Below are 97,449 nucleotides of genomic sequence, written 5' to 3'. Positions count from 1 at the left end.
GGCACGCTCACGCACCTCGGGTGAGAACTTGTTCGACTTGCTCATGGCTCAATCCTCTCAGAGTGTTGAGCCTCCTCAAAACCCGGGTTGATTCAAGACCAGGCCGTCAGCATGAGTTTGCTGGCGGTCTTGGTTTTGGTTCATCGCCGATCTCTACGATGATGGACTCCCCAGCCCATGCGCAAGGGCATTGCCATCGGGAACCCGTCCGTGCAACTTCAAAGATGCCATGGGCGCTCGGCCCTCACCCTCACTTGATCTTCACCACGACCTTTCCCTTGGATCGTCCGAGGGCCAGGTAGTCCAATGCCTCCTTGGCCTGGTCGAACGGGAACACCCTGTCGATCACCGGTCGGACGCTTTCAGCCTTCAGCAGTTCTTCGATCTCGCCGAGTTGCTGCCCATCGGGCCGGACGAAAAGGAACCCGTAGTCCACGCCCTTCTGTTTCGCCTGCTTCATCAGCTTGCGGCTCATCAGACCGAACACGAACTTCAGGAAGAAGTTGAGCTTTTTCGCTTCCGCGAAGGCGGCGTCCAGCGGGCCGATGAGGGATACGATCCGGCCGCCTGACCTCAGGATGCCCAGCGATTTCTCGAGGGTGTCTCCCCGGACGGTGCCCAGCACACCGTCATACCCACGCAGGACGTTCTCGAACTCCTGCTTCTTATAGTCGACGATCTCGTCGGCACCCAGGCCACGAACGAGTTCGATGTTGCCTGTGCTCACGGTCGTGCCGACCTTGGCGCCAAGCTGATGTGCCAGCTGGATCGCGAACGTGCCGATGCCGCCAGAACCCGCAGGAATGAACACCTTCTGGCCGCGCCGCAGGTTCATTCGCTCCTTCAGCGCCTGCCACGAGGTGAGGCCCACCATGGGGATGGAGGCTGCTTGTACGAAGTCAAGGTTGGTCGGCTTCAATGCGGCAGCGCGCTCCGGCACGGCCGCGAATTCGGCGAGTGAGCCCCTGCCCAGGTCGAAGATGCTCGCGAAGACCTCGTCACCCGGCTTGAAGCGGGTCACCTTGCTCCCCACCTCGATCACCACGCCGGCCAGGTCGCTGCCCAGCACTGCGGGCAGCTTGAAGCTCATGACCGGCTTGAAGGTACCCACCGGGATCATGTTGTCGATGGGGTTCAGGCCTGCCGCATAGACCTGCACCAGCAATTCGTCGGGCTGGAGCGTGGGGCGGTCGATGTTGGAGAAGCCGATGTCGGGCGACTTGCCGTAGCGCTTGAAGGTGAGAGCTTTCATGTGCGTTTCCGTGTTCTGGCGGGGGTGATGGTGTGAGGTGAGGTGCAAGCACTCGGGCATCGCCTGGCACTTTGGCCGAGGTCAGTCCGGTGGTTCAACGGTCCTGTCGGCTTGCTCCACCTGGAGGCGGGCTCGGGTGTCCACAGGTGCTGCCGGCCGTGACGGGCGTGCTCAGGCACGTGCGCGCAAGCGCTTGGTGCGGAAGGTGCCCCAGCCACTGGCGATCACCGACTTCAGGAACGCGGCCAAGCCGCTCTCGTCGGGCCTCGGCGCCTTTCCCTTGCCGATGCGCCGGAGTTGCCGCGTGTACCAGACGATCTCCATCAGACCCATGCGGTCGATGGCCTTGAGGCCGGAGCTGATGGGGCGCACGTGCTGCGCGCTGTCGCGCCCCTGCAGCAGCGACGCAGGCGCATCGGGGTCGATGGCCAGCAAGCGCGCCAGCCCGACGACGTCCAAGGCGCCGCTGTGCAGCGCCGCATTCATGCCAGCAGCGGTACGGAAACCACCGGTGACCATGAGCGGCACCTGCGTCGCGCCGCGCGCCTTCTCTGCAAAGCCCAGGAAATAGGCCTCTCGTGCCGCCGTGGACGCCTTCCTGGTTTCCTGCATGATGCCGCTCATCGCCGGAGCCTCGTAGGTGCCGCCGGAGACCTCGATCAAGTCGATGCCGGCATCGGCCAGTGCGCGAATGGTGTCGAGCGACTCCTCTTCGGTGAAACCGCCCCGCTGGAAGTCGGCCGAGTTCAGCTTGATGCCGACCGGGAAGCTGGCCCCCACCTGACGTCGAATCTCTGCGTACACATCCAGCACGAAGCGACGGCGCTTCTCGGGCGTCCCACCCCACGCATCGTCGCGGCGGTTGTGGTGCGGCGACAGGAACTGGTTGATCAGATACCCATGGGCCGCGTGGATTTGCACGCCGCTGAATCCCGCTTTTTTGCAGATGGCGGCTGCGCGACCAAAGCGCTCGATGATGTCCTGAATCTCGGCGGTCGTGGCTTCGCGAGGCGTCTCGAAGAATGCCGCCATGTCTTGGCGAAACGGCACGGCCGACGGGGCGAGGTTGACCGCATTCAAGCCCTTGGGTGACTGCTTGCCCGGGTGATTGAGCTGCGCCCACAGCGCAGCCCCCTGCGCCGTTGCCGCCTGGGCCCAGCGCGTCAGGACGGGCAGGTCCGACTCGTCTTCGATGACGACGTTGCCAGGCTCCCCCAGCGCCCGCCGGTCGATCATCACGTTGCCCGTGATGATCAGGCCCAGACCGGACGAGCCCCAGCGGCGGTAGAGCTCCACGAGCGCTTCGGTCGGGCGGTTGCCGTAGGTGGCCAACGCTTCGCTCATGGCGGCTTTGGCCAGGCGGTTGCGAAGTACGCCGCCATTGGGCAGGCGCAGGGATTGGTTCAGCAGGTTCGCTTCCATCAGCTGCCTCAGAATGCGGTGCGGTTGTAGGGCGAGATGAGTTTCGGGGGCTGCAGCAGCGCGCTCAAGCCCTGGAACCACATCACCTCCTGGAAGTCACCGCTGATGGTCAGGTCCTTGCTGCCCAAGGCGCTCAGGAAGGCGGTCTGGCCGTCCTTGGCGGACAACACGTCAAAGCCCTTGCCGGGACTGCTGAAGCTGAAGGTGAACGCCGGGTTGGCGGCGAGCCCGGCCGACGAGCGGATGCGGCCGCCGTCAAGCACGTAGTACCGGCCTGAGCCTGAAGCTGTCCGGATTTGAAAGACCAGGTGCTTGTAGGCGACGTAGCGCGCCACATCGGCGTTGCTGCGAATCTTGCGATTGAGAATCTGGGCGAAGGCCCAGAGAAGAAACTTGAACTTCAGCATGGGGGACTCGTCGGGTGGGCGGGGTGGGCCAGCCAGCAGGCGGTACGCGCTACTCGCTGAGGAACTGGATGGCGTGGCCCAGGAACCGCTGCGGGTACTGGAACTGCGCGCCGTGACCAGCGTCGGGGTAGATGAACAGCTGGGCGTTCGGCAGGTTGCGAGCCATGTAGAACGAGTTCACCGTCGCTACCATCACGTCGTGCACGCCGTTGAGGATGAAGGTGGGCTGTGTGATGCCGCGGAGGTAGGCGAACGGGTCATCGTCCTTCAGCCGCGGCAGGTAGTGCATGTTGGCTTCGATCTGTGCCTTGGCGACGTCGGGAGACGACGGCGGGTCCTGCTCCACGCGCTGGTGCCGACGCTTCCAGAACTCCCGCCCCGCCCGTTGCGCCTGTGGCGAGCGCCCGAAGAACAGGTACTGGAAGTCTTCCAGGCTGGGGACAGGATGGACGGCCGTTTCCAGCACCTGAGGCTCCATCTCGGGGTCGCCACCGCGCGGCCCGGTGCCAAGCAGCATCAGCTTGCGCACCAGCTTCGGGTGGCGCCAGGTCAGGTCCAGCGCCTGGAAGCCCCCAAGAGAGAAGCCGAGCACGTCGATCTGCGACAAGCCTAACGCCCGGACAAAGGCCGCCGCGTCGTCGGCCATGTCCTCGATCCGTGTCCGTGGCACCCCGGTCGAAGACGCGACACCGCGACCGTTGAAGAGGATCACTTCCCGACCATCGGCCAGGCCATCGGTCATCAGCGGGTCCCAGTGGTCCATGCCACCCCGGAAGTGTTGCAGCATCAGCAGCGGCGGCTGGCCCGTGTCGGCGTTGCCCCAGCGCCGATAGGCGAAGCTGGCGCCGTCCACGTCGAGGAAGCGGGTGGGGGTGGTGAGATGGGTCTCGCTCATGCGGGCCTCCAAACTCAGCGGGACAGGAAGGACAGCGCCTTGGGCACGAAGTCCTCGTGGTACTGGAAGATGCCGCCGTGGCCAGCATCCGGGTAGATCACCAGCTGTGCGCTGGGCAAGCGCCTGGCGAGGTCGTAGGAATTCGACGTGGGCACCATCCGGTCGTTGTCACCATTGGCCACGAGAACTGGCTGCTTGATGACGGAGAGGTCCGAAGGGCGCTTCTCACCCCAGGCCTTCAGTGCCTGAAGCTGCGACACGTAGGCCCAGATGGCAATTTCGGCATCACGGTTGTCGGTCCGCTCTTGCAGTCGCGTCAGGAAGACCTGGCCGGCGGCGATACCGCCCGGGGTGCGCGTGAAAAACAGGTACTGCTTGGGGTCCTGACCGGTGAACGTCGCGCGGATCAGGTCGTAGTTCGCAACCCCTGCGACCGTGCTGATGCCTTCCCCGCCAGCGGGGCCAGTGCCCGCAAGGATCATGCGGCGAACCAGCGCGGGTTCCTTCAGCGCGATCTCCTGGGCCACCATCCCGCCCATCGAGAAGCCGAACAGGTCGACCTGCTGGAAGCCTTTGGCCTTGATGAAGGCGACGGCGTCGTCAGCCATCTGTTCGATGGTGTTAGCCGGAGTGCCGGTGGACGCGCCGACACCACGGTTATCGAATGCAATCACATGGTGCTTGGCAGCCAGTCCGTCAACGATGCGTGGGTCCCAGTTGTCCAGCACGGCCGCCAGGTGAGTCAGCAGGATCACAGGCGTGCCGCCGTTCTGCTGCCCGAGCTCGCGGTAGGCATAACTCACCTTGCCGACCGTGACGCTTTGCGTCGGGACGCTCCGCCAGGCCGGGGCTGTCATCTGCTGGCCCGAAGCGGGCATTGCGCCGGCTGCGCTGGAGTTGTCAGCGAGCGCGGAGGATGTCAACAGGACGCACGACAGTGCCAAGGCAGAGAGGGCTGATTTCGGAAAGCGTGTGGACATGAGCGATTCAGGGTGAGGAGTGGCAGGGGCTCAGGCCGGGAGGTGGCGGCAATCCCGAGCGCCGCTGAGAAAAAGGCGGTGTCGGTGGGCTGTTGGGGCGGTCAGCGCCGGAGGCTTGGCGGCGACAGACAGGCGCCGCATGTCGTTCTTCAATGCCTCTATGATGATGGGCATCATCCAAAAAGTCAATGTTTTAGATGATGGGCAAAATCATTAATCACCCAGTGCGTCACACTTCGCGAGCGCCCCGGCCGCCTTCAACCTAAGGTGCTTCGAAGATTGCGCAAGTGGTGGAGCCGTGTGCGTACAGCCTGCCGTCCGGCCCGACGATCCTGGCTTCCGAGGTGCCCACCTGTCGCCCTACATGAAGCGCTGTACCGATGCATCGCAGCGGGCCCGTGTTCACGCCGGCGGCCCTGACGATATGCACATTGATCTGACTGGTCGTATAGCCGCGACCGGGCGGCAGTTTGGTCTGCACCGCGCAACCAAGCGCGAAGTCCAGCAGCGTGGCGTACCAGCCACCGTGCACGGACCCTAGCGGGTTGTAGTGCTTCAACTGCGGTGTGGCCTGAAAAGTCGCACTCCCGTCGCCGAGTTCAACCAACTCGCAGTCAAAGGTGTCGGCCATGTAGGGATGGGGCAACTTCCCATCGAGAAGCGCCGTCATGACCTCCAGCCCTGACATGCCATGAATCTGCTGCCGGGTGGCCAGGCCGGCTTGTCCGCCGCCGCAAGCGAGTCGTCGAGCGCGCACCTGATCGAGTTGGGCTTGCCAGGCTTGCAATGTCGAGTCTGCATTGGCCTCCATGGGCACCTCCGGGGTCGTCGTGACAGGAAGAATCAGGGCGGCGTGGCTCACGGTGCGGTTGGGTAGCGCTCAGCCACATGCGCCTGCTGGATGCCCGACAACAGTTGCAGCCTCGCGCTCTCAAGCAAGCGCTCAGCGAGTGTGTTCAGGCGCACTTTGTCTCGGGCGACGATGACGAGGTCGTGGCCGCGCCGCGCAAAACCCTCCGCGTAAGCGGCACAAATGCCGGTGGATGCGCCGGTGATGAGGACTGAGTGACCTATAGACATGACACGACCTTCATAAAAGCTGGCCAGTCATTATGATGATGGGTGTAATCTTCAGTCAACGATTTGATTACGACCAGCATCAATATACAATCAACACCTCCTCATCCATCACCTCCACGTCGAGCGAGCATGAAAGTCACGAAGGCCCAAGCCCAGGCGAACCGAGCCCACGTTGTCGAAACCGCCTCCCACCTCTTTCGTGAGCGCGGCTATGACGGCGTCGGCGTGGCCGACCTGATGGCCGCGGCCGGATTTACCCATGGCGGCTTCTACAAGCAGTTCGGCTCGAAGACGGACCTGATCGCCGAGGCGACCGCCTGCGGAATCGGGCAGACCTTGGCATTGGCCAGCGGCGCTGACCCTGCCGAGTTCGTCAGCCAATATGTCTCGAGAGCGCATCGTGACCATCGTGCCGATGGCTGCACGTTGGCTGCCTTGGGAGGGGATGCGGCGCGGCAACCGGAATCCGTCAGGTCCGCATTTGTCGAAGGTATCGAAGGTCTGGTGGCGGGTTTGAGCCAGCACAGCCGTTTTTCGGATCTCGATCCGGAGCAAGCGCGGGCCAAGGTGCTCGAGATGCTGACACAGGCGGTCGGCGCCATCGTCATGTCCAGAGCCTGCCCGGACGATTCGCGCTTGGCGGACGAAATACTGGCCGTTGGTCGGGACGCAATCCTTGGGGCTTTGCCCGCTACCGCACCTGCCGAAACACCTCGACGTCGGCGCAAGGCCGCTTAAGGTTTTCTCCTGCAACGTGCGCTGATCTGCTGAGCGAGAGCCAGACGGTTCAGCGCCCAGGACCGCCCTCAACGGGCCGGGGTGAACCGTCGGATGCGCAGGACCAGCAAGGCGGCTACCAGGCAAGCTGCGCCCGCCGCAAACAGCGCCGGGTTGTAGGTGAGCAGCAGCGTGCGGGTCAGCCCCGCCCCGTACGCCGCTGCGGCCGCGCCGAGCTGATGGGCCGCGAACACCCAGCCGAACACCAGCCCAGCCTTCTCCTTGCCAAACGCCTGGGCCGTCAACTTGACCGTGGGCGGCACGGTGGCGATCCAGTCCAGCCCATAGAACATCGCAAAGAGCGACAGGCCATAGAGCGTGAAGGTCGAGAAAGGCAGCCAGAACAGCGACAGGCCACGCAGCGCGTAATACCAGAACAGCAGCTTGCGGTTGTCATAGCGATCCGACAGGTAGCCCGACAGCGTGGTGCCGACGAGGTCGAATGCGCCCATCATGGCAAGCACCGAAGCTGCGGGGACGGCTGCGAGGCCGTTGTCGCTGCACAGCGAGATGAAGTGCGTCTGCACCAGGCCATTCGTGCTGAGACCACAGATGAAGAAGCTCGCAGCGAGTACCCAGAAGGTCCGATGGCGAGCTGCCTCGGCCAGTATCGTGAACGGCGCCAGGAAGTTGAGTGGTGCGGCGGCAAGCGGCGCTTCCAGCGGCGCGTCAGCTGGCTCGCCGACCGGGCGAAGGCCGACGTCACGAGGTTGGTTGCGCATAAATAGAAGTGCCAGGGTGGCTACGCCGATGCAGGCGACCATGATCGGCAAGACCGCGTAGCGCCAGCCCATGTGTTCGATGATCCAGGCAGCTGCAGGCAGAAAGAGCAATTGGCCTGTGGCCGTACTGGCGGCGAACAGCCCGACGACCAGACCGCGGTGGGCCGTGAACCAGCGATTCGCCACCATGGCTCCCAGGACCAGGGCAGTGAGGCCAGTTCCACAGCCCAGCACAAGACCCCACAGCAGGAAGAGTTGCCACAGTTGCGTGACCTGAGTCGCCAAGCCCATGGCCACGCCGATGAAGCTTGCGGCGACCACCATGATCCGGCTCAGCCCGAATCGCGCGATGAACAGGGCAGCGAACGGCCCTAGCAGCCCGAACAGGGCAAAACGCACCGCAAAAACAGAGGCCAGTTGGTCGGTCGTCCAGCCAAATTCATGGCTCAGGGGCTGCAACATCGCGCCCGGCAGGCCGAGCGCGGCTGACGTGGTGAGCATCGCCAGGAAGGTGACAGCAGCAACAACCCACCCGTAGTGGACGCCACGCCGGCCCAAGGCAGCGGCAACAGGTTGAGCAAGCATGGATCACCTCAAACGATGTAATTGCAACCATTGTAGATACAATAATCCAATGCCCGCACCGAAGTTGACCCTGCCCGCTCCCGGACTCCTAGCGCCCAAGGGCTGCAGCAGTCTCAAGCTCCGTCAGTTGTCGCGCCGAGTGAGTCAGCTCTTCGATGCTGAGGTCGGCAGTGCAGGCCTCAAGACCACGCAATATTCACTGCTCTCGCATGTCGTGAGGCTCGGGCCCGTGCGGCCGGGCCAACTGGCCGCTGTGTTGGAGATGGATGCGTCGACGCTCACGCGTAACCTTCAGCCCCTGATCGCTCAAGGGTGGGTGCAGATCGGCCCCGGGGATGACGCCCGCAGCCGCCAGGTTCAGGCCACGTCTGCTGGCCGCACCAAACAAGCCCAGGCCCGAAAGGCCTGGCAGCGGGCGCAACAGGAATTCATTGAGCGCATGGGGGCCGAGCGCGTCGCTCGGCTTCATGCGGTCATCGACGAGTGCCTGGGACTGCTGCAGGAGACCGTCGACGCGGACGAATAGCCCTGCCGCGAGACGTGAGGGTCACCGCTGCGAGACCATCATCGCCGTGGCTCGGGGGTGAAGTCCCTATGAAGGGGGCTGGCGTCGTGAGGATCGTTTCAAGGGGGCATCGTCGTCTGCCTTGCCCCCTTCAAGCGAGCCCATACCGGCGCATGGTCGGACGGGCTGTCGCGTCCCCGCTCATCCTTGTCCACACCGGCGGCCCTCACCTGCAGCGCTGAACTGCACAAGATGTGGTCGATGCGCAGGCCGGCGTCTCGTTCCCAGCGACGGCGTCGGTAGTCCCAGAAGGTGAAGGGCGGCGGGTCTGCGGGATGGGCAGCCCGAATCGCGTCCGTCCATCCTTGATCAAGAATGCGATTGAACGCTTCGCGAGATTCCGGCTGAAGCAAGGCGTTGTCTTGCCATGTGTCAGGCTTGTAGATGTCCTGATCCGTCGGGACCACGTTCCAGTCGCCGAGCAGCACGACCGGGTGTCCGGTTGCCCAGAGTGTTTCGGCACGTTGGCGCATCCGTTCCATCCATGCCAGCTTGTAATCAAACTTCGGGCCTGGACAAGGATTGCCGTTGACCGCATACAGACACCCGAACAGAACGCCTTTGATGGCGGCTTCGATGTACCGGGCTTCACGGTCCTTGGGATCGCCGGGCAGCGCGGTGAGCACGGGGAGTGGTTCCTGCCCGCGCGCAAGCAAGGCCACGCCATTCCAGCTCCGCTGGCCCTGCACCATGCAGTGGTAGCCAGCTGCCGCCAGCGCCTGAGTCGGGAAGTTGTCCGTGGGGGTCTTCAACTCCTGAAGGGCCACCACGTCCGGCTTGCGCGATTCGAGCCAGGCAAGGAGCTGGTCCAGCCGCTTCAAGACGTTGTTGACGTTCCAGGTGGCGACCAGCACCGGGTCAACGCTTCTTGTCTTTCAGATGTGCCTCGACGGCCTCGGCGCTCGTGCCTACGGCGGCGACCGCGCTTTTCAACTCGTCGGGCGTCACGCCGAATTTCTTGCTCCAGTCGCGCAGTTCGTAGTCCTCGCGGATGTTGATGCGGGTCCTGTCCTGGCCGCCCACCTTGGATTTGTTGTCCATACCGGTCTCCTAGAGTTGTGCAGAGGTCGTGATGGACAAGTGGCAAGAAGCTTGCCTACCGGCGTCGGGCGCGGCTCATTCGTCAGCATCCGTCAGGGCACCGTCGGTCCTGGGGCTGGACGCCAGCCACTCGCGCGGCGACATGCCCACCCGTTGCGAGAAGACTCGAGAGAGCGCCGAGGGATTGGCATAGCCGAGCTCATCCGCCAACTGCTTGATGGACCGCCCCCGCTTCAGCTGCTGCTGAGCGAGGGACAGCCGCCAATCCGCCAGGTACGCGGCAGGCGCTTGTCCCACCGCCGCCTTGAAACGGCTGGCGAATGAACTCCGGGACATGCCTGCGACTTCCGCCAGGTCCTGCAGCACCCAGAGCCTGCCGGGCTCGTCGTGCATCGCCCCAAGCGCCCGTGCGAGCTTCGGGTCGCACAGCCCCGCCATGAGTCCCTGCTGAAAAGAGCCGGCGGTCGGATGGTCGACCAGCCATCGCAGCAACTGGATCAGCACGACTTCGAACAGCCGGTCTGCCAATACACGTTGGCCGCAGCGAAGCTGCTCCGTCTCTGCAAAGAGCAGCGTCAAGGAGAGCTGCAGCCCCTCAACGCGATTGATGGGAAGTAGAACGAACGAAGGGAGCGCGCGAACCAGCGGATGAAGGTCGCCTCCTTCAAATTCAATTTCCGCGCAGGTGAAATCCGAACCCTCGACCGGCGGATTGCGGAATTCGTGCGGCACGGGTCTTGGATAAAAGACCAATGAGGGTTCGGTGACCTTCACTCGCCTGGGCAGTCCGGTGTCTTGGTGACGCACCTCCAGCGTTCCGCAGCGCATCAGGTGGAGAAAGCCGCGGCCAGGCTTTGCGTCGAAGATGCTGACGCCACAAAGCGGACCGTTGTGGAAGAGGCGGGCCCGCACGCGGAAGTTTTCCAGGAGCGTGGACAGACGGTCGACAGCAGCGGCGTTGGGGCTCATTTGGACGAATGGATATGTTCCTTGTACGGAACGGATCCAATGGTACAGGGTTCAGCCGCACACTGACTTCCAGGGCAACAAGCCCTTTTCAACCACCTCGAAAGGAAGTCATATGTCCCGCATTCAACTCATTGCCCCCGCTGAAGCTCAGGGCGAACGCAAGGCACTGCTGAGCCAGATTCACGGCGCATTCGGTGCCACACCGGCCATGTTCCGCGCCGTCGCCAATTCACCGGCAGCACTGAAGAGCTTGTGGGGCAGCTTCGGCGCCCTGGGTGGTGGCGTCATTCCGGCAAAGCTGGGCGAGCAGATCGCTGTGGCGGTGGCCGACCGCAATCGCTGCGAGTACTGCCTGGCGGCACACACGATGCTGGGCCGCAAGGCCGGCGCGACCGCGGAGGAAATGTCGGCAGCGCAGGCGGGGCAGTCGGATGACCCGAAGACAGCGGCTGCATTGCGCTTCGCGTTGAAGTTGGTGAATGACCGGGGCGACGTCGGCGACGAAGACATCCACGCATTGCGTGAGGTGGGGTTCGACGATGAGGCCATCGTCGAGATCCTGGCACACGTGGCGCTGAACCTGTTCACGAACTATGTGAACGTTGCGTTTCAAGTGCCGGTGGACTTTCCGGGTGTGAAGCTGAGAAAGAGTGCTTGAGTGACGAGGGGGCCTTCGCCAAATGCTGATAGGCTCCCATTTCCAGATTCATCGATACATTCATGAAGACTACAACCCGCGCTTTCATTGCGATGGCCAGTATTTCGATCGCTGGCACTGTTCTGTCTCCCGCATGGGCAGTCGAAGCTGGACCTTTGAAGTCGGCGGTGTCCTGCATCAAGGACAGCGGCTTCAAGGTCATTCAGGAAAACCGGTGGCCCGCAGGTCAAACTGGTCGGGTTGTGGATACGCCGGTCGGTCAGGCGCGAGTGTCCGTGGTCGACGGATTTCGGTTGCTGCTCGGTGATCCCAGCGGGGTGTTGAGCATCAATCTGAAGGTCGAGGAGTCCGACACATCGTCGGCGCCGAAGGACCGTGAGGTCATCGAGGCGCAGATGCGAAAGCTGAGTGTCCCGTCGGCCCCGCTGACCGTGTCCAGTCACGGGCAGGTGGAAATGCTCGGGCTGACTCAGCCTGACCTGAAAGGCAATGGGCCGCTGGCGTTCTATACCTTGTTCAATTCCTCTCAGCGCTTGGTGGCCTCCGCCTACCTGCTGAATGGGGACAAGCGACAGCGGCTGTATGACACCTATGAGCAGTTCCTGGCAGGAAAAGAGGCTGCGCTTGCAACGATTGCTGGCTGTTTGGAATCCGCGGGGTGACTTAGACACTCATTCCTTTGATTCTGCATTTCATCGCAATCAAACGTCGGTGCATCCCGATGGACTGCACACTTCGCAGTGTCCTGACTGACCGTTTGCACACATGCGCTCACTTCAGATTCCAGCCGTTGCCCTCCTGTGCCTGCTGATCAGCCCCGCCCACGCCGGCACGTCAGCGACCCCGGCTGCCATGGCTGCGTATGCCGACCAGCTGCTCGACCAGCAGAAGGTCAGCGCCGAGACCCCGGGCTTCACCGTGCTCGTCGCACGGGGTGATCAGCTGCTCTACAAGGGCGCACGCGGCATGGCCAGCATTGAACTGGGTGTGTCGATGCAGCCGGATCAGGTGCTGCGCGTTGGGTCAGTCACCAAGCAGTTCGCCGCGGCCATGCTGCTCAGGCAGATAGACGAAGGCAAGGCGTCTCTCGACGATCCGCTCTCAAGATTTCTGCCGGATTACCCGAGCGGCAGCAGGATCACGCTGAGACAGTTGCTCAACCATACGTCGGGCGTGAAGAGCTACACCAGCATTCCAGGCTACATGGGCAACCCCGTGCGACGGGACCTGAGCACGTCGGAGCTGATCAATGAGTTCAAGGATCTGCCTGTCGATTTCGCGCCTGGGGAGAAGTGGGCCTACAACAACTCCGGTTATGTCCTGGTCGGTGCGGTGGTGGAGGCTATTGCAGGACAACCCTGGTTTCAAGCCATCGAAAGCCAGCTGCTGAAGCCGGCAGGTATCACCAGCGTGCATTACGAGGCCAGCGACAAGCTGTTCAAGGGCATGGCCCACGGCTACACCTTCAACCAGACCGGCGCGCCGGTGCCTGCGGGCTTGCTCAGCATGACCCAGCCACATGCGGCGGGTGCGCTGATCTCCAATACCGAAGGACTGTGGCGATGGAATCAGGCTCTGCATGGCGGCAAGCTGCTGAGCCGCGCCAGTTACGAACGGATGACGACGCCGGAGGGCGCTGCGAAGGCGTCCCGATATGGCTTCGGCATTGCATCGGTCATGCTGCGTGATCAGGTGATGCTGATGCACACCGGCGGCATTCACGGATTCTCCTCCGTGCTTGATTACCTGCCGGCGAGCAAGACCACGGTGGTGATCCTGCGTAACAGCGATGGCGCCTCTGGCGCGCGAGACAGCATGCTGGCGCAGAAGTTGGCGGCGTTTGCCATCGGTGAGCCCTTCCCGGACGTGGTGCCCGTGGAAGTGCCGGTGGTGCAACTGAAGACCGGCGAAGGGGTCTACCGCCTTGACGACCGGCAGACACGCACGCTGCGTCTGCGCGATGGGGGGCTCACCAGCCAGCGAAGCGGGAGCGGCGCACTGCCGCTCATTCCTCTGGGGGACGACCGGTTCGTATTTCAGGACTCGACTTCCGAGTTGAAGCTGGAACGTGGATCCGACGGCAAGGTCATCGCTGTGCGGGTCTTCAACAATGGCGAGAAACAGGGCGAGCGCTGGGTGCGAAGCGGGGAACTACCCGCCGAGCCGGTATTCATGACCCTGAATCCGGCCCAGATGGATCTGCTGGTGGGGGACTACGCCAGCCCCCAGTTCAGCATCCGGGTGTTTGTCGATGAGCGCGGGAGACTCATGGGTCAGGCGCCCCGCCAGCCATCATTTGAACTGCAGGCCAAGACGCCGCGGCAGCTGCTGATTCCACAAGTCGGTGCTCAGCTTGACTTCAATGGCGATGACGGCAAGGCGGCGTCGGTGACGCTCACGCAGGGCGGGCAGAAGCTGGTGATGCAGCGCAGATAGGGATGGGTCGTTGGAAGCGCAGCGCTATCGCGGGGAAATTCGTTGCGATTCCGGCGATTGACTCGCAGGCGTGGCATCTTCTCAAATAAGAGCAATTCTCAACAACCGCTAGAATCCACCCCCAAGGGGCTCAGCCAACCGTTGTGGCGGACTAGCCGGTGGCCCTGTCCACCCCTACGAATCCGCTCATCGAGAGTCCCTGCATGCAGTTGCGTTTCCATGCGCTGGCCTGGGCCAGCGTTTGCCTTTTTGGCCTGCCCTCCGCCCACGCCCAGTCTGCCGCCATCGCGTCCACATCCTCTGCTTCGGACGCAACGCCCGCCGGCCCATCCAGCGAGCGCCTGGCCCAAGACGCCGCCGCCCCGGCGGCCCAGTCACTCGGCCAAGTGTTCGTCACCGCCACCCGCGGTGCCAAAGCCCTGGAAAAAATCCCCGGCGCAGTGAGCGTCATCAGCCGCCAGGAGATCGAAGCCCAAGGGCTGGTCAGCGAGGATCCCAGCGCACTGCTGGCGCTGCAGATCCCCGGCTACGCACCTTCGCGTCAAAAACTCAGCAACTTCGGTGAAGGCCTGCGCGGGCGCAATGCGCTGCTGCTGCTCGACGGCATCCCGCAGACCAATCCGCTGCGGCTGGGCGGTCGGGAAGGCTATTTCGCCGATCCGATGGTCGTCTCCCGCATCGAGGTCGTGTCCGGCGCTTCCGCCGCCCAGGGCATGGGCGCCACCGGCGGCATCATCAACACCATCACCCGCCGCCCCACGGAGCCGGGGACGCGTCAGACCATTGAGCTGAAGTATGGCACCCAGTTCCACGGCGATTCCGCCAGCTGGAAGGCCGGCTACATGGTCGAGCACAAGAGTGACTTCGACGTGGTGGCCTATGTGGGCGCGCGGACCCAGGACATCGGTGTGGACGGTGCCGGCCGTGCGCTGGCCACCGAGTCGCTGCATCAATCCGCCGATGGCTTTTTGAAGATCGGCAAGGACTTCGGCCCCCAGCGCCTTCAGCTGATGGTCAATCGATTTCACGCCGATGGCTTCGATGATCGCGTCGATGTCCCCGGCAACCGCGCCACAGGCCAGCCCACCACATCGGCCCGCGGCACGCTGCCTTATGACGCGCCGCGCAATGAGGTCCGATCCGCCAGTTTGGAGTGGACCCATGCCGATCTGGCGCAAGGTGCCGCATCGGTCCAGCTCTTCAAGCAAAACTTCAGCGCCCGTTACAGCGGCGGCGTGATCACCACCTTCCAGGACGCCAGCATCGCGCCCATCGGCACGCTGGTGGACCAAAGCGAGATCAAGGCCGACAAGTGGGGCGTGCGCGCCAGCTGGGTGCGCCCGGACCTGTGGACACCCGGCCTGGAACTGACGCTCGGCACCGACTATCTCGACGACGAGTCCCAGCAGCGGCTCACTCAGACCGGTCGGGTCTGGGTGCCGCCGATGGCCTATAAAAGCCTCGCGCCTTTTGGTCAGCTCGAATACGAGTGGGGCTCTCTGACGGTGCGCGGTGGTCTGCGTGACGAGCACAGCCAGTTGCGAGTGGACAACTACAGCACGCTGGCCTATTACGGCAATCGCGCCGTCGAAGGCGGTGAGCGCAGCGCCAGCAAACTGGTCAAGAACCTGGGCGCGGTCTGGCGCTTTGGCCAGAGCGGGTGGTCCAGCTTCGTCTCTTACAACGAGGGATTCGGATCCCCTGACGTCGGGCTGATCCTGCGCGCCGTCAACACGGCGGGTCGGTCGGTCAACAGCCTCGTTGACCTGCAGCCGATCCTGACGGACAACGTCGAAGCCGGCCTGGCCTGGCGCGGTGCTCAAGGCAGCGTGTCTGCATCGGTGTACCGGTCTCACTCTGACCTGGGCAGCCAGCTGGTGGTGAGCAACGGGATCGGGTCCTTGCAGCGTGTGCCCATCACCGTTCGCGGCTTTGAGATCAGCGGTGAATGGCGTCCCACGCGGGACTGGCAGCTGACCGGTACCTATGCCCTCACGCGCGGTCGCACGGCCAGCACTGCAGGTGGCGCGATGGATCTGGACCTTGGCGCTCGCTCGCAAGGTCCGGACAAGCTCGTGCTCGGCGCCGCCTGGCGTCTGGCACCGGGATGGCAGGCGCACTGGACGCAGTCGGTGTACTTCTCCCGGGATGCCAACGTGGGCAAGTTGTCCGGCAAGACCTCGCTGGAAGAGCGGTTCAAGGGCTACACGGTGGCGGATGCCTCGGTGAGCTGGGACTCGCCCTGGGGCCAGTTGGGGGCCGGCGTGGAGAACCTGTTCAACCGCCGCTACCTGACCTATTACTCGCAGGCCAACTACTCGGGCACCAACGACGACTACTACGCCGGTCGCGGGCGTGCGTTGACGCTGAGCTGGCGTCGCAGCTTTTAAGGAGACGAGGTGGTTCGCAAGGGATTGAGCTGGCTGCACCGATGGGTGTCATTGATGGCCGGTCTGGTGCTGGTGGTGCTGGGCCTGAGCGGCAGCCTGCTCGTGTGGCAGGCGGAGCTGGATGCGGCGCTCAACCCCAACTGGTTCCAACCCTTGCCCCGCTGCGACGCGTTGACGACGCCCTCGTCGCCCGCAACCGCAACCGCAACCGCAACCGCAACCGCAACCGCAACCTCCGCATCCGTTCAAGCGGATGCAGCCCCACAGGTTGTGGCCCGCGTGCTGACCGTGCTGCAGGCGCATGCGCCCGGGCGTCAGGCCGGCATTGTGGTGGCCCCGCATGAGGCCGGTGCGGCCTATCAGGTGTGGGAGCGTCGCGATGCGCAAGGCGTTCGACGCGAGCATTTCATCGATCCGGCCTGCGGACGCTATCTCGGTCATCGGGACCGCGGCGTCGTGCGATGGGACGCTGCGCACGTCGTGCCGACGGTCTATGAACTCCATCGATACTTCTGGAGCGGCGAGAACGGCGCCATCGTCGCCGGCGCGGGCGGCTTGGTGCTGTTCGGTCTGGGTCTGACGGGTCTGGTGCTGGTCTGGCCGCGGCAGGCGCTCAAGGCCGCTTCGTGGCGGCGGGTCCTGACGATTCGCTGGGATGCCGCGCCTGCACGGCGTTGGTATGACGTGCACCGCACTGTGGGCTTGTGCTTGCTGCCCTTGCTTCTGCTGCTGAGTTTGACCGGTGCAGCGCTGGTGTTCGGAACAACGGCTCGCACCTGGGTGGGCGCGGTGCTGCCCATCCAGGCGGACGCGCGCATGGCAAAGGCCAGGCCAGTCGAGTCCACAGCGAGCGCAGGCCGTCGGGCGGCGCCAGAGCGCACTGACAGCACACTCGCCCCTGCGCGCGGCACACAGAAAGAGGGGCGCAATGATTCCGGTGAGGGCGAGCGCCTGCCCTCAAGCGCATTGACGCCGGATGAATGGGTGGCCCTGGCCCAGCAGCAGTTTCCTGCCGCGAAGTGGAGTCGCGTGACGATGCCGGTGGGCAACGGCCCGGTGGAGATTCGCCTGCTGCAATCTGGAGAGCCCCGCGCCGACACTGGCAACACGCGGGTGCGCCTGAGTCAGCAGGGCAGGCTGCTGCATCGCTACGACCCGCTGAATGCGCCGGCCGGCAATGTGCTGTTGAACTGGTTGTTCCCGCTGCACAGCGCCGAAGCGTTCGGCTGGGCCCTGCGGGTGCTGTGGAGCCTGTTTGGCCTGGTGCCGTCGCTGCTGCTGGGCACGGGCTTGTGGCTGTGGTGGCGTCGCCGCCGGGCGGTGGCCCAGGCGCAGCTGGCATCGCGCTTGCGCGCCGCGTGAGCCGTTAGCGCCGCTTTGTTGCGCGTCGGTGCGGTGCGCGCAGCGGGTGAAGCGTCATGACGTCTCAGCGACGTCCGTCATGTCTCAATGACGACGCGCCCAGTTGGCGCCTTCGGTCGTTGCGTAACGCAGGGCCAGGGCGGACGACGGGAAGCGGTGGGTAAAACGCCAGATGCGATCGGTGCAGGATGCACCCGACCCCGATCGAATCGACACGGACGCCACGAAATGGCCTTCGGTGTCGGGGTGGCTCATGGGGGAGACGGTATAGCGTCCCACGGCAATGTTCTTGTTGTGCATGTTCTTCTTTTAATAGAGAGAGAAGGAAAGGGCCGCGAGCGGCCCATCAATCACAGCGCGCGAATGCTGGCTGCTTGCAGGCCCTTGGGGCCAATTTTCGATTCGAATTCGACTTGAGCGCCTTCAGCCAGGCTGCGGCGGGAGGCGTCGCTCAGGATTTCGCTGTGGTGAGCGAAGAGGTCCTTGGAGCCGTCAGTGGGGCTGATGAAACCAAAGCCCTTGTCGTCGCTGAACCATTTCACGATGCCGGTTTGCTTGGGGGTCATGATGTTTCCTTTGGGATGAACGGAAGTTCCCGGCGTGCGAACGCACACAGGGTAAGACACACGCAAGAACTGACAGCGGGGGGTGATGCTGAAGCGAGCCGCTCGCAAGAAAGGTCTTGGGGAGACCAGCGGGGCCGCAGAAAAAGACCTCAGAGGAAAGGTCTTGGGCGAATCTATGAGCCGACTCTAACACGCGAAGCCAGAAATGCGTGTGCCCTTTCAATAAAAGGGCCTTAGGCGGTGGAATGCCGCGGTGGCACGGCCATCCAGGCCATCCCCTCTGTCGGCGGGGAATAGGGTTCCACATGACAAAGGCGCTGCCGGCGCAATGGCAACATCGCGCGCCTCCTGACAGTGTCCGGTAGTGCGCTGTCCAAGCTGAGTGTCGATCCAAAGCCAGCGCTGCGCGCGGCGGAAGTCGCTGCACAGTAACCGTCGCTACCAATATCAGTTGCCGGGCAAGTATTCGCTGGAGCAGCTCTCCACGCTCTGACGCCTCCCTCCCGCCCGCCCTCATCGACTCATGCTGGCGTGTGGGGCGCCGGTTCCAGCGATGGGCTGATCCAGCCCGTGGTGAGCTGTTCAGGGTCCAGCAGGGACTGAATCACCTCCGCAGCGCTCGCGAGTTGCTCGGCCGCCGCATGCACATACAGCACGCGACGCTGCAACTCGCCAGGGCGTGAAAACACGACCTCGCCGACCCACTGGGCCGCAAGACCCACGGTCACGAGATCAAAGGACGTGATGCGGAGCCCACGAAGGCTGGAGAGATGCATGCGGATCAGCATGCGGCGCTCGCGAAGGGCTGGTGGAGTGCAGGCATGTCCCGATTCCTTGCGTGTCTGGCCGCCACATGCGGTCAGAACAGAATCGCCAAGCGATCAAGGCGAGGGCGCCGGTCGGCTCAACGGCGTTGAGCGCGGACCGAGTACATCGGGTTGACAACCTCACGGTCTATCCAGGCATAGTAGTCGTACCGCCGTACGTTTGCGAGGTTTCTTTTCCGGTGGCTGGGCACGCCGGCTTAGCGGAATCGGCTGAGTCGCAATTCCGCACCAGTGCCGTCCGACGCTTCTTCTGGCGGTTCCACCAGCGCCACCGCCTGGGCATGCAACTCCGGCAGGACGCGCAGACTCAGTGCGAGCTGCGCTTGCACGATGCGGCGTGTCTCGGCGTCGGGCACTTCGCGGGCGACCGGCGTTGTCAATGCACTCGCAAGGTTCTGAGGCAGATTCAGATCGTCAGCCATGCGCGGCGGCAGGGCTTCCAGCGCGTCGGCAATCCCGTCCAGCGTGCTCAGCAGCGTCTGGGCGGCCCGCGAGGCCGGCGCATCGTCCGCGAGTGCCAGGCGCTGATTGCGGTGGGCGCCTAACGCTGACAGGTAGTTCAGCAGCGTGTGAGACAGCACCAGGAAGCGCATGCCCTGCGGTGCCAGCACCCGCGCCCGTGCGGGCTCGAGCCGCATCGCCGCCAGCGAACGCGCGAGCGCGCCATCGGCCAGGTGGGCATTGCGACGCGCCAGCCGATAGGCCAGGTGGTCCCGCTTGCCGCTCTGGTATTGCGCCATGATCTCGCGAAGGTACTGGGCCTGAGCACGGGCCGCCTGCCCGGCAAGGCGATGCAGCTGATGGGACTGCCAGCTCGGCAGAATCAGCCAGACCGCCAACCCCGCGATGACGCTGCCGGCCACGGTGTCGAGCAGCCGGGGCAGGATGAGGCCAAAGCCGTCGCCGGCCTGGTTGAACGACAGCAGCACCAGCGAGGTGATGGCCGCAGTGGCCAGCGTGTAGCGGGTGTGCCGCGTGGCGAAGAAGACCACGCCGGCTGCCACGGTGAATCCTGCCTGCAGCAGCAGGTCGGGAAACAGGCGCAGCAAGGCCCAGCCCACCACGAGCCCCAGCACGGTGCCCAGAATCCGCTGGGCCAGTCGCGTCAGCGTGGCGCCGTATTGCGGCTGGCAGACAAACACGATGGTCAGCAGGATCCAGAAACCGTGGCTGTCACCGGTGCTGAGCATCACGGCATAACCGGCCACCAGTGCCACGGCCAGTCGCACCGCATGGCGCAGCAAGGGCGCGCGCCAGTTCCACTGGGCGCGCAGGCGCTGCCAGGCTTCGGACAGGCTGCGTGGGTCGCGGTCCAGCAGGCTGGTGTCGGCGGATTGTTCCGGCGGCTGGAGTGCGGAGGACAGGGCGCGGTCCAGCGCGCTCAGGTTGGCGGCGAGTCCGCGCAGGGCTGCAAGCCCCCGCTCACGGGCGTCGCTCGACGGGCCGGGCGTCTGCTCCACATGTCGCAGCGCTTCGTGCAGATCTTCGATGGCGTGCGCTGTTGTGCCGTGTCGTTTCCAGGGCGGCTGGCGTCGGATGTGGCGCGCGAGGCTGCGGCAGTCGCGGCCCAGCAACGCGAGCAGCCGCTGGCATCGGTACAGCACGTCGCTGTGGAAGAACTGCTGGGAGAGCACCTCGTAATGCTCATGGGAGGAGCTGGTCCGCTCATGCACATCCTGCGCGACGAGATAGGCCTGCATCGCTTCGCGAAGCCAGGGCGCCGGCGTGCCTCCGCCGCTGCGACTGAAGAGGGCTTCCTTGCAGCGGCTCAGGGCATCCACCACACGGCCGTTCTGCAAGGCCAATGCGATCCGGCGGCCTTCGAGGTCCGCGCCCCGGACGGGCTCCAGCAGCCCGGACTTCAGACGCAGATATTCGCCCAGGCTCTCGTACACCGCAGCCAGGTGCTGACGCACAGGCGGTGTCGGCAGCAGGGCGGCCCACAGCACGGAGATGGCGCCATACCAGGCGGCGCCCAGCAGCAGCAGGACGATGGCTTCGACCGCATGCGGCTTGGACGACAGCGAGGCATAAATGGCCATCACCAGGGTGGCGAATGCCATGGTGCGATACCGCTCGCCGAGGGCCCCCAGCAGGGTGAGTCCCACCGCGGCGAGGGCGAGCAGAACGCTCAGCAGCAGCGGATGACCGAGGCTGGCCTGCACGGCAACCGCCATGATCGAGAAGCAGAGCAGGGTGATGATCTGCACCTTCAGCCGACCGCGCCAGCTGTCGTCGGTTTCCGCGAGGGCACTGGCGATGACACCGAGCAGCAGGGGCAGGGCGGCGGACATCCGTCCGTCCCACCAGCATCCGGCCATGACGCAGGCCAGCGCCAGCAAGGCGCGCAGGCTGCCGGAGACGGCCTCTCGCTGCCACAGCTGATAGGCCCATTGGCCCCAACCCCGTACTTCGCCCGCACTCAGCACTGTTTGATCTCCCGCGACTCGATGGGTGTCAAGGTAGCAAGTATCGAGCCGAATGGAAACGCCTGGCGATAAGCGCCACAGGGCGCCAAGTCCGGTGCGCGTTGCATCACATCGTCGACAAGGCCTCCTCCACATGCCTGGGCATCTCCAGCCCCGGTCCCTGTTCCGCGGTGACCCTCACCAGCGGCGCGTAGTCGGAGATGACATCCCCAAACAGCATGGCATAGGGCACGTCCGCCGCGTCGCGGCCGGTGCCGATGCGCAGATATCCCATCGGAATGCCAAGCCCGGAAGGATCGAAGACATACCAGCGCTGGCCCAGCCACACTTCGACATAGGCGTGAAAGTCCATCGGCTTGCCGGCGTCCGCACCGAAATCGGTGCCCGTTACATACCGCGCCGGGATGCTCAGGGCCCGGCATAGTGCAATCATCACGTGGGCGTAGTCCCGGCAGACGCCCACCCGGTCCGTCAGTGTCTCCACCGCCGAGGTGCGGGTGGTGGAAGCACTGCTGGCATAGCGCAGCTTCCTGCGCACCCAGTCCCGCACCGCCAACACCCGCGCATAGCCGGATGGAATCTCGCCGAAGGTGGCCTCCGCAAAATTGATCAGCCGGTCCGACTCGCAATAGCGGCTGGGCATCAGATATCCCAGCACGTCGTGGGGCAGGCTGGCCACATCCGCTTCCGCCAGGGCCGACGTCGGCTCCACCAAAGGCTGCACCGTCACCGCCGCCTGATAGGTCAGATGAAAGCGGCCCGCCGGCGCCTTCACGCTGATCAGCCGGTTGAGCCTGCACGGCGCCTCACGTTCATGCCACGCCGCGCCGGGCGTCATCTCCATCCGTTCCTGTTCCACCCGCTGCAGCGCCGTGCAGGCCGGCTGCACGTTGAACAGCAAGCTCGCATTGGCGTCATTCACCAGATAATCGAGCTCGAAGTGCAATTGCATGCGGATCATGCTGCCACTCCTGCGACTCCTGCCACCCCCGCGTCGTTCACCACGACCTGCACCACCACCGGAGTCTCCTGCTTCGCGTCACCGTCCCGCGCATGCGCATCGATCAGGCAATGGATGAAGTGCAGCTTCGCGACTGCCGCTGCGGGGAGCACGAATGGATAGAAGTCCGGTTGCCCCATCGCGCGTGACATCTCGTTCATCACGCAGGTCACCGACACCCAGTCCCGCAGCAGCGCCAGGAACTCCGGTCCGGTGGGATGGTCGGCCTGCCAGAGATCCTTCAACTGGAACGGTGAATCGACAGCAGTGCTGTGCTCATGGCCTTCCAGCGTCTGCGCATCTGCCACCATGCCGAAGCTGTGTGCCGTGTCGAGCGTGTCCCGCAGGTGCAGATAGTGCGCCCAGGTTTCCGCCCAGTCTTCCCAGGGATGCACGCCTGCATAGGCGGAGATGTAGCGTTGCTGCCAGCCCGCTACCGGCCCTTGTTCGTAATGGCGCTTCAAAGCGGCTGCATAGTCCTCTCGGTCGTCGCCGAACAGTGCGCGGCAGGGCGCCAGCCACTCGGTTTGCGCCACCAGCCGGTCCCAGTAGTAGTGCCCCACCTCATGTCGCAGATGGCCCAGCAGCGTGCGATACGGTTCACCGAACTGCGCCCGCGCCCGTTCGCGAAACGCATCGTCCGCCTCTTCGATGTTGATGGTGATGACGCCGCTCGCGTGACCGGTCAGCACCGGTTCTCCCGGCTGCGAATGCAGGAAATCGAAGGCCAGTCCGCGTTGGGGAACGTCCGCCTTGGGCACCACAGGCAGCCCCAACCCCAGCAGTTGCGACACCAGCCGCCGCTTGGCGGACTCAACGCGCCGCCACAGCTCTCCGTTGCCTGCCACCGACAGGTCCGGGATCATGCGGCTGAGTCGGCAGCTGAGGCACAGCGGGGCCGTCGTACTGCCATCGTCTTTCACCAGCCAGTTGCAGCCGATCACGCTGGAGAAGTTCTGGCAGCGGCGATAGGTGATCTCGGGCCGACCCTCCACATGAAAGCGGTCTGGCAGTTGCGCCGGACGCAAGGCATGCAGTGCCCCCTCATCCGCCGCGTAACCCAGGGCAGAGCCGCAGGCGAGGCAGGAGGAGTTGCGGAAGAACACAGGTTTGCTGCAAGTGCACTGGTAATTTCGAGCCAGCGTGGAAGTCATGAGATCACCGGAGACGTAGGGCGTGAAGAGGATGTCCTTCACTGGCAACCGCCACGCCTGAAAGCGTCGATGCTGCATGGGCTTGGCGAGCTGCGGATGAATACCCACACGCGGTGGCCTGCTGCCACAAATGGGTCTGCAAAAACTGTATATTCATCCAGCAGTTTTGCAGAAGCATCATGGACATCAACCGCAAGCTGGCCATCCTGGCCGACGCCGCCAAATACGACGCCTCCTGCGCCTCCAGCGGCACGGACAAACGCGATTCCTCCAAGGGTAAAGGCATCGGTTCGACCGAAGGCATGGGCATCTGCCACAGCTACGCACCCGATGGCCGCTGCATTTCGCTGCTGAAGATCCTGCTGACCAATCACTGTCAGTACGACTGCCTCTATTGCGTGAACCGCGCGTCCAGCAATGTGCCGCGGGCCCGCTTCCGGGTCGATGAAGTGGTGGCGCTCACCCTGGACTTCTATCGGCGCAACTACATCGAAGGACTGTTCCTCAGCAGCGGCATCGTCAAGAGCCCCGACTACACGATGGAGCAGGTGGTGGAGGTGGCGCGGGTGCTGCGCGAAGAGCATGACTTCCGCGGCTACATCCATCTCAAGACGATCCCCGATGCCAGTGAAGAGCTTTTGAAGCGTGCTGGCCGTTATGCGGACCGGTTGAGCATCAATGTCGAACTGCCGACCGAGCAGGGCCTGCAAACCCTGGCCCCGGAGAAGGATGGCGTGGCCATCCGTCGCTCCATGGGGCGGCTGAAGCTGCATATCGATGATGCGAAGGAGGCGCGCAAGTCCGCGGCGGCCAAGCCGATCCGCATGATCCCCGGTGCGGCCACGCGGCCGGCGAAGCCGCCTCGCTTTGCGCCTGCCGGGCAGAGCACCCAGATGATCGTCGGCGCGGACGGCAGTGATGACCGCAGCATCCTTCGCAGCAGTTCGCTGCTCTACAACGCTTTCCGGATGCGTCGGGTCTATTACTCGGCATTCAGCCCAATTCCGGATGCGTCGCGGGCGCTGCCCTTGCAATCGCCGCCGCTGGTGCGGGAGCATCGGCTCTACCAGGCCGACTGGCTGATGCGGTTCTACGGCTTCGGGCACGAGGAAATCGTGGACGATGGCTCGGGCCTGCTGCGCCTGGATGTCGACCCCAAGCTGGCCTGGGCGCTGGCGCATCCGGAGCGGTTTCCGGTGGATCTGAATCTGGCGCCGAAGGAACTGCTGCTGCGCGTGCCGGGGCTGGGTGTGGAGTCGGTCGGCAAGCTGCTGCAGGCGCGGCGGCTGCGGCGCATCCGTGCCGAGGACCTTCAGCAGATGAAGGTGGCCGTTCGTAAGGTGCTGCCGTTTGTTGAAGTGGACGGGCATCGTCCGCGGCGCGAGGTGGGTGAATATCTGCTGCGCCAGTGGATGGCGCCGAAGTCCGCAGACAACGGCACCGGGGCCAACGCCAGCGCCAGTGCCTTGGGACGGAGCCCGGCTCTAGGATCCGGCACACTTTTTGGAGCGGACGGCGAGGTGCTCACGCTCGACATGCCGTCGGCCGGCGCTTTGTTGCATGACAGTTTGGCATCCGCCGCCGCCAGTGCGCCGGCGAATGCCGATGAGGCACCCTCTGCGGGCGATTCAAAAGCCTCCGTGTCCGCTGCGATTCCTGAGGCGACCCAGACGCTCGGCATCCTCGGGGCCGAGCGCTCACCAGCGCTCACCCGAGCGACACCCTTCACGCCCGCGGTCGTGGCGACACCTGTTCAATTGGGGCTGTTCGCATGAGACGCGTCGTGTTGAGCGGCCCGGCCGATGTGAGCGGCTTCCGCCAGCAGGCCCGCATGCTGGCTGCCGCAAATGTGCATCCCGACGACGTGGTCTGGAGCACGCACGAAGAGCCGGACGACCTCTTCAGCGCGGCACCGTCCGATGCGCCTGCCGAAGTGGCGTCCTCAGCCCGCTTCACGGTCTCCGCCGGCTTTGTGCGCCTGTGTGATTCGGCTCTGCTGCACAGTGATCCGCAGCGCTTCGCACTGATGTACCGGCTGCTGTTCCGCCTGAAGGAATCGCCGTCGATGTGGATGGACACGCTGGATCCCGAGCGTCGTCGCGCGGAGCAGATGGCACGCGAAGTGCGCCGGGCCATCCACAAGATGCATGCGTTCGTGCGGTTCTTTCCGGTGGAGGATGAGCAGGGCGAGCAATACCTGGCCTGGTTTGAACCGGATCATTTCATTGAAGAAGCCGCGGCGCCGTTCTTTGCCCGCCGCTTCGCCAACATGCGCTGGGCCATTCTGACGCCGCGCTGCACCCTCTCCTGGGACGGACAGGCGTTGACGACCGGCGCGGCCGGGCGGCGGGAAGACGTGCCGCCCATGGATGCGGGCGCCGAACTGTGGCTGACCTATTACCGCAGCATCTTTAATCCGGCGCGTCTCAAGGTATCGATGATGGAGAAGGAAATGCCGCGGCGCTACTGGGCGAATCTGCCGGAGGCCACGCTCATTGAGCCTTTGATTGCCCAAGCCAATGAACGGGTGGCGGGCATGTTGGCCTCCGGGGCCACAGAGCCTCGCAAGATCCGGCCCATGCGTCCCGTGGATCGAAGCGGCGATTGACCGGCAGATAAAACAAAAAGCGGGCCGAGGCCCGCTTCGTGTGTCTCGCCCGAAGGCTCTCGCGGCGTTCAGTTCACCGTCACCTGCTGCGTGGGCTGCTGCGTCACACGGCTGTAGGCGCGGAAGTGGCGGGCGGACAGGCGGGGCTCGCCCATGTCTTCATACAGCAGGCCCAGCTCGTAATGGGCATCGGCCAGCGTCGCATCCAGTGCGAGGGCCCGCTGATAGGCACTCAACGCCTGGACACTGCGGCCTGCGGCCGACAACACCCGGCCCGCTTGCAATTGCAGCAGGGCGACATCACTGCACCAGCCGAGGGCCTGATCCACGACTTCCAGCGCGTCTTCGTGGCGGCCTTGTCGGCTGAGCAACTCGGTCAGGTCGGCAAAGGCCCGGACTTCACAGGGATTCTCGGCAATCGCCTGACGCAGCGACGCTTCTGCTGCCTCGTCATTCAGCGGGTCGGTCAGTCGCGCGAGGTCGTTCAGCTCGTCCATTGCGGCGGCGGTCCAACGACGCGCCAGGCTCATCGCCTGCACGTCCTCGGCGCGAAAACACAGCGACATCAGCACCTGACCCGCGATTCCGGCATCGGCGGAAGCGGCCTCATTGGCGGCAGACGGCGAAGTCAGGGAAGGGGTGTGGGCGAGGGCTTGAGCGTTCATGATGGCGTTGGTGTCGAATTGCCATCAACGGTATCTGGCGGCAGAGCCTGGGGATGCCAGCCGATGCGGCGTTGTCTTGTAGGACAAGAGGAAGTTTGTCCAGGGGCACGCCCCTTGCCCTACCACGCGCCTAAGATCCTCTGTGGCCTTCACCGCAGCGTGCGGACCGGCCCTTCCAAAGAAAGCGAAGCAAACATGGACAAGAACTGGAGCACCCAAGTCATCGCCCACGTGGAGAACGGCGACTTCGACGGCGCCATCACCATGATCCAGCACTGTGCGGCGCAATCGCTGCTGGATGAACTGAAGGCGGCGCTGACCCGCACGGGCCTGGACCATGGCGCCGGTGCGGCCCGTCTGCTCAGTGCGGTGCTGGAGCGGCAGATGGCGCTGGAGGCGCGGGCTTGAGGGACTGAGGCGATGACGTCAGGCGCCTTGGCGACACCTGACCTGGTCGCCCCGCCGAGGGGGCGCTCAGAATCGTTCCGGCACAAACATCTCGGTCGGCACTGGCTGCCGTGAGTAGTCCGCATGCCGCTCGCGCTCCGGCAGGCGCACTTCCTGGCGCTGCACTTCCTGATAGTTGAAGTGATCCAGCAGGTGCTGGATGCAATTGAGGCGGGCGCGCTTCTTGTCGTCCGCCGCCACCACCCACCAGGGTGCTTCCGGGATGTGGGTGCGCTCGAGCATCATCTCCTTGGCGCGGGTGTAGTCCTCCCAGCGACGCCGGGACTCCAGATCCATCGGTGACAGCTTCCACTGCTTGAGCGGATCGTGGATGCGCCCGAGGAAGCGCAGATGCTGTTCTTCATCGCTGATGGAGAACCAGTACTTGATCAGCCGGATGCCCGACCGCACCAGCATGCGCTCGAATTCGGGCACCGAGCGGAAGAACTCTTCCACCTCGTCTTCGGTGCAAAAGCCCATGACGCGTTCCACGCCCGCGCGGTTGTACCAGCTGCGGTCAAAGAGAATGATTTCTCCGGCGGCGGGCAGATGCGGGACGTAACGCTGAAAGTACCACTGGGTGCGCTCACGGTCGTTGGGCGCAGGCAGCGCCACCACACGGCAGACCCGTGGATTCAGGCGCTGGGTGATGCGTTTGATGGCGCCGCCTTTGCCGGCGGCATCGCGGCCTTCGAAGAGGATGACGACCTTCTCGCCGGTGTGCTGCACCCAGTCCTGCAACTTGACCAGTTCGCGCTGCAGGCGGAAGAGATGCTTGAAGTAGGAGAGGCGATCGCTTTGCTCGTCACCATGGTCATCCAGGGACAGCAGGGCCTCGTCCACGGCCCGGTCTTCGATCTCCAGTTCCAGCTCTTCGTCATACCCGTCGAGCAGGTCCCGTCGGATGCGGGCGATCAGATCCTGCGGGTCCTCGGCGGGCCGCCGCGGGGCCGGGGTGGAGTCGTCCGCGGAAGTCGGGTCGGTGGAGTCCTTCGGGGAGCGACCGGTCATGGCCTGCCTTGCTAAAGAGGTGGAGAGGCGGATGATTATGGGCAGCGATGACGGTTTGGTGAAGCGTCATGCCACTGCCGCCACCCTCACGCCGGCGGCAGCTCCCGGCTCCACTGCTGCAACTGCGCCAGCGTCGCCGTCGCGCCGCCGCAGACGATGACCAGCGCATTCTTGAAAGGCGCCAGCCGCTCCGGATGGTCGTAAACCACCGCCAGCGCCGCGCCGCAGGCGGGCTCGACCAGCACGCGGTGATCGTCCAGGAAGCGCAGGCAGGCCTGCACCGCCTGCGTGTCGGACACCACCGCGCTGCGGATGTCATGCGTCTGAGTCAGCGCCACCGCATGGTCCGCCACCCGCTTCGCGCCCAGGGAGGTGGCAATGCTGTGGATCGCCGGAAGGCTCACCGGCTCGCCGGCCTCCATCGCCGCCTTCAACGAAGCCGCGCCGGTCGTCTCCGCGGCCAGCACCGGAATGTCCGCCAGACCGTGCCGCACCAGCCCTGCCATGACACCCGACAGCAGTCCACCGCCGCCGACCGCCACCACCACCACGTCAGGCCGCAGACCGGTGGCGACCACCTCGTCGATCATGCTGGCATGGCCGTCCCACAGCAGCGGATCGTCGAACGGGTGAACGAACGCCGCATCCGGCGTCATCAGGCTCATGGCCAGCTCATTGGCCTCCTGCCAGCTGCGGCCGTGCACTCGCACTTCGGCCCCGAACAAGGCGAGCAGGGACTTCGCACGCTCGGTCGTCGTTTCGGGCACGACCACCAGCACGGGCAGCCCGAGCCGTTGCCCGGCATACGCCACCGCCAGCCCCGCATTGCCGCCGCTGGAACTGATGAAGCGCCGCGCACCGCCCCGGGCGTAGGTCTCGCAGGCGTGGCCCACGCCGCGGATCTTGAAGGAGCCGGGCACCTGCATCGACTCCATCTTCAGGTGGATGCGGGTGGCACTTGCCCCCTTCAGGCCCAGGGACTCGATCAGCGGGGTGGCAGCATGGAGAGGCACGGCGGTGACATCGGAGGTGGAGGGAAGACCCAGTGTGCCACGGGACCCCGAGTGCGCCTCCCCAGCGTCAGGGCCCGGGTGTATCCGCAAGTCTGCGAGAGCCGTGCGACGCGACCCCCGAAAGGGAGAGGCCCGCCTCCGCAGGTCGCGCCGGCGCAACGCTCCGCGATCGCCCCACGCACGACGGGTTTGTCCGTCTGCCGCGACAATCACGCCCATGCGCGCCCTCATCGAACTGCTGATCCAGCACGACTTCCTGCTCATCTTCCTGGTGACGCTGGCGGCGCGGATCGGGGCGCCCTTGCCCGCCGCGCCGTTGCTGGTGGTGGCCGGCGGTCTCGCGGCCGCCGGGCGCCTGTCCGGGCCGAGCCTGGTCGTGGCGGCCGTGCTGGCGAATGTGCTGGGGGACGCGCTCTGGTTCGTGGCCGGCCGGGTGCATGGCCATCGGGTGCTGCGCCTGCTGTGCCGGGTGTCGCTGTCCCCGGACGTGTGCGTGCGCCAGAGCGAAAGCCTGATCGCCCGCTGGGGGGGAAGCTCGCTGCTGGCCGCCAAATTCCTGCCCGGCATCTCCGTCGTTGCCGCCCCGATGGCCGGCGCGCTGGGCATGGGCTGGCGTCGCTTCATCGCTTATGACGCGGTGGCCGGCCTGGTGTGGACCCTGTGTTTCCTCGGCCTGGGCCTGGTCTTCAGCGATCAGATCCAGGACGTGCTCGACGTGCTGGCCAACGCCGGCAAATGGGCGCTGATCACGCTGGGCCTGCTGCTGGCGGTGGTGGTGGCCTGGCGCTGGTGGCGCCGTCACACCATGGCACGCCAGCAAGGCGAGGTGGAACGCATCAGCGTTGAAGACGCCGCGGCGCTGCTGGATCAGGACATGACCCCCGTGTTCATCGACGTGCGCAGCGACACCGGCCGTGCCGCCGATCCCCGCAGCCTGCCGCAGGCGCTGCATATCCCACTGGCAAAGCTGCCGTCTCAGGCCGATCAGCTGCCCAAGGACCGCCTGCTGGTGCTCTATTGCAACTGCCCCAACGAGATTTCCGCGGTCACGGGGGCCCGCCAGTTGCTGGAGCGGGGCCATGCCCGGGTCCTGGCGCTGGAAGGGGGCCTGGATGCGTGGGAGGTGATCGAGCGTCGCCGCGCTGCTGCGGCACCGCCGGCCACCGAATCCCTCGCCTGACCCTCCACGGCTTCTCCACTGCCGCGCCGCCCCGACGTCCCTCGTTTCAAGGAGGCCATGCACGCCCAGGCTGGCCCGCCCCTTGCATACTGGGGGTCATGCAGTGCATGCCCACCATCCTGGATCTGGAAGCCTCCGGCTTCGGCCGCGGTAGCTACCCGATCGAGATCGGCTTCGTGGAAGGGCGCGGCCTGCCGTTCTGCTCACTGATCCAGCCGGCCCCCGACTGGGCGCATTGGGATGGGGAGGCCGAAGCACTGCACGGCATCTCCCGCGATGTGCTGCTGCGCCATGGTCGCCCGCGGGACTGGGTGGCGCAGGAGATGAATCGCCGCCTCGCCGGCCAGACGGTCTACAGCGACAGCTGGGCCTACGACTACAGCTGGCTGGCCAAGCTGTACGACAGCGTCGACCTGCAACCCGCCTTCAAGCTGGAAGATCTGCGGCGGCTGCTCAGTGAGGACGAAGCCAGCCGCTTCGGCGCGCTCAAGCAGCAGATCCGCACCGAGGTGCAACTGCGCCGCCATCGCGCCAGCGCGGACGCGAAATTGCTGCAAATGACGCTGATGCGGGTCAAGCAGCCGGCTTGACACCCACCGCGCACACGCTCCCGCAGGCCTGACCGCGACCGGCCCGCTTCGCCCGATAGAGCTGCTCGTCGGCCTGTGCGACCAGTGCGTTCATCTCCGCCTGCTGCGCCCACTGCACGCAGAATCCCACGCTGGTGCCGATGTGCAGCTCCAGAGCACCGATGCGGAACGGCAGGCTGAGCGCATGGACCAGTTTGTCCGCCACCACCTGAGCGTCTTCCACCTTGGCGACGTAATGCAGGTAGACGGCAAATTCGTCCCCACCCAAACGGGCCACCAGATCCTGCGGCCGCAAGGCGCGGCGCAGACGGCCCGCCACCGCCTTGAGCAGCGCGTCACCCACCGGATGACCGTATTGGTCGTTCACCGGCTTGAACCGGTCCAGGTCGAGGTAGAGCAGGGCCACCAGCTCACCGCGGTCACGGGCGCGTTGCAGCGCGGTCTCCACCTGACTGGAGAAACCGACCCGATTGAGCAGCTCCGTCAATGCATCGGTGTTGGAGGCCTTGAGCAGCCGCATCTGCTCTTCCTTCGTGTCCGTGATGTCGCGGCCCACGCCATAGGCCCCGATGGGCTGGCCGTTGTCGCCCATCAACGGCGCATAACTCACCTCAAAGTAACGCGGCGGCGCACGGTTGTCGGTGTCGTCGCCCCGCCATTCGTCGACGCTGGACTCCCCCCGCAGCGCCCGCTCCATCGCGGGACGCGCCAGCGCATAAAGCCGCTCGCCCAGCAACTGTGCCGCCGTCTTCCCTTCCCAGGCGCGCGGCGCCAGGCCCAGGTTCTGCTCCATCGTGCGGTTGCAGAAGATCACCCGCTGTTCGGTGTCCACCGCCAGCACTTCCACCGTGCTGCTGTGGGCCAGCGCGCTCATCACCGCCTGGCTGCGCTCGCGTTCCCGCTCCACCGCCAGCTCATCGGTGATGTCCCGCAGCATCCACGAGAAATTGCGGACGGTGTGGTGCTCGTCGCGATGCAGGATGAGGGTGCAGTCCACCGGCAGTTCCCCGCCCGAGCGCATGCGCACCGCCCAGCGGCCATGCCAGTGGCCCTCGTTCAACACAGCAGGCAGGATCTCCGTCCGGAAACGCTGCACCCCGCCGTCCACGAAGAACTGGTGCTGATGCAGATCCGGCGGCGGCGTGTCCAGGTCCATGCCCAGCCGGCGCCGCACGGCGGGGTTCAGGTAGACGATCCGGCCATCCGCCGAGGTCTGCACGATGTAGTCGGGCGAGCTGTCGATGATGGCGCTGAGCATCCGGGCCGCTTCCTGCTGCCGCACCGGCTCGGTCACATCCAGCACCGTGCCGACATACGCCACGATGCGTCCCTGCAGCCGCATCGGCCGGGTGCGTACCGCCAGCACCACTTCGGTGCCGTCCGAGCGGCGGATCTTTCTCAGGCGGTCCATGGATTCGCCGGCGGCCACGCGGGTGAGCCATTCCTGCCGCGCACGGTCCCGCTCCGCCTCCGGCAGCCGGTCCAGCCAGCCCCAGGCCAGGCCCGAGGCGTCAATCTCCATCAGCTGCAGATAGGTTTCGTTGGCATAGACGGTGCGGCCATCGAGGGCCGCGCGGAACAGGCCCATCGGGGAGGCGTCCGCCGTGGCCTGGCGCTCGGCTTCGGCCATCCGGGCGCGCCGCTGCACGCGGGTGAACCAGAGCATGAGACCGATGGCTGTCAGGCTCACCAGCAGTGAGAAAGCCAGCACCGCCCGACGCTGCGCCAGATAGCCGCCGAGCACCCGGTCTTCTTCCAGCGAGACAAACACCCGCAGCGGAAAACTCCGCAGCGTCTGATAGGCAACGACCCGCTCCTTGCCGTCCAGCGACGCATCGCCGATCTCGAAATGCCCGGCGGGCGGCGCGCTGGCCGGCATCTGGCGGTCGGGGCGGTCCTGGCTGACGTTGCGGCCCAGCAGGTCCGGAAGCTCCGGCATGCGGGCCAGCGCCATGCCGTCCTGGCGCTGCAGGAAGACGGCCTGGCCTGGCCGCTGGAGGCGGGCACGGTAGAGCTTGAGCAGGGTATCCAGGTCGATCAGCGCAACGGCCACCTGGAAGTTGCCACGATCTCCGCTCAGGCGCGTCGAGACCGGCAGCACCATCCGGCCGCCCGGGCGCAGGCTCAGCGGCGGTCCGACGATGGCCGACTGCGTGCGGGCATCCTTTAATTCGTCCAGGAAGCTGCCAGGGCCCAGCTCCACCAGCGGCGTGTCGCCTGTGGGGATGCGCCAGAGCCGGCCATCGGTGTGGGCCAGCATGAAGTCGGTGACGCCGCGCGACCCCTCGCGCAGTGTGTCGGCCAGCAGGCTGACGGTGGCGTCGCGGCCTTCTTCCTTGGTGCGCCGCGTGAGCAGCAGCAGGTCCATGGCGCGCAGGTTGCCTTCGGCCTCACGCAGCAGTGCGTCGGTCTCACCCGCCGCGTTGTCGGCCGTGTTCTGCAGTTCCGCCTGCACCTCCTGGATGAGTGAGCGCGGATAGAGGAGGGAGAACCAGCCGACCAGACTCCACAGCACCACCAGCACCAGCCCGAGGGACAGGAACGGCCCCAGGACCAGCAGACGCTGGGCCAGAGGGGCGGTCTCAGGGGACCGGGGAAGCGCGGGAGTGGACATGCGGCGATTCTCCGCGCCCGCACGGTCCCGTCATAGCCCGTTCACCGGGGTGGGACGTTCACTTTTTCTCGGTCGGCCCCGCAAGGCTCTCCGAAGCAGCCAGCGTCGCCAGGCAGCGCAGGCAGAGGCACTGCCCCGGAAAGTCCCGGGCCAGTTGCGCCTGCATCTCCGCGGTCAGCCGCAGGTCGAAGCAGGCGCAGTGGCCATCCTGAACGCCACAATGGAAACCGCCGCCGCAGCGCGGGCAGGCGCTGTTGTCCAGCGCCAGATCCGCAGGGGCTTCAGCCAAAGGTCTTGCCCCGCTGCTCCCGCAGCACGTTCTTCTGCACCTTGCCCATCGCATTGCGCGGCAGTTCGGGCTCGATGAAGATGTGCTTGGGCACCTTGAAGTTGGCGATGCGGTCCTTCAGCGCGGCGATCAGCACTTCGCCCTCCAGCTGCGCGCCGGGCCGGGGCACCACCACCGCGATGACGCCTTCACCGAAGTCGGGATGCGGCACGCCGATGACCGCGGATTCCAGAACCCCCGGCAGTTCGTTGAGCCAGCCTTCCACCTCGGCCGGATAGACGTTGTAGCCGCCGGAGATGATCAGGTCCTTGCTCCGGCCGACGATGGTCACATAGCCCTGGGCATCCGCCCGGCCCACATCTCCCGTCTTGAACCAGCCGTCTTCGGTGAATTCCTCGCGGGTTTTTTCCGGCATGCGCCAGTAGCCGCCAAAGACGTTGGGCCCTTTCACCTGGATGTGGCCGATGGCCTCCGCTTCACAAGCCTTGCCCGCATCGTCCAGGATGCGCAGACCCACGCCCGGCAACGGACGCCCCACGGTGCCGCCCTTGCGGTCGCCATCGGCCGGGCGGTAGGGATTGGAGGTGAGCATCACGGTTTCGCTCATGCCGTAACGCTCCAGGATGGTGTGGCCGGTGCGTTGCTGCCAGGCCTGGAAGGTGTCGATGAGCAGCGGTGCCGAGCCGCTGATGAAGAGCCGCATGCGGCTGCAGGCGTCCTTCGTCAGGCCGGGCTGCTCCAGCAGACGGACATACAGCGTGGGCACCCCCATGAACATGGTGGCTTCGCGCAGGCGGGCCACCACCGCGGCCGGATCAAACCGGTTGAACCACAGCATGCGCGCACCTGCCAGCAGCGCCCCGTGGGACGCAACGAAGAGGCCGTGCACGTGGAAGATCGGCAGGGCGTGGATCAGCACATCGTCCGCGCTCCAGCCCCACTGCTCATGCAGCACCTTCGCATTGGAGAGCAGGTTGGCATGACTGAGCATCGCGCCCTTGCTGCGCCCGGTGGTGCCGCTGGTGTAGAGGATGGCGGCCAGGTCATCAGGCTGGCGCGGCACCGTCTCGAACACGTCGCTCATCTGCAACGCTCGATCCAGCAAGGTGCCGGTGCGGTCGTCATTGAGACTGAAGACCCAGGGCACGCCGGACTGGAAGGCCAGCTTGCTCACCCAGCCGAAGTTCTTGCCCGCACAGACCACCACCGCCGGCTCGGCGTTGCCGATGAAATATTCCAGCTCCGCAGCCTGATAGGCATTGTTGAGCGGCAGGTAGACATGCCCGGCGCGCAGCACCGCCAGGTAGAGCATGAGCGCTTCCACGCTCTTGTCCACCTGCACGGCGATGCGGCTGGCTGGCGGCAGGTCCAGCGAGGCCAGCAGGTTGGCCATCATGGCGGTGGCCCGGTCCAGGTCTCGCCAGGTGTAGCGCTGGCCGGCATCCGGGCCGTCGGCGCATTCGATGGCCCAGCGGTTGAGGTCGGCCGGGAAGGATGCGCGCAGGGCCTCGAACAGGTTGGCGCTGCGAAGGGAGGCGGAAGAAGTGCTCATGACCTGCATTGTCCTCAGTCCAGCTTCGCTCCGCTGGTCTTGACCACCTCGGCCCAGCGGACGATTTCTCCATGAACGAACTTGCCGAAGGCGTCCCCGTACATGTTGGGTGTCTCCGTGCCCAGGCCGTTCCAGGTGGCGCGCAATTCCTCAGTGGCAAAGGCCTTCTTCAGCTCTGCCTGCATCGCGGCAATCACTTCCTTGGGCGTGCCCTTGGGTGCCCAGAGGCCATACCAGGTGGCGACCTGGTAATTGGGAATGCCGGCCTCAACGGCGGACGGGATCTCCGGGAAACCCGGTGCCCGCTTGGCCGCGCCCACGGCCAGGGCCTTGATGCGGCCGCTCTTGATGTGGGTGGCGGAGGAGGCGAGGCCGTCGAACATCAGGTCCACCTGGCCCGCGATCAGGTCTTGCAGCGCAGGACCCGCACCGCGGTAAGGGATGTGGGTGATGAAGGTCTTGGTCTGGATCTTGAAGAGCTCGCCCGCGAGGTGGTGCGAGGTGCCATTGCCCGCAGAGCCGTAGTTCAGCTTGCCGGGATTCTTGCGCAGCAGGTCGAGCAGCCCGGCGACATCCTTCACCGGGACCTTGGACGGATTCACCACGATGACCTGCGGCACGCTGGACAGCAGCGCCACCGGCACGAAGTCTTCCTCCAGCCGGTAGTCCAGCTTGGGATACATCGCCGGCGCAATCGCATGGTGCACCGCGCCCATGAAGAAGTTGTAGCCATCCGGCGCGGCCCTGGCAGCCATGGTCGCGCCGACCGTGCCGCCTGCGCCGCCCTTGTTGTCGATGATGAACTGCCGGCCCGTCTGCTTGGTCAGCATGGCGCAGAGCGGACGCGCAAAGGTGTCGGTGCCGCCACCGGCGGGGAAGGGCACCACCCAGGTGACCGGCTTGTGGGGCCAGCCGGCTTCGGCCCGGGCGAGGCCGGGAAAGCCCGCCGACCCGGCCAGCAGGCCCAGGGAGGTGCCGGCGGCCTGACGCAGGACCTGACGGCGTGAACGGGCTTGATCTTCAGTCATGACATATCTCCGTTGTTGTCATAGGGCGCGGAGTTCGCGCAAAGAGGCAGAGGGAAAAGGATCAGGAAGCGGGATGGAACCGGATGGGGGCCTGGGGAGGAGGCGGAACAATGCGGATGAAGCGAATGAAGCGAATGAAGCGAATGAAGCAGTCGGGCAGGGCGGGTCGTGCGCGAGCGGTCAGAGGCAGGCGTTGACCGCCCGCGAACTGGCGATCTCACCCCGGGTGAAGTCCTCGTGATGGGACTCGATGCGGTCCAGGTCGTAGAGGTAGTTGACCATCAGACCATGGGACTGTTTCATCCCTTTGACCGATCGGTCCCCCGCCGTATTGAGACGCTCCAGTCGGGCACCGTTGTCCAGATGGAAGCGGGCCACCGGATCGCCGCCATGGAGCGGCGTCTGTCCGATGAGATAGGCCGCGGCCAGAGCCTTGAGGTCGGTTTGCAATGCAGCATTCGTCAGCGCGGACGGGCTGGCCAGCTCGGCACTGCTGTGCTGCCGCACCCGGGCCAGCGCTTCGGTGGCGCGCTCGATCTGCGGCTTCTTGAGTCCGGGCAGCGAAGCCAGGTCCGGCCCTGCATGCAGCCAGGCCGCAAATCCGGGAATGGGCGAGAGGGTGCAGAAGCGCTTGATCTTCGGCAGTTCCCGCTGAAGATGTTCGGCCACATGCTTGATGAGGAAATTACCCAGCGACACGCCGCGCAGTCCCGGCTCGCAATTGCTGATGGAATAGAACACGGCGGTGCGGTAGCTGCTGGGCGGCATCGGATCGGCGCGTTTTTCGATCAGCGGTGCAATGGCCTCCGGCATGTCCGGCAGCAGGGCCACTTCCACAAAGATCAGCGGTTCCTGCGGCAGTTGCGGATGGAAGAAGGCAAACAGCCGCCGGTCGGGCAACAGCCGGCGGCGCAGGTCGTCCCAGCCATCAATGGCATGTACCGCCTCGTGGTGGATGATCTGCTCTAGCAGATGCGCCGGTGAATGCCAGTCCACCTGCCGCATCTCCAAAAAGCCCGGATTGAACCAGGACGACAGCAGATGCTGCAGGTCCGCATCCACCATGCGCCAGTCCGGGTGGGTCTTGAGCCCATCGAGCAGCCGCCGGCGCATGCGCACCAGCTGCCCGGTGCCGCCCGGCGCGCGGTTGAGCCGGCGAAACAGCTCCTGGCGGGGCGGTTCACTGACCCGCGTCAGGGTCAGCAGGGCTTCGGCATCGGGGCGCACGGCGTAGTCCTGGGCGGCGGACAGAACGGCGGCGGGGTCGGGATTGAAATCCGCCGCGAGGCGGTCGAAGACCGCGGGCCACGCATCATCCGGCAGGTCCCGCATGCGAGTCATCAGCGTGCGGGCCTGGACCAGGCTGTTGGCCTGCCCTCGTTCGGACAGCAACTGTCGCGCCGCCACCAGCCATTGACGCGTCGCGCGAGAGGAAGTCCACGATCCAACCATGGCGCGGTTTATAGAGCGATTTGGGACGTCTGTGGCTGCTCCCTAACCCGAAGGCCGGCAATCGCCCACACTGCTACATTGGTCGCACAAGCTGCCCGCACGAGGCAGTGGGTCCTGAGCCCACCAGGAGACACCATGAACGAGAAGCCCAGGGATCCGGACGTGATGGATCGCCTCGCCTGTCTGCAGGCGGAACTCGACGAAACCCGGCGTCAACTGGCGCTGGCGCAGCGACTGCAGCGCCGGCCGGAGCATCGCATCATCGACTTCGTCGGCACCAGCCCGCTGGCCCAGGAGGTCAAGCGGCAGGCCCGGCGTGTGGCCCAGGCGGAGGCCCCGGTGTTGCTGATCGGAGAACCCGGCACCGGCAAGTCGCTGCTGGCGCACGCCATTCATGCCGCCTCCCGCCGGGCCGCGCAGCCCATGGTGACGGTGAAGGTGTCTGCCGTGCCGGCCGCATTGCTGGATCAGGAACTGTTCGGTCCGGTGCCGACGGTGTCCCGTCGAGGCGAGGAACCTCATCCCGGGCGGCTGCGTCTGGCCGACGGCGGCACGCTGTTTCTGGATGACATCGGCGACCTGCCGCTGCCGCTGCAGGCCAAGCTGCTGCATGTGCTGCGCTCCCATGAAATGCCCGAGTCCTCCGGCTGGTCCGCTCAGTCGGTGAACGTGCGGCTCATTGCCTCCACCCGGCGGGACCTGGCAGCGATGGTGCAGCGCGGGTTGTTCCGGGCCGACCTGTATTACGGGCTGCATGTGCTGCCGCTGCGGGTACCTCCACTGCGGGACCGGATCGAGGACATCGAAGCGCTGGTGGAAGTGGTGATGGAGGACCTGGCGCGGCGCGGCGGGTTGCCGCCGAAGTCACTGGGCGCCTCCGCACTGGCGGCTCTGCAGCGGCGTCGCTGGCCCGGCAATGTGCGGGAGTTGCGGGACCTGCTGGAGCAGGCGTTCCTGGCGGGCAGCAGCCCGGTGCTGACGGCGGCGGATCTGGTGCCGCTGCTGGAGGCCTCGCCGTGGCAGGCCGATATCGACGCAGCAGGTGGCGCGCAGGCGCGGGGGATCTCGACCCAGGCGGTGGATGCTGCCGGTGCGGACCAAGCGCGCAACGCGGGTAACGCGGGCAACGCGAACGACGGCTACAGCGTCAACCGCTTTGGCAACAGCATCCCTGCCGCGAGTCAGAACGCCACCGGCCTGACGCCGGCCGGGCTCTCATCCACCGCTGGTATGGGGCTCCTGCGCGGTCCGTCGTTCCATGCGCCGACCGACCACCTTCCAATGGGCCTTGTTGATCTGCGGCCTTCACGCGGCGTGTCGGGCGATGCGTGGACCGCCTCGGGATCGGCATTGCCATCACCGTCATCCTCCCCGCTCGGGGCGGACCACCCCGACGACTCGGAGGCCCCCACCACGCTGTCCGCCCGCAAGGCGCAGCTCGAACGCGAAGCCATCGCCAATGCGCTGCGTCGCACCAAAGGCAATCGCGTCGCTGCGGCCCGACTGCTGGCGATCTCGCGGGCGACGCTCTATGAAAAGCTGGCTCGCTGGCCCGACCTGGGTCGGCGGGCCGAGTGACGATCAGTCGTTGAGCTGGGGGAGGTCCAGCCAACGCGCCAGGCGGCGCCGCAGGGTCAGGAAGTCCAGCGGCTTGGTCAGGTGCTCATCCATGCCGGCCTTGAGGCTGTCCGCCACGTCGCTGTCCAGCGCGTGCGCCGTCAGGGCCAGGATGGGGAAACGCGGCAGTCGGCCCTGGGCCTGCTGCTCGCGCAAGCGGCGGGCGCATTCCAGGCCGTCCATGCCCGGCATCTGGATGTCCATCAGCACGAGACTCGGCGCTTCGCGCTCACACAGATCCAGCGCTTCCTGACCATTGCGGGCCAGCTGGGTCTTCAGACCCATCAGCGCCAGGAACTCCAGCGCCACCACCTGGTTGATCGGGTTGTCTTCCACCAGCAACACGAAGCTCTCCCCAGGCTCGGGGCGCTGGCCGGAGGTGCTGGCGTCCGTGCTCGGGCCGGAGGCCGGGCTGGCGGAAGCGGAGGCGTCAGACGCCATCAAGACCAGTGAGGTCTCGGGAAAAAGATGGCCGTCTTGTCTATCCATGTGTTGTCGCCCCCGTCGTAGTGACTTGGGGTAATCCCTGGTATGTGCCGCCAAAGTTGCCATGACGGGCAGGTCTCATTGTTGCCTCAGCCGTGCAAGAGTAGCAAGTACAGCGCAGTCCACCCTTGCCGGGCCTTGACAACCGTAACGAGACCATGCGTCACCCGCCACCGGCTTTCAATTGATGACCAAATCATGCGTGAACCCCACAGGCCTGCGCTACGGGACCTCCCCGGGAACTGTGGCGGGCTCCCGCCATATCCCCCCAAAGGGCGGGTGGGGGTCATCGTGATGTGGGAAGTTCGGGCGATCCGCGACGTGATGCACCGACTTGATCAAGGCCAATTCCGCTACTGTCAGTTCCTGTCAGTACCCCTCCCTAGAATGTTTGGCCTCTACCCCAATTGAGGCTCACCACAGCATGTCCGACGCCGATATCCGCATTCGCGGTGCCCGCCAGCACAACCTGAAGAACCTCGACCTGGACCTCCGGACGGGGGAACTGACGGTCGTGACCGGGCCCAGCGGGTCGGGCAAGTCCAGCCTGGTCTTCGACACGCTGTATGCCGAAGGCCAGCGCCGGTATGTGGAGACCTTCTCCGCCTACGCCCGGCAGTTCCTGGACCGGATGGACCGTCCGGCGGTGGACAAGGTGGAGGGCGTGCCGCCCGCCATCGCCATCGACCAGACCAATCCGGTGCGTACCAGCCGTTCGACCGTCGGCACGATGACGGAGCTGAACGACCATCTGAAGCTGCTGTTTGCGCGTGGCGCCGAGCTCTTCGACCGCGACACCGCCCTGCCGGTGCGCCACGACACGCCGCAGACGATCTACGCCGATCTGCTGGCCCGCACCCGCGATGACGACCCGCGTCTGGTGCTGACTTTCCCGGTTGAACTGCCCGAGACGGTCAGCCCGGAGGAAGTGCAGCAATGGCTGTCCGCGTCCGGTTTCACCCGGGTGCAGGCCGAGCGGGTCAAGGACGGCCGCAAGGTGCTGGATGTGGTCGCGGACCGCTTCCGGGTGCAGGGCGTTGAACAGGCCCGTGCACTGGAAGCCATCGAGCTGGGCCTGAAGCGCGGCAGCGGTCGCCTGTCGGTCTATGTGCTGCCCGCTGAAGAAGGCGCTGAGCCGGTGCTGTGGCGTTATTCCACCGGTCTGCATTGCCCGGAGAGCGACATCCGTTATGCGGACCCGCAACCGGCGCTGTTTTCCTTCAATTCGGCCATGGGGGCCTGCGACAGCTGCCGCGGCTTCGGCCGTGTGATTGGCGTCGACCTGGGCCTGGTGATTCCGGACGAGCGCAAGACCCTGCGCGGCGGCGCCATCAAGCCGATGCAGACGCCGGCCTGGAAGGAGTGCCAGGACGACCTCATCAAATACGCCGGTGAGGCGGGCATCCCGCGCGATACCGCCTGGAACCAGATGACCCAGGCCCAGCGAGACTGGGTGATCGAAGGCAGCCCCAACTGGAACGGCAACTGGAACAAGCAGTGGTATGGCGTGCGCCGGTTCTTCGACTACCTGGAGAGCAAGGCCTACAAGATGCACATCCGGGTGCTGCTGAGCAAATACCGCAGCTACACCGAATGCCCCACCTGCCGCGGCGCGCGGCTCAAGACGGAAGCCCTGCTGTGGCGCATTGGCTCCAAGCCGCTGGCCGACGCGGCCCTGACGCCGGACACCGAAGGCGCCACGCAGTATCAGCGCTTCCTGCCGGAAGGCGTGCGCTGGACCCGCGAGCAACTGGAGCAGCTGCCCGGTCTGTCGGTGCACGACATGATGATGCTGCCGATCCACCGCTTGCGGCAGTTCATGGATGAGCTCCAGCTGCCCGGCTCGATGCTGGACGATGCGCTCAAGCTGCTGATGGACGAAATCCGCAACCGGCTGAAATACCTGGTGGACGTGGGCATCGGCTACCTGACGCTGGACCGTCAGAGCCGCACCCTCTCCGGCGGCGAAGTGCAGCGGATCAATCTGACCACGGCGCTGGGCACCTCGCTGGTGAACACGCTGTTTGTGCTGGACGAGCCCAGCATCGGCCTGCACCCGCGGGACATGAACCGCATCGTGGAAGCGATGGGTCGTCTGCGCGATGCCGGCAACACGCTGGTGGTGGTGGAGCACGACCCGGCGGTGATGCTGGCCGCCGACCGTCTGATCGACATGGGCCCCGGTCCGGGTCAACAGGGCGGCCAGATCGTCTTTGACGGCACGCCGGAGCAGATCCGCGCTGCCGATACGCTCACTGGCGCTTATCTCGGTGCCCGCAAGCATGTGGGCATGGGCCTGAAGCGGGCGGTGGATGAGCACACGCCGCGCCTGATCCTGGAAGGCGCACGCGAACACAACCTGCGGAATGTGGACGTCGAGTTCCCGCTGCAGCGCATGGTGGCGGTGACGGGTGTCTCCGGCTCCGGCAAGAGCACGCTGATGCAGGACGTGCTGTATCCGGCGCTGGCGCGCTGGTTCGGTCAGGCGACGGAAACCCCCGGTGCGCATGACCGCCTGCTGGGCGCCGACTGGCTGGCGGATGCGGTTTTTGTGGACCAGTCGCCCATCGGCAAGACGGCGCGGTCCAACCCGGCCAGTTATGTCGGTGTGTTCGACGAGATCCGCAAGCGCTTCGCGGAAGCGCCGCTGTCCAAGGAGCGCAGCTACGGCGCGGGCATGTTCAGCTTCAACGCCGGCGACGGCCGCTGCCCCACCTGCGGCGGCTCAGGCTTCGAGCATGTGGAGATGCAGTTCCTGTCGGACGTCTATCTGCGCTGCCCGGATTGCGATGGCAAGCGCTTCCGCGCCGAAATCCTGGAAGTGAAGCTGGAGCGGGCCGGACGTCAGCTGAGTGTGTCCGATGTACTGGACCTGACGGTGGCCGAGGCCTTGACCGTCTTCCGCGAGGACCGTGAAGTCGTCAACAAGCTGCAGCCGCTGTCGGATGTGGGCCTGGACTACCTGACCCTGGGTCAGCCGGTGCCCACGCTCTCCGGCGGTGAAGCGCAGCGCCTGAAGCTGGCCGGTTTCCTGGCCGAGGCGGCATCGCGTCCGCGTCAGGCGACGGCCACCAAGGGCACGCTGTTCCTCTTCGACGAGCCGACCACCGGTCTGCACTTCGACGACATAGCCAAGCTGATGCGGGCGATGCGCAAGCTGCTGCAGGCCGGGCACTCGCTGATCCTGATTGAACACAACCTGGACGTCATCCGCGCGTCCGACTGGGTCATCGACCTGGGCCCGGAGGGCGGCGAAGGGGGGGGCCATGTGGTGGCCGTCGGCACGCCGGAGCAGATCAAGGACCATCCGACCTCGCACACCGCCAAGGCCCTGCGCGACTATGCGCTGGACATGGACCGCGCGCCGGTGGCGGTGGCCGAAGAAGGCCGGCCGCTGCAGTCGCTGGTGCGTGAGCGGCGCAAGGCGGATGAGGTCATCCGCATCGTCAATGCGCGCGAGCACAACCTGAAGTCGGTGGACGTGAGCATCCCGCGCGGTCGCTTCAACGTGATTACCGGCGTCTCCGGTTCCGGCAAGAGCACGCTCGCCTTCGACATCCTCTTCAATGAAGGACAGCGGCGTTATCTCGAATCGCTCAATGCCTACGCGCGCTCGATCGTGCAGCCCGCCGGGCGCCCGGAAGTCGATGCGGTGTGGGGCATCCCGCCCACGGTGGCCATCGAGCAGCGGCTGTCTCGCGGCGGTCGCAAGAGCACGGTGGCGACGACGACCGAGGTCTGGCACTTCCTGCGCCTGCTGTATGTGAAGCTGGGGGTGCAACACTGCGCCATCGACGGCACGCCGGTGCGTCCGCAAAGTGTCGAGGCCATTGCTGCGCAGCTGATGCGGGATTACAAGGGTCGCCATGTGGGTCTTCTGGCACCGCTGGTGGTCAACCGCAAGGGCGTCTACACCGACATGGCGAAATGGGCCAAGGGCCGTGGGCATACGCATCTGCGGGTGGACGGGGAGTTCCTGTCCACCAGCCCGTGGCCCCGCCTGGACCGCTTCAAGGAACACACCATCGAACTGCCGGTCGGCGACCTGGTCGTGAGTCCGGATTCCGAAGCCGAGCTGCGCGAGCTGCTGGCCAAGGCGCTGGATCAGGGCAAGGGCGTGGTGCATCTGCTGGCGCCTCTGGATGGCTTGCAGGACGCCATCCGGAATGCCCGGCCGACGACCGGCATCGGCGAGCTGCGGGTGTTCAGCACCAAACGGGCCTGCCCGACTTGCGGCACGAGCTATCCGGAACTGGATCCGCGCCTGTTCAGCTACAACTCCAAGCACGGCTGGTGCACCACCTGCGTGGGGACCGGCCTGGCGCTGACGCGTGAACAGCGCAAGGCCCTGGACGACAGCCAGCAGGACAAGGACAACCGCGGCCGGGAGCAGAGCTTCCCCGCGGAAGAGGCGGAAGTGGACGGCCTGAGCGATCAGCCCTGCCCGGACTGCTGCGGATCGCGCCTGAATCCGGTGGCCCGTGCGGTGACCTTTGAGGACGAGACCATCGCCACCGTCGCCGGCTGGAGCGTGACAGAAGCCCGTCAGTGGGTGGCCGGGCTTGCGCTGACCGGTCGTGATGCGGAAATTGCGCGCGACGTGGTCTCCGAAATCCGCGGCCGCCTGGAGTTCCTGGAAGAAGTGGGTCTGGGTTACCTGACCCTGGACCGCGCTGCCCCGACGCTGTCGGGCGGTGAGGCCCAGCGCATCCGTCTGGCGGCGCAGCTCGGCAGCAACCTGCAGGGCGTCTGTTACGTGCTGGACGAGCCGACCATCGGCCTGCATCCCCGCGACAACCAGATCCTGCTGAAGGCGCTGTCCACTCTGGGCGACAAGGGCAACACCCTGGTGGTGGTGGAGCACGATGAAGACACCATCCGCCGTGCCGACCACATCATCGACATCGGCCCGGGCGCCGGCAAACGCGGCGGCCGGGTGATTGCCGAAGGCACCGCCGAGGAGCTGGCACGGCATCCCGATTCACTGACCGGCCGATTCCTGTCGCACCCGCTGGTGCATCCGATCCAGCCGCGTCGCGAGGTGGACCTGTCGCAATCGGAGCAGCCGCGCCTGAAGGTGCTGGATGCGTCGTTGCACAACCTGCGCGGGGTGACGGTGGACGTGCCGCTGCATCGGCTGGTGGCCATCACCGGCGTGTCCGGCTCCGGCAAGAGCACGCTGGCGCGGGATGTGCTGCTGGCCAACATGGCGGTGGCCGTGCCGCTGCGCAAGGCGCCGGCCCGCTGGCAGGGCTGCGCCGGCATCGAGGGGCACCAGCTGGTGGACCGGGTGCTGGAAGTTGACCAGACGCCGATTGGCAAGACGCCGCGCAGCTGCCCGGCGACCTATGTCGGTTTCTGGGACGCGATCCGACGCCTCTTCGCTGAAACCCTTGAAGCGAAGGCGCGCGGCTACGGCCCGGGCCGGTTCAGCTTCAACACCGGTGAAGGCCGCTGCCCCGCGTGCGAGGGCCAGGGCATGCGCACCATCGCCATGAGCTTCCTGCCGGATGTGAAGGTGCTTTGCGACCAGTGCCACGGCCAGCGCTTCAATCCGGAAACGCTGGCGGTGAGCTGGCGCGGCAAGAGCATCGGCGAAGTGCTGCAGATGGAAGTGGACGAGGCGGTGGAGTTCTTCGCGGCCATGACCAACATTTCGCATCCGCTCAAGCTGCTGCAGGACGTGGGCCTGGGTTACCTGACCCTGGGCCAGCCGAGCCCGACCCTCTCCGGCGGTGAGGCCCAGCGAATCAAGCTGGTGTCGGAGCTGGTGAAGGTGCGGGACGATGTGACGCGCCGGGGCCAGAAGCCGCCGCACACGCTTTATGTGCTGGACGAGCCGACGGTGGGTCTGCATATGGCGGACGTGGAGAAGCTCATTCGTGTGCTGCACCGTCTGGTCAATGGCGGGCACAGCGTGATGGTCATCGAACACGACCTTGATGTGATCGCCGAGGCCGACTGGGTGCTGGATCTGGGTCCCGAAGGCGGCTCGGCGGGGGGTCAGGTGGTGGCGGAAGGCCAGCCCGAAACGCTGGTGGCGCAAGGCACGCATACCGGCCGGGCGTTGGCACCGGTGCTGGCGCGTCAGTAAACGTCTGCAGGAACGGGCGTCGCCGGACGGCGGCGCCCGGCCTGGACCTTGGGGCGGGGCAGTTGGTGCGCGGGAGGAAACCGCGGGCGGGCCTTCCGGCGCTTCAGTGCGGCTTGCGGCGCTGGCGACGTTCGAATTCGTCGCTGTGATAGACGTTGCCATCCCACTTCGCAGCGCGCTGCTTGGCGCGGGCGATGGCATCTCGCGCGGCATCATGGGCCGCACGGCGACGCTCCCGGGAACTGAAGCGAAGCCCCAGCCCCGCGAAGCGCTGCGAGAACTTTCCGGAGGACGGGCCGAAGAGCTGACGGGCCCGGGCTCGCCAGGCCAGTTGATGCCGGCGGGGCAGCACCATGTCGATGGCCAGCATCACGCAGATCACAAGACCCAGGGCAGCGATGACTTTGGTGAACATGGTGGGCTGCATCGAAGCACGCCGGCACGGCGCGCGGATGCACCCACTATACGCGACGGGGCGTTTTCAGGGTCAGTGATGATGATGGTGACCACCGCCGTGGCGGTCGTCCCCGTCACGGTCCCAGCCGCGGCGGTCATCACGGCGGTCCCCGTCCCGGCGATCCCAGTCGCGACGGTCCCAGTCCCGACGCTCCCACTCCCGGCGACCTTCCCAGCGGGGCGGGCCCACCACATAGCCGGGTCGATAGCCGGGTCGATAGTCCGGCCGGTAGGCGGGACCGTAATACGCCGGCGCATAGGTGCGCGCATACCAGTCTTCCCGCACGAAGTACACCGGACGGCCGCAGGCGCCATAGAAGCCGCAGTGGCGGGACCAGTGACGATAGTGGTCTGGCGGCACCCGCAGATACACCGGCGGCGGCGGGGCGTACACCCGCTGCACCACCACCGGCTCGCTGTAGATCACCGACGGAGGCGGATAACCGCCGCCCAGCTGGATCTGCCCGTAAAAGCCGGGTTGGCCGACGCTGATGGAGACCCCCACGTCGCCCGCGTGGGCGGCGGGCGCGGTCAGGGCGGCCAGGGCCAGGGTTGATGCGATCAGCAGGGATTTCATGATCGGTTCCTTTTGCGAACAGTTCCCCAGGGAAATCAGGGAAAGTCTGGGTGTCTAACGCGCGGTCACCGTCCGCGGTGCACGGCCTTGCGGTAAGCAGGTGTAGCCATCGTTTCTAGAATCTCCGCTCCCCTGACAACTGGGGCATGGAGAGCGACTTTGAAGCATTGGATCCTGAGCACCGTGGCGCTGGCGACCCTGGCGTCCGGACTGGCCCTGGGGGACGGTGCGGCCCACGCGGCCGCATCCGCACCGGCGGCGCCGACAACCGCCCTGGCGGCCACCCCCTCGTCCCTGACGCTGGAACAGCTGTTCCGCGCCGAGTCCTACCGCGGCGAGGCCGCCAAGGACGCCCGGTTCAGTGCCGACGGGCGGTATCTCGCCTACCTGTGGAATCCGTTCGGTGAGCCGGGCAGCGACCTGTATGTGCATGACACGCAGACCGGCAAGACGGTGCGGGTCAGCTCGCCCACGCTGATGGCCATGGTGGAGACGCCGGAAAACCTGGACCGCTTCGCCCGCAAGCTGCAGCAAAAGCGTGATGAGCAGGCCGAGCGCCAGGCGAAGGAAGAGGCGCAGGCCGCCTACCTGCGCGGCGAGAAGGTGGACCTCGACCAGTGGGAACGCAAGGCCCTCGAGGCGCTGCGCACCGAGCTGATCCAGCGCAAGGCCCGCGACGATGCGCGCAAGGCGTCCGAAAAGGCGCTGTGGGGCGATACGGCGGCGTCCGGTGTGGTTGCTGCGTCGGCCGCGGCTTCTGCAGCTTCCGGGGCCGCTTCCGGGGCCGCCTCCAGCGCTGCCTCGGCTACCGCCGACGCCCGCAAGCCTGCCAAGGACCCGAAGGACATGGCCCTGTGGGAACTGCGGGACGAGCTGAAGAAGCAGCGGGAGCGCGACAAGCTCAAGCCGGAAGACCTCTACCCCGGCGTCACGCAATTCGTGTGGGCCAGCAAGGGCGACGAGCTGACCTTCAGCTACCGCGGCCAGCTGCTGCGCTGGAAGGTGGGCAGTGATCGCGCGCAGCCGCTGCTGTCCATCGGCCGCACGCTCAAGCCCGTGGCCTACACGCCGGATGACCGTGCCGTGATCGCCCAGGACGAAACCCGCGTGCTGCGGGTGCAACTGGCAAGCAGCGGCGTGGAGGTCATCAACCGGGAGCTGTTCAATCCCGATGACGAAGATCGCAAGTTCAAGATTGCCCAGACGACGCTGAGTGAAAACGGCCGCTGGATGGCGCTGATGGCGGAAGCACCGCTGACCACGCCGGATGGCAAGCCTGCGCCCAAGCCGGGTCGGCAGGTCGAGATCATGAGCTACAGCGAGCGCTTCGCGACCGCCAAGAAGGTGGACCGCGAAGTCTCCGACGACAAGCGCGGCCTGCCCGCCGTGGCGCTGTTCATCCGTCCGGTGCCCGCCGCGGGCGAGACGCCTGCGCGTCAGCCGGAGCCGGTGTTCAGCCATCCGGGCGGCGATGTCTGGTTCGAGATGTCCCCGGTGGTGTGGGCGCGTGACGGCAGCCACTACGCCTTCGCCACCTTCGAGCGTGAAAAGGGCCTCTACCGCGTCTACCTCGGCCAGCCCGATGGCAAGCCGTCGGTGGTGGTCGAACGACGCGCGCCCATCCACCATGAACTGGTGAATGTCATGACGCCCCAATTCACGCCGGACAACCGCGACCTGGTGGTGATGCTGGCCGACAAGGGTTGGCGCCAGCCCTACGCGATGCGCCTGCAAGGCGCTGACCGCAGCGTGCGTCCGCTGGTGCAGGGCGAGTTCGAGGCCTATCAGGTGCTGGGATTCACGCCGGATGCACAGACGATGTTTGTCGTCGCCAACAAGGATGATTACGCCGCGATGAACCTGTGGCGCGTGGACCTGAAGGACGGCCGCATGACCGCTCTGGGCCGCGCCCCGGAGTTCCACCGCAATGCGACCGTCTCCCGCAACGGCCAGTGGCTGGCCGCGACCGCCGGCGACTGGGCGCATCTGCCGGAGCTCAAGCTCATCAAGGGGCAGGCCAGCCCCCGAGGGGCCGAGCCTGGCCGGGTGCTGACCAGCAGCCATGATCCCGCCTGGGCCCAGGTCAACCTGATGCAGCCGGAGCGCTTCAGCTATGCGAACCGCCACGGCGACCCGATTCAGGCCTATGTGTTCAAGCCCAAGGGCTGGCAGGCGAGCGATCGCCGTCCCGGCATCGTCTACGTCTATGGCGGCCCGCTGAACGACCGCCATCTGGTGGAGACCGACAGCTTCCAGAACACCGGCTACCTGTTTGCGATGTACATGGCGGCCAAGCATGGCTTCGTCACCGTGACGGTGGACCCGCGTGGCCATTCCAACTATGGCGAGCGTTTCGCGGATGCGAACTGGCAGCAGCCGGGCCAACCGCAGGCGGAAGACCTGGAAGACCTGGTGGCCTACATGAAGGCGAACTTCGGCGTCGATGGGCAGCGCCTGGGCCTGAACGGGTGGAGCTTCGGCGGCTTCCAGACGCAGTACACGCTCTACACCAAGCCGGATCTGTTCGCGGCCGGCATCGCCGGCGCCGGTCCGACGGAATGGGAAAACTACAACTCCTGGTACAGCGGCCGCACCATCGGTCCGGTGGACCGGACGAAGCCGGTGCTGCGCCAGTATTCGCTGCTGCCGCTGGCGCGGCAGTTGAAGAAGCCGCTGCTGCTGGTGCACGGCATGCAGGATCCCAACGTGCTTTATCAGGACACGGTGAATGTCTATCGCGCGCTGCTGGAGTCGGGCAAGGAAGGGCTGGTCGAGCTGTTCCTGGATCCGGACGGCGTGCATGCGCTGGGCGGCGCGGTGAAGCCGGTGGGCCAGCATCGGAAGTACGAAGCCTTCTGGCTGCAGCACCTGGGGACCGCCACCCGCTGATCCGCCTGCTGATCGGGGGGATGCCTCCCCTATTCCCGTGAGTGCCTACCGCATTCACGGCACAAGGCCCACAGCCTCCCGCCAGTCAAAATGAATGGTGTGCGAGGCGTGGGCCTTGGTTTTGATCTTCTTCAAGGAACGGTGTCGGCAGTCCGTGAATCATGGGTCATCCCCTTGGATGAACAGACCGGAGCCGCCTCATGACACACGCTACCTTCATTCCCTTCCCCGCCGGCACGGCGTCAGCCCTGCTGGACCAGCGCCCCCTGGCCGACCTGACCCCGACGGAGTTCGAAAGCTTTCTCTACCGCTCGCGCATGTGCCCCACCCGTAGCCGCTTCATGCCCGGCAATGCGGAATGGCTGGTGCCGCGGCGGGACGTCACCGTGCGCGTCGCGCTGGAGACCGTGCGTGAACGGATGCAGCAGGCGGTCGCCTGCGCGGAGCTGATCGCCCGGCTGGAGCGGGACTATCTGGATGAAGACACCCAGTCGGACGACGACGAAGCCCTGGTGGTGGCCGCCGCCGTGCGGGACAACCTGCGCGAGGCGCTCGGCATGCTGGGCGTCGTGGAAACCGGGCTGCAGCGCCTGTCCCGGGAGGGCCGCTACGAGCGCCCGCCGGAGTCCGGCAGCGCTCCGGACGTCGTGGAGGAGGCGCGCGGCCGCTACGAGGTTCTGGCGCTGGCCGCCTGACGGCGGCCCGCCTGCCCGATCAGTCCGCCGCCTGTCGCAGCGTCCACATCGTCAAGACGCCCTCCGGCACTTCCCGGCTCAGGGCGTCGCGCCAATGCAGGTCGGTCAGCTTTTCAGCGTCTTCCGGAGACAGCTGCTCTTCATCGCCCCCCAGCAGGGCGATGGGGGCCAGCGCGGCGGCGGTCTTGGTGTGATCAAACAGCGGGCCCCAGGCCTCGCTGTCCTGATCCACCCCGATCATGAAACCGGTGCACCAGTCCTCGGCGTCCACCAGCTGCTGCTCGCCGTCCTCGGCGACGCTGAAGATCGGCTCCCACTCGTCCTGCTTGGAGGTCCATTGCACCGACAGGCTGTGCACATGGCGCAGCAGCAGCAGGGCGATCCGCTTGCGCTGCTTGCCGCTGGAGAACGGGTCGCCCCCGCCCCACACCGGCGCCATCCAGTCGGCGCCGGCCTTGTCGCTCAGCGACACCGGACTGAGCAGCAGGGCGCTCAGATAGCCGTCGATCGCTTCGATGTTCATCGCCGCATCGGTGGGCAGCTCGGAGAGCCAGTCGTCCAGGTCCTGGAGCTCGTCATCGGTCAGAGGCAGGTAGTCCGCCTTGTCGGGTTGGTACTGCGGCAGTTCCATGGTGATTCGGGTCTTTCAGGAATCGTGAAAGCAATCGTGAAGCCCGGCGGAGGTCGCCGGGCCGCGGGAGGGATCCCTCAGGGTCTTTGGACCCTGAGTGCATGCGAATGTCTGAGCGGTCGGCGCTCGGCGTTCAGCGCTGGCTGCGGGCCTTGCGGCCATCGAACTCGGCCAGCTGCGTCTTGAGCAGGGCCATCAGCACCCGCGCATTGGCTTCGCTCATGGTGACCAGGCTGGACGGTTCAATGCCTTCCACCGGCTGGCGGCCGGTGACCAGTGCGTCCACCTTGAAGCTGACCGTGCCGTGGCTGGAATTGGAGGCGGCCTTGAACTTCTGAATCTCGATCTGATGCGTCTTCATGCCGTGATTCTCCGCCAAGCCACTCGCAGTGGCCGGTTTTCAGCGTTTGCGCAACTTCTGCACCAGCGACACGCCCGCCAGCACCGCAGCGCCGACCACGATGCCCACCAGCACGTCCGCCACCAGTTGCAGAGAGGACAGCACCAGACCTTGCACGCCTAGACCGCCCAGCACCTGCTCGATGCCATGGTGCAGCGTGGCCGACCCGTGGGTCAGGATGCCGCCGCCGACCAGGAACATCGCAGCCGTTCCCAGCACCGACAAGGTTTTCATCAGCCAGGGCGCCAGCGCCAGCAGGCCGCGACCCAGGGTCTGCTTCCAGGCGGCGGCCTGGCGCTTGAGCCACAGGCCGGCGTCATCCAGCTTCACGATGCCGGCCACCAGGCCGTACACGCCCACCGTCATCAGCACCGCCACGACGGACAGCACCAGCAACCGGGACAGGAACACCTCATTGGCCACCGTGTTCAGGGTGATCGCGATGATTTCTGCGGACAGGATGAAGTCGGTCCGGATGGCGCCCTTGATCTTGTCCTTTTCCAGCGCGGCGATGTCGGTGCCGGGCTTTTTCAGCGCCTCTTCCAGCGCCTGTTCTTCGGCGTCCGGTTCAGCCCCGTGCAGCCACTTGTGGGCCAGCTTCTCCACGCCTTCAAAGCACAGGTAGGCGCCGCCCACCATCAGCAGCGGCGTCACCGCCCAGGGCGCCCAGGCGCTGATGGCCAGCGCAGCCGGCACCAGGATGGCCTTGTTGACCATCGAACCCTTGAACACCCCCCACACCACCGGCAGCTCCCGGTCCGCACTCACGCCCGTGACCTGCTGCGCATTCAGCGCCAGGTCGTCTCCCAGCACGCCGGTGGTCTTCTTGGCGGCCATTTTGGAGAGCAGGGCCACATCGTCGAGGACTGTGGTGATGTCGTCGATCAGGGCAAGAAGGCTGGTGGCCATGGTGTGAAGGGCGGCAGATTGCCGCTGATGAGGAAAAGTGGTCGAAGCTGCGTTTGTACCGCATGCGCCCATCGGTATTTTCGATATGGGCCCGCGGTGTGCAGGCGCTTGCACCTGGTGGCACACTGCCGCCATGAAACGACGCACCACCACTGTCCTGATGGCGGCCTGCCTGGCGCTCGCGGCGCTGCCGACGGCCCATGCAGCCGAAGCTTTGGGCGAAGGGCCCTACAACGAAGCGGCGGACGCCCGGGTCGATATCAACCAGGCGGTGGCCAAGGCCGGGGCCGAGCACAAGCAGGTGCTGGTGATCTACGGCGCCAACTGGTGCAAGGACTGCCTGGCATTGAACCGCGGCATGGGCCAGGGGTCGCTGTCGCATGAGGTGAACAAGCGCTTTGTCGTCGTGAAGGTCAATGTCGGTCGATTTGATCGCAACGTCGATGTCGCCAACCAGATGGGTGTGACCCTGAAGAAGGGCATCCCCACCGTGGCGGTGCTCAGTCCCGAGGGTCAGGTCTTGGGCGCCACCCTGGGCGGCGAACTCGCCGATGCGCGCAACATGGGCGAGGACGCCGTGCTGCAGGTGCTGGCCAAGCTTGGCAAGACCTGATCCCACATCCGCGTTCAAGCATCGCATTCCGGCGCCCGTGTCGCTCTCTTGAGCGGCCGGGCGCCTTGTTTTTTAGGTCGCCGTCGCCTAGCTTCTTGGCATGGCCAGGCCCCTCCGCATCGAATTTCCAGGCGCTGTCTACCATGTGGCGACACGGGGGGAAGCGGCCGTGTTCGCGGACGACGACGACCGCCGTCTGCTGCTGGAACTGCTGGATCAGGCCGCCGAGCGCTTCGACGCCCAGGTGCTCGCCTACGGGCTCGGCACCCAGCATTACGAGCTGCTGATCTTCACCCGCCAGGCCAATCTTTCGCGCCTGATGCGCCATCTCAACGGCGTCTACACCCAGGCCCACAACCGCCGACATGGCCGCACCGGCCATGTCTTCCAGGGGCGCTTCAAGGCCGTGCTGGTGGACCGCGAACATCTGCTGCTCGATGCCTGCCGATATGTCGAGCTGGTGGGCGTGCGGGATGGGGTGGTGGACGATCCGGCGCAATGGCCGTGGAGCAGCTTCCCGGCCCATTCCGGTATGGCTGACTCGCCGCCCTGGCTGGAAGTGGAAGGGCTCTGGAGCCACGTGCTGGGCCGCCAGCCGCAGTCAGCGTCCGACCGACGTCGTGCGGCGCAGCGGTATTACGGGCTGGTGGAATCCAACCCGGCGCTGGATATCTGGAGCCAGCTGCGCCACCAGATCTTCCTGGGGGACGCGGCCTTTGTGCAGCGGACCGTCAGCCAGAGCGAACGCGCGCCACGTGCGCCGCGGCCGCGGGGGCTGCGCGAATGGATGCGCAGCAGCAACTCAAGGGAAGAAGCGCTCTACCGGGCGCATACCGAAGGCGGCCAGTCCATGACCGCGCTGGCGCGGGAGCTGGGGTTGTCGGTGTCTCGGGTGAGCCGGCTGATTGCGGGCCACGAGCGCGGCCATCGCGCGGTGAGCCGCAGCCACTGACGAGAAAGCGCTTAGTGCAGCGCGTGTGCCGGTGCGGCCGGGCAGGCTGCCACCGCCTGATCGATCTCGGCGGCCTCGTTCCAGGCGGCCGTGGTCATTTCGCGGGCCGCGCTGAGCTGGTGGCAGAGTTCCGCCACACCCAGGCCGTCCGCTTCGCCTTCCGGCATCGGCAGCGCGCTGACTTCCGCCGGCAGATCGGCCAGCGCACCCAGCAGCTGGAACAGCAGATCCAGATCCGGGCCGGCTTGCCCGTCCTGCGTCGGCGTCTGCTGACGGGCCAGGCCCAGGCTGCGGCAGAGATAGAAGCAGGCCTGCGCGGCGTCGTCACACATCGCGTGGGACAGCGCCAGGCGCTCCAGCGCTTCGCTGCGGGCCGCCTGGTCCTCCGGCGTTTCCGCATCGGAGTCCAGAGACTTCATCAGCCCGTCCAGTGCAGCCGTTTCCGGCAGGGCGACGTCGTCGTCCCGCAGGTTCAGCAGCTCGGTCGTGTCAGCAGTACGGATCGCCATGGAACACCCAGTGGATCTACAACAGGGCGAATGCTAGGAGACGTTCGCCCCGGTCGCCTCCCGTGGTCCGGGGGGCAAGCCGCCTCGCCGCGGGCTGTTTGATGCACATGTCACAGATGAACATGCCACAGACCGCCCGTCAGCAAAGCCAGCTTAAGGGGATTCTGAACCCCTCATTTCTTTTTGACAGGCCTAACCCATTCAGATATCACGGTTTGTCGACCCCGCGCCACGGCCAGCTGCCCCGGCGCCACATCCTTGGTGATGGTCGATCCGCCGCCGATCGTGGCGCCGTCGCCCAGCGTCACCGGTGCCACCAGCACGCAGTTGGAGCCCACGTGCACGTCGGCGCCGATGGTCGTGCGGTGTTTGTTGGCACCGTCATAGTTTGCGGTAATCGATCCGGCGCCGTAATTGACGCGCGCTCCGACCGTCGCATCACCCAGGTAAGCCAGATGATTGGCCTTGGCGCCCCTGGCCAGCGTCGAATTCTTGACCTCCACAAAGTTGCCGATGTGGACTTCGGCACCCAGCTGCGCGCCAGGACGCAGGCGGGCAAACGGTCCGATCAGGGCGCCTTCGCCGACACTGGCGCCAGCGGCCTCGCCGTCGATGTGGGTGAATTCATGGATGCGGGCACCCGTGGCAATGGTGGCGTTGCGGATGACGCAGTTGGCGCCGATGCGCACGCCGTCGCCCAGGGTCACCGTGCCTTCAAAGACGCAGTTGACATCGATCTCGACATCGCGGCCGCAGGTCAGGGTGCCGCGGATGTCCAGACGTGCCGGGTCGGCCAGGCGAACGCCGGCATCCATCAGGGCCTCGGCCTGCTGACGCTGGAAACGGCGCTCCAGATGGGCCAGTTGGGAGGGGCTGTTCACGCCCAGCACCTCGGTTTCGTCCGCCGTGCTGACGGCCACGACCGGCACGCCTTCGGCCACCGCCATCGCCACGATGTCGGTCAGGTAGTACTCGCCCTGGGCGTTCTGATTGCTGAGCTGGTTCACCCAGCGCTTGAGCGCTTCAGTGGGCGCGGCCATGATGCCGGTGTAGCACTCGCGGATCTGTCGCTGCTCCGGCGTGGCGTCCTTGTGCTCGACGATGGCCTGGACCGACTCGCCGTCCCGCACGATGCGGCCGTAACCGGTCGGATCCGCATAGTGGATGGTCAGCAGCACCAGCTTCTGACCCTGGCAGGCCTGCACCATCGCCTGGGTGGTGGGGGTGCTGATCAGCGGGGTGTCGCCACTGAGGATCAGCGTGGTGCCGCCGCTGTCCAGGGCCGGCACGGCCTGCTGGATGGCGTGGCCGGTGCCCAGCTGGGGCTCCTGGCGCACGAAGCGGATGCCGTCACCGGCGACGGCGGCTTCCACCTGGTCCGCGCCATGACCGGTGATAACGATGCGGGCCTGCGCCTGCAGGGCGGCGGTGCTGGACAGCACATGCCCCAGCAGCGAGCGGCCGGCCAGCTTGTGCAGCACCTTGGGCAGGGACGACTTCATGCGGGTGCCCTTGCCCGCGGCCATGACAACGATGTTCAGCGACATAAAAAAATCGCGGCTTCCAGTGGAAAACCGCGATTATCGTTGCCCGGACCGGGGAACCCCGGGGGAACCCCTCAGGGCGATGGTGGCAGGGCCACCGAGACCGAATGCGGCTCCGGCCGGGTCTGCGGGAAATCCGCCATTGAGGCCTCGAACAGGGCGCCCAGCAGGCGGACATCGCCTTCGGTCAGACCGTCATTGCTGGCCCGCGCTTCATACAGCGGCTCGTTGCTCTTGCGGTCGCGCAGCAGCAGGGCCACTTCGCGGTCATAGCGACGCTCCATCATGGGATCCATCGGATAGGCGAAGCCCCAGCGGTTGTAATAGGGACGCCAGGCCGGACCGTACCGCCACTGGAAGTAGTTGCCGTTCCAGCGCCACCACAGCGGATCGTCCCAGGGCGCGGTGGCCGTGCGGGTGATGCGCGCGCCGAGCGTGACCAGCACATCGGCGGACTTCGGATCGGTCGCCGCGGTGAAGCCCACTTTTTCCAGCGCTGCCCGGGCTGCGTCTTCAAGGCGGGCCTGCGCCTGCTCGTTCTGCTGCTGCGAGGGCATGCGTTCGAACGCATAGGTGCCGGGCTGGCGGCCGGCCGGCCAGCTGCCGAAGGTCTGCACCTCCGCCGAGACGGTGTTGAGGGCCGCGCAGCCGGTCAGTGCCAGCACTGCCGCGGCGCCAAAGCTGGCCAGGGCCAGCCGACGAATCAAGGAAAACATACGGGCCTCCAGGGATCGAATGCCGTGTCGATGACAACGATTGTGACCGTGTCCGGTTGACCCTGTCTGTTGGGGTCAGGTAAGGATCCGGTTTCGCTCAGGTTTCCCTGGGGGCCAGAATCATTCCTGGTCGTCGTCACGCACCAGTCGGATGACCGAGGCCGGCGCCGGGGCGCTGGTGCCGCAGTTCTCTTCCTCGTCGAAGGCGATGTCGCCATCCTGCACCGGGGCGCCGGTGGCCTTGATCGTCTCGAAGGGGAACAGCGACCGGTCCATCATGTGCGAGGTCACGATGTTGCCCATGGCGGTGAACATGTTGTCCACGCGGCCCGGGAAGCGGCGGTCCCAGTCCTGGAGCATGGCCTTGACGGTGGCACGCTGCAGGTTGGGCTGGCTGCCGCAGAGGTTGCAGGGAATGATCGGGAATTCGCGGTGCTCAGCCCACCGCTGCAGGTCGGATTCCCGCACATAGGCCAGCGGGCGGATGACCACATTCTTGCCGTCGTCGCTCACCAGCTTGGGCGGCATGCCCTTCATGCGGCTGCCGAAGAACATGTTGAGCATCAGCGTGGTGACGATGTCATCTCGGTGATGGCCCAGCGCGATCTTGGTGGCGCCCAGCTCACCCGCGACGCGATACAGGATGCCGCGACGCAGGCGCGAGCACAGGCTGCAGGTGGTCTTGCCCTCGGGCACCAGGCGCTTGACGATGGAGTAGGTGTCCTGCTCCTCGATGTGGAAGTCCACGCCCCGCGACTTCAGATAGGCGGGCAGCACGTCTTCGGGGAAACCGGGCTGCTTCTGGTCCAGGTTCACCGCGACGATGTCGAACTTGATCGGCGCGCGTTCCTTGAGGTTGATCAGGATGTCCAGCAGCGAATAGCTGTCCTTGCCGCCGGACAGGCACACCATCACCTTGTCGCCGTCTTCGATCATGTTGAAGTCGGCGATGGCCTGGCCGACCTGGCGGTGCAGGCGCTTGGAGAGTTTGTTCATCTCATGCGCATGCTTCTTGGCGGCGGCCTCCGCTGCGCCGGCATCGGCGCTTTCAACAACAGCGGTGGGGGTCTCAATCATGATCGGTCCTCGTTCAAATTCGGTCGCGGGGCAGGGGGGCGTGGCTCACCACTGCCCGCATTCAGCGCTGATCGCCACCTGGCAGTCAGGGAAGATTTCCAGCTTGGTCACCTTGATGCGCACGCCCACCACCCCAGGCAGCTTCATCAGCCGGGTGCAGAGCTTGCCGAGCAGGGCCTCCAGCAGGTCGGTGTGTTCGGCGGTGCATTCATCGATGATGATCAGCCGCACGCGGCGGTAGTCCAGCACATGACCGATGTCGGCGTCCCGCGAGACGATCATCTGGGCGCCCAGATTCACCTCGGCATCCACCTGGATCGGCTGCGGACCTTCGCGTTCGAAGTCGAGTACGCCCAGGTTGGCGCCAAAACGCAGTCCGGTGATGTGGATGACCTGGCGGTTGTTGCGCCGCAGGCTGGCCGGCGGCTGTGATTCGCGCAGCGGCCGCAGGAAGGCTTCCACCTGCTTGGCCGCCACCACGCCGTCCCCCAGCGCGGTCTGCACGCAGGGATGCTGGCGGGCACTGGCATCGCCGGCCACGAACAGGCCCAGCGCACCAAAGCGCGGCTCGTCGCGGAAGGGTTGGGAGGGGGCGGTGACACCGGCGCGTTGCAGCGCGTCGGCCACCAGCAGCCAGGCCGACGGCTCGGGTTCATAACCCAGCAGCACCGCGACATGGTCGAAAGTCTCGGTGCCGTAAGCCTTGGAGGTGACGGACACACCCTCCGGCTGGGCCACGACCGCCGTCGGCATGGCCTGCGCCGGTCGACGGCGAATGCCCGGCTGGGCGTCCATCTGCTGCAGCAGATGCGTCTGTGCGCGCCAGTCGGACCGGGACCAGAGGGTCACCTCATGTCCATGCGCGTTCAGGAAGAGGGCGTTTTCGACGGCGTTGTCACCGCCGCCGAGCAGCAGCACCCGGCCGGGCGGCAGGCTCTCCCGCTGGGCGGTCAGCTCGATGGCGTCCAGCACGCGGCCCTGGCGGGCGGTGGCGGGATAGAGCGGTGCAGGGTGACGCGGGGTCAGGCCGGTGGCCAGCACCAGGGCGCGGGCTCGCAGCGGTTCGCGGCTGGCATGGTCGCCGGAGGCAACGCCATGCGGGTCTTCGGGCGCGTCCAGATGGATCTGCCAGCCTTGCTCGGCCTGCCAGTCCAGATGATGGGCGCTGCGATGCAGCAGCACCTGCACGCCGGGCAGGGTCTGCACATGGTCGGCGTACCGGTCGCCCAGGGCGGCGAGGCTTTCGCCGGGCTGGCCGAGCAGCCAGTCCTGGTGATAGGTGAGGGCTTGCAAACTGCCGCACAGGCGGGGGCCGCGTTCGACGATGGCCACGCTCAGACCCAGCTGGGCGAGCCAGCTGGCCGCACTGCAGCCCGCAGGCCCACCGCCGAGAATGACGGCGTCGAGCACCCCGGGCAGGCCGGGCACGGACGGCCGCTGGGCCGAAGCGGCGAGCGGCTGGGAGGCGGACCCGGAGGTGGCGTCAGTCATATCGGGGGCGCTGCGGGCGGGGTTACGGGCGGAGCTGCGGGCGGTGCGGCAGGCGAGAGAACCCGTGATTATCCGGGATGGGGCGTCGATGCCGCCATCCCGGGTCTTTGGACGACCCCTTGCAGGGATTTCCGTCACGTCCAGCGGCGCCGCTGCGCCAACACCCACCCAATGAAGTCGCCGCGAATGGGCGCGTCCCCGACGCTCAGCGCAGCCGCTTCCAGACCCGCCAGCCCAGCAGCACCGCCAGGATGGCGCCATACACCGCCGGCTCGGCAAAGTTGTTCTTGCCGGCGCGCATCCAGATGAAGTGCATCAGGCCCACGATGGCAATGGCATAGACCAGCTTGTGCAGCCATTGCCAGCGTTTGGCGCCCAGGGCCTTGATGGCGCGGTTGAAGGAGGTGGCGGCCAGCGGCACCAGCATCAGCCAGGCGGCAAAGCCCATCAGGATGAAGGGTCGCTTGGCGATGTCCTTCGCAATCTCGGGCAGGTCCAGACTCATGTCCAGGAAGGCATAAGCCACCAGGTGCAGCGTCGCATAAAAGAAGGTGAAGACACCCACCATGCGACGGAACCGCGCCAGCGCCGGCTGGCCCGTCCACTGGCGCAGCGGTGTGATGGCCAGCGTGACCCACAGCAGGCGCAGGGTCCAGTCGCCCAGACCCCGGATGACAGCTTCCGCAGGATTCGCGCCCAGCTGGAAGGTCACAACGCCATAGGCATACCAGGCCAGCGGCAACAGGCACAGCACAAACAGCACCGGCTTGGCCACCGGATGCAGCAGGGGATGACGGCGAGGCTGGCGGGGAGTTGGGCGGGTGGGGGGCACCACCCGCGCAGGCGCGGAACTCATCAGCGGGAACTCCGGCCGGTCAGAAGTTTTTCTTGAGGTCCATGCCGGCGTACAGCTGGCCGACCTGGGATTCGTAGCCATTGAACATCAGGGTCGCCCGCTTCTTCGCAAAGAAGCCGTCTTCCCCGATGCGCCGCTCGGTGGCCTGGCTCCAGCGCGGATGGTCCACCTTCGGATTCACATTGGAGTAGAAGCCATATTCCTGCTGGGCCGCCTTGGTCCAGCTGCTCACCGGCTGCTGCTCGGTGAAGCGGATCTTGACGATGGACTTGGCCGACTTGAAGCCGTACTTCCAGGGCACGACCAGCCGCAGCGGTGCGCCATTCTGGTTGGGCAGCACCTCGCCGTAGAGGCCAAAGGCCATCAGCGTCAGTGGGTGCATCGCTTCATCGATGCGCAAACCTTCGATGTAGGGCCAGTCCAGCACGCCGGAGCGCACGCCAGGCATCTGTGACTTGTCCGCCAGGGTGGTGAACTCGACATACTTGGCCTTGCTGGTGGGTTCGGCCTTTTTCAGCAGCTCGGCCAGCGAGTAGCCCTCCCAGGGGATGACCATCGACCAGCCCTCGACACAGCGCAGCCGATAGATGCGTTCTTCCATCGGGGCCAGCTTGAGCAGGTCTTCAATGCCATAGCGGCCCGGTTTGGCGCATTCGCCTTCAATGGCGACCGTCCAGGGCCGGGTCTTGAGCGTGTGGGCATTCTGGGCCGGGTCGCTCTTGTCGGTGCCGAACTCGTAGAAGTTGTTGTAGGACGTGACGTCCTCGTACTTCGTGAGCTTGTCCATCGCCATCGCGCCGGCCACGCTGCTGCGGGCGCCGGCCAGTTTGGACAGCTTGCCCGGACCGGTGGTCTGTGCGGCGGCTTCCAGGCCCAGGCCCGCACCCAGGCCGGCCAGACCGAGGGCACCGGCCGACTTGAGCCAGTCGCGGCGACTGTCGTAGACGTCGCGGGGCGTGATCTCGGACGATGCGATGGGGGCACCGTAATGTCCACGGTGATGACGCAGGAAATGCATGGCCAGCCTCAGAAGTCGCCCGGGTCGGGCGGATGGGTGGACCTTACGTCATCTTTCGGTTTGTTGCCTGAAAGGAGTCTTAATTCCGACCCCTGCCTCGGCCTCACAACGTTCCGTAGGAATGCAGGCCGGAGAGGAACATGTTGACGCCGAGGAAAGCGAAGGTGGTGACCAGCAGGCCAATCAGCGCCCACCAGGCGGAGACGACCCCGCGCAGGCCCTTCATCAGGCGCATGTGCAGCCAGGCCGCATAGTTCAGCCAGACGATCAGTGCCCAGGTTTCCTTCGGATCCCAGCTCCAGTAGCCGCCCCAGGCCTCCGCCGCCCAGAAGGCGCCCAGGATGGTGGCGACGGTGAAGAAGGCAAAACCCAGGGCGATGGCCTTGTACATCAGGTCATCCAGCGACTCCAGCGACGGCAGCCGCGCGGTGAGCGGGCCCCGCAGTGCCACGCACAGGGCCAGGAAGACCGCCACGCCGGCCATCTTGCCGGCCCAGCCGTCCAGGCCGGCCACCGTCTCCGGTGTCAGGGTGGCGCCCGCGCGGAAGGCCAGCAGCACCAGCACCAGACCCACCGGCACGCCGATCAGTCCGATGGCCAGGCTGCGCGGCGGCGCGGTCTTGAGCAGGGTCGCCAGCGCCACCATCGCCGCCAGCGAGAAGCTGCCATAACCGATGAAGTTGGCCGGCACATGGATCTTCATCCACCAGCTCTGCAGCGCCGGCACCAGCGGCTGGATCTCATGCGCCTCGCGGGCGACGGTGTACCAGAGCAGGAAACTCACCGAGGCACTCACCACCAGCATCACATAGGCGCCCAGTGCCCGGGTCTTGAAGCGCTGCTCGTAGTAGAGGTACATCAGCGTGGTCAGCCAGGTGAACAGCACAAACACCTCGTAGAGGTTGCTCACCGGGATGTGGCCGATGTCCGGGCCGATCTGATGGCTCTCGAACCAGCGCACCATGGTGCCGATCAGCGCCATGCCCACGGCACCCCAGGCCAGGCGGCTGCCGATGGCCTCCGCCGCACTGTGCGCGCCGTCGCGCTTGAAGAAGCCGAGCCAGTAGAACAGCGTGCTCATGTAGACCAGCACGCTCATCCACAAGATGGCGCTCTGGCTCGAGAACATGTACTTGAGCAGGAAGACCTTGTCCGCCGCGGCCAGATCGGCGCCGAAGTTGTCGGTCTGGCGCAGGTAGAGCTGGATGGCCAGCAGGCTGACGGCGCCCACCACCACACAGAGCAGCCGCAGCGGCCGCCAGAACCAGCCCAGCGCGATCATGGCAGGGGTGGCGCAGAGCAGGATGCCTTTTTCGTAGACATCCATCGAGCCCTGATACCGGGTGAAGGCGAAGGCCGCGCCCAGCAGCACCACGGCCGCAAACAGCCAGTCGGTCAGGTCCCGCCCGGCCCACCAGCCGCGTTTGCCCACCACGAGCGAACGGGAGGAAGCGGCCAGGGTGGATTCAAGCGTCGAAGTGTCGGCATGCAGCCGGCTCTCGACCGTGGAGGTAGTCGTGTTCATGGTCAGGCCTCCTCATGCAGCAGTTGCCGCTTGAGCGCTTCAAATTCCGTGGGCAGATCGGGCGTGTCCCGGTTGCTGGACATCGCCATCCGAACGCGGGTGTGTTCCGGACGGCCCGGGGCCGATTCCAGCCAGATCCACAACCGGCGCTCGCGGATGTAGAGCATCGCAAACACGCCGATGATCAGCAAGATGGCGCCGGCATAGACCAGGGTTCGGCCCGGCGCGCGGGTGACCTGGAAGACGCTGGCCTGCACCTGCTTGAAATCCTTCAGCTGAAGGATCATTGGGGCCGGATAAAACATGGCGTCGGACAGCGACAGCACCGCCTGCGTCATGAAGGCCTGCGTCTGCGGCCCCGGTTCGGGCGCCGGCTGCCCCAGCTGTTGCTGGGCCTGCTTGTACAGCTCGAACAGGCTGCCGTTGAGGATGCGCAGCAGCACTTCGGACACGCGCGGACGGTCGGCCTCCGGCACTTCCTTTTCCACAAAGTCCGAGAGCGCCGGCAGGCCGCCGATGGCGCCCTGGGAGGGCGCATTGACCTTGAGGCCTTCGGCGCCGGCGAACAGGGTCAGCACCCGAAGGCTGGTGGCTTCCAGCTGTTCGCGGGTCTTGGGGTTGTCGCTGGGTGCGGCGGCTTCGGCATACCGGCGGGCGGCGCGGTTGCGCTGGGCCGGATCGGCCAGGGCCCGGCGCATCGACAGCCAGGCATCCATGCTGTCCCGGCCATCCACCGGCACCCGCAGGTAGCGGAAGCTCTCACCGGTGGCTTCGCGGACACCGAGCAGATAGACCCGCTGGCCTTCCAGCTCCAACGGCAGCATGTAGTTGTTGTATTCGCGGGCCTGTCCGCTGGCGTCCCGGATCTTGTAGCTGAAGGACGGGCCGACGTTGCGCAGTGACTTTTTCGAACCGACGCTGACGCCTGCACCCAGATGCTTGTCAAGGCTGCCGACCAGGTCTACGCGGCGGACATCGGTGGCGGCATCACTGGCGCCACCGGCGGCCCCCGCAGCGGCGCCGCCGAGGTTTTCCACGTTGATGACGCGCAGATCTGAAAACTCCAGGGTGGACCGCGCTTCGCCCTGGCCCAGCTGGACCGCGCCCCCGACCTTGCCGGTCAGGTCGACGTCATCGTTGCCGGAGAGATTGCGCAGCCGCAGTTGCAGCTCGGAGCCGCCGTCTTCGAAGCTGCTCTGATAGAGCGTCAGGCCGCGGTAGGTGACCGGTTCATTGACTTTGACCGTCGCTGCCTGGGTGGTGCCGGTTTCGCGGTCGTGAATGACGATGTCACTGGCGAACAGCTTGGGCATGCCGGTGTCGTAATACTCGACCTTGAACTTCTTCAGCTCGACCTCGAACGGCAGCTCCTGCAGGACGACACCGGTGGGCATGTTGAGCAGGGCAGACGCACTGCGGCTGCCTTCGGGCACGAAGAGGTTGCCGCGGAAGCTCGGGTTGCCCGGGCCCAGGTGGTTCTGCGGCGACATCTGGGTGAAGTCCGAGCCCTGATAGATGGACTTGCCCTGCGCCCACATCGTCACCCGCACCAGCAGGTCTCCGTCGAACAGGCCGCCCAGGCAGATCAGCACGATGGCCGAGTGGGCCGCCAGGTAACCGACCTTGTGCGCAGCGCCCTTCTTGGCGCCGATCATCACGCCGGTATTGCGCACCTGGGCGCGGGCGCGCCAGCCGTGGGCCGAGAGCCAGGCGTTGATCTGCTGAAGCGAGGCTTCCGGACCCATCTGCAGATAACCGAGGCCCTTGTGGCGGAACACCTGCAGGGACTGCTCCCGCACCGTTTCCTTGTAGTTGTTGAAGTCCCGCAGGATCTTCGGCGTGTGACGGGCCACGCACAGGCTGGTGGACACCACCAGGAAGCCCATCATCAGCAGAAACCACCAGGCGCTGTAGACGGTGTAGAGGCTCATGTGGCCAAACAGCTCGGACCAGAAAGGGCCGAACTGGTTGACGTAGTTGTTCATCGGCTCGTTCTGCTTGACGACCGTGCCGATCACCGCGGTGATGCAGATGACCACCAACAGCGAAATCGCAAAACGCATGGACGCCACCAGCTCCATCGCGTCGGCGAGGGCGACTCTGGCGAAGGACGGGCCGGCAGATGATGCGGCGGCAGCAGCGGAGGGAGCCGCCGAGGAGGATGCAACTGACGCGGCGGCCGCGCCAGACGCGGCAATCGCGTGCACAGAATCAGGGGCTGGAGGGACGGAAGACTTCTCGGTCATGGGCGCCATTGTCGCGGGCATCCGCGTGCCGTGCCGGACGCCCATGTAACAAGCGGGCGATCAAGCCCGCGTGACAACTGATTGCAGGCCGCATCGCCCGCAGATGGACAAACACCGGTGCAAGCACCGGTGCGTTCCAGATTCACTGCATCGTTCGCGGGCGATCAGCGCAGGCCGGCGATGTAGTCGGCCACGGCCTTGATTTCACGGTCGCTCAGCTTGGCCGCGATGGCCGCCATGGCCACGTTGTTGGCGCGGGCACCGGCACGGAAGTTGGTCAACTGCGCTTCGGTGTAGTCGCTGTGCTGGCCAGCCAGACGCGGATACTGGGCCGGAATGCCCGCACCGTTGGGGCTGTGACAGCCGGCGCAGGCGGGCACCTGCTTGTCCGCGATGCCGCCGCGGTAGATCTTCTCGCCCAGCGAGACCAATTCCTTGTTCTTGGAAGAACCGGGTTTGGCCTGCTTGCTGGCGTAGAAAGCGGCAACGTTGCGGATGTCGTCATCCGACAGGGTGGCGGCCATGCCATTCATCACGGCATTGACCCGTTTACCGGCCTTGAATTCGTGCAATTGTTTGGCCAGATAGTCCGCATGCTGGCCTTGGAGGATGGGGTTGGCAGGACTGCCCCGGGAACCGTCGGCTGTATGGCAGGCGGCGCAGACCTGGGTGGAGGTCGCTTGGCCTTTGGCCAGATCGGGCTTGGCAGCGGGTTGGTTGTCAGCCGCCCACGCAGCGCCAGACAACAGAACCAGGCTCGACAACAAGAAAGAGACAGTCTTCATGAATGTTGAGGGGTTGGATGAGCGCAACCGAGAAATCTTACAATGGGGTCTCTTTGACACCCGAAGCGCGATGACCGATTCCAACAAGAAACCCGCTTCGGCGACCCCAGGGAAACCCGCAGGCCGCACAAGTGACGAAACAACAACGGCGTCATCGGCCGCTCCCGAAGGGGCGCCGGGGACCCCCCGTTCCGGCCCCAAGGGCAAGAAGGTGTCCGCTGCGGTGCAGGCTGCGCAGGCCGCCAAGGCCGCGAAATCCGGCGTCTCAGCGGCGCGCAAGGGGCGTGCGAAGAAGCGCGCTGCGCCCAATGCCAAGGCCGGCCGCCAGGGCGTGGCAACGCCTGGCGCCAAGGGTTCACAACCGGGTCAGGCGGGCGTTGCAGCGCCGAAGCGGCGTGATGCCGCGGCCCCTGGGATCGAAGACGCGGTCGAGACGCTCACCTCGGCCAAGCGGGCGCTGGCCTGGACTCACACCGCCCGCTTCCTGACCACCGCCAGCCAGTTGCACCATCTGCCCCAGAACGGCGTGCTGCCGGGGCAGGAACCGGAACCGGATGAAGACTTTGACGATCAGGATCACGACGCCTCGGGCGGCTTCGATGACGCAGGCCTGAGCGCTGATCACGATCGTGACGATCAGGAAGATCAGATGGACGAGGGCGACGAGGACGGTGAGCCGTCCCGCGACCCCAACGCCGTGCCGGAGACCCTGCCGGCGCGGCCGCTGCCGGAAATCGCCTTTGTCGGGCGCTCCAATGCCGGCAAATCCACCGCGATCAACACGCTGGCGCAGCAGAAGCGTCTGGCCTTCGCCTCCAAGACGCCGGGCCGCACCCAGCACATCAACCTGTTCGTGCTGGGCCCGAAGGATGCGCCGGACGCCCTGTTCGCCGACTTGCCCGGTTACGGCTATGCCGCCGTGGCACGGGACGCCAAGCTGCGCTGGCAGCGCGTGATGGCCGACTACCTGAGCCAGCGCGAAACGCTGTCCGGTGTGGTGCTGATGGTCGACTCCCGTCATGGCCTGACCGACCTGGACAAGCAATTGCTGGAGTTCGTCTCCGACCGCGTCACGGCGGGCGAGGTGAGCCTGCTGGTGCTGCTGACCAAGGCCGACAAGCTAAACCGCAAGGACGGCGCCGCGGCCCTGGAGCAGGTGCAGAAGGAACTGGCGGTTCTGGCAACGGAAGACTCCGACATTGCCGTCAGCCTGTTCTCCGCGCTGAGCAAGCAGGGCCTGGACGATGCGGCCGAGCTGATCTATGACTGGGCCCATCGCGAACCGCGTGTTCTGCGGGACTACGACGACGACGAGATGGGCGTCCCCGAGGCGACGGATGCGGATCCGGCGGATGGTGCGGACGATGCGCACGACGCCGATCCGGCGGACGACACCGACGACACCCGCAAGCCCTGACCCACCGGCGTCGCCAGAGGTCTGAGACCGCTGGCGACCCGCGATCAAGGCCGCCCGATGAAGACGTACAGCGACGTGCCCGCCTTCGGCGCATAACCCAGGCCCACATAGAGCGGCCCCAGGCCTGTGTCCGACCCCAGGAAGATGCTGCTCGCGTAGCGCAGATCCTTGGGGTTGATGTCGCGCCGGCTGGTCCAGGTGTTGCCGGCTTCCAGCGTGCCGCCCACGAAGAATCCGCGGGACAGGAACGGCGAGTCATTCAGCCGCCGGTAGTAGGTGGCCCGGGTGAACAGCAGTGCATTGCCGCTGAGCTGATTGGGCTGATAACCGGACAGCTGATGGAAGCCTCCCAGCGTGTAGCCGCCCAGCCCTGAATCATCCGGCTGCTGCACCGCCACTCCCCGCATGTAGAAACTCAGGGTGTGGCCGCCGAAGCTCTGCACCATCGTGCCGTCGGCGTTGACGCGGAAGAACTTCCCGCTGTTCAGGTTCTTGTTGTCCTGTCGTCCGGCTTCCGCCTCCGCGGTGAACCGGTAACCATGCTGCGGGAAGTTGGCATAGTCCAGCTGATCCACCACCGTCTTGAGCCGCAGGCCGGACTCATGACTGGTCCAGCGCAGTTTGCCCACTTCGGGTGACACGAGCGTGATCAGGTCGGGCTTGGCATAACGGGTCTGCCGCACCAGGCCCAGGCGTACCTCGCCCCAGCGTCCCCACGGCTGTCCCAGGTCCACGCCGACGCTGGCATCGCGGCGCACCAGTCGCGCCTGACCGACCGTGGTGTTGTCAGGATCGTTGTCGTTGTAGACGATCTGCTTGCGCTGGTTGGCCTCGGCCCAGCCGGCCACGAACCAGTCGTCCCCGAGCCCGAGGCGCAGGCCCAGCGGATGGTAGAGCTCGGTATAGAGCCGCGGCGTCTCGCCGATGGTGACCTGGTTGCGCCACTCGGTGCCGGTATCGGTAAGCCAGTGACGGTTGTGGCTGATGCGCAGATTGAAGAAGCTGTCCCCGGCGGAATCGGTGGACAGGTCCATGCCCACCCGGAAGTAGTTCGGGCCCCATGGCTTGTCTTCCAGGCTGAACACCAGCGTTTCGCCGTCCTCGCGTTTTTCGACGTGATAGTCCACCCGCTCGTAGTCGCCGCTGGAGGACAGGAAGCGCATGTCACGTTCGGCCTTGGTGTTGTCGAAGGGCACACCGGGCCGCGATTCCAGCTGACTGCGCAGCCGCTCCGGATTGGTCAGCTCGCTGCCTTCCAGCTGGATCGCCGCCACCAGCGGCGCCGGCGGCTTGAGACCGCTGCGCGCCATGCGCCACTGCGCATACAGATCGGGGCTGACGGCATAGGCCCGCAGCTGGGGCAGCATCGCTTCGGCGGCCTCTTCCCCCATGCGGATGAAGTCCGGTGCCTTGTCGAAATCGGCCGAAGTAAGCTTGCCCAGGCGCGGCGTGATGAGCAGGTCTTCGCCCGCCGCCATCGAGGCCAGGGACCGCTGCACGTTCTGCTCGGTCAGGATGGTGATCATCTGCGAGGTCAGGCCCAGCAGCGAATTCAGCGAGGAGCGCCCGGCCACCGGTGTGCCCACGTTGATCGCGATCACCCGCTCCGCACCGAGTTCACGCGCCACATCGATGGGCAGGTTGTTCACCAGGCCGCCGTCGCCCAGGATGCGGTCTTCCCATTCCACCGGCGCGAACACACCGGGCACGCTCATGCTGGAGCGCAGGGCCAGTGCCAGGTCACCTTGGGAGAGGACGCGCTCGGCGCCGTTTTCCATGTCGGTGGCCACGGCGCGGAAGGGTGTGGGCAGGCGGTCGAAGTCGGTGACATCACGCACCGGCAGCGTAAGTCGGCGCAGCAGGGCTTCCAGGCCGCGGCTGGACAAGGTGCCGGTGGGCACCCGCACTTCGCCGTTGCGTAGACCGAATTCAATCGTGGCGGAGAACTCGAAGTCTTCTTCCTTGCGGCGCTGCGACAGATCCTGCCGATCCACCCGGCTGGCGAAGAGCCGGTCCCAGGCGATGCGGCGCAGCTCCCGGTCCAGGTCTTCGGCGCTCATGCCGCTGGCATAGAGGCCGCCAATGATCGCGCCCATCGAGGTGCCGGTGATGACGTCCACCGGAATGTGCTCCCGCTCCAGCACCTTGAGCACGCCTACGTGGGCGAGACCGCGGGCGCCGCCGCCGGACAGCACCAGGCCCAGACGGGGACGTGGGCCGGCCGGTGCGACCGTGACTGCAGGCGCCGCGAAGTCCGTTGACGCTGGAGCCGAAGCCGCCGCTGAGGCGGCTGTGTCCACGGGTACCTGAAGCACTGCGGCTGCGATGGTGCGCGGCTTGGCAGCGGCCGTCGGACGGAGGCCGCGCGTCACGATGGGTCCGGCGTCGGCGACGGGCACCAGCAGGCAGGCGGCCATCAGCAGGGCCGCCGCCCGCGCCAGAACAGGGCGGGTCCACACAACCATGATCGTGCTCAGCGCTGCTGTTCCAGGTCCTGCATCAGCGTGCCGATGGCGCGTTGCAGCAGCGGCTCCGGCTCCAACATCGTGATCAGGCCGTTGACCACCAGTTGCTCCAGCGCGCCACGGGTCAACGAGTGACGGTCGTCCGGCAACTGGCTGATGAAGAGGAAGAGCTGACCGCTGTCGCTGATCCAGGCAATCTGCGCGGTGACCCATTCACTGTTGATGAACAGGTGATACCAGTTGCCGATCTCCATGCCGTTGATCCACTGCTGCAACGCCACCTGCGCATCGGGCGAGCGCTGGTCGGCGAACAGGCCGATGGGCACCGTGGGCAACTGACCGCGGTCGACCCGTTCGTGGGCCCAGCGGGACGGCAGCTGCGATTCGCGCTCCGCCAGCAGCTGCTGCAGCACTTCTTCCGGCGTGAGGGCCGGTCGGCGCGGAGCACCGGCGGTCGGCACGGTTTCATCGGCGGGCAGGCCACGCAGCACGCGGCCGTGCTGCCGCATCAGCTCATTCATGAAGGCTTCGCGCTGCAGCTGGGGCAGGGCGATGCTGTCCATGCCGCGCTCCAGCGCCTGCACCAGCGGCGGCAGGCGCGCGCGAAGGCGCTGGCGTGCCAGGTCGTCCGCATGCGGCTGCACGCTGTGCAGCAGGCCGTCCACCAGGTCCACATAGGTGGCGGCTTCTTCCGAATCCCGCCCGAATTGAACCATCGCCTGCGCGATGACTTCCACCCAGGGACCCAGCAGGAAGCGGCGCATCAGCTTGCCGGCGTTCGCATCGTCCAGCTGATGCTGCAATTGCTCACGCAGCACGCGCTGCCATTCCTGGCGCTGCTGTTCGCGGTCCAGGCGTTGCAGGGCACCGGAGCTCGGTTCGCTGTGTTGCTGGGCCTGGTCGCGGATGTGTTTCTCGACCTCGTCCAGCGCCTGCTTGAACTGGCTGGCTGCGGGTTGCTCCGAGGCGATCAGCGGCTGGATGACCCGGTCGACCAGCTGCACAAAGGCCTTGAAACCGGCGTCTTCCGGGCTGCGGTAACCGGCGCCATGGGCAGCGATGCGGTTCAGCAGCAGCCAGGTGGGATGGTCCTGGCGGCGCAGCAGGGTCACGTCGAGCCGTGACAGCCGCACGATGGCCACCTGCAGCCGGCCCATCAGCACCTTGAGCTGCGGATGCAGGCTGGTGTCGGCCAGGATCTGGTCGTACAGGCGGGAAAGCAGGTCCCCGCCCTTGGGCGCTCCGGGCGCGCCGGGCCCCAGGCGGGGGCTGGCCACTTCATCCAGCTGATGCGGACGGGTGACGGCGTCCAGCAGCAGCGCGACCTCATCCAGCGTCGTATTGGGTGCCTGCGGATTCTGGTTGAGCGCCTTGAACTGGCGCATGCGCAGGTCGGATTCCTTCACCGCCGAGCCGTGGCTCTGCAGCATGCCGCTGAGCTGTGCCTGGCGCAGTTCGCGGCAGAGCAGGGTGAAGATCGGCTGCAGCTGGCGCGCCAGCGGCACGGCGGCGATGCGCATCAGCTTGTAGCGGCCGTCGGCATCCAGGTCCACGCCTTCGATCGCGCGGGAGAGCGCGTGGGCAAAGACGGCGGCGCGCAGCGGGTTGTCACTTTTCAGCGGCCGGGCAATGCCGCGCAGCGCGCCGAAGAAGTTGCCCAGCTGATGCAGTTCCGCCCGGGTGCTGTCTTCGATGGTGGTGATGACGTGGGCGATGGCCACGTCCTTGAGCGCCTGGCTCTCATCCACCAGACTGAGACTGAGGCTGTCAGTGTGACCAATGGGCGCCTGACGGTCACGCGCCAGCGGGTCTTTGCCGTCAGCGGCCTGCCGCAGCAGCCGACCGAGGGAGTCTTCCAGGTCGGAGGTGAAGTGCGCCCGGCGCTTGGACCACCCCGCCATCAGCTGGTGGTGTTCCAGGCGGCTCTTGAGTTCGTCCTGGATGCCGCCGTAGACGGCATGGGCCAGGGAGGGAACGTGAGCCAGGGTCTCCAGGATCAGAGATTGCTGCGAAGGCGCTTGGACCATCATGAATATGTAAGTGCACCTCCATTATCGGGCCTTGTGGTCCAGGCGGTGCATCCCCCGGCAAAGCGGGCGTGGCAACCCGTAGAGACTGTTCGGAAAAAGAAAAAGGGTCGCCCGGAGGCGACCCTTTTTTGCAGCGGGCTGCGGTGGACAGGGCCAGACCCTGTCCGGGGACATTACATGTCCATGCCCATGCCGCCCATGCCACCCGGCATGGCGGGAGCGGCGCCTTCGTCCTTCGGCGATTCGGCGACCATGCATTCGGTCGTCAGCATCAGCGAAGCCACGGAAGCGGCGTTCTGCAGGGCGGTACGGGTGACCTTCGTGGGATCCAGGATGCCCATTTCGATCATGTCGCCGTAGGTGTCGTTGGCGGCGTTGAAGCCGTGGTTGCCGCTGCCGGCCAGCACGGTATTGATCACCACCGACGGTTCGCCACCCGCGTTGGCCACGATTTCGCGCAGGGGCGCTTCGATGGCCTTCAGCACCAGCTTGATACCGGCGTCCTGGTCGGGGTTGTCACCCTTGATGGTGCCAGCCGTCTGGCGGGCGCGCAGCAGGGCCACGCCACCGCCAGCCACGATGCCTTCTTCCACGGCAGCGCGGGTGGCGTGCAGCGCGTCTTCCACGCGTGCCTTCTTTTCCTTCATTTCGACTTCGGTCGCAGCGCCGACCTTGATCACGGCAACACCGCCGGCCAGCTTGGCCACGCGCTCTTGCAGCTTTTCACGGTCGTAGTCGCTGGTCGCTTCTTCGATCTGCACGCGGATCTGCTTCACGCGGGCTTCGATGTCGCCAGCAGCGCCGTTGCCGTCGATGATGGTGGTGTTTTCCTTGGCCACTTCAACGCGCTTGGCTTGGCCCAGATCGGCCAGGGTGACCTTTTCCAGGGTCAGGCCCACTTCTTCAGCGATGACCTTGCCGCCGGTCAGGATGGCGATGTCTTCCAGCATGGCCTTGCGGCGGTCGCCGAAGCCAGGGGCCTTCACAGCCACGACCTTCAGGATGCCGCGGATGGTGTTGACCACCAGGGTGGCCAGCGCTTCACCGTCGACTTCTTCAGCGATGATCAGCAGCGGACGGCCAGCCTTGGCGACGGCTTCCAGCGTCGGCAGCAGGTCACGGATGTTGCTGATCTTCTTGTCGTACAGCAGGACAAACGGGTTGTCCAGCAGGGCGGCCTGCTTCTCGGGGTTGTTGATGAAGTAGGGCGACAGGTAGCCGCGGTCGAACTGCATGCCTTCGACGACGTCCAGTTCGCTTTCCAGCGACTTGCCGTCTTCCACGGTGATCACGCCTTCCTTGCCGACCTTGTCCATCGCTTCAGCGATGATGCGGCCGACTTCGGAGTCGCTGTTGGCGGAGATGGTGCCAACCTGAGCGATTTCCTTGGAGGTGGTGGTGGCCTTGGAGGCAGCCTTCAGCTGGGTGACCAGGGCGGCGACAGCCTTGTCGATGCCGCGCTTCAGGTCCATCGGGTTCATGCCGGCGGCCACGTACTTCATGCCTTCGCGCACGATGGCCTGGGCCAGCACGGTGGCGGTGGTGGTGCCGTCACCGGCGTTGTCCGAGGTCTTGGAAGCGACTTCCTTGACCATCTGGGCGCCCATGTTCTGCAGCTTGTCCTTCAGCTCGATTTCCTTGGCGACCGACACACCGTCCTTGGTGACGGTGGGGGCGCCGAACGAGCGTTCCAGCACCACGTTACGGCCCTTGGGGCCCAGCGTGACCTTGACCGCGTTGGCCAGGATGTTCACGCCTTCAACCATGCGAGCGCGGGCTTCGCCGCCGAAGACTACGTCTTTTGCTGCCATGAGAGATTCTCCGAATTCAGTAGTGAGAGGTCGGCCACGCTGGGGGAACGCCGCAAGCGGCGGCCCGGATGCGCGTGGCGGGCGGTGCCGGAGCACCGCCGTGGGGCCTGGGGATTACTTGGCGACGACGGCGAAGAGGTCTTCTTCGCGCATGACCAGCAGTTCCTCGCCATCGACCTTGACGGTCTGGCCGCTGTACTTGCCAAACAGGACGCGGTCGCCAACGGCCACGTTCAGGGCGATGAATTCACCCTTGTCATTGCGCTTGCCCGGGCCGACGGCCAAGACCTCACCCTGATCAGGCTTTTCTGCGGCGTTGTCGGGGATGACGATGCCGGAGGCCGTCTTGGTTTCGTTCTCGAGGCGCTTGACGATCACGCGATCGTGCAGAGGACGCAGTTTCATCTGATCTCCTTGACTGTGTCGGACTTGATATCTAGGCCGGCCCAGGGGCCGACCCGTCACAAGAATGCTGTTAGCACTCGACATGGTTGAGTGCTAGCAAGGAGATTATAGGGACGGGTTGTGACGTTTCAAGGGGGGCGCAGCGAATGTCATCCCAGCCCAAAGTGACTTTAGACAATTCCCCGCGGCGGGGCACTCCCCCTAATCTGAAGGTTGGACGATCAGGCTGAGCCCATGCCCGCACCGACACCTTTCCGACTCAAGACTGCCCTGCCCGAAGACACCCTGCGCGTGCACACGTGCACGGTGCGAGAAGCGTTGAGCGATCTGGGCGACACCACGCTGACGCTGCTGAGCGACCGCAAGGATATCCAGCCCGCCGAACTGCTCGGCAAGCAGGCGTCGCTGACGGTGGCGCTGCGCGATGACGCGCCGCGCCATGTCAGCGGTTACGTTTCGCGGTTCGCCCGCAGCGGCTTCGAAGGCAAGCACAGCGTCTACCAGATGACGCTCAAGCCCTGGCCCTGGCTGCTGACGCGCACCGCCGACTGCCGGATCTTCCAGGAGATGACGGTGCCGGACATCGTCAAGCAGGTGTTCGACGACCACCCGGTGGCGCGTTTCGAGCTCAGACTGATGCGACCCTACCGCACCTGGAACTACTGCGTGCAGTACCGGGAAACGGACTTCAACTTCATTGCCCGGCTGCTGGAGCATGAAGGCATCTACTGGTACATCCAGCACGATGAATCCGGTCACAAGATGGTGCTGTGCGACTCCGCCAGCGCCCACGACGCCATTCCCACCTGTGCCACGCTGCCGTTTTATGGCGGCAACGGGCAAGTGCCGCCGCAGTTGGAGCATGTGTCTCAATGGTCCAATGTGCAGTGCGTGCAGCCTGGCAAGGTGGTCATCACCGACTACGATTTCCAACGTCCGTCCAGCGCTCTGGAAACCAGCCAGGCGCGCAAGCGCGACTACGATCTGTCCGACGGGGAGATCTTTGATTACCCGGGCGGTTACATCCAGAACGGCGACGGTGCGCAATATGCGGAAGACCGCCTGGACGAACTGCAAAGCGCGTACGACGTCTACGACGGCGTGACGAATGCGCAGGGTGTCCACACCGGGCATCTGCTGTCGCTGGATCGGCATCCCACTGACGACCAGAACATCCAGTATCTGGTCACTTCGACCTCGTTGCATCTGCGACAGGCGGTGAGTGAAGCGGGCTCCGGATCGACGGACCTGAGCTGCAGCTTCAATTGCATTCCGGCCGCGCAACAGTACCGCCCGACGCGGCGCACGCCGAAGCCTTTGGTGCCGGGGCCGCAGACGGCCATCGTCACCGGCCCGGCGGGCGAGGAAATCCACACCGACAAGTTCGGCCGGGTGAAGGTGCAGTTCCATTGGGACCGGCGCGGTCAGCGCAATGAGCGCAGTTCCTGCTGGGTGAGCGTGGCGCATCCGTGGGCGGGGTCCAACTTCGGCGGGGTGCACATTCCGCGGATCGGGCAGGAAGTGATCGTCGGTTTCCTGGAAGGAGATCCGGATGCGCCCATCATCATCGGACGCACTTACAACGGCGAGAACCTGCCGCCGTGGGACTTGCCGGCCAATGCAACACAGAGCGGTTTCCTGACCCGGTCCACCAAAGGCGGCGGCTACGGGAACGCCAATGCCATCCGCTTCGAGGACAAGAAGGGTGATGAGCAGCTCTGGATCCACGCGGAGAAGAACCAGGACATTGAGGTCGAGAACGACGAAACCCATTGGGTCGGGCGGGATCGGACCAAGACCATCGACCGGCATGAAACGACGCTGGTGAAGGGGAATCGGACGGAGACCGTCAACCTGGACGAAACCATCACGGTGCATCAGAACCGCACCGAGCGGGTGGATCTGGACGAGAAGGTCTCGATTGGATTGAACCGGACGGAAGACGTCGGGGTGAATGAAACGATCTCGATTGGGTCGAACCGGTCGGTGACGATCGGAGGGATGAAAACCGAGACGATTGCACTGGCGAAGGCGGAGACGATCGGGCTTGGGAAGGCGCTGACGATCGGCGCGGCGTATCAGACCTCGGTCGGGGGGCTGATGAATACGACGGTGGGGTTGCAGCAGTCGGAGCAGGTGGGGCTGAGCAAATCCACCAAGGTGGGAAACAGCTATTCAATCACTGCCGGCGATGAGTTTCAGATCAACGTCGGTAAAGCCAGCTTGGTCATGAAGTCCGACGGGACAGTTCTCATCAACGGGACCAAGTTCGATTTTTCCGCCAGTGGTCCTGTCGCAATCAACGGCAAAGATGTCGACATCAACTGATTTGACTGCCGCATGGAATTCAGGAATCACACGCCATTCCCAGGGCTGGCATTTCAAGGGGTCGATCAACGGGCTCAACCTTTCCATGTGGCGGTGCTTAGACAGACGCTGACGTGGAACGACGACGCGGCCATGCGCTTCGCAGAGGTCCAAATGCCTCTGTGCGAAGAGGACGTGCCGCTGGATTCATCTTCGAGTACTGCGGTCCTGCAAGAGTCCGATCTCTGCCACTTCAAGCCGCGCTGCGACGTGATTGTCAACGCGACTGCTTATGCGCCAAATCCGAGTGACGGAACCCCGACACATAGCTTCCTCGTGGGCCTCAGGATGAGTCGTGAGGGGGACGTGTCAATCAACAAGGTGCTGAGGGTGCACGGTCGCAGAGCGTTCGCTTACGTGCGCAATCGGCGGGGTGAGCTGGAGTGGCAGTTGACTGCTGGTGATGTCGTCAGCGCGTTATCAGTCGATCTGCGCTCAGCTTGGGGTGGGCAGTGCCGCGTCGATCCCGGAACTTTGGAAGGCAACCGTCTCATCGCCGAGGTGGGCTCGAATCCAAAAGTTGGAGAACACGGCGCCCTGAAGTGGGAGCATTTTGCAGAGAATCCCGCGGGAATCGGATTCTTGAGAGATTGGTATCTTCGTGCCCATGGCCTAACGCAACTGTCGGCGCCTCAGATCGAATATGTGGATCGGCCGATCACCGCTCGTCACCTTGAACAGGCGCTTGTCGGCGACAGCGCTGGACTACCAGATCTCGTTGCCGGTCTTGGTATTCGTCCGAAGGGTCATCCCGAACGAGCCAAGCAGGTTGGAACGGTGGACCAAGCCTTCATTCAGAGCTCTACGCCCCTGCCCCATGACTTCGATTTTTCTGTTTGGAATGCAGCGTGGCCGGACCAGCAAGTGGACCACATGGTGGGTGACGAATTGCTTGAACTGGTGAACCTCGCGAATCCGCGAGATCGCGCTCTGCACCGAGATGTTCATGGCAATTCCCGCTTGGCTCTTCGCCTCCCGGGCCATCAGCCGTTTGTCCTGGCACGTTATGAGAATGGCGCATTCGGCGAACTTCCGGCGCGACTGGACACAGTCATCATCGAGCCAGACCGAAGGCTGGTGCATCTCGTCTGGCGGGCCGTGCTGGCCACCGCTCCTGCCGTAAGGGTACTGGAGTACCGCTTGCTACAGAGTGACGCAGTCATGCGGGCTCGGGCGGCTGTGGACTCAGCTGCTCATGGAGGTGGTTATGGCGGCTAACTTAGGTGCTCGGAAGGATGGCGCCTTCAAAGCCGTCTCGACCGCTCCCAGTCTTAACAAGACTCCTGTCGGGAGCGCGACTCCACCGCTGCCTTATCCCGTCACTCAAAACCTGGATAGCAGTCAGGGAACAATTGCCAGTGTCAGATTCAATGGAGACCCTGCATATGTGCTGAACCAAAGCACACAACCCAGTTGTGTGGGCGACGCTCCGGGTTCTGCCAAAGGGGTGCGCAGCGGAACGGTCAGTGGTGAAGTGAAGCCGACAAAGGGCAGCAGTACGGTCAGGGTGGGGAAGAAGCCTGTCATTCGGGTCAATGATCCCTGCACGATGAATGGCGGCAACTGCCCGGGCATTTACGTCGCTGGAGCAGCACCGGGATCTTCTCTCTCCGCAGCAGGAGGCGCCCCAGCCGCCAATCCACCTGCGGCACCAGAGACGCCAGCGGAGGAGGGGTGGTGGGGGAAGGCCAGCCCGTGGGTTCACGGCGCGCTCGGGGTGGCGAGCTTTGTGCCTGGGCTATCGGTTGTGACCGGAGGTGCTGATGCGCTCATCTATGCCGCTGAAGGAAATGCAATAGAAGCCGGGCTCTCAGCAGCCAGCATGATCCCCGGTGGCAAGGTTGTCACCACGGCCGGCAAGGCGGTGAAGGGAGCCGCCGGTCTGATGAAGGGGGCGCACGTCGCTGAAGAAGCTACGAAGGCCGCCAGGGTTGCTGAGGACGCCGCGAAGGCCAGAAGAGTCGCGAAAGAGGCTGAGGATGCCGCGCGTTTGCGTAAGGCGGAGGAAGAAGCGCGACATGCTAAGAAGCCGGACGTCGAGCCAGAGGCGGGCGCAGGCGGGAAAGGCGGAGGCGACGGCAAGAAGACGAAGCCGAAGAAGAAGATGAAGTGCGGGGAGTTCGGTAAGTATGGGGATTTGAAGAAGAAGACCGGTGATGGAAAATTCGACCGTGATCACATCCCGTCGAAGGCAGCGTTGAAGGCGCGCGCTAAAAAGCTTAACGGCGGCGTCCAGTTGACCGATGAGCAAGAGCGCGTGATAGAAAATTGGGGTAATTCAATTGCCATTCCCAGGCGTGCACACATAGATCACAGTCCTACTTACGGCCAGACCTCTGCTGCAGCGGCAATAGACTCAAAGAACTTGGCTGGGTCGGCGCGACGCGACGTTGAAGCCATGCTCAGCAAGATTGACGAATACGACGCCGACGGTAATTGCAAGAAAGCATACCAGCGAGCATCTCGTCGTATCCTAAGAATGAGTAACGCAGATTTTGATGCAGCCTTGAAAAAAATCCTTACAGCACATGGAAAGAAATGAAATGGATTTCTCAACTATTACTTCACTGCTTGGCACATTTTACCCCGAGGAAAGTCTAAAGCAACTTCTGGAGGGGCTGGGCTTTTCGGAAAAGCCAAAGCTGGCGCGAGACTCAACCAGCACATATTTACTCCGTCATGATCTGGGTGTGGAAATTACCTTAACTGGTGAGCGCTATCTGGATAACCCCACTCGAAGTTATCCCGAAGGCGCTATCGTGCTGGAAAATGTCCGCTTCTATAGTGCAAAAAACTCCAGTTTCGCCAATTTCAAGGGAGCGCTTCCGCATGCGCTGCAGTTCGGGCTAACATTAAAGGAGCTTGCAGCAATATTTGGAGAGCCTGCTTGGTTTGACGAGGAACTGGCAAAGGCGCGCTGGGATCTTTCAAATCATGCGATGTCTGCAGACTTTGATGAACAGGGGCGTTCGGACGTGTACAGCTTTCAGGTGCCGATTGCCGAAGACTAACCTATTTCGATTCGTTTCATGAAGTCCTCTTTAGACGCCGGAAAACTACTCAATTACCTTGGTTCGCCGAGTGATGTGCTTGAGGCTGAATCCATCTGGTCGGAGCTAAATACGCTAGAGCGACCGGAGCACGCTGAATCTGGAGAGCAACTCTATTACGATTGGGTGCTAGTCCGGCGAAAGGGACTAGAGCTCGGATTTGTTGATTCAGAGTACAACGCCGGCGCGGCGCGCTTCCGTTGGGGCCATGGCCACATGACGCTGGCACAGCTGTATTTGTATTCTGGCCACGCTGATGTTCAGCGATTTCATGGCGCCATGCCTTTTGGACTTCAATGGGAGGACGGACGTACACAAGCCCGAGCACGTCTCAGCGAATTCGAAAGTTCCAGACATTCCCATTTGACGGATGCTTGGGACGTTCCGGGCTACCGGTTAACGGTCGTCTATTCAGACGACGGCACATCGCTAGTCCGTGTCGTCTGCAGGAGACTGCCTGAGCCCTTGGACCCGACGACTGCCATGCCTCCGCCACCGCTGCAAGATCTGCTGCAGGCCTTGGGAGAGTCCGTCGCCAATCCTTCATTCGCTAGCATTTGGGAGCATGGCTTCTGGTCGAGGGAACAAATTGCAGAGGCACGGGACGAGGGTGAAGTTGACCTCAATCCGGCGTGCGGACTAACCCTGAAGACCGAGTCGGACCGCGGTGACTCCCTTTTGCGCTCCGTGACCTTTCATCGGAACCGGGACCAAGAGGGTTCGGGATGGAGAGGAGAGTTGCCGGGTGGTTTGGCTTTCGAAGACAGCCCTGAGCAGCTGTTCCGCAAGCTAAACATCGCACCCCTTCAACAGGCCGACACTGCCTTGACTGGTTACGGAGTTTGGGACCTACCTGATTTCACGCTGCACGTGCTCTACAGCAACGTGGATAACCGACTCATCCGTGTGAAAGTCTTAGCGCCCGGTACATGGCGGTCGGTGCAAGACGAATAGATCTTAATGGCCAGATGGCGTCCTTTTAACCTGAGCAGAATCGGTTGGGTCAATAAATTTTCTGATTCAACGGCAACGTAACCTTCTTACGTCTATCTTTTGCGACCAGATAATTCCGATCCGCGATTATGGCCTCGCTCCACATTGCTTGGATCGACTTTGTAATCCATGACGCTAGCTTGCTAGCAATAAAGCTGTAGTTGCAAACGGGGGAATCGAATGCTTGCAGATCAATTGATCGATTTATTGGGATTCACCAACACGGACTCGCCCTTGATTGAAGCAGTCAAGGCCCAAGGCGGTTCCATAGAATCCATTTCCCCAAAAAAGATGAGGGAAATCATTTCGGATTTCATTCCTTTTGCGGATAAGGGCGTGGAGTTGGCTTTCCGCCCCAGAGAATTCTATGAGAGAGATTATGGGGCCCCAAAGGGCGAAGGCCCGTACGTGATGGTCGCGGTATTCTACTTTCCCAACGGTTCATCAAAATACTCGGCCTATCAGGGGAAGGTTCCGCTAGCAACAGGGCCAGTGACCAATCGCGATCAAGCGTTTGCTGCATTTGGTAAGCCCGAAGAAACCGAGGAGGAGGACGGGCAAATCTACAGCGACCTCTGGACCGTCGAAGGCAAACTCGTGCATGTGGACTATCACGACGACCGTTCCGTCGCGTTAATCACCGTGGGTTTCCCCAAAAGGGACACCGTTGAACTGCTTCCGGTTGATTGACCTCTTGGGCATGACGAAAACGGATCTGTGATGAATACTGTTTTCCACTATTTTGGAGCCCGTGACTCTACCCATGATGAAGACGGGCAGATCTATTGAGATCAGCGTCCAAAAAATGGGTTGCAGCTGACGATTGACTACGGAAGCAGTGGGTCACTGGTTCGGAGGACAGTGAATGGTGGGGTCCAGCGTCAAAGCACTAACGCTTCCGGGCGACCCGGCCCGCCTGCTTGGGCGAGGGTGGGACGATCCCGTCCTGCAGCAAGTGCTGAGTGCCTGGCCGGATCGTGAATACGTTGACGACGAATCGATTGAGAAAGCGGTTGAGAGCGGGCGACTCTCATTGTTCAATTCCGATCTGGGCGTATACCTGTTCCTGACAGACGAAGATTCGTTCGCGTCGCGCTATGGCCCCAGCAAGACGGACGGTGCGATCACCGTCGGCCGTGTCGTGCTGTTCGGTCGCTTCCATTCGAATGTCCAGCCGTACGCAGGTGCCATTTTTGAAGGGGTGGGGGCCCAGTCGTTGTTTCAGGCGTGGACCGATGCCATCGGTGAGCCGGAGTGGGTGCACAACGTTACCGGCGCTGTACGCAAGGCGAGGTGGCAAGTCACTGAAGGTGTGGTGGATGTCAGTTTCGCCGCTTCGGGGGAATGCCTGCTGGTATCCATCACACCTTCGCTTTCCCGGGAAGCGCTCACTGCGCGATCTGCCGCGCAGCAACTGCACGCACAGCTGCTCTCTCCCGACGGTGTGCTCGCGTTCCTCGGCAAGCCGCTGAAGTCATCGGACCTGGTGCGCAGCTTCCCGCTCATCGGCTACGAGTCGAAGCTCGGCGAGGCAGCCGGCTACGGCAAGATGGATTTCTCCCACGAATATGGATTTGAGCTCTACGCGGCTGCCCGTGACGAGCTGAAGGTCGCGACGCCCTTTGATGCCCAGCCTTCGGACCTCTGTTTGTCCGGCGCCAAATACCGTACCGATCTGGATTTCAAATGCGTTCAGTGGGAGGGACCGCTCCCGTTCGGGATTACTTTCGATGACGGACCGGACACTGTCCTCGCCAAGCTGGGCCGGCCTGCCGACCACCAAGACTTCGACGAGATGGACGGGTTTCATCGCTGGCAATTTCCGTTCTACGACCTGCATGTGCTCTACAGCCTCGCCGAGGACCGCGTGTACCGAGTAACGTTGCTCGGCAGACGGCGCGGGGATTAGCCGGGCCACCGACCTTGCTTGCCTTAGCGATAGTCCATCACGAATCAGCACAGAAACGGTTTAGGCTCCGCTTCGAAGCAGTAGACCTAAATCGCACGGAAATTTATAAGGGGGTCCTCTATGAACGCTGATCAATTGGTTAAGTTGTTGGGAATGACGGATGCTGATACGGCCCTGAGTCAAGCTGTTAAAGCAAACGGTGGATCTGTGGATTCACTTTCGCCAAAAAAGATGAGGGAAATCCTTACCGATTTCATCAACTTGGTCGACGCAGGTGTAGTGCTCGCCTTTGTGCCGCGGGAAGTCTTCTCTGAAGACTATGGAGACCCCCTCGGTAGCGGCGAATATGCACTGGATGGGGTTATATATTATCCCAATGGATCTTCTTCGGTGTCGAGTTATGGGGGCGCAGTCCCGTATGCGACCGGCCCAATTCGGAATCGCGACGAGGCACTCGCTGCTTTCGGGACGCCTAAATCCACCCAACAGGTTGATGGTACAACTTCTTGGGACCTTTGGTCGAAGGATGAAATTGTGATCAAGGTTGATTACAAGAGCGGAACCATTGTCAAAAACGTACTTTTTTCGCTGCCGCGAAAGTATTGACGTTAAACGCCCACGTCCAGATTGATTCCGGTGCTTTCGGAAGAGGCGCTCGTCATTCGATCCGCTGCACGTGAACTCCACCCCCGAATTCCTTCTCCTGATGGCGTGATCGCTTCCCTTGGGAAGCCTTTGGCTACTCCAGAATTACTGGAGGCGTTTCGGCCCGTTGGCCACGAGTCGAAATTGGAGGAGGCGGCACGGTACGGCGAGATTGACTTGTCTGCTGAACATGGATTCGAGCTCTACGCAGCTGCCATCCAAGCGCTGAAAGTGAATCAACCCGAGTTCCGCGGAGGCCATTTGGGTTAAATCAGGCCATTACGAAGGTAGCCCGATTGGCGAGTTGCCGGTAGTAGTTTGCCTCGGCCTCAGCCGGCGGGTTGCGGCCGAGGGGCACGAGCAGGCGATGATGGTTAAACCAGGACGCCCACTTGAGCGTCGCGAACTCCACAGACTCCTTGGTCTTCCACGGAGCCCGGCGATGGATCAACTGGGCCTCGTAGAGCGCATTAATGGTCTCGGCCAGGGAAGTCCAACTTGTTCCCCACGGCCTGCTCGATGCCGGTTTCTGACAGCCTCTCCGTTTAGCGGATGCGGACGTATTGCGATCCCCTATCGGAGTGACAAACCAGACCGCCGTTCCGCTCGGGCTGCCGGGCGTAAAACGCCTGTTCCGGCGCATCGAACTGCTCACGCGCCACCCAGGGTTGCTGAGGATGCCGCGAAGGCCAAAAGAGTCGGGAAAGAGGCTGAAGATGCCGCGCGTTTGCGTAAGGCGGAGGAAGAAGCGCGACATGCCAAGACGCCGGACGTCGAGCCAGAGGCGGGCGCAGGCGGAAAAGGCGGAGGCGATGGCAAGAAGACGAAGCCGAAAAGGGAGATGAAGTGCGGGGAGTTCGGCAAGTATGGGGAATTAAAGAAAAAGACAGGTGATGGAAAAATCGATCGTGGACATATCCCGTCCAAGGCGGCGTGGAAGGCCAGAGCTCAAAAGCTTAACTTTGGCAAGCCATTAAGTGAAGTGCAGAAGCGCTCCATAGTGGGGGAGCGAAAAGGCATATCAGCGTGCATCTCGGCGTATATTAAGAATGGATAACGCGGATTTCGACAAGGCTCCAAAAGAACTTCTTAAGGCAAGGAAAGGAATAAAGTGAACTTCTCCGAAATAATTTCACTTCTTGGTTCTTATTATCCGGAAGCACGCCTCGTAAAATTCCTCAGCGACCTAGGCTTTGCTGAAACGCCGAAGCTCCCTAGAGACTCCACTAGCACGTACGTCATTCGCCATGATCTCGGACGAGGACCTGGCAAAAGCACGCTGGGACCTTTCCGATCATTCAATATTCGCCGATTTTGACGAGGCGGGTCGCTCAGACATATATAGCTTTCAGCCTCCTGTCGTAGACGATTGATCTCCGCGGCTTGCCACTATGGACTCCAGTTTATATTCCCACACTTTAATCGATATCTTGGCGCGCCAAGTGAGGTTCCCGAGACCCAATCCGTCTGGTCATTTTGAATTCGCTTGACCGCCCTGAACATCCAGAACTGGCGGAACTTCGTTCGCTATTCCTCGGCAGGCACATATCGATCATAGCCCTACACATGGACAAAATCTCTCGGAAGCTGCCGTAGACTCCAAGGGTCTTGCGGGGGACTTTGATGTCGCCATCAAGAATATTTTTAAGACAGTTGGACGGAAATAAATGAACCTCTCTGATGTAACTTCGCTCCTTGGTGCTTATTATCCAGAAACGCAGTTGGTTGGGTTTCTTGCAGCCCTGGGATTCTCTGATGAACCGCGTCTCCCCAAGGACTCAATGAGTACTTACTTGAGTCGTAATGATTTGGGTATTGAAATTACCTTGACGGGCGAGCGTTATCTAGATGATCCCCGTAGAACTTACCCGGAAGGTGCACTGGTTCTAAAGAACATCCGTCTTTACGGAGCTGATGATCCGGACTTTGCTGCATTTGTTGGAATATTGCCGATCGGTTTGCAGTTTGGCGCGACCTTGGAGCAGCTGTCCTCGTCAATTGGCAAGCTCGATTGGTTTGATGAGGACTTGGCAAAGGCACGCTGGAATCTTTCGGATTACGCAATTTTTGCGAACTTTAATGATGACGGGTATTCGAAGTCATATAGCTTTCAGCTGCCCGTTTCAGATGATTAAGTGTTCTAGGTTTTTATGAATGCCGCGTTAAATTCTGAAAGACTGCTTTCATATCTCGGCCTTTCAAGCGAAATGCTTGAAGATAAATTGCTCTGGTCCGAGCTTAATACGCTCGATCGGCCAAGGCATCCTGAGTCAGGAGAGATTAGTTATTACGACTGGGTGCTGGTACGGCGAAAGGGGCTAGAGCTGGGATTTGTTGATTCAGAGTACAACGCCGGCGCGGCGCGCTTCCGTTGGGGCCATGGCCACATGACACTGGCACAGCTGTATTTGTATTCTGGCCACGCTGATGTTCAGCGATTTCATGGCGCCATGCCTTTTGGACTTCGATGGGAAGACGGACGTACGCAAGCCCGAGCACATCTCAGCGAATTCGAAAGTTCCAGACATTCCCATTTGACGGATGCTTGGGACGTTCCGGGCTACCGGTTAACGGTCGTCTATTCAGACGACGGCACATCGATAGTCCGGGTCGTCTGCAGGAGACTGCCTGACCCCTTGGACCCGACAACTGCCATGCCTCCACCACCGCTGCAAGATCTGCTGCAGGCCTTGGGGGAGTCCGTTGCCAATCCTTCATTTGCCAGCATTTGGCCGCTTGGCTCCTGGTCGAGACAACATACTGCAGAGGCGCGGGACGAGGGTGAAGTTGACCTCAATCCGGCGTGCGGACTAACCCTGAAGACTGAGTCGGACGGCATCGACCCCGTATTGCGTTCCGTGACCTTTCATCGGAACCGTGACCAAGAGGGTTCGGGATGGAGAGGAGAATTGCCGGCTGGATTGGCTTTCGAAGACAGCCCTGAGCAGCTGTTCCACAAGCTAAACATCGCACCCCTTCAACAGGCCGACACTGCCTTGACTGGTTACGGAGTTTGGGACCTACCTGATTTCACGCTGCACGTGCTCTACAGTAATGTGGACAACCGACTTATCCGCGTGAAAGTCCTGGCGCCCGGTACATGGCGGTCGGTGCGAGACGAATAAATCGTCATGGCCAGATGTCGTCCGTTTCACCTGAGCAGGATCGGTTGGGTCAATGAATTTTCCGATCCAGCGGCAACGCAACTCTCTTGGTCGAGTGATGGAATTGTGATCAAGGTCGCCCGCCGCTATGGCGACCACTCAGATCGACCACTTCAATCGAACTGACCAGACTGATTCGCCGTTTCAGCGCGGCAGGACCATGTGCCAGCCAACACGGAGCCCCATTCCGTCAGATTGTTCCCCTCTTTGCACCTTGTAGCGATGCGCGTCATTGGACCCAGCCGGTCTAATTCGCCCACGCGGGACATCCGCCGCACATCGTTCGCAAGGGAAACAATCAATGCAAGGGAGCTTCGACAACAGTCGCCCCACGTGGCGGCCTCATGCGTCAGGCCGGGTCTCGGGCACTCACAAGTTTGCCGCCTGTCTCTACTCGGCGTTCGTGGTGCTCATTCTTATCTCGTTCTGGTTGTCGAGAGAACCCGTCAGCCTCTCCTCGTTCTATCCCATGTCCTTCTTCGTGGTGCTGGCCGGCACGCATTGGGTACTCAGCAATGCCGCAGACCAGCAAAAGGATTGGGCACGGCCGTTCAGCGTATTGCTCGCGCTGCCGCTGCTGATTGCTACGCCCATCGGCAGCATCCTGGGCTTCATCCTCATCGCCAACTCGCTGAAGCGCTGGAAGGCCCCGGTTCATTGACGAGGACGACGGTCGAGCGCTGCGCCCACTTCGCAGGGATCGCGTCGACCGCTGACCAAATGCCCCCAACGCCGCCCTTATCGATGCGGCGGAAACTCCGGCGGCACCCGCACCAGATGCGTATCCACTCCCGCCTCTCGCGTCTGCCCGAACACCGCATTCCCATACCCTGGCGCTTGAATGCCCGACGGAATGGTCACCGGCGCCCCGTTCTGTGCGTTGTACTGCGGTGCCACCGCCATCGGCTCCATCGGCACCACCTGCACGGGCGGCATCGGCCGTCCGGCGCGGCGCATGTCCATCTGCACCATATGTGCTTGAGACGCCAGGTGCGGCGGCACCAGCATCGAGTTGAATGACTCCGGCCGGATCGACGGCGCTGACTCCTCGTAAGGGCTCGCTCCATGGGCCGGAGGTGCGCCATTGCGCGCCGTCATCATGAAGGTGTTGGCCATGCGACGCTCCGCCTCCGCACGCCCGGCGGGCGAGAGACCCTGCTCACCGCCCAGCATGCGCCGCGCCGATGCCTGAAAGTCTGGCGGCAACTGCGCAATCTGAGCCTCTTGGTCCGCCGACAACGGCAAGGGCCGTGTGTCGAGTTCCTGATGCTGACGTTCCAGGGCCACCGTCAATGCGCCAAAGTGCGGTGCATGCATGGTCTCATGAGCGGCGGCGTGCCGCTCCGGGGCGCCGAGCGCCTGTCCGCCCGGTACCCGGGTCAGCGCGACGCGGGAGCTCTGATTGCGCCCGTCGTGCGACGGCGTATAGCCCATATGCTGCTCGCGCATGGAGAGCTGAGACAGCACGCCATTCTGCGCCACGCTTCGCATCGCCGTGGCGGTCGTGGACGACGATGTCGGCATCGAGCTTGAGCGACGATGCCTGTCCGCTGCCGGGGTGGTGCTGGCGGAAGTATTCGAGACAGAGGACGGGTCAGAAAAGCTGTATCCCCTGGATGAACGAATGCTGCGGTCGGTCATGGGAAAGCCCCAGGAGTGGACGATGGTGTCCATCTTTCAGACGTTCAGCGGGATTCGTCAGCGCCGCGCGAAGGGCTTCGCTGCCAGGCGAAGCAATCAAGTGCAGCGAAACCTCCCTGCGGCACTCCTCCGCCACTTGCGTGCCACAAGGTCGGCGTCCGCCTTGCGCCTCGGCTGACGGTCCCGCTACCACAGGGATTTCACCTTGTGGACCGTGGGAAGCATTTCACAGTCCGTCCGCGTGAGCTGCTGCACTGCGGCAATCCTCAGGCGCAGAATCAGCCTCAGAGGTCTCCCGTCCCAGCGCCCCTGCGTTGGCGGGAAGCCCGATCACTGCAGAGAGGCCTGGCTCCCATGAGATTCCTCCGCGACCTTTCCATTCGGCAGCGCCTGCTGGGTAGTACGGTGCTGCTATGCCTGCTGATCGTTGGCCTGGGCGCCTGGTCTGCCATCAGCATGGATCACGTCCAGAGCCGTTCTTCGGATCTGCTCGACCGACAGAGCGTCACCGCCCAGGACACTGCCCGCATCCTCGCATCGCTGGAGCGCATCCAGCGGCTGGAACAGTCGGTGATGCTCAATGGGAACAACACCAACGAGGCGGGTGAGCACCACAACCAGTGGAAGAAGACGGTCGCGGACATGCGCAGTCAGCTCAAGGCCGTCATGACCACCCCGGAGCGCGAGCAGGCGTTGGCGCCAGCGGTCGCAGGCTTCGAAGCGCATGTCAAACCGCTGGCCGACATCCTTCAGCAGGTCGTGGATGCCAAGATGGATCCGTCCGCCGCATTCGCCTATGCCGGCCAGGCGCAGGCAGATCTCGATACGGCGCGCAGCGTGTTCAACAAATGGGTCGAAGACACCCAGGCCGCCGTGACCGCCGAGCGCGAGGCGGACCATGCCTCCGCCTCGATGCAATCGAAGATCCGACTGGCAGTCCTGGTGCTCGTTGTGGTGCTGGTCGGTGTCCTGATGCTGGCCATGGTGCGATCCATCCTCACACCGCTGGGCAGGGCTTCCGAGGTGGCCAAGCGGATTGCGCTGGGCGACCTCAGCGCGGACATCGTGGTTCAGGGGCGTGATGAAGTCGCCACCTTCATGCGCACACTCGCCGACATGCAGAGCGCATTGCGCGAGATCGTTGGGCAGGTGCGCCAAAGCGCGGAAAGCATCCGCATCGCCAGCGATGAAGTGGCAACCGGCAATCTGGACCTGAGTCAGCGCACCGAGCAGACAGCCTCCAACCTCCAGGAGACGGCGGCCTCGATGGAAGAGCTGACGAGCACGGTGAGGCACAGCGCAGAAGCCGCATTGCAGGCCCGCGATCTGGCGACCTCCGCATCCACCGTTGCCGACCGGGGCGGCCAGATGGTGGGTCAGGTGGTGCAGACCATGGGCGACATCAACCAGTCGTCCCGGAAGATTTCGGACATCACCGGCGTGATCGACAGCATTGCGTTCCAGACCAACATCCTGGCCCTGAATGCCGCCGTGGAAGCGGCCCGGGCCGGCGAGCAGGGACGCGGCTTTGCAGTGGTGGCCAGCGAGGTGCGGGGGCTGGCGCAGCGCAGTGCCGAAGCGGCGAAGGAGATCAAGGCCTTGATCGGCGAATCGGTCGATCGCGTGGAAGGGGGCAGCCGGCAGGTGGTGGATGCCGGCGAGACCATGGGTGAACTGGTGGCCTCGGTGCGCAAGGTGAGCGACATCATCAGTGAAATCAGTCGAGCGGCCGATCGGCAGAGCCAGGGCATCGGCGAGGTCGGCGCTGCGGTGACGGTGCTCGATCAGATGACCCAGCAGAATGCAGCGTTGGTGGAGCAGTCGGCCGCCGCGGCAGAAAGCCTGAAGAACCAGGCGCGGCAACTCTCGGAGGTGGTGGCCACGTTCCGGTTGGAGTCGTCCCCCATGAGGCCGGCCGGCACGATCAGTTTTCCTTCATGAAGAAAAAAAGGGGCGCCGCTTTCGCGGGCCCCTTTCGATGCCGGCAGCTTCAAGCGCCACTGGCAGACGTCATCAAGCAATGGCGACAGCGTCACGCACCTTGCGCGGGGCCAGTGCATGCTGCTCGAACAGCATCGAGAACGACGCGCGTCCGGACGACAGCGCACGCAGTTGCCCGATATAGCCGAACATCTCGCTCAGCGGGACTTGCGCATCCACAACGATGGCTGTGCCTCGCAGCGATTGCCCTCGGACGAGACCGCGACGCCGGTTCAGATCGCCAATGCAGCCGCTCAGCGATTCCGCTGGCGTGACCACCTCCACCGCCATCACCGGCTCGAGCAACTGCGGGTCTGCGATCAGGTTGAACTGCGTGCCCTTCCAGTGTCGACATGGTGGCGCAAGGCATCGCAATTGCCCGCACACCACAACGCTCACATTCATCGCCAAAGGAGTTCCCATGCGTCTGGACGGTTCCTGTCACTGCGGCCGGGTGAAATTCTCGGTGGACTCTCACGAGCCCGCTCCCTTCATGCGCTGCTATTGCTCCATCTGCCGCAAGACGGCAGGCACGGGCGGCTTCGCCATCAACCTGGGCGCGGATTACCGCACCTTCAAGCTGCATCAGGGTGAGAAGGAGCTACGCATCTACCGCGCGCACCTGAACGGCAAGGAAAGCACGGGTCAGCGTCACTTCTGCGGCCATTGTGGCACCGCCCTGTGGCTCTACGACGAGAGCTGGCCGGACCTGGTGCATCCACATGCCGGCGCCATCGATACGCCGCTGCCCGTGCCCCCCGCCCATGTGCACATGATGCTCGGCTCCAAACCGGAGTGGGTGGAGGTGTCCGACCATCCGGGAGACGACCAGTTCGACGAGTATCCGGAGGAATCACTCGCCGACTGGCACCGCCGTCACGGGCTGTGAACGTTCATCCCCCTCAGAAGTTGCGCCATTCGCCGCCAGGTTCACCATCGTGGGCTTCGGGATCGACACCACAGGCCTCGGCGGCGTCAATGAAGAGCGGCACCAGCAACTCTCGCTCGTCCGTCTCCAGCAGGCCGCCGTCGGTCTCTTCATTGATCTCATCCAGCGCTTCATACAGCTGCCGCATGGCGTCCAGGACCGAAGCTTCCTCGGCCGGATCTGGCAATGCCTTCAGCCGGGCGAAGTAGGCCAGGATCTGTCCGTCCACCTTGTCCGAGGCCTCCTCGGTGTGGCCGGACAGTCCGGCCTCGCGACAGTGTTCCCAGTGCTCCTGGATCTCAGGAGCGGCTTCGGCCAGGATTTCGTCGAGCCGTTGGTTCCGATCGGTCATGACAGATGATTCTCTTGGATGGTGGAATCGCCGACTTTAGCGGTGGCGCATGTCATGGCGCATGTCATGGCGCATGCCAGGAGCACTGTCGCGGCACGCGGGGTTGTTACCGGGTCGATTCAGGTCGCCATTCGCCGGTCACCCATCGCTGAAAGCCACCGCCTTCAGCGAAGCGCCACAGATGCAGCCAGCCATGCTCCACCAGCTGTCGCACCACTGCATGCCGTTGCAGGACGCGGTCGATCGCGTCGGCAGGCGCGTCGATCACCACGGTCAGGCGCACGGCCTCATGGCGCCAGTCTTCACCGTCGTGCACCGACTGGCGCGCGAGGCCGATGCGCAGATCGCCGCCATTGCCTTCGAAGACACCGAGGTTTCCGCCCACCACGTTGTGCAGCAGCTTGTTGCCGCTGCCCAGGCGGGTCGGCTCACTGGTGGACGCGTGGTATTGCCAGTTGATCCAGTGCGTCACCAGCATCGGCGCCGTCATCAGCAGTTCGAGCACACTGCCGTCCGCATCCTGTTCGGCGTCGTAGTCATGCAGGAAGACGCGTCCGTGCAACACCGACCCGCGGGTGCGAGAGCGCGGCGCCATCACGAAGGCGGCATTGCCGGCCAGGCCCCATTCGGGCCGGATCTGCGCGGCGTCATTGGCCCGGCGCTGCAGCTGACTGAGCAGGGCGCCTGCCGGCATGCGCGGATCCAGCCCCAGGGACGCCGCGCGCTCCCGCCGTACCTGATCGCCCGCCTGCACCAGCACCGGCTGCAGTCGGGACCAGCGCGCCTGCGCGCTGAGCGGCAGCAGGTCCAGATCGAACCCCTCGATCTCGTCCGTGGTGGTGTTATGCAGCGCGGCCACAAAGGCCACGTCTGCTGGCAGTGGCAGGCCGCGCGCACGCAGCCCCGCCTGCACCGGCGGCTCATTGAGCAGGCGCGCCAGCGCACGGGCGTTCACCTCGCCCGTCTGGCCACAGCACGCGCCGCAGTCCAGGGCCGCCGCCTGCGCATTGTTGAGGCTTTGGCTGCCATGACCCATCAGCAGCACCAGGGGCGCGATGGTGCGGTCCATCGACATCGCGTGCAGCACGCGTGCCGCGAGGGCGACCTTGGCTTCCAGATCCAGGCCGGCGAGGGTGGGGCGGCACACGGGGCGGTAGCGAGCGGAGAGACCCTCGTCATCCGCGACCCGGCGCGTGGCCTTGCCAGGGCGCAGCAGGCCGATCATCTTGCCGACATATCCCGCGCCAATGGCTTCCACCGAGGAAAACGCGGCATTGGGCCAGCGGGTCCCCGCACGCCATTGGCGCGTGCGGCGGAAGTGCTGATGACGCGCCTGCAGCACGTCCTGCGCATCGGGGCCAGCGCTCGCATCGAGCGGCAGGGTGACGACCTCATCGGTCACCGACAGGGCTGGCGCCAGCAGCCCCGGCAGTTGGGGACGGTCCAGCGAGGTACCGAGCGGCGAGTAACTGACCGGCAAGCCGAAGAAGCCCGCAAAGCCCAGCGTCTGGACCGCCGGCCAGGCGGACTCGATGGCGCGACGCAGCGGCTCGCTGCGAACGTCGATGCAGAAGACGGCCTGGACCTCCGGGGCGGGCACTGGCGTTCCGCCGGGGCCCTGTGCCAGCACGGGCGCTGGCGCCACCATCGCCAGTCGTTGGGCGAGGTCGCGCTGATAGCCGATGTCCAGGGCGTTCTGCCACACCTCGTCCACCAGCAGGTGGTGATGCGCCTCCTGCAGCCGCTGCGCGGACTGTTCCCAGGCCCCCTGCAGGGCCGCGAAAGCCCGCTGGGCGGTGGAGCCGCCGCGGCATTCGAGCAGAACGGCGCCCCAGGCCAGACGAATGGCGAGCAGGTCCCGGAGATGGCTGTCACTGCCGCCCTGCAGGCGGGCCTGCCAGCCGAGATAGGCGCACCAGGATGCCCAGCCGTTCACCGTCAGCAGCACCGCTTCGAGGTAGTCGGCCCAGGCGTCTTCGGGCAGCCCCAGACGGCTCAGGACCCAACGCTCGGCCGCCTCCCGGGTATCCGGCAGCGCCTGCAGCCCGCGGGCGATGTCGGGCAGGCCCATCAGCACGCCGATGCCGTGGTCATGGACGAGGGTGTCGCGCCAGAAGGCGTAGAGGCCGTGGCTGCGCTGCGGCTGCCAGTCGGCCTGGTGACGGTCGAAGTAGGCCGCGCAGGTCTGGCTCAGCTGATGGGTAATGGCCTGCCGCCATGAGAGTCGCGACTGTCCTTGCGGATCGTCATCCAGCACGTCAATCAGCAGCGGCAATTGCGGCAGTTGCTGCAGTTGCGGCAAGGCAGGCGACGGGCCCAGGGCGGCGATGCAGGCCGCTTCGTCGAGACCGCAGGCGCGAGCTTCGGCCGAGGCGAGCAGCGCGGCACGCAGATCGGCCGACTGGATGCGGCCGGAGTGCCAGGCAGCCCTCAACTGATCCCGCGGCGGAAAGACCTGCAGGCGGCCCAGTACCGCCATGCGGGCGGCGACGGCGCGTACCGGCATGCCGATGCGTTCCCAGTGCGGGTTCACCGCAATGGCGCGATCCAGTGGCCAGGCCGGCGCGATGGCGCTGCAGGCCTTGGCGCAGGCCGCTTCCACACGTTGATCAAAGTCGGGCGTGGTACCGCATGCCTCGGCACTGCTGAAGACGGAAAGCACCGTGTCCTGCCCCTTGGGGGAGAGGACGTCGCGATCCTGCGCGGTGTCCGGGCGGCTGGGCGGGGTCGTCCGTTCGCGGATGGGCCGGGTGATGGTGTTCATGGAGGTCCTCGTGAAGGGCGGGGGAGGGGGGCTCATTGCGCCAGCGGGGAGGCCCATCGTGTGGGCCACACCTGGAGCGTCCAACGGGTGACGTATTCATCGATGTAAAACCCGGCGTAACTGCGGCGGCGCCAGCCGGAGAGCATGTCCGTGCCGGACTGCATCAGCACCAGGCAGACATACAGCAGCCCCATGCCGCCGACCGCCGCCCAACCGGTCCACGGCTCCGGGGTGTCCGTCACACCGAAGGGCAGCGCGTGGCCCAGCAGGGCGGCACAGGTCAGCCCCGCCACCATGGCAAGGCCGGTGAGCGTCTGACGCCACGGCGTGGTGCGCGTTGCATCACCCGCGCTCTGCGTGCTCCACATCAGCGGCGCCCAGGCCAGGGCGAGCAGGGCCGTCCACCACAGGGGCCATCCGGACGTCCCGACGGTGGCCGACACCAGTGCACTCAACCCGAGCACCACTGCGGCCGCCGCCGCGGGTGCCATCAGCAGGCTCGGCAAGGTCGCGGTGGCGCTGCCGCGCATGTCGGCGCGGCGGCTCTCGTCCACCACGCTGGACGCCATCAGGAAGGCATGCGCCTTGTAGAGCGAATGGCCCAGCAGATGCAGCAGTGCGAGGCTGTACAGACCCAGTCCGCACTCCATCACCATGAAACCCATCTGGGCGACGGTGGACCAGGCCAGCCGCACCTTGATGCTGATGCGGGTGAGCATGACCAGGCCGGCCAGGACGGCCGTGAGCAGGCCCGCGCCCACCAGCAGCCAGCGGGCCACTGGCGCTGCCTCCAGCAGCGGCGCAAAGCGGATCAGCACCCAGCCGCCCAGATTGACCACGCCGGCATGCAGCAGCGCGGACACCGGCGTCGGCGCCTCCATCACCTGGATCAGCCAGCCATGCATCGGCAGCAGGGCGGTGCGCAGCAGCACGGCGAGGGCCAGACAGACCGCAGCGATCTGCAGACTGCTCGACGCGGGCCCGGCGGCCAGATGGTCCCGCAGCGCGGTCAGCGAGCCGCTGCCGACCTCCCAGGCGCTCAGTCCCGCAGCCGTCAGCAGCAGCCCATCCGCCAATCGGTCGGCGACGCGCTTTTTGTGGGCGGCGAGTTGGGCGAAGGGCCGATCGGCGTAGAAGCAGAGCAGGTGTTGCAGCGCGATCCCCGCAGCCGCCCAACTGCCGATCAGCAGCAACCAGTGATCGGCCAGCAGCAGCACCTGGACGGCGGCCAGCACGCCACACAGCGCAGCCGCATACCGGGCCTGGCCCCGTTCCCCTTCCAGGTAGCGGGAAGAGAACACGCCGATGGCCGTGCCCAGCAGTTGCACCAGCAGGGCGACCCAGGCGCCGCTCAGGCTGAGGGCGACGAAAGGGAGCGCGCGGGGCTGTGCGAGCGGCGTGAGAGCGGGGCCGGTGGAAGCCAGGTGCAGCCCGCCTTGCAGCGCCAGACTGAGGGCAGCCGCCAAAGTGGCTGCCATGGACATCCAGCGGAAGCGGCGCCACGCGCTCTGATCGCTGGCGATGCCCTGCGTCCGTCCTGGCAGCGCCGCCAGGCCCATCGCGGCCAGCATCAGGGCGGCGGGCAGCAAGGCGCTGAACGCAGCAGCCGAGGTGGGAAAGAAGGTCATCACAAGCGCTCCAGAACTCAATGGCCGCGATCGTGCCGATCCTCAGTTGTTCTGTAAAATTCATTGATCAGAACTAATTGATCTGGAAAACAGAATGTTTGGCGTCGAGCAACTGAATTTCCGGCACTTGTTCTATTTCTGGCAGGTGGCCCGCACGGGGCATCTCACCCAGGCGGCGCAGCAGCTTCATGTGTCGCAGTCGGCGCTCTCCAGTCAGATCCGGCAGCTGGAGGACCGCCTTGGCGAGCCGCTGTTCGAGCGCAGCGGCCGGCGCATGGTGCTGACCGAGCGCGGGCAACTGGTGCTGTCCTACGCAGAGAACATCTTTGGTCTGGGCCGGGAGTTGCTGGGTCGGCTGCAGGGTCAGGGTCCCGGCATGGAGCACCTGCGGGTGGGCAGTGTGGCGACTCTCTCCCGCAACTATCTGGAAAACTGGATTCGACCGCTGCTGACCGATCAAGCGGTGACGCTCTCGCTGGAGTCCGGCTTGCTGGACGGGCTGATTGCGCGTCTGTTGGAACACCAGCTCGACGTCGTGCTCGCCAACGAAGCGGTGCCGGCCAGTGCGGACCGGCCGTTGCATTGCCGCTTTCTCGGCAGCCAGCCGATCTCCCTGGTGGGGGCGGCCCAGGAATGGCGCGGGCGCAGCCTGCGCATGCCGGAAGATCTGGATGGCCGGGAACTGGCGCTCCCGGGCCCTCGCCACGCGCTGCGCGGACCCTTCGATGCGCTCTGCGTGGCAGCGGGCGTGACCCCGCGTTTGCGCGCCGAGGTGGACGACATGGCGATGCTGCGTCTGGTGGCGCGGGACAGCGGCTGGCTCACCGTGCTGCCGGAGGTGGTGGTGCAGGACGAACTGCGCACCGGCGTGCTGGTGACGGTGGCCCGATCCACCCAGCTGCGCGAGAACTTCTATGCGATCACCACCTTGCACCGCCATCGCATGGAGCGGCTGGAACGATTGCTGGCGCATGCGCCGGTGCTTTCCGATTCCGCTCATGAGGGTCCCGCTCCGTAGTGCAGAGGCGGGGCGGCGTCGCATCATGCGCCGCGGCGGCTCGCGCGGGCGCCGGTCGAGCACTTCCCGGCTCGGCGCACAGCGCTCCGGATGCTGCCGTCGACAATGAGGAGCCGGTTCATCTCAGGCAGTCTTTGCAAGCTCGGCGCTCACGGCGGGCCAGGCGCTTCGAAGATCGGGTGGCGCCACAGCGCGGACGGCGCAATCCCCGTTTAACGAAACCTCCCCTCCGACCGTGGGCCGTGCGAGAGGTGTTTTGAGGAGTTGTCCGTCAGCATCGCCCGACGTGGGCACCACGTTTGCTGGCTGCGAACATGTTCGATCTACAAGTCCCTGTCTGGGAACTGCTGGCCCGCGCAGTTCTCATCTACTTCGCGCTGTTTCTCATGGTCCGGCTTTCGGGCAAGCGGACCGTCGGACAGTTCACACCCTTTGACCTGCTGGTGGTGATGCTGCTCAGCGAAGCGGTCAGCAACGGCCTGAGCGGCGGCGAGGAATCCGTGACCGGCGCCTGGATCCTCGCTGCAGCGCTGATCCTGATGAATGGCCTGCTTGGCTTCATCAGCTCTCGAAGCAAGAAGCTGGAACGGCTGTTGGAAGGGTCGCCGGTGCTGATCGGCCGGGACGGTCAGTGGTTCCCGCAGATCATGCGACGGCATCGCATTGGTCAGGCCGATGTGAAACAGGCGCTTCGCGAAGCCGATTGCTCCTTGCGCGACATGAAGCTGGCGATTCTGGAGAGCGACGGCAGCATCAGCATCATTCAGCACTGAGGCCGCGGCGCGCGACGGCACGCCACGCCGTGCCGTGCCGTCGCATGCCGCGCCACC

At 64.8% G+C, this 97,449-nt stretch carries 82 protein-coding genes and 4 pseudogenes; 34 read left to right on the top strand and 52 right to left on the bottom strand.

Annotated elements, in window-relative coordinates:
• Positions 1-250: 250 nt before the first annotated feature.
• The 7 genes and pseudogenes from FHS28_RS14125 to FHS28_RS14095 form a co-directional block, all read right to left on the bottom strand.
• Positions 251-1,252, bottom strand: coding sequence for an NADP-dependent oxidoreductase (locus FHS28_RS14125; protein WP_088451461.1), 1,002 nt, complete (start codon positions 1,250-1,252; stop codon positions 251-253).
• A 171-nt stretch (positions 1,253-1,423) separates the two neighbouring features.
• Complete coding sequence (locus FHS28_RS14120; RefSeq protein WP_088451459.1) at positions 1,424-2,674, bottom strand: NADH:flavin oxidoreductase/NADH oxidase family protein; 1,251 nt, start codon at positions 2,672-2,674, stop codon at positions 1,424-1,426.
• 8 nt (positions 2,675-2,682) lie between these two features.
• The gene (locus FHS28_RS14115; RefSeq protein ID WP_088451457.1) at positions 2,683-3,081 is read right to left on the bottom strand and encodes a helicase; all 399 of its coding nucleotides are present in this window, start codon (positions 3,079-3,081) and stop codon (positions 2,683-2,685) included.
• Between the two features lie 49 nt (positions 3,082-3,130).
• Entirely contained in the window at positions 3,131-3,976 is an 846-nt protein-coding gene (locus FHS28_RS14110; protein WP_088451455.1) for an alpha/beta fold hydrolase, read from the bottom strand.
• 14 nt (positions 3,977-3,990) lie between these two features.
• Positions 3,991-4,854, bottom strand: a complete 864-nt coding sequence (locus tag FHS28_RS14105) for an alpha/beta fold hydrolase (RefSeq protein WP_375140752.1) — start codon at positions 4,852-4,854, stop codon at positions 3,991-3,993.
• Positions 4,855-5,218: 364 nt separating this feature from the next.
• On the bottom strand, positions 5,219-5,767 hold the full coding sequence (locus FHS28_RS14100) for a PaaI family thioesterase (protein WP_088451567.1): 549 nt from the start codon (positions 5,765-5,767) through the stop codon (positions 5,219-5,221).
• 113 nt (positions 5,768-5,880) lie between these two features.
• A pseudogene (locus tag FHS28_RS14095) lies at positions 5,881-6,036 on the bottom strand (SDR family NAD(P)-dependent oxidoreductase); the annotation flags it as partial.
• Between the two features lie 129 nt (positions 6,037-6,165).
• On the opposite strand from FHS28_RS14095, the gene FHS28_RS14090 reads away from it, so the two are divergent.
• On the top strand, positions 6,166-6,774 hold the full coding sequence (locus FHS28_RS14090) for a TetR/AcrR family transcriptional regulator (RefSeq protein WP_088451451.1): 609 nt from the start codon (positions 6,166-6,168) through the stop codon (positions 6,772-6,774).
• Positions 6,775-6,842: 68 nt separating this feature from the next.
• On the opposite strand, the gene FHS28_RS14085 is transcribed toward FHS28_RS14090, so the two are convergent.
• Positions 6,843-8,120, bottom strand: a complete 1,278-nt coding sequence (locus FHS28_RS14085; RefSeq protein WP_088451449.1) for an MFS transporter — start codon at positions 8,118-8,120, stop codon at positions 6,843-6,845.
• A 49-nt stretch (positions 8,121-8,169) separates the two neighbouring features.
• Here FHS28_RS14085 and FHS28_RS14080 point away from each other — a divergent pair, with 49 nt between their 5' ends.
• On the top strand, positions 8,170-8,646 hold the full coding sequence (locus FHS28_RS14080; protein WP_088451447.1) for a MarR family winged helix-turn-helix transcriptional regulator: 477 nt from the start codon (positions 8,170-8,172) through the stop codon (positions 8,644-8,646).
• Positions 8,647-8,744: 98 nt separating this feature from the next.
• Here FHS28_RS14080 and xth read toward each other — a convergent pair whose 3' ends face one another.
• The 3 genes from xth to FHS28_RS14065 all read right to left on the bottom strand — a co-directional run bounded on the left by xth (position 8,745) and on the right by FHS28_RS14065 (position 10,695).
• Positions 8,745-9,539 carry an exodeoxyribonuclease III gene (gene xth, locus FHS28_RS14075; RefSeq protein WP_088451445.1) on the bottom strand — a complete coding sequence of 265 codons (795 nt, stop codon included), beginning with the start codon at positions 9,537-9,539 and terminating at the stop codon, positions 8,745-8,747.
• Positions 9,540-9,543: 4 nt separating this feature from the next.
• The gene (locus FHS28_RS14070) at positions 9,544-9,726 is read right to left on the bottom strand and encodes a DUF3606 domain-containing protein (RefSeq protein WP_088451443.1); all 183 of its coding nucleotides are present in this window, start codon (positions 9,724-9,726) and stop codon (positions 9,544-9,546) included.
• 75 nt (positions 9,727-9,801) lie between these two features.
• Complete coding sequence (locus tag FHS28_RS14065; protein WP_088451441.1) at positions 9,802-10,695, bottom strand: AraC family transcriptional regulator; 894 nt, start codon at positions 10,693-10,695, stop codon at positions 9,802-9,804.
• A gap of 112 nt (positions 10,696-10,807) precedes the next feature.
• On the opposite strand from FHS28_RS14065, the gene FHS28_RS14060 reads away from it, so the two are divergent.
• From FHS28_RS14060 to FHS28_RS14040, 5 genes are all read left to right on the top strand, one after another.
• A complete protein-coding gene (locus FHS28_RS14060) occupies positions 10,808-11,353 on the top strand; it encodes a carboxymuconolactone decarboxylase family protein (RefSeq protein ID WP_088451439.1) in 546 nt (181 codons plus the stop codon).
• Between the two features lie 62 nt (positions 11,354-11,415).
• Complete coding sequence (locus FHS28_RS14055) at positions 11,416-12,015, top strand: hypothetical protein (RefSeq protein WP_184294840.1); 600 nt, start codon at positions 11,416-11,418, stop codon at positions 12,013-12,015.
• A 103-nt stretch (positions 12,016-12,118) separates the two neighbouring features.
• Entirely contained in the window at positions 12,119-13,789 is a 1,671-nt protein-coding gene (locus FHS28_RS14050) for a serine hydrolase domain-containing protein (protein ID WP_088451435.1), read from the top strand.
• Positions 13,790-13,992: 203 nt separating this feature from the next.
• Positions 13,993-16,179: a TonB-dependent receptor gene (locus FHS28_RS14045; protein WP_088451432.1), complete on the top strand. Its 2,187-nt coding sequence runs from the start codon at positions 13,993-13,995 to the stop codon at positions 16,177-16,179.
• Positions 16,180-16,188: 9 nt separating this feature from the next.
• Positions 16,189-17,541 (top strand): PepSY-associated TM helix domain-containing protein, encoded by a 1,353-nt coding sequence (locus tag FHS28_RS14040; protein WP_184294837.1) that lies wholly within the window; start codon positions 16,189-16,191, stop codon positions 17,539-17,541.
• A gap of 84 nt (positions 17,542-17,625) precedes the next feature.
• Here FHS28_RS14040 and FHS28_RS14035 read toward each other — a convergent pair whose 3' ends face one another.
• From FHS28_RS14035 to FHS28_RS14010, 6 genes are all read right to left on the bottom strand, one after another.
• Positions 17,626-17,841, bottom strand: a complete 216-nt coding sequence (locus FHS28_RS14035; protein ID WP_088451428.1) for a hypothetical protein — start codon at positions 17,839-17,841, stop codon at positions 17,626-17,628.
• A gap of 50 nt (positions 17,842-17,891) precedes the next feature.
• Positions 17,892-18,107, bottom strand: a complete 216-nt coding sequence (locus tag FHS28_RS14030) for a cold-shock protein (protein WP_088451426.1) — start codon at positions 18,105-18,107, stop codon at positions 17,892-17,894.
• A 521-nt stretch (positions 18,108-18,628) separates the two neighbouring features.
• A complete protein-coding gene (locus tag FHS28_RS14025; RefSeq protein ID WP_088451424.1) occupies positions 18,629-18,895 on the bottom strand; it encodes a hypothetical protein in 267 nt (88 codons plus the stop codon).
• Between the two features lie 236 nt (positions 18,896-19,131).
• The gene (yccS, locus tag FHS28_RS14020; protein ID WP_310736788.1) at positions 19,132-21,363 is read right to left on the bottom strand and encodes a YccS family putative transporter; all 2,232 of its coding nucleotides are present in this window, start codon (positions 21,361-21,363) and stop codon (positions 19,132-19,134) included.
• Between the two features lie 106 nt (positions 21,364-21,469).
• Positions 21,470-22,324: a transglutaminase-like domain-containing protein gene (locus FHS28_RS14015; protein ID WP_088451420.1), complete on the bottom strand. Its 855-nt coding sequence runs from the start codon at positions 22,322-22,324 to the stop codon at positions 21,470-21,472.
• Positions 22,321-23,595, bottom strand: coding sequence for a zinc-binding metallopeptidase family protein (locus FHS28_RS14010; protein WP_088451418.1), 1,275 nt, complete (start codon positions 23,593-23,595; stop codon positions 22,321-22,323). The genes FHS28_RS14015 and FHS28_RS14010 overlap by 4 nt, the downstream gene beginning before the upstream one ends.
• Positions 23,596-23,696: 101 nt before the next feature.
• On the opposite strand from FHS28_RS14010, the pseudogene FHS28_RS14005 reads away from it, so the two are divergent.
• Both FHS28_RS14005 and FHS28_RS14000 read left to right on the top strand, forming a co-directional pair.
• Positions 23,697-24,941, top strand: a pseudogene (locus FHS28_RS14005) (putative DNA modification/repair radical SAM protein); the annotation flags it as partial.
• 359 nt (positions 24,942-25,300) lie between these two features.
• A complete protein-coding gene (locus FHS28_RS14000; protein WP_310736787.1) occupies positions 25,301-26,125 on the top strand; it encodes a TIGR03915 family putative DNA repair protein in 825 nt (274 codons plus the stop codon).
• A gap of 68 nt (positions 26,126-26,193) precedes the next feature.
• On the opposite strand, the gene FHS28_RS13995 is transcribed toward FHS28_RS14000, so the two are convergent.
• Positions 26,194-26,790, bottom strand: coding sequence for a tetratricopeptide repeat protein (locus FHS28_RS13995; RefSeq protein ID WP_088451414.1), 597 nt, complete (start codon positions 26,788-26,790; stop codon positions 26,194-26,196).
• Between the two features lie 195 nt (positions 26,791-26,985).
• Here FHS28_RS13995 and FHS28_RS13990 point away from each other — a divergent pair, with 195 nt between their 5' ends.
• Positions 26,986-27,198, top strand: coding sequence for a hypothetical protein (locus FHS28_RS13990; protein WP_088451412.1), 213 nt, complete (start codon positions 26,986-26,988; stop codon positions 27,196-27,198).
• 66 nt (positions 27,199-27,264) lie between these two features.
• Here FHS28_RS13990 and ppk2 read toward each other — a convergent pair whose 3' ends face one another.
• Together ppk2 and FHS28_RS13980 are read right to left on the bottom strand one after the other, a co-directional pair.
• Positions 27,265-28,248: a polyphosphate kinase 2 gene (gene ppk2 / locus FHS28_RS13985; RefSeq protein WP_088451410.1), complete on the bottom strand. Its 984-nt coding sequence runs from the start codon at positions 28,246-28,248 to the stop codon at positions 27,265-27,267.
• Between the two features lie 86 nt (positions 28,249-28,334).
• A complete protein-coding gene (locus FHS28_RS13980) occupies positions 28,335-29,261 on the bottom strand; it encodes a pyridoxal-phosphate dependent enzyme (protein ID WP_088451408.1) in 927 nt (308 codons plus the stop codon).
• 217 nt (positions 29,262-29,478) lie between these two features.
• Here FHS28_RS13980 and FHS28_RS13975 point away from each other — a divergent pair, with 217 nt between their 5' ends.
• Both FHS28_RS13975 and FHS28_RS13970 read left to right on the top strand, forming a co-directional pair.
• Positions 29,479-30,441 carry a VTT domain-containing protein gene (locus FHS28_RS13975; RefSeq protein ID WP_088451406.1) on the top strand — a complete coding sequence of 321 codons (963 nt, stop codon included), beginning with the start codon at positions 29,479-29,481 and terminating at the stop codon, positions 30,439-30,441.
• A gap of 107 nt (positions 30,442-30,548) precedes the next feature.
• Positions 30,549-31,031 (top strand): 3'-5' exonuclease, encoded by a 483-nt coding sequence (locus FHS28_RS13970; protein ID WP_246410060.1) that lies wholly within the window; start codon positions 30,549-30,551, stop codon positions 31,029-31,031.
• On the opposite strand, the gene FHS28_RS13965 is transcribed toward FHS28_RS13970, so the two are convergent.
• From FHS28_RS13965 to FHS28_RS13945, 5 genes are all read right to left on the bottom strand, one after another.
• Positions 31,015-33,645 (bottom strand): sensor domain-containing diguanylate cyclase, encoded by a 2,631-nt coding sequence (locus tag FHS28_RS13965; RefSeq protein ID WP_088451402.1) that lies wholly within the window; start codon positions 33,643-33,645, stop codon positions 31,015-31,017. The genes FHS28_RS13970 and FHS28_RS13965 overlap by 17 nt on opposite strands.
• Positions 33,646-33,703: 58 nt before the next feature.
• A complete protein-coding gene (locus tag FHS28_RS13960) occupies positions 33,704-33,934 on the bottom strand; it encodes a cysteine-rich CWC family protein (protein ID WP_246410058.1) in 231 nt (76 codons plus the stop codon).
• Positions 33,927-35,486 (bottom strand): malonate--CoA ligase, encoded by a 1,560-nt coding sequence (locus FHS28_RS13955; protein ID WP_088451565.1) that lies wholly within the window; start codon positions 35,484-35,486, stop codon positions 33,927-33,929. Before FHS28_RS13955 ends, FHS28_RS13960 begins: the two co-directional genes overlap by 8 nt.
• 14 nt (positions 35,487-35,500) lie before the next feature.
• Positions 35,501-36,514 carry a Bug family tripartite tricarboxylate transporter substrate binding protein gene (locus FHS28_RS13950; RefSeq protein ID WP_088451398.1) on the bottom strand — a complete coding sequence of 338 codons (1,014 nt, stop codon included), beginning with the start codon at positions 36,512-36,514 and terminating at the stop codon, positions 35,501-35,503.
• Between the two features lie 180 nt (positions 36,515-36,694).
• Positions 36,695-37,966 carry a malonyl-CoA decarboxylase domain-containing protein gene (locus FHS28_RS13945; protein WP_088451396.1) on the bottom strand — a complete coding sequence of 424 codons (1,272 nt, stop codon included), beginning with the start codon at positions 37,964-37,966 and terminating at the stop codon, positions 36,695-36,697.
• A gap of 135 nt (positions 37,967-38,101) precedes the next feature.
• On the opposite strand from FHS28_RS13945, the gene FHS28_RS23885 reads away from it, so the two are divergent.
• Positions 38,102-39,544, top strand: coding sequence for a sigma 54-interacting transcriptional regulator (locus FHS28_RS23885; protein ID WP_088451394.1), 1,443 nt, complete (start codon positions 38,102-38,104; stop codon positions 39,542-39,544).
• A 3-nt stretch (positions 39,545-39,547) separates the two neighbouring features.
• On the opposite strand, the gene FHS28_RS13935 is transcribed toward FHS28_RS23885, so the two are convergent.
• Positions 39,548-40,072 carry a response regulator gene (locus FHS28_RS13935; RefSeq protein WP_184294834.1) on the bottom strand — a complete coding sequence of 175 codons (525 nt, stop codon included), beginning with the start codon at positions 40,070-40,072 and terminating at the stop codon, positions 39,548-39,550.
• A gap of 421 nt (positions 40,073-40,493) precedes the next feature.
• On the opposite strand from FHS28_RS13935, the gene uvrA reads away from it, so the two are divergent.
• On the top strand, positions 40,494-46,163 hold the full coding sequence (uvrA, locus tag FHS28_RS13930) for an excinuclease ABC subunit UvrA (protein WP_088451389.1): 5,670 nt from the start codon (positions 40,494-40,496) through the stop codon (positions 46,161-46,163).
• A 103-nt stretch (positions 46,164-46,266) separates the two neighbouring features.
• On the opposite strand, the gene FHS28_RS13925 is transcribed toward uvrA, so the two are convergent.
• Positions 46,267-46,578, bottom strand: a complete 312-nt coding sequence (locus tag FHS28_RS13925; RefSeq protein ID WP_184294831.1) for a hypothetical protein — start codon at positions 46,576-46,578, stop codon at positions 46,267-46,269.
• Positions 46,579-46,650: 72 nt separating this feature from the next.
• Positions 46,651-47,196, bottom strand: coding sequence for a hypothetical protein (locus FHS28_RS13920; RefSeq protein ID WP_088451385.1), 546 nt, complete (start codon positions 47,194-47,196; stop codon positions 46,651-46,653).
• Positions 47,197-47,355: 159 nt separating this feature from the next.
• Here FHS28_RS13920 and FHS28_RS13915 point away from each other — a divergent pair, with 159 nt between their 5' ends.
• Both FHS28_RS13915 and FHS28_RS13910 read left to right on the top strand, forming a co-directional pair.
• Positions 47,356-50,085 carry a S9 family peptidase gene (locus tag FHS28_RS13915; RefSeq protein WP_088451383.1) on the top strand — a complete coding sequence of 910 codons (2,730 nt, stop codon included), beginning with the start codon at positions 47,356-47,358 and terminating at the stop codon, positions 50,083-50,085.
• Positions 50,086-50,285: 200 nt separating this feature from the next.
• Positions 50,286-50,780: a hypothetical protein gene (locus FHS28_RS13910; protein ID WP_088451381.1), complete on the top strand. Its 495-nt coding sequence runs from the start codon at positions 50,286-50,288 to the stop codon at positions 50,778-50,780.
• Positions 50,781-50,799: 19 nt separating this feature from the next.
• Here FHS28_RS13910 and FHS28_RS13905 read toward each other — a convergent pair whose 3' ends face one another.
• The 3 genes from FHS28_RS13905 to FHS28_RS13895 all read right to left on the bottom strand — a co-directional run bounded on the left by FHS28_RS13905 (position 50,800) and on the right by FHS28_RS13895 (position 52,720).
• Positions 50,800-51,411, bottom strand: coding sequence for a UPF0149 family protein (locus FHS28_RS13905; RefSeq protein ID WP_088451379.1), 612 nt, complete (start codon positions 51,409-51,411; stop codon positions 50,800-50,802).
• 133 nt (positions 51,412-51,544) lie between these two features.
• A complete protein-coding gene (locus FHS28_RS13900; protein WP_184294827.1) occupies positions 51,545-51,772 on the bottom strand; it encodes a hypothetical protein in 228 nt (75 codons plus the stop codon).
• 39 nt (positions 51,773-51,811) lie between these two features.
• Positions 51,812-52,720 (bottom strand): DUF808 domain-containing protein, encoded by a 909-nt coding sequence (locus FHS28_RS13895; protein ID WP_088451375.1) that lies wholly within the window; start codon positions 52,718-52,720, stop codon positions 51,812-51,814.
• A 133-nt stretch (positions 52,721-52,853) separates the two neighbouring features.
• Between FHS28_RS13895 and FHS28_RS13890 the strand changes: the two genes are divergently transcribed.
• A complete protein-coding gene (locus FHS28_RS13890) occupies positions 52,854-53,333 on the top strand; it encodes a thioredoxin family protein (RefSeq protein ID WP_246410057.1) in 480 nt (159 codons plus the stop codon).
• A 100-nt stretch (positions 53,334-53,433) separates the two neighbouring features.
• Entirely contained in the window at positions 53,434-54,285 is an 852-nt protein-coding gene (locus FHS28_RS13885; protein WP_088451371.1) for a transposase, read from the top strand.
• A gap of 11 nt (positions 54,286-54,296) precedes the next feature.
• Here FHS28_RS13885 and FHS28_RS13880 read toward each other — a convergent pair whose 3' ends face one another.
• The 11 genes and pseudogenes from FHS28_RS13880 to FHS28_RS13835 all read right to left on the bottom strand — a co-directional run bounded on the left by FHS28_RS13880 (position 54,297) and on the right by FHS28_RS13835 (position 66,052).
• Positions 54,297-54,794: a hypothetical protein gene (locus tag FHS28_RS13880; RefSeq protein WP_088451369.1), complete on the bottom strand. Its 498-nt coding sequence runs from the start codon at positions 54,792-54,794 to the stop codon at positions 54,297-54,299.
• Positions 54,795-54,967: 173 nt separating this feature from the next.
• Positions 54,968-56,341: a bifunctional UDP-N-acetylglucosamine diphosphorylase/glucosamine-1-phosphate N-acetyltransferase GlmU gene (gene glmU, locus FHS28_RS13875; RefSeq protein ID WP_088451367.1), complete on the bottom strand. Its 1,374-nt coding sequence runs from the start codon at positions 56,339-56,341 to the stop codon at positions 54,968-54,970.
• 71 nt (positions 56,342-56,412) lie between these two features.
• Complete coding sequence (locus FHS28_RS13870) at positions 56,413-57,054, bottom strand: DUF4136 domain-containing protein (protein ID WP_088451365.1); 642 nt, start codon at positions 57,052-57,054, stop codon at positions 56,413-56,415.
• 120 nt (positions 57,055-57,174) lie between these two features.
• Positions 57,175-58,131, bottom strand: a complete 957-nt coding sequence (ttcA, locus tag FHS28_RS13865; RefSeq protein ID WP_088451363.1) for a tRNA 2-thiocytidine(32) synthetase TtcA — start codon at positions 58,129-58,131, stop codon at positions 57,175-57,177.
• A gap of 45 nt (positions 58,132-58,176) precedes the next feature.
• Positions 58,177-58,545: a dihydroneopterin aldolase gene (locus FHS28_RS24195; RefSeq protein WP_058937625.1), complete on the bottom strand. Its 369-nt coding sequence runs from the start codon at positions 58,543-58,545 to the stop codon at positions 58,177-58,179.
• A gap of 87 nt (positions 58,546-58,632) precedes the next feature.
• A pseudogene (locus FHS28_RS24190) lies at positions 58,633-59,622 on the bottom strand (NAD(P)/FAD-dependent oxidoreductase); the annotation flags it as partial.
• Positions 59,623-59,827: 205 nt separating this feature from the next.
• Positions 59,828-60,478: a protein-methionine-sulfoxide reductase heme-binding subunit MsrQ gene (gene msrQ / locus FHS28_RS13855; RefSeq protein ID WP_088451359.1), complete on the bottom strand. Its 651-nt coding sequence runs from the start codon at positions 60,476-60,478 to the stop codon at positions 59,828-59,830.
• Between the two features lie 19 nt (positions 60,479-60,497).
• Entirely contained in the window at positions 60,498-61,496 is a 999-nt protein-coding gene (msrP, locus tag FHS28_RS13850) for a protein-methionine-sulfoxide reductase catalytic subunit MsrP (RefSeq protein ID WP_088451357.1), read from the bottom strand.
• Positions 61,497-61,599: 103 nt separating this feature from the next.
• Entirely contained in the window at positions 61,600-63,021 is a 1,422-nt protein-coding gene (gene ccsB, locus FHS28_RS13845; protein WP_088451355.1) for a c-type cytochrome biogenesis protein CcsB, read from the bottom strand.
• A gap of 2 nt (positions 63,022-63,023) precedes the next feature.
• Entirely contained in the window at positions 63,024-65,102 is a 2,079-nt protein-coding gene (locus tag FHS28_RS13840) for a cytochrome c biogenesis protein ResB (protein ID WP_375140751.1), read from the bottom strand.
• Between the two features lie 329 nt (positions 65,103-65,431).
• Entirely contained in the window at positions 65,432-66,052 is a 621-nt protein-coding gene (locus FHS28_RS13835; RefSeq protein WP_088451349.1) for a c-type cytochrome, read from the bottom strand.
• A gap of 649 nt (positions 66,053-66,701) precedes the next feature.
• Between FHS28_RS13835 and yihA the strand changes: the two genes are divergently transcribed.
• On the top strand, positions 66,702-67,469 hold the full coding sequence (gene yihA / locus FHS28_RS13830) for a ribosome biogenesis GTP-binding protein YihA/YsxC (RefSeq protein ID WP_088451563.1): 768 nt from the start codon (positions 66,702-66,704) through the stop codon (positions 67,467-67,469).
• Between the two features lie 44 nt (positions 67,470-67,513).
• On the opposite strand, the gene FHS28_RS24810 is transcribed toward yihA, so the two are convergent.
• The 4 genes from FHS28_RS24810 to groES form a co-directional block, all read right to left on the bottom strand.
• Positions 67,514-69,934 carry a patatin-like phospholipase family protein gene (locus FHS28_RS24810; RefSeq protein WP_246410053.1) on the bottom strand — a complete coding sequence of 807 codons (2,421 nt, stop codon included), beginning with the start codon at positions 69,932-69,934 and terminating at the stop codon, positions 67,514-67,516.
• A gap of 8 nt (positions 69,935-69,942) precedes the next feature.
• A complete protein-coding gene (locus tag FHS28_RS13820) occupies positions 69,943-71,964 on the bottom strand; it encodes a DUF1631 family protein (protein WP_088451347.1) in 2,022 nt (673 codons plus the stop codon).
• Positions 71,965-72,137: 173 nt separating this feature from the next.
• Complete coding sequence (gene groL, locus FHS28_RS13815) at positions 72,138-73,775, bottom strand: chaperonin GroEL (protein WP_088451345.1); 1,638 nt, start codon at positions 73,773-73,775, stop codon at positions 72,138-72,140.
• Between the two features lie 114 nt (positions 73,776-73,889).
• A complete protein-coding gene (gene groES / locus FHS28_RS13810; RefSeq protein ID WP_088451343.1) occupies positions 73,890-74,180 on the bottom strand; it encodes a co-chaperone GroES in 291 nt (96 codons plus the stop codon).
• A 234-nt stretch (positions 74,181-74,414) separates the two neighbouring features.
• On the opposite strand from groES, the gene FHS28_RS13805 reads away from it, so the two are divergent.
• The 8 genes from FHS28_RS13805 (at position 74,415) to FHS28_RS13770 (ending at position 83,105) form a co-directional block, all read left to right on the top strand.
• Positions 74,415-76,508: a type VI secretion system Vgr family protein gene (locus tag FHS28_RS13805; RefSeq protein ID WP_088451341.1), complete on the top strand. Its 2,094-nt coding sequence runs from the start codon at positions 74,415-74,417 to the stop codon at positions 76,506-76,508.
• A 12-nt stretch (positions 76,509-76,520) separates the two neighbouring features.
• Positions 76,521-77,765: a DUF2169 family type VI secretion system accessory protein gene (locus FHS28_RS13800; RefSeq protein ID WP_088451339.1), complete on the top strand. Its 1,245-nt coding sequence runs from the start codon at positions 76,521-76,523 to the stop codon at positions 77,763-77,765.
• On the top strand, positions 77,743-79,089 hold the full coding sequence (locus tag FHS28_RS24185) for a PAAR-like domain-containing protein (RefSeq protein WP_246410051.1): 1,347 nt from the start codon (positions 77,743-77,745) through the stop codon (positions 79,087-79,089). Before FHS28_RS13800 ends, FHS28_RS24185 begins: the two co-directional genes overlap by 23 nt.
• A 1-nt stretch (position 79,090) precedes the next feature.
• The gene (locus tag FHS28_RS13790; RefSeq protein WP_088451337.1) at positions 79,091-79,558 is read left to right on the top strand and encodes a hypothetical protein; all 468 of its coding nucleotides are present in this window, start codon (positions 79,091-79,093) and stop codon (positions 79,556-79,558) included.
• 18 nt (positions 79,559-79,576) lie between these two features.
• Positions 79,577-80,551 (top strand): hypothetical protein, encoded by a 975-nt coding sequence (locus FHS28_RS13785; protein ID WP_184294820.1) that lies wholly within the window; start codon positions 79,577-79,579, stop codon positions 80,549-80,551.
• A 219-nt stretch (positions 80,552-80,770) separates the two neighbouring features.
• Complete coding sequence (locus FHS28_RS13780) at positions 80,771-81,280, top strand: hypothetical protein (RefSeq protein WP_088451333.1); 510 nt, start codon at positions 80,771-80,773, stop codon at positions 81,278-81,280.
• Positions 81,281-81,455: 175 nt separating this feature from the next.
• Positions 81,456-82,499 (top strand): hypothetical protein, encoded by a 1,044-nt coding sequence (locus FHS28_RS13775; RefSeq protein WP_088451331.1) that lies wholly within the window; start codon positions 81,456-81,458, stop codon positions 82,497-82,499.
• Positions 82,500-82,619: 120 nt separating this feature from the next.
• On the top strand, positions 82,620-83,105 hold the full coding sequence (locus FHS28_RS13770; protein ID WP_184294817.1) for a hypothetical protein: 486 nt from the start codon (positions 82,620-82,622) through the stop codon (positions 83,103-83,105).
• Positions 83,106-83,415: 310 nt separating this feature from the next.
• Here the strand turns inward: FHS28_RS13770 and FHS28_RS13765 are convergent.
• Positions 83,416-83,788: pseudogene (locus tag FHS28_RS13765) on the bottom strand (transposase domain-containing protein); the annotation flags it as partial.
• Positions 83,789-84,811: 1,023 nt separating this feature from the next.
• Here FHS28_RS13765 and FHS28_RS13760 point away from each other — a divergent pair.
• The 3 genes from FHS28_RS13760 (at position 84,812) to FHS28_RS13750 (ending at position 86,969) form a co-directional block, all read left to right on the top strand.
• Positions 84,812-85,279 (top strand): hypothetical protein, encoded by a 468-nt coding sequence (locus FHS28_RS13760; protein ID WP_184294814.1) that lies wholly within the window; start codon positions 84,812-84,814, stop codon positions 85,277-85,279.
• Between the two features lie 15 nt (positions 85,280-85,294).
• Complete coding sequence (locus FHS28_RS13755; RefSeq protein WP_184294810.1) at positions 85,295-86,269, top strand: hypothetical protein; 975 nt, start codon at positions 85,295-85,297, stop codon at positions 86,267-86,269.
• Between the two features lie 340 nt (positions 86,270-86,609).
• Positions 86,610-86,969 carry a hypothetical protein gene (locus FHS28_RS13750; protein WP_184294807.1) on the top strand — a complete coding sequence of 120 codons (360 nt, stop codon included), beginning with the start codon at positions 86,610-86,612 and terminating at the stop codon, positions 86,967-86,969.
• Positions 86,970-87,046: 77 nt separating this feature from the next.
• Here FHS28_RS13750 and FHS28_RS13745 read toward each other — a convergent pair whose 3' ends face one another.
• Positions 87,047-87,832 (bottom strand): hypothetical protein, encoded by a 786-nt coding sequence (locus tag FHS28_RS13745; RefSeq protein ID WP_184294804.1) that lies wholly within the window; start codon positions 87,830-87,832, stop codon positions 87,047-87,049.
• Positions 87,833-88,303: 471 nt separating this feature from the next.
• Here FHS28_RS13745 and FHS28_RS24625 point away from each other — a divergent pair, with 471 nt between their 5' ends.
• Positions 88,304-89,890, top strand: a complete 1,587-nt coding sequence (locus FHS28_RS24625; protein WP_310736786.1) for a methyl-accepting chemotaxis protein — start codon at positions 88,304-88,306, stop codon at positions 89,888-89,890.
• 72 nt (positions 89,891-89,962) lie between these two features.
• On the opposite strand, the gene FHS28_RS13735 is transcribed toward FHS28_RS24625, so the two are convergent.
• Positions 89,963-90,352, bottom strand: a complete 390-nt coding sequence (locus FHS28_RS13735; RefSeq protein ID WP_088451319.1) for a hypothetical protein — start codon at positions 90,350-90,352, stop codon at positions 89,963-89,965.
• Between FHS28_RS13735 and FHS28_RS13730 the strand changes: the two genes are divergently transcribed.
• Complete coding sequence (locus tag FHS28_RS13730; RefSeq protein WP_088451317.1) at positions 90,351-90,818, top strand: GFA family protein; 468 nt, start codon at positions 90,351-90,353, stop codon at positions 90,816-90,818. The genes FHS28_RS13735 and FHS28_RS13730 overlap by 2 nt on opposite strands.
• Before the next feature lie 13 nt (positions 90,819-90,831).
• Here the strand turns inward: FHS28_RS13730 and FHS28_RS13725 are convergent, their stop codons facing one another.
• The 3 genes from FHS28_RS13725 to FHS28_RS13715 all read right to left on the bottom strand — a co-directional run bounded on the left by FHS28_RS13725 (position 90,832) and on the right by FHS28_RS13715 (position 95,601).
• Positions 90,832-91,209, bottom strand: a complete 378-nt coding sequence (locus FHS28_RS13725; RefSeq protein WP_088451315.1) for a hypothetical protein — start codon at positions 91,207-91,209, stop codon at positions 90,832-90,834.
• Between the two features lie 106 nt (positions 91,210-91,315).
• Positions 91,316-93,973, bottom strand: a complete 2,658-nt coding sequence (locus FHS28_RS13720) for a YbcC family protein (protein ID WP_088451313.1) — start codon at positions 93,971-93,973, stop codon at positions 91,316-91,318.
• Positions 93,974-94,005: 32 nt separating this feature from the next.
• Entirely contained in the window at positions 94,006-95,601 is a 1,596-nt protein-coding gene (locus FHS28_RS13715; protein ID WP_221193949.1) for an NADH-quinone oxidoreductase subunit L, read from the bottom strand.
• 94 nt (positions 95,602-95,695) lie between these two features.
• Here FHS28_RS13715 and FHS28_RS13710 point away from each other — a divergent pair, with 94 nt between their 5' ends.
• Positions 95,696-96,619 carry a LysR family transcriptional regulator gene (locus tag FHS28_RS13710; RefSeq protein WP_088451311.1) on the top strand — a complete coding sequence of 308 codons (924 nt, stop codon included), beginning with the start codon at positions 95,696-95,698 and terminating at the stop codon, positions 96,617-96,619.
• 314 nt (positions 96,620-96,933) lie between these two features.
• Positions 96,934-97,392: a DUF421 domain-containing protein gene (locus FHS28_RS13705; RefSeq protein ID WP_088451557.1), complete on the top strand. Its 459-nt coding sequence runs from the start codon at positions 96,934-96,936 to the stop codon at positions 97,390-97,392.
• Positions 97,393-97,449 lie beyond the last annotated feature (57 nt).

The organism is Roseateles terrae (assembly GCF_014192155.1).
GTDB lineage: Bacteria > Pseudomonadota > Gammaproteobacteria > Burkholderiales > Burkholderiaceae_C > Roseateles > Roseateles terrae.
This window is presented reverse-complemented; position numbering and strand designations above follow the sequence as displayed.

Excerpts from the sequence above, each read along its gene's own strand:
- FHS28_RS14125 (WP_088451461.1), bottom strand. The coding sequence starts at position 1,252 with ATGAAAGCTCTCACCTTCAAGCGCTACGGCAAGTCGCCCGACATCGGC.
- FHS28_RS14120 (WP_088451459.1), bottom strand. The coding sequence starts at position 2,674 with ATGGAAGCGAACCTGCTGAACCAATCCCTGCGCCTGCCCAATGGCGGC.
- FHS28_RS14115 (WP_088451457.1), bottom strand. The coding sequence starts at position 3,081 with ATGCTGAAGTTCAAGTTTCTTCTCTGGGCCTTCGCCCAGATTCTCAAT.
- FHS28_RS14110 (WP_088451455.1), bottom strand. The coding sequence starts at position 3,976 with ATGAGCGAGACCCATCTCACCACCCCCACCCGCTTCCTCGACGTGGAC.
- FHS28_RS14105 (WP_375140752.1), bottom strand. The coding sequence starts at position 4,854 with ATGCCCGCTTCGGGCCAGCAGATGACAGCCCCGGCCTGGCGGAGCGTC.
- FHS28_RS14100 (WP_088451567.1), bottom strand. The coding sequence starts at position 5,767 with ATGGAGGCCAATGCAGACTCGACATTGCAAGCCTGGCAAGCCCAACTC.
- FHS28_RS14090 (WP_088451451.1), top strand. The coding sequence starts at position 6,166 with ATGAAAGTCACGAAGGCCCAAGCCCAGGCGAACCGAGCCCACGTTGTC.
- FHS28_RS14085 (WP_088451449.1), bottom strand. The coding sequence starts at position 8,120 with ATGCTTGCTCAACCTGTTGCCGCTGCCTTGGGCCGGCGTGGCGTCCAC.
- FHS28_RS14080 (WP_088451447.1), top strand. The coding sequence starts at position 8,170 with ATGCCCGCACCGAAGTTGACCCTGCCCGCTCCCGGACTCCTAGCGCCC.
- FHS28_RS14070 (WP_088451443.1), bottom strand. The coding sequence starts at position 9,726 with ATGGACAACAAATCCAAGGTGGGCGGCCAGGACAGGACCCGCATCAAC.
- FHS28_RS14065 (WP_088451441.1), bottom strand. The coding sequence starts at position 10,695 with ATGAGCCCCAACGCCGCTGCTGTCGACCGTCTGTCCACGCTCCTGGAA.
- FHS28_RS14060 (WP_088451439.1), top strand. The coding sequence starts at position 10,808 with ATGTCCCGCATTCAACTCATTGCCCCCGCTGAAGCTCAGGGCGAACGC.
- FHS28_RS14055 (WP_184294840.1), top strand. The coding sequence starts at position 11,416 with ATGAAGACTACAACCCGCGCTTTCATTGCGATGGCCAGTATTTCGATC.
- FHS28_RS14050 (WP_088451435.1), top strand. The coding sequence starts at position 12,119 with ATGCGCTCACTTCAGATTCCAGCCGTTGCCCTCCTGTGCCTGCTGATC.
- FHS28_RS14045 (WP_088451432.1), top strand. The coding sequence starts at position 13,993 with ATGCAGTTGCGTTTCCATGCGCTGGCCTGGGCCAGCGTTTGCCTTTTT.
- FHS28_RS14035 (WP_088451428.1), bottom strand. The coding sequence starts at position 17,841 with ATGCACAACAAGAACATTGCCGTGGGACGCTATACCGTCTCCCCCATG.
- FHS28_RS14030 (WP_088451426.1), bottom strand. The coding sequence starts at position 18,107 with ATGACCCCCAAGCAAACCGGCATCGTGAAATGGTTCAGCGACGACAAG.
- FHS28_RS14025 (WP_088451424.1), bottom strand. The coding sequence starts at position 18,895 with ATGCTGATCCGCATGCATCTCTCCAGCCTTCGTGGGCTCCGCATCACG.
- FHS28_RS14015 (WP_088451420.1), bottom strand. The coding sequence starts at position 22,324 with ATGATCCGCATGCAATTGCACTTCGAGCTCGATTATCTGGTGAATGAC.
- FHS28_RS14010 (WP_088451418.1), bottom strand. The coding sequence starts at position 23,595 with ATGCAGCATCGACGCTTTCAGGCGTGGCGGTTGCCAGTGAAGGACATC.
- FHS28_RS13995 (WP_088451414.1), bottom strand. The coding sequence starts at position 26,790 with ATGAACGCTCAAGCCCTCGCCCACACCCCTTCCCTGACTTCGCCGTCT.
- FHS28_RS13990 (WP_088451412.1), top strand. The coding sequence starts at position 26,986 with ATGGACAAGAACTGGAGCACCCAAGTCATCGCCCACGTGGAGAACGGC.
- ppk2 (WP_088451410.1), bottom strand. The coding sequence starts at position 28,248 with ATGACCGGTCGCTCCCCGAAGGACTCCACCGACCCGACTTCCGCGGAC.
- FHS28_RS13975 (WP_088451406.1), top strand. The coding sequence starts at position 29,479 with ATGCGCGCCCTCATCGAACTGCTGATCCAGCACGACTTCCTGCTCATC.
- FHS28_RS13970 (WP_246410060.1), top strand. The coding sequence starts at position 30,549 with ATGCCCACCATCCTGGATCTGGAAGCCTCCGGCTTCGGCCGCGGTAGC.
- FHS28_RS13965 (WP_088451402.1), bottom strand. The coding sequence starts at position 33,645 with ATGTCCACTCCCGCGCTTCCCCGGTCCCCTGAGACCGCCCCTCTGGCC.
- FHS28_RS13955 (WP_088451565.1), bottom strand. The coding sequence starts at position 35,486 with ATGAGCACTTCTTCCGCCTCCCTTCGCAGCGCCAACCTGTTCGAGGCC.
- FHS28_RS13950 (WP_088451398.1), bottom strand. The coding sequence starts at position 36,514 with ATGACTGAAGATCAAGCCCGTTCACGCCGTCAGGTCCTGCGTCAGGCC.
- FHS28_RS13945 (WP_088451396.1), bottom strand. The coding sequence starts at position 37,966 with ATGGTTGGATCGTGGACTTCCTCTCGCGCGACGCGTCAATGGCTGGTG.
- FHS28_RS23885 (WP_088451394.1), top strand. The coding sequence starts at position 38,102 with ATGAACGAGAAGCCCAGGGATCCGGACGTGATGGATCGCCTCGCCTGT.
- FHS28_RS13935 (WP_184294834.1), bottom strand. The coding sequence starts at position 40,072 with ATGGATAGACAAGACGGCCATCTTTTTCCCGAGACCTCACTGGTCTTG.
- uvrA (WP_088451389.1), top strand. The coding sequence starts at position 40,494 with ATGTCCGACGCCGATATCCGCATTCGCGGTGCCCGCCAGCACAACCTG.
- FHS28_RS13925 (WP_184294831.1), bottom strand. The coding sequence starts at position 46,578 with ATGTTCACCAAAGTCATCGCTGCCCTGGGTCTTGTGATCTGCGTGATG.
- FHS28_RS13920 (WP_088451385.1), bottom strand. The coding sequence starts at position 47,196 with ATGAAATCCCTGCTGATCGCATCAACCCTGGCCCTGGCCGCCCTGACC.
- FHS28_RS13910 (WP_088451381.1), top strand. The coding sequence starts at position 50,286 with ATGACACACGCTACCTTCATTCCCTTCCCCGCCGGCACGGCGTCAGCC.
- FHS28_RS13905 (WP_088451379.1), bottom strand. The coding sequence starts at position 51,411 with ATGGAACTGCCGCAGTACCAACCCGACAAGGCGGACTACCTGCCTCTG.
- FHS28_RS13900 (WP_184294827.1), bottom strand. The coding sequence starts at position 51,772 with ATGAAGACGCATCAGATCGAGATTCAGAAGTTCAAGGCCGCCTCCAAT.
- FHS28_RS13895 (WP_088451375.1), bottom strand. The coding sequence starts at position 52,720 with ATGGCCACCAGCCTTCTTGCCCTGATCGACGACATCACCACAGTCCTC.
- FHS28_RS13890 (WP_246410057.1), top strand. The coding sequence starts at position 52,854 with ATGAAACGACGCACCACCACTGTCCTGATGGCGGCCTGCCTGGCGCTC.
- FHS28_RS13885 (WP_088451371.1), top strand. The coding sequence starts at position 53,434 with ATGGCCAGGCCCCTCCGCATCGAATTTCCAGGCGCTGTCTACCATGTG.
- FHS28_RS13880 (WP_088451369.1), bottom strand. The coding sequence starts at position 54,794 with ATGGCGATCCGTACTGCTGACACGACCGAGCTGCTGAACCTGCGGGAC.
- glmU (WP_088451367.1), bottom strand. The coding sequence starts at position 56,341 with ATGTCGCTGAACATCGTTGTCATGGCCGCGGGCAAGGGCACCCGCATG.
- FHS28_RS13870 (WP_088451365.1), bottom strand. The coding sequence starts at position 57,054 with ATGTTTTCCTTGATTCGTCGGCTGGCCCTGGCCAGCTTTGGCGCCGCG.
- ttcA (WP_088451363.1), bottom strand. The coding sequence starts at position 58,131 with ATGATTGAGACCCCCACCGCTGTTGTTGAAAGCGCCGATGCCGGCGCA.
- msrQ (WP_088451359.1), bottom strand. The coding sequence starts at position 60,478 with ATGAGTTCCGCGCCTGCGCGGGTGGTGCCCCCCACCCGCCCAACTCCC.
- msrP (WP_088451357.1), bottom strand. The coding sequence starts at position 61,496 with ATGCATTTCCTGCGTCATCACCGTGGACATTACGGTGCCCCCATCGCA.
- ccsB (WP_088451355.1), bottom strand. The coding sequence starts at position 63,021 with ATGAACACGACTACCTCCACGGTCGAGAGCCGGCTGCATGCCGACACT.
- FHS28_RS13840 (WP_375140751.1), bottom strand. The coding sequence starts at position 65,102 with ATGGAGCTGGTGGCGTCCATGCGTTTTGCGATTTCGCTGTTGGTGGTC.
- FHS28_RS13835 (WP_088451349.1), bottom strand. The coding sequence starts at position 66,052 with ATGAAGACTGTCTCTTTCTTGTTGTCGAGCCTGGTTCTGTTGTCTGGC.
- yihA (WP_088451563.1), top strand. The coding sequence starts at position 66,702 with ATGGACGAGGGCGACGAGGACGGTGAGCCGTCCCGCGACCCCAACGCC.
- FHS28_RS24810 (WP_246410053.1), bottom strand. The coding sequence starts at position 69,934 with ATGGTTGTGTGGACCCGCCCTGTTCTGGCGCGGGCGGCGGCCCTGCTG.
- FHS28_RS13820 (WP_088451347.1), bottom strand. The coding sequence starts at position 71,964 with ATGATGGTCCAAGCGCCTTCGCAGCAATCTCTGATCCTGGAGACCCTG.
- groL (WP_088451345.1), bottom strand. The coding sequence starts at position 73,775 with ATGGCAGCAAAAGACGTAGTCTTCGGCGGCGAAGCCCGCGCTCGCATG.
- groES (WP_088451343.1), bottom strand. The coding sequence starts at position 74,180 with ATGAAACTGCGTCCTCTGCACGATCGCGTGATCGTCAAGCGCCTCGAG.
- FHS28_RS13805 (WP_088451341.1), top strand. The coding sequence starts at position 74,415 with ATGCCCGCACCGACACCTTTCCGACTCAAGACTGCCCTGCCCGAAGAC.
- FHS28_RS13800 (WP_088451339.1), top strand. The coding sequence starts at position 76,521 with ATGGAATTCAGGAATCACACGCCATTCCCAGGGCTGGCATTTCAAGGG.
- FHS28_RS24185 (WP_246410051.1), top strand. The coding sequence starts at position 77,743 with ATGGAGGTGGTTATGGCGGCTAACTTAGGTGCTCGGAAGGATGGCGCC.
- FHS28_RS13790 (WP_088451337.1), top strand. The coding sequence starts at position 79,091 with ATGGATTTCTCAACTATTACTTCACTGCTTGGCACATTTTACCCCGAG.
- FHS28_RS13785 (WP_184294820.1), top strand. The coding sequence starts at position 79,577 with ATGAAGTCCTCTTTAGACGCCGGAAAACTACTCAATTACCTTGGTTCG.
- FHS28_RS13780 (WP_088451333.1), top strand. The coding sequence starts at position 80,771 with ATGCTTGCAGATCAATTGATCGATTTATTGGGATTCACCAACACGGAC.
- FHS28_RS13775 (WP_088451331.1), top strand. The coding sequence starts at position 81,456 with ATGGTGGGGTCCAGCGTCAAAGCACTAACGCTTCCGGGCGACCCGGCC.
- FHS28_RS13770 (WP_184294817.1), top strand. The coding sequence starts at position 82,620 with ATGAACGCTGATCAATTGGTTAAGTTGTTGGGAATGACGGATGCTGAT.
- FHS28_RS13760 (WP_184294814.1), top strand. The coding sequence starts at position 84,812 with ATGAACCTCTCTGATGTAACTTCGCTCCTTGGTGCTTATTATCCAGAA.
- FHS28_RS13755 (WP_184294810.1), top strand. The coding sequence starts at position 85,295 with ATGAATGCCGCGTTAAATTCTGAAAGACTGCTTTCATATCTCGGCCTT.
- FHS28_RS13750 (WP_184294807.1), top strand. The coding sequence starts at position 86,610 with ATGCAAGGGAGCTTCGACAACAGTCGCCCCACGTGGCGGCCTCATGCG.
- FHS28_RS13745 (WP_184294804.1), bottom strand. The coding sequence starts at position 87,832 with ATGCCGACATCGTCGTCCACGACCGCCACGGCGATGCGAAGCGTGGCG.
- FHS28_RS24625 (WP_310736786.1), top strand. The coding sequence starts at position 88,304 with ATGAGATTCCTCCGCGACCTTTCCATTCGGCAGCGCCTGCTGGGTAGT.
- FHS28_RS13730 (WP_088451317.1), top strand. The coding sequence starts at position 90,351 with ATGCGTCTGGACGGTTCCTGTCACTGCGGCCGGGTGAAATTCTCGGTG.
- FHS28_RS13735 (WP_088451319.1), bottom strand. The coding sequence starts at position 90,352 with ATGGGAACTCCTTTGGCGATGAATGTGAGCGTTGTGGTGTGCGGGCAA.
- FHS28_RS13725 (WP_088451315.1), bottom strand. The coding sequence starts at position 91,209 with ATGACCGATCGGAACCAACGGCTCGACGAAATCCTGGCCGAAGCCGCT.
- FHS28_RS13720 (WP_088451313.1), bottom strand. The coding sequence starts at position 93,973 with ATGAACACCATCACCCGGCCCATCCGCGAACGGACGACCCCGCCCAGC.
- FHS28_RS13715 (WP_221193949.1), bottom strand. The coding sequence starts at position 95,601 with ATGACCTTCTTTCCCACCTCGGCTGCTGCGTTCAGCGCCTTGCTGCCC.
- FHS28_RS13710 (WP_088451311.1), top strand. The coding sequence starts at position 95,696 with ATGTTTGGCGTCGAGCAACTGAATTTCCGGCACTTGTTCTATTTCTGG.
- FHS28_RS13705 (WP_088451557.1), top strand. The coding sequence starts at position 96,934 with ATGTTCGATCTACAAGTCCCTGTCTGGGAACTGCTGGCCCGCGCAGTT.